This is a genomic window from Streptococcus fermentans, assembly GCF_040888305.1.
Taxonomy (GTDB): Bacteria; Bacillota; Bacilli; order Lactobacillales; family Streptococcaceae; genus Streptococcus; species Streptococcus fermentans.
This window is the reverse complement of the sequence record NZ_JBFNFG010000001.1, coordinates 288,358-403,700: the sequence shown is the minus strand read 5'-3', so window position 1 is coordinate 403,700 and position 115,343 is coordinate 288,358. Positions and strand designations below refer to the sequence as shown.

Genomic DNA, 115,343 nt, shown 5'->3' with positions numbered 1-115,343 from the left:
CTTGAATAACTTGTCGGGCTTCCTCACAAGATGCCTCCTCCCCCAAGACTTGTACAATCTCTGTACGAGCATGGATGATGACACCTAACTCATCCTCCATCAAACGAAGGTGGCGCTCATTAGAACCAAAAAGATGAAATAAATCATCTGGATGACTAAGCTGAATGTCTATTGAATGTTCCTTCAAATAAAGAACCTCTCTAACTCTTTTAATTTTATATAATGTTTCGTTTGCTTTTAGTAGTTAAAAAGTCGATTAGGACCTAGTAAAAGTTAAACTGAATGACTATATTATAGCAAAGAGGCTGAGAAATTACTATTCCCAACCCCATCTAGTATCCTTAATGTTCTAGATATTCTTGCCAAATTCGATCGAAGTCACCCATATTAAAGGAAAAACTAGCATGTTCCTCTAAAAAACGACTGACTTGATCGAAATCATCTGTATGCTTTGGGAAGGCAGACTCATCAAAAGCCAAATCCGCCAAAATTGCTTTGGGACTATTGCTTTTAGGATTGCGTTCGGTCATGAGCCAAGTATAAAATGATTTTCTCATAAGCCTCCTTAAATTAACTCAGTACCAAACTGGTCTTGTTTAATTTTTCCAGCTTTCATTAAACCACCAAGCGCTTTTTTAAACTGACCTTTTGAAATACCAAAGGTAGCCTTGATATCATCTGGCGCTGACTTGTCATTCAGGGTCATGAAGCCACCATTGCTTTCCAAGTAAGTCAAGATCATCTGCGCATCATTTTCCAACATCTCAAAAGAACGTGGTTTTAGAGAAAGGTTAAGAGTACGGTCTACTTCACGGAAACCAATAACACGTACATCTAACACTTGCCCCAAACGTGGCTCTGCGTAACGCTCGCTAGGATGGATAAAGCCCAGCATATTATTTTCAGGTAGATAAACGAAGGTTCCTGATAGCTTGAGACGATAAACGATTGCAGGCCAGTTTTGATTCTGCATGTTATTGTAGGCAGGACGAGCCAATCGTTGGAAATCCTCCTGGTAAGCCAAGATTCCCCAAATACGGTCCTTCTTGTCTACTTCTAGACGAATGTATAGGCGATCGCCTTTTTTTGGCCAAAGTTCTTTAAGCTCAGGAAGAATATCAAGTGACACAACGATTTCTTTGTCTGGTAATCCTGTATCAACAAAAACCCCAAGGTCCTTACGAACCTCTGTTACGGTCCCCCAACCAAATTGGTCCTGAGTTGCAGTCACTTCTGTAGTAGTGAGGCGCAATTTTTGCTTCATGTCTGTATAAGCAAAACCTTTGACAGTATCACCAACTGTATACTGACCTTCTTCTTTAGCTAGGGCATATGTTTGACCATCTTTTTGGACAAAGTAAAAACGGTCATTTTCATCGATGATGAGTCCAACGATAAAACTTGCAAGATTTGTATTCATGTTTCCTTCTTTCGAATAAAACTCAGCCAGCAATGCCAACTGAGTTTTTCTGTTTATTTCTTAGACTTCCAAGATTTCTTTTTCTTTATTAGCAGTCATGTCGTCGATGTGTTTAACAGCATCGTCTGTAGCTTTTTGAATATCTTTTTCAAGAGTCTTCAATTCATCTTCAGTGATTTCTTTAGCTTTTTCTTGTTTCTTAGCTTCATCCATAGCGTCACGTCGGATATTACGGATAGCAACTTTAGCATTTTCACCGACCTTCTTCACTTCTTTAGCAAGGTCACGACGAGTTTCTTCTGTAAGAGCTGGGATAACTAAGCGAATAACAGAACCATCGTTAGCTGGTGTGATACCAAGGTCTGAAGCGTTCAAGGCACGTTCGATATCTTTCAAAGATGATTTGTCAAATGGTGTTACCAACAAGACACGCGCTTCTGGGATTGTGATAGAAGCAATTTGATTAAGTGGTGTTTCAACACCATAGTACTCAACGTGAATGCGGTCAAGCAAGCTAGCGTTAGCACGGCCGGCACGAATACTTCCAAACTCACGAGCAAGTGAGTGGTGAGATTGGGTCATTCTCTCTTTTGCTTTTTCTACGATTGCGTTTGCCATAATGATTTCTTATTCCTTTTCTTCGATATTATTTGAAACTGTAGTTCCGATATTTTCACCAAATACAACACGTTTAATATTTCCTGGTTGATTCATGTTGAAAACTACCAAGTCAATATCATTATCCATTGAAAGTGTTGAAGCAGTTGAGTCCATGATACGGAGACCTTTATTGATTACGTCACGGTGAGTCAACTCTTCAAATTTAACGGCTGTCTTATCTTTTTTAGGATCAGCATTGTAGACACCGTCGACACCATTCTTAGCCATCAAGATAGCATCCGCTTCAATCTCAGCTGCACGAAGGGCCGCTGTTGTATCTGTTGAGAAGTATGGTGATCCGATTCCAGCACCAAAGATAACAATACGTCCTTTTTCAAGATGGCGAAGGGCACGTCCACGAACGTAAGGTTCTGCTACTTGTTGCATGGCAATGGCTGTTTGAACACGTGTATCCACACCAACTTGTTGCAATGAATCTGCCATCACAAGAGCATTCATAACTGTTCCAAGCATTCCTGTGTAGTCTGCCTGAACACGATCCATTCCAGCTTCTGCAGCAGGTTCTCCACGCCAGAGATTTCCTCCACCAATAACGAGGGCAATCTCAATACCTAAGTTATGTACTTCTTGAATTTCTTGAGCCATTGCTTGAACTGTTTTGATATCAATTCCGACACCACGTTCGCCAGCAAGGGCCTCACCTGATAACTTAATCAAAATACGTTTATATTTGGGTTCCACCTGACTTCGCTCCTTTATTTTATTCAAACTATTTTATCACATTTTTTGAGAATTTTATAGTCTCATGAGTTATTCTTTGGAAAATTTTAAACGGATAAATAGTTTTCCAAATCAGCCAAGGCACGCTCTGCAATTTTTTCATAACGAGCCTTCTTATCACGAATGCGGTCGCCTTCCAATTCCTTGATAATTCCGAAATTGACGTTCATTGGTTGGAAGTGTTTACTGTCAGCATGGGTGATGTAATGAGCTAGACTTCCAATTGCTGTTGTCTCTGGGAAAATAGCCTCGCTTTCGCCCTTGAAAAGGCGAGCTGCGTTAATACCAGCTACTAGACCTGATGCCGCTGATTCAACATAGCCTTCCACACCCGTCATCTGACCTGCAAAGAAGAGATTTGGTTGTTTCTTAGAACGGTATGTTTGCTCAAGAAGATTTGGTGAATCCATGTAAGAATTACGGTGCATAACTCCGTAACGAACAAACTCCGCATTTTCAAGACCTGGAATCATTTGGAAGACACGCTTTTGCTCTCCCCATTTGAGGTGAGTTTGGAATCCAACGATATTATAGAGACTACCTGCCGCATTATCCTGACGAAGCTGTACAACCGCATAAGGTGTTTTAAATTCTCCATCACGAGGTCCTGTATAATCATCTGGATACTCAAGACCGACTGGCTTCATTGGACCATAAAGCATGGTTTTAATGCCACGTTTGGCCATGACTTCGATTGGCATACATCCTTCAAAATACTTTTCTTTTTCAAAAGAATTTAACGGAGCTTCTTCCGCATTTACCAAGGCTTCATGGAAATCCATAAATTCTTGTTTAGTCATAGGAGCGTTGAGATAGGCTGCTTCTCCCTTATCATAACGAGATTTGAGATAAACCTTGTTCATATCAATGGTGTTGACATCGATAATAGGCGCTGCAGCATCGTAGAAATAAAAGCCATCTCCTCCGTTGAGGGCATGAATCTTTTCAGCCAAGGCATCGCTAGTCAAAGGACCAGTTGCCACAACTGTGATAACATCTGTCGGCAATTCTGTAATTTCGTCACGAACGACCTCAATCAAGGGATGGTTGGCAATTTTTTCAGTGACCATTTGGGAGAAACCATCACGATCAACTGCAAGGGCTCCACCAGCAGGAACACGAGTTGCTTCAGCAGATTCCAAGATGACAGAACCCAAGCGACGCATTTCTTCCTTGAGAAGACCTACAGCATTTGTCAGAGCATCTCCACGTAGTGAGTTCGAACAAACTAACTCGGCAAAATTGTCTGTTTTGTGCTGAGGAGTTGACTTGACACCACGCATTTCATAAAGTTTAACTGGAATACCACGCTCTGCGATTTGGTAGGCTGCTTCAGAACCTGCCAAACCAGCACCGATAACATTGATATAAGATTGAGACACGACACTAATACCTCTTTGGGAGAAACTTAAGTTCATTACAGAACAAGTCACTAGACTGTTTGACACCCACAAATCTTTCTATTTTTTTCTTCTTCTAGTATAACAAAAAAAGGGAAGAAGGCAAACTTCCCTGTTTAGTCATTAGATTGATTGTCTTCCCATTCGTGGTAGGCAGCGTAGAGCTGGCTTTTATTCCACTGATAAATCTTCGCAACTTCCTTAATGGCTTGATTTTTTTTGACACCTTGCTGGATACGCTCTTGAATTTCTATGAACAAGTCATTCTCATCCTTAACCTCTACATCCTGACTAGCACCTTCTACAATGAGAAGGCATTCACCCTTGAGCGGTGTTTCAGCGATACTTTCCAGTAATTCAGAAATTGTACCTCTTTGGTATTCTTCATAGATTTTAGTCAATTCCCTGACCAAGGCAACCGAACGGTCGCCGTAGACTTCTAGCATATTTTCTAGCGTATCTGCAACACGATGAGGCGATTCGTAGAAAATCTGAGTCTCAGGATAAGCTTTTTTTGCTTCAAAAAATTGCTTCTGCTGTCCAGATTTTCGTGGTAAGAATCCATAAAAAGTGTGGGGCTGTGGTGCCAAGCCGCTGGCAATCAAGGCAGAAATCCCAGCACTAGCTCCTGGAACTGTGACAACCGAGATGTCTTCTTCAATAGCAGCCTTGACCAAATCATGACCTGGGTCAGAAATACTAGGCAACCCCGCATCAGATACTTGAGCAAGATTTTGACCTTGTTTCAGCAAACCAATCAAATCAGGAATTTTTTCCTTGGCATTATGCTCATGAAAACTGACTTGTTTGGTTGAAATTTCAAAATGTTTGATCAAAAGTCCAGTATTACGAGTATCTTCAGCCGCAATCCAGTCGACCTCCTTTAGGGTCTGAATAGCGCGGAAAGTCATATCTTCTAGATTACCAATCGGCGTTGCGACTAGATAAAGCTTGCCATAGGGAGATTGTCCCTTAAAACTCTTTTGAATCTGCATACTTACTCCCTAAATAACAGTTCATCACAGAACATACATTCTGCATCCTGCTCTCGACGTTGGCCATAAAAGTCACGACAAACATGAAAACCGTCCTCATAAATGCGACGAACATTTTCCCTCACATGTTTAGTTTTGGATGGAGCTGTCTCCTCAACTTCTCCCAATCGTTCTCTCAGTTTATCATTTTCTAAACGAAGAGCTGTATTTTCCTCTACCAGACTCTTGAGATTTTTCTTGATAGCTTCGACGTCTGCCAAGGTTACCAACAATTGCTGTGAAAAGTCATCTAAAGCATCAAATAATTCTTTTTTATTCATTACAGCCCTTTCTATAATCTATCTTTACTTTAAATTTTTTTGTAAAACCAGGTATTCCAAAGCGTTTTGAAAGCTAACATTGGCCCGCCACATTTTACGAGTTTGGACGAGATTTTGCAAAATATTTCGAGCTGAAACATTGAGAATCTCTTGACCAGCTAGTACCTCTAAAATCCTGAGCACTTGATCTTGCTTTTCTTTATCATCAGCCAAACTCGTTAATTTTGCAACTTGCAAATAGGATTCTTTTTTATGGGCTATAAGCCAAGAAAAGAGGCGTTCACTTTCATCTACTAGTGTCCAAAATCCTGCTTGATGGACGAGCTTATCAGCCTCTGCCTGAGATTGACTAAACTGAGCCAATAGCTTAGCTTTATTTTTTACTAAACCAGCCTCTTCAAGCTGTGACATTAAAGTAGAGACTTGCTTCTTAAATTGGAAAATCTGTGTCCGACTTCGAATCGTTGGTAACATCTGTTCCTCATCATCAGTCAAAAAGAAAATGTAGATTTCGCTCTGTGGTTCTTCAATAACCTTCAAGAGTGAATTTGCAGCATTCACATGCATTTTTTCTGCTTGCTCGATAATAAAGACCTGACGTTGATTTTCAATACCAGACTGGGAAAATTGACCAACTAATTCTCGAATACGCTCCGTCTTAATGACTTGATTCAGAGGTTTAATTATGGTCACATCAGGAAACTCTTCCTGCTCAATCAATTTACAATTCCGACATTTTTCACAAGGAAAAATACCAGTTTTTTCACTACAAAAGAGACTTTTAGACAAGAAAAGGGCCATCTCTAAACTTCCAAAATTACCTGAAAAGAGATAGGCGTGATTGAGCTGCCCTTGCTCCAAGATATGGACAAAACGTTCAAATTGTAGAGGTTGACAAGCTCTTAATTGCTCTTGCTTCATCTCCTTAATCCCATCCTATCAAAAAGTAGCTGTTGCGTATTTTCAATCACTTGATCAAGTGGTAGGCTAGCATCGATTTTTTCGATGCGATTTCCTTCTCTTTCAATAAGAGAAAGGTAACCTTGACGAACTTTTCGGTGTAGATCCAGACCTTCCATGTCCAAACGATTGACTTCCCGATTACTGTTGGCAGCAATACGTGCCAGTCCCTCTTCGACCTCAATGTCAAAATAAAGAGTCAAATCAGGTTTTAGTCCATCTGTCGCAAACTGATTAAGCCAATCAATGGCATCGATATCTAAACCACGCCCAAAGCCCTGATAAGCAACAGAACTATCGATAAAGCGATCCATGATAACCAGTTTTCCAGCTGCAAGTGCTGGTAAGACCTTTTCCACCAAGTGTTGTCGACGACTAGCAATATAGAGGAGAAGCTCAGTCTTAGGATCCATTTCAGTATGACTAGGATCTAGGATAACTTCGCGAATTTTTTCTCCAATTAAGACCCCACCTGGTTCGCGCGTTGTTAAAACTTCTACTCCCCTATCCTCTAATACAGGGATTAGGGCTTCAAGAACGCTTGTTTTTCCTGCTCCCTCTGGTCCCTCAAGAGAGACTAAAAATCCTTTTGACATGACTGACTCATTTCTATTTTTCTCTCTTCTATTCTATCAAAAAAATGGGGATTTGTGAAAAGCTTTTTTCATTTTCTACTTTGTAAGAAAAAAAGAGAGTGAGTTTTAATGCTCACCTCTTATTTGCCTAATTCTTGAGTTTTTTTGTAGGCTTGATTGACAGCATCCATAACGGTTCCTCTAAAAGCATGCTCTTCTAGACTTGCTACACCAGCAATGGTCGAACCACCTGGGCTACAAACTTGGTCTTTCAAGACTCCAGGATGTTGTTGACTTTCTAGGACCATTTGACCTGCACCAACTACTGTTTGAGCCGCCATTTTCAATGCCGTTTCTCTTGGTAATCCTGTTTGAACTCCTGCATCTGCCAAAGCTTCGATAAATAGATAGACAAAGGCAGGACCACAACCTGCAAGCCCTGTTGCCGCATCTATTAAACTATCACTTATTTCAACCAACTGCCCTGCACTGGCTAAAAGTTGACAAAAAAGTTCACTGTCTTCTGGATGACAATTTGCAGACAAGGCATAACTAATCACTCCTTGCCCAATAGCAACAGGTGTATTAGGCATGATGCGAATAATCCTATGGTGACTTGGAAGAAGACTAGCGAGTTTTTCCAAGGTCAAACCAGCTGCCATGGAAATCAAAAGAAGACTTTCTCGTTTCTCAAGGATTGACTGATATTGAGTAAGCAGTTCTGAGAACTGTGCTGGCTTTACTCCTAGAAAAATCACATCTGCTTCTGCAAAGATTTCGTCATTGATAGAAGCCAGACCACCATAATTGGCAATAAAAGCATCCACCTTAGCTTGACTACGATTTGCAAGGAGAATCTGATAATTAATCTTTGCCTGCAAGACAGCCTTAGCCAAGCTGGAACCCATATTTCCCAAACCGATAAATCCAATCTTCATCTCTTACTCCCTTATCTGTCCATCACCAGTAACCACATATTTGTAGCTAGTCAATTCCTTCAAGCCCATTGGACCACGCGCATGTAATTTCTGAGTAGAAATCCCCATTTCACAACCCAGACCAAATTGGCCACCATCTGTGAAACGAGTCGAAGCATTGACATAAACCGCTGCCGAGTCCACTTGATCCGTAAAGTAAGCTATAGCATCAGCATTTTCAGTCACAATCGCATCCGAATGATGGGTGCTGTGGGCTTCGATATGCTCTACAGCTTCCTCAAGACTAGAAACTACTTTAACAGCTAAGACATAGTCTAAAAACTCAGTGTCAAAATCTTGTGGCTCCGCTGCTATCCCAGAAATAAATTGACTAGCTTTCTCATCTAGACGCAATTGAATTGGTTCAAGACCAGCTTCCTTTCGATCGGTAACTAGAACTTGCTCCAAGCGAGGAAGGAAGCTTGCCGCCTTGTCTTGATGAACAAGCAGCACTTCCATGGCATTGCAGACTGAAGGACGACTAGTTTTAGCGTTATTGATAATAGACAGTGCCTTGTCTTCATCCGCATCTTTGTCAACGTAGACATGAACAATCCCTGTACCTGTTTCGATAACTGGCACAATAGCATTCTCAACGACAGCATTGATTAACCCGGCACCTCCGCGAGGAATAAGAAGATCTAGATAACCCTTAGCCTTCATCATGGCATAACTACTTTCACGGCTAGTATCTTCTACTAATTGAATGACGTCTGGATGAATAGTAGTAGTCTCCAAGCCCTTCTTCAAGGCTATGACAATGGCATGAGCTGTTTGGTAGGCATCCTTACCGCTCCGAAGGACAACCGCATTTCCACTCTTGAGAGCAAGGGCAGCTGCATCAGAAGTCACATTAGGACGACTTTCATAGATAATGCCAATAACACCCATAGCCACACGCTTCTTAGTAATGACCAAACCATTTTCAAACTGACTTCTTTCTAGGACTTCACCGATTGGATCTGGTAAAGCAACCACTTCACGAATCCCAGTTGCCATTGCTTCTATACGCCCTGCATCCAAATAAAGACGATCCAACATAACATCTGAGATTTTCCCCTTAGCCGCTTCCATATCACGAACATTAGCTGATAAAATCTCTTCAGTAGCTGTCAATAAGTGATCGGCCATAGCTAGCAAGGCTTGGTTTTTTACTGTTTCACTAGCAGTATTGATGGTTTTTTTAACTGCCTGTACCAGTTCAAATTGTTCTTGTGTACTTACCATAGTTTACCTCTAAAATTCTGTAAAGAGTAGTTGGATTTCAGGAGTGATAGAAATCCATTCATCACGATGAATCAGGACTCCCTTGGCTTTTTGAGAACGAAGGACATCTTTGAGCCCCAATGCACCTAGTTGCACTCTACCTTTTCCGAGTGATTTTCCAGTTTCCTTATCAAATACCGTTACAATATCACCATAAGAAAAATTGCTCTCAACATCTACAACCCCTGATAAAAGGAGACTCTTTCCATGTTGAGAGAGGGCTTCTGCCGCCCCTTTATCAACCCAAATTGCTCCCTGACTTTTGGCATAAAAGGCCAGCCACTGCTTCTGGGTACGAAGTCCCTTTTCCTGTGCAACAAAGTAAGAACCATCCAAAGTCTTCTCTGCCGCCTCTATCATAGCATCAGCTTTCAAGGATGAACAAATATAAACCGGTACTCCTGACTCTGTCGCAATGGTCGCTGCCTTTATCTTAGTCAGCATGCCACCAGTTCCATTAGATGAGCCTGCTCCACCAGCCATATCAATAATTTCACGATTGATGGTCTCGATTCGCTCCAAGCGTTTAGCTCTTGGATCCGAGTTAGGATTACCAGTATAAAGACCGTCTACATCTGTTAAGAGAACCAAAAGATCTGCCTGCACCATTGCAGCTACCTGAGCACTGAGCGTATCATTATCTCCGACCTTAAGTTCGTCAATGACGACACTGTCATTCTCGTTGATAATAGGAATTGCACCACGATTGAGAAGGACTGATAAAGCTTGATGGGCATTTTTATAACGTCTCTTATCGACAAAATCATCCTGAGTTAGCAAGATTTGCGCTGAAACAATCTGTCTTAAAAGCAAATTTGTTGTATATTCTTCCAGAAGCAATCCTTGACCAACCGCCGCTGAAGCTTGCTTATCCGCAATCTTTGTTGGTCGTTTTTTAAATCCTAAGGCTCCGAAACCTGCTGCAACAGCCCCAGAAGACACCAAAATCAGCTCATGACCTGCTTCATGCAGCATTGCAAGCTGCTGTGTAATAGCTTTTACTTTACTGCGAGATAAACTTCCATCTTTATGAGTCAAGGATGAAGTCCCTACCTTAAATACGATACGCTTGTACTTCATATTTTTCTCCAAATTTAATATCTAACCATTTTACCATGATTTTATGAAATTGTAAAAAAGGAACTCTCTCACTTATGATCGCAAAAAAAGAACCTTGCAAAGCAAGATTCTTTTAGTGTCTGACTTAAATAATTGTTCTTCTGGGAACTAAATCGAATTAAGCTTCGATTTCTGTAACCATACCTGAACCAACAGTACGTCCACCCTCACGGATAGAGAATGTAGTACCTTGTTCTACGGCGATTGGGTGGATCAACTCAACGTCGATTGTCACGTTATCACCTGGCATTACCATTTCAGTACCTGCTGGAAGTTCGATTGAACCTGTAACGTCAGTAGTACGGAAGTAGAATTGTGGACGGTAGTTGTTGAAGAATGGAGTGTGACGTCCACCTTCTTCTTTAGTAAGGATGTAAACTTCACCTTTGAATTTAGTGTGTGGATTGATTGAACCTGGTTTAGCGATAACTTGTCCACGTTCGATTTCGTCACGTTGAACACCACGAAGAAGGACACCTACGTTGTCTCCTGCAAGACCTTCGTCAAGTTGTTTACGGAACATTTCAACACCAGTAACAACAGCTTTTTTAGTTTCTTCTTTGATACCAACGATTTCGATTTCGTCGTTGACACGAACAGTACCACGGTCGATACGTCCTGAAGCAACTGTACCACGTCCAGTGATTGAGAATACGTCTTCGACTGGAAGAAGCAATGGTTTGTCAGTGTCACGTTCTGGTTCTGGAATGTACTCATCAACAGTGTTCATCAATTCCATGATGATGTCTTCGTATTTAGAGTCACCTTCAAGAGCTTTAAGAGCTGAACCTTGGATAACTGGAAGATCGTCACCTGGGAAGTCGTATTCTGAAAGAAGGTCACGGATTTCCATTTCAACCAATTCAAGCAATTCTTCGTCGTCAACCAAGTCGATCTTGTTCATGAAGACGATAAGGTGTTTAACACCAACCTGACGTGAAAGAAGGATGTGCTCACGAGTTTGTGGCATTGGTCCGTCAGTTGAAGCTACTACAAGGATAGCTCCGTCCATTTGAGCGGCACCAGTGATCATGTTTTTAACGTAGTCCGCGTGTCCTGGAGCGTCGATGTGAGCGTAGTGACGTTTTTCAGTTTCGTACTCAACGTGCGCAGTGTTGATTGTGATACCGCGTTCGCGTTCTTCTGGAGCAGCATCGATAGACGCATAGTCTTTAGGTTGGTTAACTGCTGAAGGCAAGCGACGTGCCAAAACAGTTGTGATAGCTGCAGTTAGGGTAGTTTTACCGTGGTCAACGTGTCCGATAGTACCAATGTTAACGTGTGGTTTACTACGATCGTATTTTTCTTTTGCCATTTGAGTAAAAGCCTCCAATAAAATATATTTTATAGATAGACAGTAGGCAATACAGTCTAACTTTCCTTACTATTTTATCAAATTTCAGCTAAATTGCAAGTGTTTTACAAAGTTTTTGTGAATTATTCTTATTCTTGCTCTACTTCCTCTACCAATTTATTTAAAATATCTATAAATAGGCTTATTTTAGCAAAAGGCGATAGACCATAAATCGATAAGCCAAGTCTGAATTTCTTATTCCCAGCCTCGAAAGACTTCAATCATTCAGTTGTTTGTAAAAAATTTATGTATAGAAAAATTAAAGTTTCATTATAAGAGATTTGAGAGTTTGAAAACCAATAAAAAGGTTGATCAACTACAGCGCCAAAGATACAATGATCAAAAAAAGGTCGGGATTTTTTATCCCGACATCTTTATTCTGATAGATGTTTCTTAACTTCTTGTGCTTCCTTATGATTTTCATACAGTCGCGCTAAGAATTTAGCAATCTCTTTTAAAATGGAATAGGTTGGAACAGCAACAATCATCCCAATCACACCATAAATATTACTTGATAATAAAAGCAAGACTAAAATAGTAATCGGGTGAACCTTCATAACCCCACCCACAATACGTGGATATAAAATATTTCCATCAACTTGCTGAATAATCAACATATAAATGACAGCAATAATCATTTTATGAGGATCGGTGAAGAGATTTGAGATGATCATTGGAATCAAGCCAATGCTTGGTCCTACATACGGAATCAAATTAGCCAATCCAGAAAAAATGGCGAAGACCAAGGCATATCTTAGACCAATCACACTATAACCGATAAAAGCTAAACATCCAATAATAACTGCATCTATAGACACTCCACTAATGTAACGAGAAATAGTTGTATTTAGGTTTGTCAATAAACCAGATATGTTCAATTTATCTCGTTTTAATACAGTTCTTTCTAACATGGGTAAAAATTTATGCCCATCAAGTAATAAGTAAATCAAGAAAACTGGTGTCATGATGATAATCAATACAGTGCTTACGAGTGCAGATAGAACACTTCCAACACTATTTGTCACACTGTTCAAGATATTTTGCAAAATATCAACATAAGAGAGGTTCAGTTGCTGAATAGTTTGTTGGATATCTAGATTTTGTAGAGCTGGATGTTTTGATAACTCAATGACTAAATCTTGAAGACGACCGTAAATGTTTTGACTCGAGTAAATTAAGCTACTTAACTGATTAATCAAAATCGGCAGTAGATAAACAAAACTAAGTACGAGTGCACAAACTAAGGCACAAAGGGTTAACAAAATCCCAATGATGCGATTGATTTTGCATTCCTTCTCTAAAAAGATAACAATTGGGTTGGTTAGATAATACAAAAATCCTCCCAATAAAAAAGGAATCATGATTGTATTTGCAACACTGACAAAGGGTGTAATAATAGCACCCATTTCTTTCCATAGATAGAAAATTAAGGTTATTAATAAAATTTCAGTTGTCCAGAAGAATAGTTTGTTTCTCCGAAACATAGGCCACCTCCTCTTTACACTATTTTACCATATTTCAAAAAAGATTGATAACTTTCATCAAAAAAACAAGAATATCTTTTGCCTTTATGATAGAATAAAGTTACTATGAAGAAATTATTTTTAACCTTAATAACGCTCTTTTCATTTGCTTCAGCAACAACTGTTGCTGCCCAAGATTTTGATGTAGCAGCAAAACATGCTATTGCTGTTGAAGCTAATAGTGGTAAGATTTTATATGAAAAGGATGCTACTCAACCTGTTGAAATTGCTTCTATTAGCAAATTGCTGACTGTTTATCTAGTTTACGAAGCCTTGGAACAGGGGAAAATCTCTCTTTCTACTCCTGTAGAAATTTCTGATTATCCCTACCAGTTGACAACTAATTCTGCAGCTAGTAATGTTCCCATGGAAGCTAGAAATTACACTGTTGAAGAGTTACTAGAAGCGACTTTGGTATCTAGCGCTAACAGTGCTGCTATTGCCTTAGCTGAAAAAATTGCTGGTTCTGAGAAGGACTTTGTAGATATGATGAAGGCCAAACTCCAAGAATGGGGGATTCAAGATGCTACACTTGTCAACACAACTGGACTCAATAATGAAACTCTTGGAAATAATATCTATCCAGGATCTAAAAAAGATGATGAAAACAAATTGAGCGCTTATGATGTTGCTGTCGTTGCTCGCAATCTTATCCTCAAGTATCCTCAAGTGTTAGAAATCACAAAGAAGCCTTCTTCTACTTTTGCAGGGATGACCATTCATTCTACCAACTATATGTTGGAGGGAATGCCTGCCTATCGTGGTGGAGTTGACGGTCTTAAAACAGGAACAACTGATAAGGCTGGAGCCTCCTTTGTAGGTACGACAGTCGAAAAAGGAATGCGTATCATCACTGTTGTTTTAAACGCTGACAACCAAGATACCAATCCATATGCACGCTTTACAGCTACTTCTTCTATTTTAGATTACATCTCATCAAACTTTGCTCTGCAGACAATCGTCAAACAAGGAGAAAGTTATGAAGATAGTAAATCGCCTGTATTAGATGGGAAGGAAGATACAGTAACAGCTGTCGCCAAAGAAGATATAAAAATCGTACAACGTCTGGGTAGTCGTACACAATCAACTATCACTTACACAGCGGACACGACTGAACACACTGCTCCACTTGAGGCAGGAACTGTCGTTGGACATCTGACCTACGAAGATAAGGATCTAGTTGGTCAAGGATACATTACAAGTGATAAACCTAGTTTTGAGATGGTCGCAGAAAAAAATGTCGAAAAAGCCTTCTTCTTAAAAGTTTGGTGGAATCGCTTCGTTCGTTTTGTTAACGAGAAGTTATAAAAAATCGAAAAATCGCGAATTTCGCGATTTTTTTCTTTATTCATTTTCAGCTACAGTCGAATGGTTATATCCATAAACAAAGTAAATTATAATACCTATTAATAAAGCAAGGCCAAATGCCATCCATGTTTCAAGGGTATACTGAAGCATGAACGAAAGGCAAATCAGAATAGACAAGATTGGTAAAAAAGGAACCAGGGGAGTTTTAAATTCTCCCTCTTTTGGCATCCCCTTATCTTTTCTCAGTTTGATAATCCCGTAGGCTAAGAGAATAAGATAGGCTAAAGTACAGATGTTGAGAAAGGCTGCGATACTTGCCAGAGGGAAGATTCCTGCTGCAATCGCTGAAACGACACCTGTTAAAATGGTCGCATTCTTAGGTACCCGACTCGACTTAGTCACTTGTTTAAAACTCTGAGGTAAGAGCCCATCACGAGCTAAACTATAAATCATTCGTGACAAGGCGTAGGTCATCGAGATACATACCGTAATCAAAGTAAAAATCGCAACGAGTGAAACATAATTAGCTGCCCAACCTATACCAATACTTCTAAGAGCAAAAGCCACTGCATCATCAACATTGAGCTTACTATAGTGAACGATACCTGTTAATATCAAGGTAACCAAGGCATACAGTATGGTTACAATGGTCAAGGATAAAACAATTCCACGGGGAATATTCTTTTGTGGACTTTGAATTTCATCAACTGCCATAGAAATGGATTCAAACCCTAAAAATCCAAAGAACATGAGTGAAGCACCTGCCATAATCCCAGTGCTTCCACCATAAATCTGACCAAACCCAAATGGTGCAAAGTCTGACCAATTTTCAGGTTTAATGTACCAAATTCTAACTAGGATAAATAAGGCAAGAGCAGAAAATTTTAGAACTACTAGAATAGAATTAAAACGAAGAGCTGCTTTCGAATTTAAAAGTACAACACCTGTAACAAGTAGAATTACTAAAATTGGTAAAAAATCAATATAAGTACCATGTTCAGGGTTAAAAGTTCCATTTAAGGCTTGTGGCAAGGAAATTCCATAATGACTTAGCAAACCCTTAAAATAAGCCGCCCAACCTGAAGCGACACCAGAAACAGCTGTCATAAATTCCATGATAGTCAGCCAACCTGCAATCCAGGCTGGAAATTCTCCTAAAATTGCATATAAATAACTATAGGCTCCACCCGTTGCAGGAACACGAGAAGCAAATTCTGCAAAAAAAAGTGCAGATAAGGACACGCAGATAGCAGAAATTACAATCGATATCACAAGGGCAGGTCCTGCTAATGTTGCTGCAGCAGTCCCTGTAATGGTAAAGATACCTGTTCCCACCATAGCACCAATTCCCAAAAGAATTAAATCCCATAGTTTTAAATGACGATGCATTTCTGTTTTACCTAGACTAACATCCTTGGTTCTAAAAATATTCATCATTCATCTCCCAATTTATAAGATTGTATTATTTTATCATATATAAGGATTTTTGTGAATATTTATTAGCCTCATAAACCCAAAAAACTGAGAGTGGGACAGAAATCGGTAATTCGTTAGAATACGATTTCGTCGTCCCACCTCCGCACAGTTGAGTAGGGCTGTAAAAGCTGATGAACTCAGCGTAGTAGAGCCCACTCAACCACTGCGTCGTGCTCGACAATCCAAAGACAATTGAGAGGCTAGGACTTTTGTCCCAGCCTCAGTTTTTGTTCATAAAGTTTATCCGACTGATCCTTCCATTTCGTAGCTAATCAAGCGGTTGAGCTCAACTGCGTATTCCATTGGAAGTTCTTTAGTGAAGGGCTCCACAAATCCCATGACAATCATCTCTGTTGCCTCGGATTCTGACAATCCACGACTCATGAGGTAATACAATTGTTCTTCTGAAATCTTAGAAACCTTAGCTTCGTGTTCCAAAGCTACTTGCGAGTTGTGGATTTCATTAAATGGAATGGTATCTGATGCTGACAAGTCATCCATGATAATGGTATCACACTCAATGTGAGAAACAGATTTCTTAGAGTTCTTATTAAAGGTCACTTGTCCACGGTAGTCAACCTTACCTCCGCCTTTAGCGATGGATTTAGATACGATAGACGAGCTTGTATGTGGAGCATTGTGGATCATCTTAGCACCAGTATCCTGGTGTTGCCCTGCATTGGCAAAGGCAATCGAAAGCATGGTTCCACGTGCTCCTTCTCCATCAAGGTAAACAGATGGATATTTCATGGTTGTTTTGGCACCCAAGTTTCCATCAATCCACTCAACAGTAGCATCTTTCAAGGCTTTAGCACGTTTCGTTACTAGGTTATAAACGTTATCTGACCAGTTTTGGATGGTTGTATAACGCATGTAAGCTCCATCCAAAGCAAAGATTTCTACAATGGCAGCATGCAAACTGTTACTTGAATAAGTTGGCGCTGTACATCCTTCTACATAGTGGACACTTGCTCCCTCATCAACGATAATCAAGGTACGTTCAAACTGACCAGTGTTTTCGTTGTTAATACGGAAATAAGTTTGAAGTGGAATATCCACTTTCACACCTTTTGGAACGTAGATAAAGGTTCCACCTGACCATACTGCTGAGTTGAGTGCTGCCAACTTGTTATCAGTCGGTGGTACCAACTTAGCAAAGTATTGTTTAAACAAGTCTGGGTACTCTTTGAGGGCAGAATCTGTATCAGTAAAGATAATACCTAACTTCTCAAATTCTTCCTTCATGTTGTGGTAAACCACTTCTGACTCATACTGGGCAGAAGCTCCAGCAAGATAAGCACGCTCAGCTTCAGGAATCCCAATACGTTCAAAGGTTTCTTTGATTTTTTCAGGAACTTCATCCCAAGAACGGGCTGGTTTATCAGATGGTTTTTGGTAGTAAATCAAGTCATCAAAATCAATCTCTGACAAGTCTGCTCCCCATGTTTGCATGGGCATTTTTTTGAAGGTTTCATAAGATTTCAAACGGAATTCTAACATCCACTCAGGCTCTCCCTTAGCAGCTGATAGTTCACGAATGACATCTTCATTCAATCCTTTTCCTGTCGATAGGACAGGCTCTACATCGTCATGGAAACCAAATTTATATTCACCAAGGTCAATTGGTTTTGGTTCTACTCTTTCTTCAGCCATAATATCCTTTCTTTCATTCTTTATTTCTGTGATTTATAAGACAAAAGAAACTTATCTTACTATGTTTCTTGATTTTCAATTGTTTTCTTAAGGGCGTTCCAACCTAGGGTTGCACATTTGATTCGTTGCGGAAATTTGGCAACTCCTGACAAGAAAGCTGCATCTCCAAGTTGATCTTGACGCTCATCATTTTGACCTTGCACCATTTCAGAAAAGATGGTTGCAAGCTCTAGGATTTCTTGCTTGGTCTTTCCTAAGACTGCATCTGTCATCATACTAGCAGAGGCAGTTGAAATGGTACAACCAGAGTTTAGAAAAGCGATATCTTCCAAACGATCATCTGCATCAAACTTAACAGAGAGATTAATCACATCACCACAAGTTGGATTGTTAAGACTGATTTGTTCAGCATCTTCTAGCTTCCCTTGGTGATGGGGATTTTTCGAATGGTCCGCTACCACTGCCATATAAAGGCTATCTAGTTTAGAAAGTGCCATTGAAAAACTCCTTTGTCTTTTGTAAAGCATCGACTAACTTGTCGCAATCTGCCTTGGTATTATAGATATAAAAACTTGCACGAGCTGTTGCTGGAACGTCCAAATACTGGAGCAAAGGTTGAGCGCAATGGTGTCCGGCACGAACTGCTACTCCTTCATAATCCAGAGCAGTAGCGAGGTCGTGAGGGTGAAGATCACCTAGGTTAAAGGCAATAACACCTGAACGTTGAGCCAAATCTTGCGAACCGTATATGGTCAATCCCTCAATTGTCTGCAATTTTGGAAAGACATATGCAATCAATTCCTGTTCATGAGCTTCAATGGCTGCCATACCAAGATTTTCAAGATAATCTACTGCAGCAGCAAGTCCAATTGCACCTGCCATGTTAGGAGTTCCAGCCTCGAATTTCCAAGGCAATTCCTTCCAGCTTGCAGATTGTTCATAAACGAAATCAATCATCTCGCCACCAAACTCCACCGGTGACATTTGTTCCAGATACTTTTCTTTACCGTAAAGGACGCCAATACCAGTTGGACCAGCCATCTTGTGACCTGAAAAGGCAAAGAAGTCCACATCCAAGTCCTGGACATCAATCTTCATATGAGGCGTAGATTGAGCACCATCTACCACCATGATAGCTCCAACTTGGTGGGCCATTTGAGTAATTTCCTTAATTGGATTGACTACTCCAAGAACATTGGAGGCGTGAGCTAGGGAGACAAATTTCACCTTATCAGTCAATTTAACTCGCAGGTCATCCATATCCAGAGCTCCGTCCTTGAGATAGACATAAACAAGCTCAGCTCCGGTCTTTCGACAAGCTTCCTGCCAAGGAATGATGTTGGAATGGTGTTCCATGACAGAAATCAAAACTTGATCCCCCTCAGTCAAGAATTCCTCAGCGAAACGTGCCACCCAGTTGAGACTGGTTGTCGTTCCTCTAGTAAAGAGGACTTCCTTTGTCGAGCCTGCATTGATGAACTTACGAATGGTTTCACGAGCAGCTTCATAGGATGCTGTTGCTCGCTCTGCCAAAGTGTGAACCCCTCGGTGAACATTGGCATTATCCTGCTCATAGTAGCGGTTAATAGTTTCCAGAACTGCTAGTGGTTTTTGTGTCGTCGCAGCATTATCCAGATAAACCAGAGGTTCATCGTTGACAATCTGGTCTAAAATTGGAAAATCCTTACGAATCACTTCTACATCTAACATAGGCTTCCCCTTAGCGTTTTGACAATTTTTCTTCGATAGTTGCAATCATTTCATCACGAACTTCTTTGACTGGAATCTCAACGATTACAGATCCAAGGAAACCACGTACAACCAAGCGTTCCGCAGTTGCTCGATCCAAGCCACGGCTCATGAGGTAGTACATATCTTCTGGATCTACTTGACCGATTGAAGCTGCGTGTCCTGCAGTGACATCATTTTCATCAATCAAAAGAATTGGGTTGGCATCTGAACGAGCTTGGTCTGAAAGCATGAGAACACGACTTTCTTGTTGTGCATCTGCTCCCTTGGCACCCTTAATGATGTGACCGATACCGTTGAAAGTTAAAGTTGCTTTCTCAAGAATAACCCCATGTTGGAGGATATTACCGATAGAATTGCAACCATAGTTGGTTACGCGAGTATCAATCCCTTGTACCTGACGACCACTTGATAGGGCAACGACCTTAAGATCTGCATGGCTACCATTACCAATCAAGTCACTATCAAAGTCTGCAACGACGTTTCCTTCGTTCATGACACCGATAGCCCAGTCAATATTTGCATCATTGCCCAATTTACCACGGCGACTAATGTAGGCTGTAACATTTTCGCCTAGACGGTCAATCGCTGCAAACTTCACTTGCGCGCCAGAACGAGCGATGACTTCTACTGTGATATTGGCAGTTGCCTTAGCACTACCTTGGCCACGTGACTCTAAGCGTTCAAGATAACTAATCTTACTGTTCTTACCCGCGATAATGAGGATATGCTTGTTAAATGGTACATCACTGTCGCTGTCTTGGTAGAAAATACCTTCGATTGGTTCAGCAATCTCAACATTATCAGGAATGTAGAGAACAGCACCACTGTTAAAGTAAGCTGTGTGGTAAGCTGCTAGTTTGTCATCATCATATTTAACAGATGACATGAAGAATTCCTCAATAAGCTCTGGAATTTCTTCTAAAGCTGAGTGGAAGTCTGTAAAGACCACTCCTTGTTCAGCCAACTCAACTGGAGTTTGTTCAAAAACAGTTTGAGTTCCAACCTGCACCAACTTCAAGTGATTGTCTAGAGCAGTGAAGTCAGGAACATTTGCTGACGGTTCACTTTCTGTAATAGTTCCATCACCCAGATTCCAACGGTGAAATTTAACACGCTCAATAACTGGTAATTCTAAACTCTCAATCTTATCAAAGGCTTTTTGACGGAGGTCAGCCAACCAGCTTGGTTCAGCATGCATTTCTGAAAAAAGTTTAATAGTTTCTTTAGTCATTTACTTCTCCTAAAAGATACGAGCGAATTACAATTCTTCCTTGTAGTCATAGCCAAGTTCTTCAGCTAATTTTGCGTATCCTTCACGTTCCAAACGTGCAGCCAATTCTGGACCACCAGAAAGTACAACACGACCTTCCATCATAACGTGTACTACATCTGGCGTAATATAGTTCAAAAGACGTTGATAGTGAGTAATGATCATTGCACCAAAGCCTTCGCCACGCATAGCATTAACACCTTTAGAGACAACTTTAAGAGCATCAATATCAAGACCTGAGTCAATCTCATCCAAGAGGGCAAAAGTTGGTTCCAATATCAAGAGTTGAAGAATTTCGTTACGTTTTTTCTCACCACCAGAGAAACCTTCATTGAGGTAACGCTCTGCCATTTCTTCTTTCATGTTGAGCAATTCCATTTTTTCGTCTAGCTTAGTGATAAACTCACGCACTGAAATTTTCTCATCATCTTCTTTACCAGCATTCATAGCTGCACGAAGGAATTCTGCATTGGTAATTCCTGGAATTTCTGATGGGTATTGCATAGCAAGGAAAAGTCCCATACGCGCACGCTCATCAACTTCCAATTCAAGGATATTTACACCGTCAAACAAGACTTCACCTTTAGTGACTTCATAGTTTGGGTTTCCCATAATAGCAGCTGAGAGAGTTGATTTACCAGTACCATTTGGTCCCATGATAGCAGCAATTTCTCCTGTTTTAAGAGTCAGGTTAACCCCTTTTAAAATTTCTTTTCCTTCGATTTCAACGTGAAGATCTTTGATCTCTAATACTGACATGATAATTCCTTTCTTTTCAATCCGTTTTACCATTTTCGCTAGAAAATTGTTCTTAGTTTTCTAGTAAAAAACGATAAAATATCAATAAATATACTTTAATAGTATAACAAAAAAAAGCCTAAAAGGCTTTAATTTTGTCTAGAAGCTGAGGGTTACTTCTTTCCACGAAAATGATCATCTATAGCGCTCACAATTTTACCCATAATATAGCTGACTCTAAAATTTCTTAGGATTAAAATAGCCCAAAGTAAAGCCACGATATACCGTTGCTCCATGATGGATTCATTAAAAAAATAAGTCTCGGCAACAGTAAATAAGGCCATAATTATAAATTGTTGTCTGTTCATCGTATTATGTCACAAAATCCTTTTAATCTTCTGCAATGGTTACTTTATCCGCTAGAAACTCAAATCCTTGAGGAAGGACAGATTCCTCAACTTCTTCCTTAACGGGTTGACCTTGAGACGATTTAGCTTTAGCTGAGAAGTCTGCTCTGACTTCTTTCCACTCTTCCATGGAAATAGCAAGAATCTCTGGAGAAAATCCCGCTGCTTGACTGAGTATATTGCCAAACATGGTGTTGAGATTATCACGTTTCATGGTCTGACCAGCATTGAAGTTAGACTCAAATGCAAGAATGGCATGGTGTTCATTAGCCGCAACAGGTTGAGAACCAACTAAAAGTGCCTTATCAGGACCTGACAAGCTTTCAATAACTTCACCCCAAGCATTTTGAAGACGTATTAGATTTTGACGGGCTAAATCAGGATTTTCAACAGCTTCTTGAAGAATAGACTGAACCTTATTACGATCTACGCGATAAACTGACTTGCTGTTAACTGGACGACTCGGTGTTGGTGTAGTCTGCTTAGGACTCATGTTAACATTTGCCAGAGCCTGTTTCAATCGCGCAACTTCTTCTCGAAGTGAGGCTAATTCTCCACTTGTATCATCTGATAATGTTGGTTTTGAATCTATCTCTGCCAAACGAATGGTCATCATTTCAGCATAAATCTTAGGCTGTAAGCTAGCCTTGATATCAGCTAAACTACTTGTCGCAATTCCAATCATTTCAAACAAAACAGCCTGTGAAAGACCTAGGTTATCCTTAAAGAGATCACTATGGTGAGTATTCTCCCCACCAGTTTGGACAATCAAAATATCCCTTAGATACTGCAACAAATCCGTTACAAATCGTGTCATGCTTTTTCCGTTATCAAAAATCAAATTAAGATTTTCCAAAGCACGAGTCACATCTTTTTGTGCCAAGGCAGTCACATAATTATCCAAAGCACTTAGACTAATAGTCCCAGTAATTTCCTCAGAAACAGCTGTTGTTAATCTAGCATCTTGAGTCAAGCTCAATGCTTGGTCTAAAATGGACAAAGCATCCCGCATACCACCTTCGGCCCTACGAGCGATAATCTCAACAGCTTCAGTTTCATAAGCAATCCCTTCCTTCTCTAAAATATGGAAGATATGATCTCGAATATCCTGAGTTTTAATAGATTTGAACTCGAAGCGTTGAACACGAGACAAAATGGTTGCAGGAATCTTATGAAGCTCTGTCGTTGCTAGGATAAAAACAACATTAGGAGTTGGTTCTTCAAGAGTTTTCAAAAGGGCATTGAAGGCTCCAGTTGAAAGCATATGAACCTCATCAATGATATAGACCTTATACTGAGCTATACTTGGAGCATAGGTTGATTTATCACGGATATCACGAATTTCATCCACCCCATTGTTAGAGGCCGCGTCCATTTCGATAACGTCTTCCAAGCTACCATCTGTTACAGCTTGACAGATATAACAGTTATTGCAAGGTTCTCCTCCCTCTTGATTAGGGCAGTTCATAGCCTTGGCAAAAATTTTGGCTACGCTGGTTTTTCCAGTTCCACGAGGTCCTGAAAATAGATATGCATGGCTGATCTTTTCCTGCTCTACAGCTTGTTTCAGAGTTTTTGCAACAATTTCTTGGCCTACTAACTGTGAAAATGTTTGACTTCTATATTTTCGATAAAGGGCCTGATACATTACGCTTTCTCCTCAAACATTGAAAAATTCCATTCGGTTTTTTCTAACAAAATAGCAACATACTCTTCTAGATATTTCTGATCCAAGTCATCATAATCATCAACAAGAGATGAATCTAAATCTAGAACGCCCAAAAGACGTTCCTCTTTAACCATTGGCACAACAATTTCACTACGAGCACTACTATCGCAAGAAATATAGTTTGGATAGGTTTTTACATCACCAACAATCACTGTTTGACAACTAACTGCCGATTCGCCACAAACACCTTTTCCAAGAGCGATTCGTACACATGAAACTCCACCTTGAAAGGGTCCCAAGATCAGTTCATTCCCATCAAATAGATAGAATCCTGCAAAAACAGTATTGGGAAAGCTTGTTTTTAGCAAAGCACTAGCATTAGAAAGATTAGCCAACACATTGGGCTCTCCTTCTAAAAGATAAGAGAGCTGTTCATTTATTGTTTGATAAAGTGATTCTTTTTCTGAATATAACATAAAACCATTATATCAAAAAAAACTAGTAGAAAAAAGAAAAATCCCTTGTTTTAAAAACAAAGGATTTTATTCAAATTCGAATGGATTAAAGTTCGATGTCTCCGAACAAGTCAGCCATTGAGAATCCTGTTTGAGTTTCAGGAAGTTCAAAATCACGTTTTTCTTGACGTTTTGGACGACGTGGACGTGGAGCGCGTTTTTCTTCTTTTTGTCCTTCTTCTTGAGCTGGACGTTCTTCAAGAGCTTTGATAGAAAGTGAAACGCGTTCTGCATCAGCGTTAACTTCAAGAACTTTAACAGTAACTTCTTGACCAACTTTAAGAGCTTCTTTGGGATTTTCAATACGTTTGTGTGAAATTTGTGATACGTGAACAAGTCCATCGATACCTGGCAATACTTCAACAAATGCACCGAAGTCAGTCAAACGTTTAACTGTACCTTCTACAACATCACCTTTAGCCAATTTTTGCTCAACGCCATCCCATGGTCCAGGTGTTGTAGCTTTAAGTGAAAGTGATACACGTCCTTCTTCTTCGTTAAGATCAAGGATTTTTACTTCAACTTCTTCACCAACAGTTACAACTGATTTTGGTGAAACGTTACGTTCGTGTGACAATTCAGTCAAGTGAACCAATCCGTCAACACCACCAAGGTCGATGAAAGCACCGAAGCTTGTGATACGTGCAACTTTACCAGTTACAACATCACCAACAGCCAATTTACCGAATACTTCAGCACGAGCTGCTGCAGTTGCTGCTTCTACAACTTCACGACGTGAAAGGATGAAGCGGTTTTCTTTAGGATCAACTTCTTTGATTTTAGCATCAAACTCTTGACCTACAAAACGCTCAGTGTTACGTACAAAACGAGTATCCAACATTGAAGCTGGGATAAATCCACGTACACCTTCAAATTCTACTGAAAGTCCACCCTTAACAGCGCGAGTTCCTTTAACTGTAACAACTTCTTCTTCGCGTCCTACAAGTTTGTCCCATGCTTTGCGAGCTTCAAGGCGTTTTTTAGATACAAGGTATGTTACTGTATCAGTATCTTTACCAACTACTTGACGAAGTACAAGAACATCCAATACTTCACCTACTTTTACAAAGTCATTGATATCTGCATCGCGATCGTTTGTCAATTCGCGAAGAGTCAAGACACCTTCAACACCAGTTCCAGAGATTGCAACGTTAGCTTGAGTAGCATCAACTGTCAATACTTCAGCACTAACAACATCACCTGGCTCAACTTGGCTAACGCTATTTAGCAAATCTTCAAATTCGTTCATCTAAAAAATCCTCCAACAATCAAGTTTTTCTTAAACTTGACATACTTATAATTTTTTCCTAAGCACCCGCAAAGACATGTTATATCGTTCACGTCCTTCAATTATAAAAATAAAATACCCTAAGATATTTTTCTTTTTATCCTTGAATTTATTACCTAAGNTTATAATTTTTTCCTAAGCACCCGCAAAGACATGTTATATCGTTCACGTCCTTCAATTATAAAAATAAAATACCCTAAGATATTTTTCTTTTTATCCTTGAATTTATTACCTAAGAACTGGGGTAGCTGGATTCGAACCAACGCATGAGGGAGTCAAAGTCCCTTGCCTTACCGCTTGGCTATACCCCAAAAGTGAAATGGAGAGAGAGGGATTCGAACCCCCGAACCCGAAGGAGCGGATTTACAGTCCGCCGCGTTTAGCCTCTTCGCTATCTCTCCAATGTTCAACAAAAACTATTATATCATGAAAATTTACAAAAAACAAGCTTTATTTTGCTAAATTATAGTTTTCAATCAAAATTTCCACAGCTTTTTCAAGTTTTTTATAAAAACTATCGACATTTCCATTCTTTATGATCGCAAATTGATTATCTAGTTCAGCAATTTCACCAATAACCTTTTTACCAATCGTTAAAGTATACCCTTCATACTTTTCTTTACCAACTAAAACAGTTGCGTCTGTTAATTGAATTTCAATTTTTTTATCTTTTTTACTCATACGATACCTCTTTTCACTCTTCCTATTGTACAAGAAATTTAAAAAACTGGCAAGAAAAAACTCTTTATCAAGACAACCTTGATAAAGAGTTTTTGTGACAAAATCTAATTTTTTAATCTAGTGAAGACTCATCGTTAGTGGGTTGTACCACCCACTAATTTTATGTCCTTATCTTTATAATCTACGATAGCACCAATCGCAGCTTCGATACCTCTGACGATATCAGTTAAATTTATAGATGCTGTATTAGGTTTATTGATCACCTGTTCTGTCATATAAGGAATATGCATAAAACCTGCTCTCATATCGGGAAATTTCTTATCCGCTAAATAGAGAGCCTGATACATCAGATGATTACAAACAAAGGTTCCCGCTGTATTGGAAACTGTAGCTGGTAGCCCTTCCTCTTTTATGGCTTGAACCATTGCCTTAATAGGTAGTGTGCTAAAATAGGCTGCTTGACCGTCCAGGCGTATAGGAGTGTCAATCGGCTGATTCCCTTGGTTATCAGGAATTCTAGCATCATCTTGGTTGATGGCAACTCGTTCAGGAGTTAGACTAGTTCTTCCTCCTGCTTGTCCGATGCAAAGCACCGCATCTGGCTGATAGCGGGCGATTGTTGTTTCTAATACCTCTGCTGCTTTATAAAAGACTGTTGGGATTTCTACCCAATGAATTTCAGCTCCATGAATCTCAGATGGTAATGATTTAACAGCTTCCAGAGCTGGATTAACCTTTTCACCACCAAAAGGATCAAAACCTGTTACTAATATTTTCATTTTATTTCCTTTGCTAAAATGCCAAAAAGTACATCAAAAATATATGTAGGACAATCATGATAACAGCTACTCCTATTTGCGCTTTGATAACCCCATTTGTATCTTTCATATCCAGGAGAGCTGCCGGTAAAGCATTAAAGTTAGCCGCCATTGGAGTCAATAAGGTTCCACAGCAACCTGCCGTCATTGCTAGAGCTGCAGCCACGATTGGATCAGCTCCCAAGGCAAATACAAAGGGAACTCCAATTCCAGCAGTAATAACAGTAAAGGCAGCAAAGGCATTTCCCATTATCATGGAGAATAGAACCATCCCAAGGACATAAGCTACCACACCCATAAAACGACTACCCGAAGGTACTAGACTGCTTATCAAATGCGAAATCAAGTCTCCCACTCCTGCTACGGTAAAAATTGCACCCAAAGCACCTAAAAGCTGAGGAACAATCCCACTGGTTGAAACTTGTTGCACCATGCGATTGTTTTCTGCTAACAAACTTCTAGGAGAACTCTTAGTAATCAATAAAAGAGAGATGGTTGCGAAAAATGCAGCAAGACTGATAGCAATCTTACTAAACTCAGGGATCATTTTTGCTAATACCAAAGCAATCAAAGCCATTAACATGACTGGAATAAAAATTTTATTCTTTAGTCGTTTAGCTTCAATATTTGCCTTGACTTCATCCAGAGACAGTAAGGTGCCGATACGAACCTGTTTAAAGAGAGTTAGCAGGGCTAATAGCACTACGATAACTCCAATACAGACAGAAGGTAGATAGGAACCACCGATAAAACTGATGCCCAATAAAGCCCAAAACCCAGCCGTTCCAAAGCGAACTGGGTTTGTTTTATCTTTATAGCTACAATAAGCTGTATGAAGGAATTGACAACCAATCACAATATAGGTCAACTCTAATAACTGTCTTGCTAGATTGGTCATTCATCTTTTCCTTTACTAACCTTATTTGCTAGCAGTTTTCTATCAAACAGGTAATTGTAAATCCCAACTATAAATAGGGAAATTCCTGCAACTATAAGCGAAGCTGAAGCAATTCCTGCATAATTACTTTCGTAACCAAATTGGTCCAGTGTGCCCCCTATCAAGAGGACACCACCTGCACCAACGAAAGTGTTTTGAGCAAAGAAATTTGCGAAATTATCATTTGCTGCTGCACGCGCTTTTAGCGCTTCGCTCTCCTGCTCCGTTAATTTTCTACCTAATTGAGACTCTGCTGCTGCTTGTCCCATGGGTTGAACCAAAGGCCTTACAAACTGCGGATGTCCTCCAAGACGAATGGCAAAGAAACCATCGAGTTCCCGAAAAAAGAAATACACTGTATAAAAACTTCCAACTGTTAGTCCCTTTATCTTTTGAATCAAGTCAATCGAACGTTGCTTGAGGCCAAAAGTTTCAGATAAACCTACCAGTGGCAAGGTTACCATAAAAATCGTCAGAACTCGTTGATTACTAAATTCTTTTCCCAAAATTTCCAAGAACTCAACAAGAGAAACTCCAGAAACTAGAGCGGTAACTAAACTAGCTAAGACTACCGTTGCAATGGTATCTAACTTATAGATAAAACCAACCACAATGATAAGTATCCCTATTAGTTTAATCCATTCCATATAGGCCCCTTTATTCCAAAAGTACTAGTCTGTTTTATTTGACATGACTTTCTAATTCTTTTTGATATTTATTGTTTGATTCCAATTTTTCTTTTTGCCATTTTTCAAGAGCTGCTTGGTATTCTTTAGCAGATACAATCTCTTTTTGCAATTTCATTCCCTTGAAGATGTATGGATCACCCTTAATACCAACTTGTGAGTATGGTTTAGAGAAAGGAACAATGTTGCTGACAACTGGTGAACCACCTGATGAAGCTGTTGGCATCAGGAGAGAACTATCAGTGAGCCACGCTTGAGCTTTAGCATATTTTTCATATCTCTTATCCAAGTCGTTTGTCTCAGAAACTGCATCATCCAAGAGTTTCTTATATTCGTCCAAACCTAGTTGAGCTACTACTTCCTTATCTTTCCCTTTAGTAATACCAAGGTGTTTCATAGCAGAACCGGTCTTAGGATCCATGATATTGAGATAACTTGCTGGGTCTTGATAGCTTGGAGCCCATCCAGTACTGTTCAAGTCATAGTCTTTTTGAGCAGGAACACGCGCTTGAGATGTAATGCTTTCCTTCTCGTTATCAGTCATCTGAAGGACATCAATCACGACATTTTCAGAACCAAGTGTTGACTCGATTGATTGTTTAAAGGAATTGCTTTGTTGAACAGCAATTGTATCTGTTTGCTCAACTGGAACATCCAAGTGAATTGGGAAGGTTACACCTTTTGCTTCCAATTCTTTCTTAGCTTTTTCAAATGAAGCTTTGGCTTTGTCAGGATTGTAGATGGTATCTTTTCCGTCAACGAGCTCAACACCTTTCCATTGGTCTCCATAGTTGACCAATTCTTTTTGAGCAATATCCCCAAAGTTTTTACCACCAGATTGTACAAAGTTATCTGGTACTAAGCTATTACGAATAATCTTATCCGCACCATCTTCACCATTGAGCTGGGCAGCATAAGAATGACGGTTGAAGGCAAAGTTGATTGCTTGACGGAAGTCCTTGTTCAACATTGCTTCTTTTGTAGAAGTTTTCTGTTCTTCACTTGTTTTCGCTGTCTTATTGAAAGATTGACGGTTTACGTTAAAGGTAAAGTAGTAACTAGTTGAATCCTGTGGGCTGTAAGTAATTTTATCTCCGTATTGTTCCAAAGTAGAAGCAAAGTTTGAGCTACTTGGGAAGAGGCGAGCTGTTGTGTAAACACCTGAAGAGAAGCTACGGATCAAGGATTCTTGGTCTGAACCATCATAGTAAGTTAATTTAACTTTCTCGATTTTAACCTTCTCTTTATCCCAATAATTTGGGTTCTTTTCATATTCGATTAAAGATTTTGAAGTTAAAGTCTTCAAGATATACGGCCCGTTATAAAGAATACCAGCTGGGCTGACTGTTCCGTAATTTTTACCAGATGCTTTGAGGAATTCTTCATTTACTGGCAACATAGTTGCTGAAGTTACTTTTGAATTCCAGAAACTTTCAGGTGCGTTTAAAGTGTACTGGACTGTGTAGTCGTCCAACGCCTTAACTCCAACTGTAGAGAAGTCGTTAGTCTCACCAGTCATATATTCATTCAAGCCCTTGATTGAGTTTTGAATAAGAGTGACACCATCTGATTTGCCATCTGCTACGTGTTTCAATCCAGTAACAAAGTCATGCGCAGTTACTTCAGCGTATTCTTCACCCTCTGAAGTGTACCATTTAACCCCTTTACGAAGTTTGTAAGTATAAGTCAAACCGTCTTGTGAGACACTCCAGTCCTCAGCTAGCGAAGGAACCAAATTCCCATATTCGTCGTTCTCTAACAAACCATCAACGACGTTACCGATGATATCAGTCGTTGATGTACGAGTTGCGATACTGTAGTCCAAAGATGATGGGTCTACCCCATAGACGTAAGAGAAAGTTGTAGGGGCATCTGCTTCCTTGTCAGCTTTCCCACAAGCTACAAGAAGAACTGCTGTACTCAGGACCACTCCTGCTGTTAACATCCACTTTTTCGTTTTCATAAAGATCTCCTTTAATAATTTTAATCTACTTTTACAATCCATCCCTCTGGTGCTTCAATGTCACCAAATTGGATACCTGTCAATTCATCGTATAGTTTACGAGTCACTGGACCAACCTCTGTCTCACTGTAGAAAACATGGAAGTCGTCACCGTGTTGGATTCCTCCAATTGGCGAGATTACTGCTGCAGTACCGCAAGCACCTGCTTCTACAAATCGATCCAAGTTATCAATTGGCACATCCCCCTCAACAGGTTTCAAACCCAAACGATGCTCTGCCAAATAAAGCAATGAATACTTAGTAATCGATGGCAAGATTGATGGACTCAGTGGCGTCACAAACTCATTATCAGCTGTAATCCCAAAGAAGTTCGCAGAACCTACTTCTTCAATCTTGGTGTGTGTAGCTGGGTCAAGATAAATAACATCTGAGAAATGACGGGATTTAGCCATTTTTCCTGGTAAAAGGCTAGCTGCATAGTTACCTCCGACCTTGGCAGCCCCTGTTCCATTCGGTGCAGCACGATCATACTCATCTTGAATCAAGAAGTTTGTTGGAACCAATCCACCTTTAAAGTAATTTCCAACTGGCATAGCAAAGATGGTAAAAATATACTCCTCAGCTGGTTTTACCCCAATGATATCTCCAACACCAATCAAGAGCGGACGAAGGTAAAGAGTTCCACCAGTTCCATAAGGGGGTACGTATTCTTGATTGGCACGGACGACTGCCTTACAAGCCTCTACAAACATTTCTGTTGGAACTTGAGGCATCAAGAGACGGTCGCAAGTACGTTGCAGACGTTTAGCATTTTCATCTGGACGGAAAAGTTGAACACTACCATCCTTTGTACGATAGGCTTTTAACCCTTCAAATGCTTGCTGTCCATAGTGAAGGCTCGGAGATGATTCGGAAATATGCAAGGTTGCGTCTTCTGTTAATTCTCCTTGAGTCCATTGTCCATGTTTAAAATAAGCGATATAACGATAAGGTAGTTTCATATAGGAAAAACCGAGATTTTCCCAATCAATCGTAACTGTCATGACAATCTCCTCTATTCTAATCAAAACTATATATTCTATTCTACACTATTCTCTAAAAAATTCAAGTATTTTTTGTAATTTTCTGAAAATTTTACCAAAAAAGAAACCAGTCACTGGGACTGATCCTTTTCTTAGTTTTCCTTGTCGTCTTTAAAAACGTCTTTGAGGTAGGCATCAAAAACTTCTTCGTCAGAAATAGTATCTGAAATAAAGCTACCATTGCTAGTACGTTCTGATAGATTCAAATCTTGTAAAATTGATTCGTAAATTGTTCCCTTATTTGACTGAACAACTAGAGTTTGTTCTCCGTCTTCTACTTCTGTACTAAAGAGATCTCCAACAAATCCTTGTTCTGAGACCGCTCCAGCCGAAAAGACACGATGTGGTTTGCTCTTCAATTCTCTAAGAACTTGAAGACCGCGATTGGCACGACTGGTTACAGGAATTTCCTCGATCGAAACACGCTTAAGACTGCCACGATGCGTCAAAAGATAGAAAGATGAAGTGTTGCAGATAAAGGCAGATTGTACCACATCGTCTGCTTTCAGATTCATAGCTTTGACACCTGCAGCCTTGGCTCCAACAACTGGAACCTCTTCGATATTAAAGCGAAGGGCATATCCATTTTTACTAATCAACAAAACATCATCCAATTTAATCGGAGCTACTGCTACAATCTGGTCACTATCATCTTTCAACTTGGCATATTTGACCGATTTAGAACGATAGGTTCTCCAAGGAGAGAATTCTTTGCGTTCAACCCGTTTGATTTGACCAAGGCGAGTTGCTGCAAAGTAGGTTGTCGCATCATCAAACTGATCCACGACATCTACATATAGAACTTCTTCATTGGTTTCAAAGTTTGTAATAGACTGGCTTAGATGCTCTCCGATATCCTTCCAACGAATATCTGCCAACTCATGGATTGGTCTATAAATGACATTTCCAAGTGTTGTAAAGATTAAGAGATGCTGGGTAGTTTTAACAGATTGGACAAATAGCAATCGGTCATCATCCCTTTTACCAATTTCCTCTAAGGTTGAAGCTGAGAAAGAACGAGGACTGGTACGTTTGATATAGCCTGCCTTAGTCACGCTGACGTATGTATCTTCCTCAGCTATAAGACTGGCTGTATCAATCTCAATCACTTTTGCTGTATCTTCTAAAGTACTCAAACGAGGTGTCGCAAACTTCTTCTTGACCTCACGAAGTTCTTTCTTCATGAGATTATACATAGTACGTTCGTCACCGATGATGGCTGCCAGCATAGCAATCTTTTCGCGAAGTTCTGCTTCTTCTTCCTGCAAGACAACTACGTCTGTATTGGTCAAACGGTAGAGTTGCAAGGTTACGATGGCCTCAGCCTGTTCCTCAGTAAAGTCATAGCTAACCTTGAGGTTCTCCTTGGCGTCAGCCTTATTCTCAGAAGCACGGATAAGAGCAATGACTTCATCTAAGATAGAGATGACACGAATCAAGCCTTCCACGATATGGAGACGTTTTTCAGCCTTTTCCTTGTCAAAGCGAGAACGTGCCAAGATAACTTCACGACGGTGGGCAATATAGCTAGACATGATTGGCACAATTCCAACCTGGCGAGGCGTGAAATTATCAATCGCTACCATGTTGAAGTTGTAGTTGATTTGAAGGTCAGTGTATTTGAAGAGATAGTTAAGAACAAGCTCGGTATTTGCTTCTTTCTTGAGTTCGATAGCAATGCGAAGACCATCACGGTCAGACTCGTCACGAACTTCAGCGATACCCGCAACCTTGTTATTGACACGGACTTCATCGATTTTCTTGACTAGATTTGCCTTATTAATCTCATAAGGAATCTCAGTGACAACGATTTGTTCCTTACCGCCTTTTAGCTTCTCGATTTCGGTCTTAGAACGAACAACCACGCGCCCCTTACCAGTTTCATAGGCCTTTTTAATCTCGTCACGGCCTTGGATGATAGCTCCTGTAGGGAAGTCTGGTCCAGGCAAAAATTCCATCAACTTATCAACCTTGGCCGTTGGATGGTCAATCATGTAAACCGCCGCATCAATGACCTCAGCCAAATTATGGGGAGGAATATCTGTCGCATATCCAGCTGAAATCCCAGTCGAACCATTGACTAAAAGGTTTGGAAAGGCTGCTGGCAAGACAGTTGGTTCTTTCTCGGTATCATCAAAGTTCCAAGCAAAAGGAACGGTCTTTTTCTCGATATCTTGAAGAAGGTAACCAGCAATTTCTGACAAACGAGCCTCGGTATAACGCATAGCCGCAGGCGGATCTCCGTCCATAGAACCATTATTACCGTGCATTTCGACCAAAATCTCACGATTTTTCCAATCTTGTGACATACGAACCATGGCATCATAGATAGAACGGTCACCGTGTGGGTGGAAATTCCCCATGATGTTACCGACAGACTTAGCCGACTTACGGTAGCTCTTGTCAAAGGTATTGCCATCCTTATTCATAGAATAAAGAATGCGACGCTGAACCGGCTTCAATCCATCACGAATATCTGGCAAAGCCCGGTCTTGAATAATGTATTTGGAGTAGCGACCAAAGCGCTCTCCCATGATGTCCTCCAGGGACATATTTTGAATGTTAGACATATAGGATACAAAGCCCGTAAAATGCAAAGTGAAAATAGGAAATTCTTAAAGCGAGCGACGCTCTCAAGAGAATTTATCTTTTTCACACAGCATTTAGGGCGTGTTCAACTCCTTTCAAAGAATGTAGAGTAGTTTTTTTATAGACGAAGGTATTCAGTTACTTTATATAACTAAACTATCCTTTCTGTAGTTTAAAGTTATGAATTATTTTCTTTATTTACTTAGTACTTTGAAGTTTTTCCTCAGCATACTGAATCATCTTCTCAGCCATTTCATTATCATAATCAAACCCCATCTTTTGAGCAAGTTTTTGAGCTTCTTGATGGAAAAGTTGCATCGTAGCAAATAAAGTCTGAGTGATTTTCTCTAAACTTGAGAAATCAAGCAGATTCAAGAATTCCTTCTCCATCTCAGCAGGCAAGTAGTTAAAGAGATACTTGTAATTTTTACCGATGTCGGTTGTTCTTCTATCACTGGCTATCTGCCAGGCTAAGATTTTCAGAAGTTCTTGCTGGCAAATACCGTAGAGATGATCCGTCGCATAGATGACTTGCTTTCGACAAATTCCTTTGACCACGTAGGCTGACACCCACCAAAATTCATTACAAGATTTTTCAAAATCCGTCTCACTAGCTGGATGTATCCAGAAACGCTCTGGACTTGTAGTATAGGACTCAAACAAGCCCTTCTCGTCTACTAAAACTGTATAACCAGCTTCGCTATCTACCCATTCTTGGATGTGGTCTTTTGGGCAAAGGGTTAGATCAATCCTATTGCCATCTTCAAAAAGCATGAGATAAAGTCGACGGTTTCCTAAGATATTATACTGCTCAATCAGACGATTGCCAAACTGATCCAGCCAAGACAAGTCTGAAATTAGGTTTTCAAGATTATCAACAAGATAAACAACATCATAGTCTTGAAATTCATCTTTCGGAGCATGATCATTTGTTCTAGAACCCGATAAAGCAACAGCATCGACTTTTAAACTTTCAGCTATTTGTAAAATCAGATTCATCATTTCTGTTTCAGTTCTCATGGGAATACCTGCCTTTTTAGTGAAAACTCTTGATTCTGTAAAGGATATGTCTATAAAGAGGACTAACTGCTGGAACTTTTTCATTATCAAATTCTTTGACAAATTCCATGCCTAGCTTTTGCATGACTTTTTGCGAAGGGAGATTGTGAAAGGATGTAAAAGAGTAAACTTCTGACAAGCCAGCTTGCTGGAAAGCGAAGTCTAGACAGACTTGGGCAGCCTCCGTCTCATAACCACGATTCCAAAACTCTTTTCGCAAACGCCAGCCGATTTCTACAGCTTCTTTTCCAGCAAAAATCCGTAAATCCGAATGGTGCAGACCTACCAAGCCGATAAACTCCTGATTGTCTAAGTCACTCAGGGACAAACTTTTTACTTCATATACTTTTTTCATTTTTCTTTTTGAATATTTTTGTGCCAGTCTCTCCCATGAGACAGACAAACTGACTTTTTTTCTGTCAGTCACTTTTTTAGGAAGATATTTTGGGGGAAGTGAGGTACGCAAGGGTATTTGTTAGTCAGTTTCTTCCCTAAGTAAAGAATACTCGCTAATTAGTGATAGTTTTTCTAATAATAAAAGTTGTTTTTCTCGTGATAGACCACAGAAATATTCCATGAAATCTTGCTCAATAATTTCAACTTTATCAATAGGGATTAAGTTATAAAACCACTCATCATTCTGTAAAATATTTTTAAAAAATAGAGTAGAAACTAACGACATCTCCGAAGTCCAAGGATAATCATAATCACTAATACGCTCCTCATTATATTTTAGCCATGATTTAATCCCATAAGAAATAACAAATTGAACTTGGTTGTCTCTGTAATGTGTCATACCATACTTCTGTTTATGTGTTACAGCTTTTTTTACTCCCTGATATAATATACAGTAGACTTTTGACGGCGAATATTCAAATAAAAGATTTTTAATTTCTGTTTTTATAAGTTGCTTAGCCTTATTTTCATCTTTCTCGCTATACCCTGAAGAATATTCAAAATGAAATTCCTCCCTAAATTGATAGTCAAATAGTTTAAACAATTCTTTTTCAGCCAACTCTAACCACAGTTGATTTATTTCAGTCTCAGTAAATTTAAGATTTGTTAAAAACTTAAAATTTGAAAACCAGTGTTCATCTTTCTCTGAATAAACATTTTTTAAATTTTGAAAAGAGAAACGTACTCTTGTCTTATAAAACACATTTGGAAATTTTTCATTTGCAAATTTGGGGTCTTGTTTAATTTCTTTATTACTACAAAATGCAGTTGTAGAGCTTCTTGGGGATATTTCTAAAATATTCTTTTCTTTCAGAAAGTATATTTCATCAATGGGATAATTACCATCAAAAAACATTTGTGGTAATTTTTGATTTTTGATTTCCGAGAAAGAAGGAATATCAAATTCATCTTCACTAATATTAAATCCCTGTAAAATAGTTGATAAATATAGCTGCTCTCGTAGCCCAAAGCCGGATATATATCGAATTTCTTCAAGAAAATAAGTGTCCAGTATTTTTCGACGCTTTTCTTTTGAACAATAATCACAAGAGCAGTCATCATCATTATTTTTATGCCCACAACTGAAGCATCTATTGTCTTGAACAAAATAGTTATCTAACTGGTCATTATTAACTAGCTTGTCATAATCCTTTTTTGTCGGTAGTTGGATGTATTTTTCTTCACCACATATCTCACAAATAAACGAAGTAGAAACTTTTGGAAATTCTTTTCTTAAATTAGATGCTATAGTATGAATAGAATATTTTTTAATAATTTCGTTAAGTTTTAAATTGTTTTGATAGTAATCAATAAGAATATTTTTTACTACCTCATCAGTAAATCCCGATAACACATCACCTTTTGTGCTATAGTCAATATTCCTCAAAAATTTAATCATAAATTTCTCCTCATTTACGGCTATCACTCTTAATCTTACTAAATCATTAAAACACAGTCGCTTCTTCCAGAGTAAACTTGACATTATCTTCAATCCATTTACGGCGTGGTTCGACCTTATCACCCATAAGGACATTGACGCGACGTTCTGCGCGTGCTAGGTCTTCGATTGTGACACGGATGAGAGTGCGGGTTTCTGGATTCATAGTTGTTTCCCAAAGTTGGTCCGCATTCATTTCACCAAGACCTTTATAACGTTGAAGGGTAGCCCCTTTACCGAACTGCTTACGTAGTTCCTCTAGCTCGCCATCCGTCCAAGCATAGGCCACTTCTTCTTTCTTGCCTTTACCTTTAGACATCTTGTAAAGTGGAGGAAGGGCGATATAGACATGTCCTGCTTCAACTAGCGGACGCATATAGCGATAAAAGAAGGTTAAGAGAAGAGTTTGAATGTGGGCACCGTCGGTATCCGCATCGGTCATGATAATAATCTTGTCATAGTTAGCATCTTCAAGAGAAAAGTCTGCCCCCACACCAGCACCGATGGTATAAATCATGGTGTTGATTTCTTCATTTTTGAGGATATCCGCCATCTTAGCCTTGGCTGTATTAATAACCTTACCACGAAGAGGCAAGATAGCTTGGAACTTGCGGTCACGTCCTTGCTTAGCAGAACCACCGGCAGAGTCCCCTTCGACCAGGTAGAGTTCGTTCTTAGATGGATTTTTAGACTGGGCTGGGGTTAATTTCCCAGAAAGCAAGCCCTTGTCTTTCTTATTTTTCTTACCATTACGACTCTCGTCACGCGCCTTACGTGCTGCTTCACGGGCATCACGCGCCTTGATTGCTTTACGAATCAGATTAGAAGCCAACTCCCCATTTTCCATAAGGAAGAAGGTCAACTTATCAGCTACAATCCCATCTACAACGGGACGAGCAAGTGGACTTCCTAGTTTATCCTTAGTCTGTCCTTCAAACTGCAAATGTTCTTCAGGAACAAGGATGGAAAGAACTGCCGCCAACCCTTCACGGTAATCTGAACCTTCTAGGTTTTTATCTTTTTCTTTGAGAAGTCCAGTTTTTCGCGCATAGTCGTTCATGACTTTGGTAATGGCAGACTTGAGTCCTGTCTCATGCGTTCCACCGTCCTTGGTACGAACGTTGTTAACAAAGGACAAGATGTTATCTGAAAATCCATCATTATATTGGAGGGCTACTTCTACTTGAAAACCATTATCTTCGCCTTCAAAGTAAAGGACTGGCGTCAAGGTTTCCTTGTCTTCATTGAGGTAAGAAACAAAGTCTTGTACCCCATTCTCATAATGGAATTCAATTGCTTCATCTGTTCGTTTGTCCGTTAATGACAAGGTTACATTTTTCAAGAGGAAGGCTGACTCATTGAGACGCTCTGAAATGGTATTGTATTTAAAGTCTGTCGTAGAAAAGATACTAGCATCAGGCATGAAGGTCACTTTTGTACCTGTCTTAGATTTTGGTGCCGTTCCAACCTTTTCAAGAGTTGTTACTGGCTTCCCACCATTTTCAAAGCGTTGCTTGTAGACTGCACCATCACGAGTGATTTCTACTTCAAGCCAACTAGAGAGTGCATTCACAACAGAAGAACCAACCCCGTGGAGACCGCCAGAAGTCTTGTAACCACCTTGACCGAATTTTCCTCCAGCGTGAAGAATGGTAAAGATGACCTCAACCGTTGGAATCCCCATAGCGTGCATCCCAGTCGGCATCCCACGTCCGTGGTCTTGAACCGTTAAACTTCCATCTTTATTAATCGTTACATCAATGCGATCACCAAATCCAGATAAGGCTTCATCGACTGCATTATCGACAATTTCCCAAACAAGGTGATGTAGCCCAGCACCGTCAGTCGATCCGATATACATCCCTGGACGTTTACGGACCGCATCCAACCCTTCTAGCACCTGAATGGCGTCATCATTATAATTGTTAATATTGATTTCCTTTTTTGACACAAGGAACCTCCTATTTGTTCATCTTTTCTATTTTACAGGTTTTCTAAGGATTTTGCAAAATTTTCAAGTTAAAAGCCTATTCACAAGTCCTATTTAGTAAAAAATCACTCATTTCCACCCTAAAAAAAGAAACCAAGACGAGAGTCTCAGTTTTCTTTTCCTTTAACTTGGCTTGTTGCTATATCTTCACCAAACCATTTCTGGCTAATTTCTTGGAATTTTCCTTCTTGATAGAGTTCCACAAAAGCCTTATTCAAATTGGCTAATAAGATTTTATCCGCTGGTCTTACTCCGACTGCAAAAGACTCACTCTCAAAACCGGCTGGAAAAATCTCATATCGATCTAAAATTCCTTCCGTTTTAAGATAATAATTGGCATAAACACGGTCAATTAAAAGAGCATCAATCCGATCATTTTGCAAGTCAATCAAGGCTTCATTAAAACTCTGATATTGGTTTGCTTTTTGATCTTTTACAATATTTTTTAAGAGTTCTGGTTGAGCTTCGAAATCTAGATAACCAGAAGAACCCGCTTGGGCTCCCAAAATTTTATCTTTCATATCCGAAACCGACTGGATATTTTGAGATTTTTTAGAGACGAGAACCTGCTGATTCTCCATATACGGTATTGTAAAGGCTACTTTCTCACGACGTTCATCCGTTGCAGAATAACCATTCCAAATAGCGTCAATAGTCCCATTTTGAAGTTCTGTTTCCTTCATATCCCAATCAATGGGTTGAAACTGGACCTTAAAGCCAAGTTTCTCAGAAACAGCTTGGGCTAAATCAATATCAAATCCAACATATTGCCCATTCTTTTCTTCAAAGCCCATAGGAACAAAGGTATTGTCAAATCCTATGGTAATTGTTCCCTGTTCTTGGTATTTTTCCCAATTATCTACTTTAGGATTACTGGCTTTTTGCGTGCATCCTACCAGGAAAAAAGCCAGAAAGAACACCAAAACAAAGCTGATTTTCTTTCGATTCATAGACACCTCCTACTTAGGCTCTACTTTGAGAATCTGGTCAGCAATATTCTCTGCAAACTGGAGGTCGTGGGTCACGACAATCTGAGTCATACCTAATTCTCGATTTTGTAGAATCAGTTTTTCAACCTCGAGACGCAACTCAGGGTCAAGGGCCGAAGTTGGTTCGTCACACCCAATCACTTCAGGATCTATCATCATAGCGCGTGCTAAGGCAACCCGTTGCTTTTGACCGCCAGATAATGAGTATGGATAGGCATCTGCATGAGCTTCGAGTCCTAGACGAGTTAATAAGTCGACCGCCTTCTTCTTGGCATCTGCTTCAGACATTCCCATAGTTTTGATGGGTGACAAAATCAAGTTCTCCATAACGGATAAGTGAGGAAAAAGCTGAAAATCTTGAAACACAAAACCTAACAAGTGGCGCTTTTCAAGTTCATCCAAAGGTAAGGATTCTCCATTATAAAAAATCTCACCTGAATCAATGGTTTCAAGTCCAGCCAACATTCTGAGCAAGGTAGTCTTCCCACCACCAGAAGGTCCAACAATAGCCAAAATCTGCTTTTCAGGAATTGTTAAACTGAAATTGGATAAAATTTCTTTTTTTCCAAATTTTTTGCTGATATTTTTTAACTCTAACATGGATAACCTCCTATCTATAGTAGCTAAACTTTTTCTCAAGTTTCTTAGCTATAATCGTAACAATACCAATCATGAGAAGATAGATAGCTCCTGCTAAAAACATTGGAATCAAACTCGCATCACGATTGGCTGCAGTACGACTAGCTAGGATTAAATCTGAAATACCGAGTGCATAGACCAAAGAAGTATCTTTAACCAAACTCATAACCTCGTTAAATACACTTGGTAAAACAATCTTGGTTACTTGTGGCAAGATAATATAGCGGACGGTATCGATAGGTTTGAATTTCAAAACCTTAGCTGCTTCATATTGTCCTTGAGGAATCGTTGCAATCCCTCCACGGAATATTTCCGCAAAGTAGGCTGCATAATTAAGCGTAAAGGCAATAATCGCTGCTGGTACCCGATCAAGTCGAACCCCGATACTTGGCAAAACATAATAGATAAAGATTAACTGCAAGAGCAATGGTGTCCCACGCATCACCCAGATATAAACATCAATCATGTAATGGAGGGGTTTCCAATGGACCTGTAAGCAAAAGGCAACCAAAATACCTAAAGGAATTGAAAAGAGTAAGACCAGTGCAAAGACTTGTAAAGTCATTGTCGCACCGCTCAATAAACTAGGTAATATCTCAAATAAGTAAGACATATTCCACCTCCTAAAAATAATTGTTCCTATTATAGCATAAATAAACACAAAATCAAGTTTTTCAGAAATTTTCATGTATTTTTAAAACTTTATCCTTAATTTCCGAATAATAGTGTTCATGAGAAAATTTTTCTACTTACATAAAGTATCAGATGTCACAATTTGAGAAAAGATTCCTTTCCGTTTCTCTCCTATTTCATGGTATAATAGAAGCATGATGACAATAGTATTATTAATTTTAGCTTATTTATTGGGTTCTATCCCTTCAGGACTGTGGATTGGGCAAATCTTCTTTAAGATCAATCTAAGAGAACATGGTTCAGGTAATACTGGAACGACCAATACCTTTCGTATTTTAGGTAAAAAAGCGGGTATGGCAACCTTCGTGATAGACTTTTTCAAAGGAACCATCGCAACCTTGCTTCCACTTATCTTTCAAGTTCAAGGTGTCTCCCCTCTAGTCTTTGGCCTTTTAGCTGTGATTGGGCATACCTTCCCAGTATTTGCAGGATTTAAAGGAGGAAAGGCTGTCGCAACTAGTGCTGGAGTCATTTTCGGATTTGCTCCTCTATTTTGCCTCTATCTAGCAGTTGTCTTCTTTGGAACTCTATATCTAGGAAGCATGATTTCTCTCTCTAGTGTTACTGCTGCTCTCGCTGCTGTACTTGGGGTGATTCTCTTTCCACTTATCGGTTTCCTACTGCCAAGTTACGATTTATTATTCGTAGCGATTATCCTAGCTCTCGCAGGTTTAATTATTATCCGCCACAAAGATAATATCAATCGTATTCAAAACAAGACTGAGAACCTAGTTCCTTGGGGACTAAATCTCACCCACCAAAAACCTAAAAAATGATTTAGAGAAAAGGATTTTGAAAATCTAGCTCTACTACTGTTCAGAGAGTAAGGAGAGAATATGCAACATAGTATTAGTGACAACGAGTCTAACCAGCAAATCATTAAAGATTTTATCAGTAACTTCATCGGTTCACTAAGTGGTAAAGCGTTCAATTTTGCTTTAGGTTTGATGTTACTGGACCAAACAAAATCTGCTATGAGTTTTGGGATAAATATGATTATTTATCCTTTAGTTAGTTTGATTTTCTTGGTTCCTATTGGCAATATAGTAGATAAGTACCGCCATAAAAAGATTCTAACCTTTAATTTCATTTTTCGGATGCTTATCTTTCTCTTCTTTTATGTCTTCTATTTTTTAACGGATTCATCTAGTATCTTGTATCTGGTGATTCCATTCGCTGTACTCCACTCTATCACAGTCAATATCAGTGACACTTGTTATTCAGCTTCTATTCATGAATTAGTCAATGACAGAAAAATCCAACGATTAAGTTCTGTTACACAGACCGCCATCGCTATTGCAACTATGCTTTCTCCAGCTATCGGAGTTATTTTTTATAGTTGGATTGGTTTTGCAGGTTTTATTCTTATCGAGATCCTTGCGAACTTTCTATCCTTAGGAGTTCTGCTCACTATGAAATTTTACTACGAGTATGAAGAGCCTGAAACGACGAACAAAAAACTGGAAAAACAACTGTATGGAGTTCAAGAAATTATTCACTTTTTAAAAGAAAATCAGATTGTTAAATACATCATTCTTGTGAGTGTCGTTCTTAACTTCTTCTACACCTCTATCAGTATTGGAGTCCCATTTGTAGTCAAAGAACAGCTCCTCTTAGATAATGCAACCGTTGGTATCCTTGAAACCATGTCAGCAATTGGAATGCTGCTAGCTAGTATTTTCATGTCACTACTACCGGACAAAAAAGAAAACAAACTCCTCTCTAATAAAATCAGCTTCCCTCTTTTTCTTCTAATCATTGCGATTATTGGTTTAGGAGTAACATTTTCAACAACCCAGTCTCAAATCTTTATTTCAACTCTTGGTGGTTTATTCATGGGAATCATCGCATTTACTCTGGTTATCTTAAATATTGTTGTCATGACCTACCTTCAAAGTACCATTGAAACTAAGTTTTTAGGCAGAGTTATGAGTACCTTATTTACACTCAATACCTCTATTATGCCAATAGGGACACTTGTATTTACTTATTTATTCCAACAAGAAGTAAATGGTGGGGTCATCTTTATTGTTGGTGGTACTTGCCTTCTAATCTATACGATGTTCCTACTACCTCGCATTTTCAACCTTTTAAAAGCAAATTAAGCAAGTTCACAGTGATTAATAATTATAAGTGAAAAAACTTTTTTGATATCTTTACGAGGTATAATTCCTGATAAAAATAAAAACGTCAGTTTCAAACTGACGCTTTTTTGTTTATTTAGATTTGATATAGTTGATACCATCTGCCTTTGGTGCAACTGCTTTACCAAAGAAGGCTGCTAAGACGACGATGGTCAAGAGATATGGTGCAATTTGCAAGTAAACGGCTGGAACTCCTTGCAAGAATGGAAGTTGAGAACCGATAACCGCCAAACTTTGTGATAGTCCGAAGAAGAGACTTGAAAGCATAGCTCCAACAGGATTCCACTTACCGAAAATCATAGCAGCAAGTGCGATAAATCCAGGTCCAACGATGGTCGTAACTGAGAAGTTAACGGAAATTGACTGAGCGTAGATAGCTCCACCGATTCCTCCAAGGAAACCTGAAATCACAACTCCAAGATATCTCATCTTGTAGACATTAATCCCCAAAGTATCTGCTGCTTGTGGGTGTTCACCAACTGAACGGAGGCGAAGTCCAAAGCGAGTTTTAAAAAGGACAAACCATGCTAAGAATGAAAAGGCAATTGCTAGGTAACCAAGTAAACTTGTTGACTTGAAGAAGATATCTCCGATAACTGGGATATTAGCCAAAAGAGGGAAATCAAAACGTCCAAAAGTTTGCGTTAAGTTATCCGTTTGTCCCTTGTTATAAAGCACTTTGACTAAGAAAACAGCCAAGGCTGGCGCCATCAAGTTAAGTACGGTACCACTGACAACATGGTCAGCACGGAAATGAACTGTAGCCACTGCGTGAATGAGAGAGAAGATAGCTCCAACTAATCCACCAACTAGCAAAGCCAACCAAGGAGTTAATGCTCCCAAATCTTGTGCAAATTCAAGATTAAACACAACTCCAGAAAAGGCACCCATAACCATGATTCCTTCAAGACCAACGTTAACAACTCCACCACGTTCAGAGAAAACTCCTCCGATACTTGTGAAAATAAGTGGTGCTGAGTAAATCAACATTGAAGAAACCATAAGGGTTAACATTGTTGTAATCGACATCCTTATTTACCTCCTTTAAGCTGTTTTCTTGGTTTGACAAATCGTTCGATGATGTAGTGAACGCTGACAAAGAAGATAATTGAGGCTGTAACGATACTTACAAGCTCTGATGGTACTTGTGCTGCATTCATACCAGGGGCTCCAACTTGAAGCACTCCGAACAAGAAGGCTGCAAAGAGAATTCCAATCGGTGAGTTTGCAGCAAGTAGACTTACCGCCATACCATTAAATCCGATTGCCAATGATGAACCTTGAACATAGACGTTTTGGAAGGTACCAAGTCCTTCTACAGCTCCACCTAGACCTGCAAGAGCGCCTGAGATAATCATTGATAGAATAATGGTGCGTTTCGCTGAAATCCCTGCGTATTCAGAAGCATTTGGATTAAGACCAACTGCACGGATCTCAAAACCGAGAGTTGTCTTCTTAAGCAAGAACCAAATAACTGCAACTGCAATGATGGCAAAGAAAATCCCAATATTCATACGAGAGTTTCCTGTTAACTCAGCAAGCCAAGGTGTTTGATAAGTTGCGTTTGCACTTACTCGGATTGATGAGTCTGTACTTTGCATGATATCTTTAGGGAAAGAGTGGATAAAAGCATTACTTGTATAGAGAACAATGTAGTTCATCATGATGGTTACGATAACTTCAGATGTTCCAAGATAGGCTCTTAAAATACCAGGAATGGCGCCAACAATTCCTCCAGCAACCAACGCAATGACAACTGTCGCAAGAATCAACAATGGACGTGGTAAATCTGGATTTGAAAGAGCGAACCAGCCACTCATAACCCAACCAGCGAGTGCTTGTCCTGGAAGACCAACGTTAAAGAAGCCTGCACGACTCGCAACTGCAAATCCAAGAGCAATCAAGACTAATGGCCCCATGGCACGGAAAATTTCACCGATTCCACGCACACTACCGAAGGCTGTGTAGAACAACTCTTCATAACCCCAAATAGCATCGTAGCCAAAAATCCACATGACGATGGCTCCAAGCAAGATTCCAAGGATAACAGAAATCAAGGGAACCGAAATTTGTTGTAATTTTTTAGACATCACTCTTCTCCTTTTTCCAATTCACCACCAGCCATCAAGACACCAAGTTCTTGCTTGTTGGTTGTTTCTGGTGTTACGATCCCTTGAATCTTACCATCATGAATAACAGCGATTCTATCTGAGACATTTAGAATCTCGTCTAGTTCAAAGCTGACTACAAGGACAGCTTTTCCATTATCACGTTCTTGAATCAAGCGTTTGTGAATGTACTCAATGGCACCGACGTCCAAACCACGAGTTGGTTGGCTGACGATGAGGAGATCCGGATTTCGATCAATTTCCCGAGCGATGATTGCTTTTTGTTGATTTCCTCCAGAAAGGGCTGAAGCTGTAACAATCTCGCTAGCAGCGCGAACATCAAATTCTTGCATCAATTTTTTTGCATAGTCAATGATATTCGTATAATTTAAAATTCCCTTCTTGCTAAGAGGTTCTTTATAGTAGGTTTGAAGAGCGATATTTTCAGAAATCATCATTTCCAAAACCAGACCATCACGGTGACGGTCTTCTGGAACGTGACCAACGCTCAGTTCGGTAATTTGACGTGGATGCAATCCTACAATGGACTGGCCTTTCAATTCCACACTACCAGACTCAATCTTACGAAGTCCTGTGATAGCTTGAATCAATTCAGACTGACCATTCCCATCAATACCGGCAATTCCGACAATTTCACCAGCTCGAACATCGAGTGAGAGATTTTTAACAGCAGGAACGCCACGGTTTTCATTAACAACCAAGTCTTTGATGGAAAGAACGACTTCTTTAGGTTGTGGTGCTTGCTTCTCAGTTTTGAAGGAAACAGAACGTCCCACCATCATTTCTGCTAAGTCAGCATTAGTCGCACCAGCAATCTCAACTGTTTCGATAGATTTACCACGACGGATAACTGTAACACGATCAGATACTGCGCGAATCTCATCCAACTTATGGGTAATCAAGATAATTGATTTACCTTCTTTGACCAGGTTCTTCATGATGGCCATCAACTCATCGATTTCTGATGGCGTCAAAACGGCAGTTGGTTCGTCAAAGATAAGAATATCGGCACCACGATAAAGTGTCTTTAGGATCTCAACACGTTGTTGAGCACCAACAGAGATATCTGCTACTTTGGCAGAAGGATCCACAGCAAGACCATAACGCTCCGATAGTTCGTTAATTTCTCGAGTTGCTCGAGCAATATCTAGGATACCATTTTTGGTCAATTCACTTCCCAAAATGATATTTTCAGCAACTGTGAAAGCTTCAACCAACATAAAGTGCTGGTGAACCATCCCAATTCCTAAGCTAGCTGCTTTTGATGGCGAGTCTAATTTTACAACTTGACCATTGACCACAATTTCACCACTAGTTGGTTCTAGAAGCCCTGCTAGCATGTTCATAAGAGTGGACTTCCCAGCTCCATTTTCTCCTAAAAGTGCATGAATTTCACCTTTACGAAGTTCAAGGTTAATCTTGTCGTTAGCGACAAATTCACCGAAAACTTTGGTAATTTCACGCATCTCAATGACATTTTCGTGTGCCATGTGCTCTTCCTTTCAGAGTTTTATTTTATTTCAATAAAACCTGCTAAAGAAATTTAGCAAGCTCTATTGAGACAAAACAATTTGTCTCAATTCTTAAAGAAGCGGCCACAGGCCGCTCCCCTAAGAAATGACTTTTATCTATTATTTTTCAGGAACTTTGATGCTGCCATCTAGGATTTTAGCTTTTGCATCTTCAACAGCTTTTTTACCTTCTTCAGAAAGGTTAGTTGTTACTAGATCAACCCCTTTATCCTTCAATGAGTAAACGATCACTTGACCGCCAGGGAATTCACCTTTTTCAGCTTTGTTTGCGATATCTTGAACTGTTGTTCCGACTTGTTTCAAAGTAGAAGCAAGTACGAAGTTTGATTCTTTACCGTCTTTAGAAGTATATTTACCTTCGTCAACTTGGTCACGGTCTACACCGATAACCCAAACTTTTTCGCCTTCGTTTTTGCTTTCATTCAAAGATTTAGCTTCTGAGAAGACACCTGCACCAGTACCACCAGCTGCTTGGTAGATTACGTCTGCACCAGCTGCGTATTGAGCTGCAGCGATTGTTTTACCTTTAGCGGCATCACCAAATGAACCAGCGTAGTCTACTTGTACTTTGATAGATGGGTCAACTGACTCAACACCAGCTTTGAAACCAGCTGCGAAACGAGAAATAACTTCAGATTCCATACCACCTACAAAACCAACTTGTTTTGTTTTAGTAGTTTTAGCTGCTGCTACACCTGCAAGGTAAGCTGCTTCGTTATCAGCAAATGTTACGCTTGCTACGTTCTTTTGATCTTTAATCACATCGTCGATCAAAACATAGTTCAAATCTGCATGTTCTTTCGCTGCTTCTTCAACTGCATTGTGAAGGGCAAAACCAACACCGAAGATCAAGTTGTAGCTTCCTGCTGCTTGGTTCAAGTTGTTAGCGTAGTCAGCTTCACTTGTTGATTGGAAGTATGTGTATCCTTTATCTTTTGCAAGATTGTGCTCTTTACCCCAAGCTTGAAGACCTTCCCAAGCTGATTGGTTGAATGATTTGTCGTCAACACCACCAGTATCTGTAACGATAGCTGCTTTAGTCTTCAAATCAGAAGATGAAGAAGCTGCGTTACGAGAAGAGCGATTACCACATGCAGCAAGTCCAAATGCTGCTACTGCAACTAGACCAAGGCCTAGCCATTGTTTCTTGTTCATTACTGAACCTCCTAAATAAGATGCGCAACGAAGTTGCAAGTATGGATTGATTGGTCACAAGGACCCTTGTCACTCAAAGAGTGACGCAGACTAATGCAAGTCTGTAAATGAGTATGGAAGTAATTCCCCGACCGTCATCTCGACCGTCGATTTATCTTTGGCAACTAGAGTCACCTTTAGATCTTGTTCAAAAAATTCGACCATAACTTGGCGACAAGCTCCACAAGGAGAAATAGGTTTCTCAGTTTGACCGTAAACAATCAATTCTGAAAACTCACGTTGTCCTTCGGAGATAGCTTTAAAAATCGCTGTTCTCTCACCACAGTTGGTCAAGGGGTAGCTAGCATTTTCAATATTGCATCCTGTATAAACACTGCCGTCCTTGGCAACCAAAACAGCACCAATCGGAAAATGTGAATAGGGTACATAGGCGTTTTTACTAGTCTCAATCGCTAAGTCAATCAACTCAGTAGTCGCCATCTGCTAACTCTCCTTTTAAGATTGCTACGCCAGAAGATGTTCCGATACGAGTAGCTCCAGCTTCAACAAAGGCAACTGCATCTGCATAAGAACGAGCTCCACCAGCTGCTTTGACCCCCATATCAGGACCAACTGTCTGACGCATTAATTGAACATCTGGCAAAGTTGCACCACCTGTTGAGAAACCTGTTGACGTCTTGACAAAGTCTGCTCCTGCTTTCTGAGCTAGCTGACAAGCTAGAACTTTTTCCTCATCAGTTAACAAACAAGCTTCTATTATAACCTTAACGAGTTTATCTCCGCTTGCTTCAACAACAGCTCGAATATCTGACTCAACTAATGCAGCATTTCCTGATTTGAGTGCTCCAACATTGATGACCATATCAATTTCGTCAGCACCATTTTGGATTGCTTCTTTGGTTTCAAAGGCTTTAACAGCAGATGTCGTGGCTCCAAGAGGGAATCCTACTACTGTACAAACCTTGACATCAGTATCTACGAGTGCAGTTTTTGCATGCGAAACCCAGCAAGGATTGACACAAACACTTGCAAAATCGTACTCTCTTGCTTCAGATAGCAAACGATCGATTTGCTGTTCGGTAGCATCTTGCTTTAAAAGCGTATGATCAATGTATTTATTTAATTTCATTTCGGTTTTTCCTTAAATCAGGAGATGATTTCAATGATTTCACGCGTTTTTATCGCTTCATCACTTATCTTAATTTTAACATAATTTTGGAAATCTGTAACTAGTTCCGGAGAAATTTTGCCATTTGCATATACTTTTGCAACAATTTCACCCTTTTTGACTGATTCTCCAACTTTCTTCTCAAAAACAATCCCTGTCTCATAGTCAAGAGCATCTGTTTTAACGGCACGACCAGCACCCAATCTCATGGCAAAAAGACCAAACTCCATGGCTGGAAGTTCTACGATAACACCATCCTCTTGAGCAGGAATATCAACTACATGGTCAACTTTTACTGGACAATAGAGGTCTTCTAGGTCTCCACCCTGAGCTAGAACCATCTCTTCAAATTTCTTGAGAGCCTTACCATTTTCAAGATGTTGCCTTACTTCCTCAATAGTTTTTTCAACATTTGCTAATGATAGCATAATCTGGGCCAACTCACAGATAAAGTGGCTAATATCTTGACGGCCTTTACCTTGAAGAATTTCCAGAGCTTCTAGGATTTCTAAACGATTCCCAATGGCACGTCCCAAAGGTTGACTCATATCAGTAATAACTGCTACTGTCTTACGACCTACAGCCTTACCAAGGTTCACCATGGTTTGAGCCAGTTGGCGTGCCTCATCGACTGTTTTCATAAAGGCACCTTCACCCACTGTTACATCAAGTAAGATAGCATCAGCTCCAGCTGCAATTTTTTTACTCATAACCGAACTAGCAATCAAAGGAATGGTATCCACTGTTGCCGTCACATCCCGAAGGGCATAGAGAAGCTTATCCGCCTTAACTAGTTGATCCGACTGACCAATAACTGAAACTCCAATTTCTTGAACTTGTTTGATAAATTCATCCTGACTTTGTTCAATCTGAAAACCTTTGATGGATTCTAATTTATCGATAGTACCACCGGTGTGGCCTAAGCCCCTACCGCTCATCTTAGCCACTGGGACATCAAAACTAGCTACCAAGGGTGCTAGGATTAAAGTTACCTTGTCACCAACACCACCCGTAGAGTGTTTATCAACCTTCACACCATTTATAGCAGACAAATCAAACTCCTGGCCTGTCTTAACCATATTCATGGTTAAATCAGAAATTTCTCTCGTGGTCATTCCTTGGAAGTAAACTGCCATGGCAAATGCTGACATCTGGTAGTCAGGAACACTTCCTGCCGCATAGCCTTCAATCAACCACTTGATTTCACTGGAACTGAGTTCTTGTCCGTCTCTTTTTTTCTGGATTAGATCTACTGCTCTCATTCTTTTACACTTCTAAGGATGTAATATCCCTTATCTTTCTTTACAACCTCGCAATTGCCAAATACATCTTCCATCTTACTTTTGGCACTTGGAGCTCCTTGTTTTTTCTGGATAACAATAGTCAAATCACCACCGTCTACTAAAAAGTCTATACTTTTTTCGATGATTTCGTGAACTACTTGCTTGCCTGCACGTATGGGTGGATTCGAAATGACATGGTCAAATTGTCCCTCTACCTGCTCATAAATATTAGACTGGAAGATAGTCGCTTGAACCTTGTTTTTCATTGCATTTTGCTGGGCTAAATCCAGAGCACGATTATTGATATCCACCATAGTCGCCTGGGCATCATAAGCCTTAACCAAAGACAAGCCTATTGGACCATAGCCACAACCAACATCAAGAATTTTTTCACCTTTTTCAACATCAAGGCATCTTAACAACAACTGACTTCCAAAGTCAATCATTTTTTTACTAAAGACACCAGCATCTGTCAAAAAGGTCATCTTTTGCCCAAGTAGCTCAACTCTAAGCTCATGAACATCATGGGCTGCATCTGGATTTTCTGCATAATACATTTTACTCATGATACTATTTTACCATAAAAATAAGTTATTTGTAAATCGTTTACAAAGGTATCAAGCCCTTGAATCACATTGTATTTTTTCAAAAATAATATAAGTTCTGATTAGGATTAGGGACCTAGTAAAAAGCTCCCTACTGCCATGGTAATCGGAAAAGCAAAGATACAAGCTAAACCAAAAAAGAAGAGCCACCACTTTCTTTTAAAGAAAGCTAACACAAGGTAGCCAAGTCCTATGAGTGGCAATAAGATAAAAAGGACAAAAATAGTCCAGTTATAGGAGTAAGATCCTATTGAAAAGGAAAAATTAAGCCAGTTGGGTGATAACCATAAAACAACTACAAATAGGCTGATAAAAACCAGTATTTTTTCTCTTAATCTAGCTTTCATCTTAGCACCTCCTTTATAGATTTTCCCACTTATATTTTAACAAAGAGAGCGCTATTCTTCAATCTCAATCAATTATTGGAAACGAGTGACAAGTCATTGGCAGCTACAAGGTATCACAGCCAGGATAAAACAACAAATTTATTGTCTATAATCAGACGCATTTTGATTACTATTGCTTTACCTTCAAATACTTAATTATCAACAGTATTCCCAATAAGATGTTTAGATAAAGGCCCAACTGATAAGTTTGTGTTAGGATTTCCAAACTTGTCCACAGTCGTATCAAATCTTCTATCGACATGCGGAATAAATAACCCTCTGTAGCAATCCACAAAATCAAAAATAGATAACTACTAGCAGCAAGCCATTTCGTCCACCGTTTTTTTAGTAGGAAAGCAATTAAGAGCGAACAGATAAAGACAGCTGTTACAATAGCATGTTCCATCAAAAAAGTAAAACCGTAATAGATTTCCACAAAGCGTCTACCATTATCTGCATTGGCTCCTTTTATAAAAGGTAAAGCAAAACTTAAAATAAAACAGAGTTCCAATATGTAACTTTTTAAGATTTTCATAGTACACCTCCTATAAGTTGTGAACTAAAAAGCCCCCTTTATTAGCTGATAAAATCAGGAGAAACCAGCTCCTACTTCATCAATAATTTGTTCATCCTCTATCTACTTATAGTATATACTACTGACTTACCACATTCAAGAAACCACTTCATTTTTTTAGCTTTTTATGGTATGATAGACAAAATATCTAGGGGAAAACAAATGACCAACGAATTTTTACATTTTGAAAAGATAAACCGCGAAACTTGGCAATCCTTGCATCGCAAAACAACTCCTCCCTTGACCGAGGAAGAATTAGATTCAGTCAAGAGTTTCAATGACCAGATTAGCCTACAAGATGTTACTGATATCTATCTGCCACTGGCACATCTGATTCAGATTTACAAACGTTCCAAAGAAGACCTCGCCTTTTCAAAAGGCATTTTCCTTCAAAGAGAGAGCAAAAAACAGCCCTTTATTATCGGAGTTTCAGGAAGTGTTGCCGTAGGTAAGTCAACTACTAGTCGTCTCTTGCAAATTTTGCTTTCTCGTATAGTCCCTGGAACAAGTGTTGAACTGGTTACTACGGATGGTTTTTTATACCCAAACAGTGTCTTAATGGAGCAAGACATTCTCAACCGCAAGGGTTTTCCTGAGAGCTACGACATGGAAGCTTTGCTCAATTTCCTAGACCAACTCAAAAATGGGCAGGATGTTGATATCCCAGTTTATTCCCATGAAATCTATGATATTGTGTCAGGTCAAAAACAACGAGTAGAAGCCGCTGATTTTGTCATTGTTGAGGGAATCAACGTATTCCAAAATCCACATAATGCCCGTCTCTATATTACTGATTTCTTTGACTTTTCAATCTATGTCGATGCCGCAGTCGAGGATATTGAAAGCTGGTATTTGGATCGTTTCTTAAAACTTCTTAGCTTTGCTCAAGATGATCCAGGCAACTATTACTACCGTTTCACTCAACTTCCTCTTAGTGAAGTCAAGGATTTTGCCCACCAAGTTTGGACTAGTATCAACCTAACCAATCTCCAGAATTACATTGAACCGACACGAAATCGTGCAGAGGTCATTCTCCATAAATCTAAAAATCACGAAATTGATGAAATTTACTTAAAAAAATAATTTTCCCTTGTCAAAACGTAAGTTTTCAGATATAATGGTATAGTTAGTAAAAATGGAGGTAAGAACATTGGCAAACATTAAATCAGCTATCAAACGCGCTGAATTGAACGTTAAACAAAACGAAAAGAACTCAGCTCAAAAATCAGCTATGCGTACTGCTATCAAAGCTTTTGAAGCAAACCCATCTGAAGAACTTTACCGTGCTGCCAGCTCAGCTATCGATAAAGCAGAAACTAAAGGTTTGATCCACAAAAACAAAGCTAGCCGTGATAAAGCACGTCTTGCAGCTAAACTTGGTTAATCATTAACTGCATACAAAATGAGCTCTTCGGAGCTTTTTTTGTGCACATTTTCTGGAGGTTATTATGAAAATAGCTATCATTGGATATTCTGGATCAGGCAAATCCACTCTGGCAGAAAAACTAGCTAGGCACTACTCTATCCCCAAACTTCATATGGATACTCTCCAATTTCAGCCAGGGTGGCAAGATAGTGACCGCGACTGGATGCTGAACGAAATGAAAACTTTTCTAGTCAAAAATAAAAACTGGGTCATTGATGGCAACTACTCTTGGTGTTGCTATGAGGAAAGAATGGACGAAGCTGACCAGATCATCTTTTTAAACTTCTCTGCTTGGAATTGTCTGCTAAGAGCCTTTAAGCGCTATTTAAAATACAGAGGAAAAGTGAGAGAAAGTATGGCTAAGGGATGCCCCGAGCAATTCAACTGGGAATTTATCCGTTGGATTCTCTGGAATGGTCGAACAAAAAATGCTAAGGATAGATACCAATACTTAAACAATACTTACCCAGAAAAGATGCATATTCTCCATTCTCAAGCAGAGATTGATTGTTTTTTGCGATCTTTAAAAAAGTAAACAATATAGTAGCATTTTATTAAAATCAGCATGTACTGATTGACTAAAAAAGGAAGATTTTCATCCAGAAAGTCTTCCTTTTTTCCTTTTATTCAACAATTAAAAATAACTCGAGCAATTTATAAATCAACAATAAAATTCCCCTAGAAATGAAGAGAATCTTGTTCATAGTTTCTGAGTTCGTGATACAAAAAAACTGAAGGAAGTATAGTCCAACTTCTTTCAGTTTTTTATTGTCTCAATTTAGAAAAAACTTCTCCAATCTTCCCTTCGATAACTAAATCAGCTTGGCTATCTTGAGGAGTGCTGGACTTGTTGATAACGACAAGACTTGATCCTGAAAAATAATTGATTAGGCTAGCTGCAGGGTAAACAACTAAGGAAGTTCCACCAATGATCAACAAATCTGCTTGCTGAATGGCTTGAGCTGCGCGACTAAATACATCCATATCTAGCGCTTCCTCATAAAGGGTTACGTCAGGTTTGACCACCTTGCTACAATCTAAGCAGTGGGGAACTGGACCTTCAAGTGCCAAAAAGGCAGTCAAATCATAAAAGCGGTGACAGCCCAAACAATAATTACGATCTGCACTACCATGCAGTTTCAAAACTTTCTGAGATCCTGCAATTTCATGAAGGCTATCGATATTTTGCGTCACAATCGCCTTTAATTTACCTGTTTTTTCCAACGACGCTAGATAATCATGTGCTAAATTCGGCTTAGCATCAGGATAGACCAGATACTTTTTGTAGAAATCAAAAAAATCCTCTGGATAGCGCTCAAACATAGTGCGTGAAACCAGTTGCTCGGCAGTAAAATGGCGACCCAACTTAAGACTATAAACACCATCAGAACTTCGAAAATCTGGAATATTAGACTCTGTAGAAACCCCTGCACCACCGAAAAAGACAATTCTTTGACTTTGGTCAATGATACCTTGTAGTTGTTCAATTTTATCCATTTTGTACTCCTAGGAATTTTCAAGTTAAAAAGTTGAAAGCCTTGACTTCTTGTCAACTTGGCTTCCAACTTCATTTGATTATGATTTAGATATTAAGCTGACTAGTCTCGGTCCTTTGACACAATTAGGCTTTCTTCAATTTCCTTATTCTTACTTATTTCAGGATTGATTCATTGTTGGTGGTTATCATTTTGAGAACAAGAGAAATCACATGAATGGAATCTACCTTTAGTCAGCAATCAATGTTTCTAGACCAACCTTCATCATATCAGTGAAGGTGTTTTGACGTTCTTCTGCAGTTGTATCTTCATCTGGATTAACCAAACTATCTGAAATCGTCATGATAGCAAGGGCATCAACATGATGTTGAGCTGCAAGATAATACAGCGCTGCCGCTTCCATTTCCACCGCTTTTACTCCCCACTTACCAAGCTCAATGTTCTTTTCAAAATAGTTTGAGTAAAAGACATCTGATGACAAAACATTTCCTACGTGAGTAGTCATGCCGAGGTCTTTGGCAATATGATAAGCCTTGTCTAGCAAGTCAAAACTTGCAATTTGAGGAAAATCATACATAGGCCAGTCGTTACGGATGATGTTTGAATTGGTAGCAGCAGCCTGTGCTAAAACCAATTCACGGACATGAACATCCTCATTCAAAGAGCCCGCAGTTCCAACACGAATCAATTTTTTCACTCCGTAGTCAACAATTAACTCACGCGCATAGATAGAGATGGATGGCATTCCCATCCCAGTTCCCATGACAGATACACGGTGACCCTTGTAAGTTCCAGTGTAACCAAACATGTTACGCACTTCGTTAAAGCAAACAGCATCTTCAAGGAAATTCTCAGCGATAAATTTCGCACGAAGAGGATCTCCAGGAAGAAGAATTTTATCAGCAATTTCACCTTGCTTAGCAGCAATATGGATAGACATAATTTATGATACAAAGAGCAACCAGAAAACGACTGAAAATTAGGAATCTGACGAGAAAACCTGATTTCTCAGTCAGATTATCTATTTTCCGAGCTTTCCGCTCGTGTTCAAATTAGAACACACGCTCTACCTTTCTTTTTTATTAATAGGACAGGCGACAGAGAACAAAGTAAAAATAGGAAACTGGCGACGCATTGTAAATGCTAGACAGTTTATCTTTTTTACACAGTTCTCCGCCCGTATTCAGTTCAGCTAATACGGTTAACCCATCCTTTCTTTTTTAATTGAGTAATTAGAAAAGCTTTCCGCTCGTGTTCAAATCTGAACACACGCTCTACCTTTCTGTTGTTTTTAATTTGTTAATGAATCCAAAAATGCATAGAGTTTTGCATTCATTTCTCGATAATTATAGTTACGAATAGCTTCAAGCTTTTGAACGTAGGTCAATTTTTGACTTTGTTCTTCCAAGACTTCTTCACCATCCGCAGCAATTAAGAGCTCTACTGCTTCTGGATCAAATTCCAAATGAGCTTGGAAGGCATAGTGTTTAGGACTAAAGCGAATAATTTGACGTGGACAGCCTTGACTGGTCGCAAGGACGACAGCATTCTCTGTTAATCCCGGCATATCTCCATGCCAGTGGCCGGTATTTAAAGTTTGTCCAAAAACTTTGACATGATTGTCTTTTAATCCAGCTTCAGTTAGCGTTATTGAAAAAACACCAATCTCACGCTCTGGACTGTGTTCATACTCTGCGCCATAAGCAACAGACAAGAGCTGAGCACCAAGACAGACACCAACAATATAACAATCTGCCTTCATAGCCTTTTGAATCAGCTCAATCTCTGCCTGAGGATCGTAGTATGAAAAAGTTTCCCGATCTTCATCTGGCGATTGAGGTCCTCCCATTACGATCAAAAAGTCGATCTCATCCACTGTCTCTGGTAAGGCTTCATTCTCATAGACTTTGGTCGTGGTCACTTGATGGCCACGTTCCTGCGCCCATTTTAGATAAGCGCCCGGCACTTCAAAGGTTTCATGCAGTACAAAATGTACCTTCATCGTTTCTTCTCCCATCTCTTTCGAATCACGTAAGACAGACCAGCCGCAAGTACAAGCGGAATTGTCAAACTCCAAGTTTGGCCTGTAAATCCAAGGCTCAGGGCAATGGCTGTCAGAGGAGCTTTTAAGGTCGTCCCTAAAAAGACGGTCGCTCCTAGTAACATCCCTAGAGCAGGATCTAGATGAATCCCAACTGCTGTCAAAAGCAAGGTCACTAGGTAGCCAGAGCCAATCCCTAAGGCAAATGATGGTGTCAAAGTTCCCCCATAAGCACCATTGCGCAAGAGGAGATAAACCAGAAGCCCCTTCACTGCAAGAGCCAGTGGAAGATAAGGAATCGACTGGCTAGACAAGAGGGCTTGCGCTAATACCTGGCCATTTCCCATAAAGATAGGGAAAAAGGCTACTAGGCTCCCCAGCACTAGAAAGGCTAGAGGAAGAGCCCAAAGAATCGTCTCGTCCTTGCGACGTTTGCGACTAGCCCGACTGGCTAGAAAACGAAAGGCAAGTGCCAACGGAGTAACTAATAGAGCTACTATGACAGCCTGGAAGAAACTACTCGCTGACCAATGAACCAGTGACATGTGATAAATAGCACCATGGCCAACAATAGGCTGGGATACCCAGGCCGCTAGGTAAGTACTGGACAAGACCAGTACAAAATTTTTCCAGCGATAAGATACCCCCAAAGTCTCAAAGACAAACAAGCTACTGGCAAAAGGAACCTGATAAACCGCAGCTAAGCCGGCTCCTGCTCCACAGGCAATCAAAACTCTTCGCTCTTTAATAGTCAAAGACAAGATTTTTCCCAAACGACCAGCTATAAGAGCACCAACCTCGCGTGGAGCTGCTTCTTTCCCGACCGAAGCACCTGCTCCGACAATCGCAACCTGCATACTTGCATGAAGGATATGGGCTAGGAGCGCTGGTTCTTTATCTCCAACCAGGTCAATTTGACTTCGAATGGAAAGGATTTTATAACGCCGTTGTAGGACATACCAGACCCCTGCTGCCAAAATCCCTGCCACAGATAGAATGAGAAATCTACGGAGTCCTCCAGCTTGTTTGAATTGCTGGAGCAAATCTGATCCATCTTGACCAAAGGCAAGCCATTGCACACCTTCTAGTAAATAGTGACAAGCAATTCCAACTAGACCTGTTCCTATTCCCAAAGTTATAGTCGCTAACAGCAGGCGCCATCCGTAGGGTAGGCTTTGGAGTCGTGCTCTCATAGTCTTACAATTCAGCAAGAATCGCTTTCAGCAAGCCTTTGAAGTCGCCTTTGACGCGTTCTGTCACTTCCACTACTTCTTCGTGGTTGAGTTCTTCTTGGAAACCAGCAGCAAAGTTGGTAATACATGAAATACCAAGAACTTTCAAGCCTGAGTGGGCTGCCACAATAACTTCAGGAACAGTTGACATACCGACAGCGTCTGCACCAAGAGTCTTATATGCACGGATTTCAGCTGGAGTTTCATAAGTTGGACCTGTCACACCGATATAAACCCCATCATCCAGTTTAATGCCCAATTTGTCTGCTACTTGATGAGCAGTCTCACGGTATTCTGGTGTGTAAGCCTTAGACATATCAGGGAAGCGAGGACCAAACTCATCCAAATTTTCACCAATCAATGGATTTTGACCAGTCATGTTGATGTGGTCCGTGATAGCCATCAAAGTACCAGGACCGAAGCCGATACCTCCAGCAGCGTTGGTTACAATTACACCTTCGCAGCCCAAGACTTTCATAACACGGACAGGGAAAGTCACAACTTCAAGAGGATTTCCTTCGTAGAAGTGGAAACGACCTTGAAGAGCCAAGACTTTACGTCCAGCAAGATCACCATAAACCAATTTACCAGCATGTCCGACTACTGTGGATTGACCCCAGTTTGGAATTTCAGCGTAGTCTACAACAACTGGATTGTCGATTTCTTCAGCAAGTTCACCGAGTCCTGATCCAAGGATTAGACCAAACTCTGGCGCTTCTACTCCCTTGCTTTTCAAAAAAGCAGCTGTTTCATTGATTTTTGCTAATAATGTCATTGTTGTCTCCTTCATAATCTTTTAAAAATTGACCGATTTTGTCAAAGGTTTTTGCATTTCGAATAGTAATATTACGATAGAAAGGCATCTTAAGCAGGAACATATGATAGGCTGTTTTGCTATAAGTCTCTTCTGAGAATTTGCCCCAGAAGATTCCCAGTTTCCCTAAATGAAGCACTTCATTGACCAGTTCCATACTTTCGACTTTCTCGATGACTTGCTTGATATCCAGTCCCTCAGTATAAAAGAGAACATCCTTTCGAGCCATTTCTTGGAACCACCATTCCGGAAGAATTCTAAGCTCCTCTTCGTAGTCTTCTTGACTTAACAAGGAAAAATGTTGGATAAATGGATAATGTTCTTTAAAGAAATCCAGTAGCCTCTCAACCAACTGAGTTCTAGGCATGCTAGTATCAAAGAAAATATTGCCACTATTGATGTAGGTTTCAACATTCTCTAATCCCAACTCTGTCAATTCTTGACGAAGCTGGGCCATGACCACCTTATGTTTCCCACCGACATTGATCCCTCTAACCAGTAATGCAAAGCGAATCATCTTAAACCAATTTATCTAAGAAGCTTTCACCAATCATAGCCTTATCTACGCCAAAGTTATCAGCGATTGTTGCCGAAATATCTGCAAAATGACCGATTGGTAGGTGTCCATTTCCTTTTAGTGATGGGCTGTAGGCCAAAAGTGGAATGTATTCACGAGTATGGTCTGTACCTGCATAAGTAGGGTCATTACCATGGTCTGCAGTAATCATGAGTAGATCATCTTCTCTCATAGCAGCGATAAGCTCAGGCAAACGTTCATCAAACTCATGCAAGCAATCGCGGTAACCATGTGGATCACGGCGGTGACCGTAAAGTGCATCAAAGTCGACCAAGTTAGTGAATGAGAATCCTTTTTCAAACTCAGTAAGGCTCATTGTTGTCAAAAGTGTGTCAATTCCGTGGCTGTTTGATTTGTTGTGGCCCATATCGTGGTTGATACCAGCACCGTTGAAGATATCGTTAATCTTACCAACTGCATATGTATCGATACCAGCTTCATTTAATTTGTCCAACACTGTTGGAGCAAATGGTGATACAGCCAAGTCACGACGATTTGCAGTACGTGTGAAGTTTCCAGGCTCACCAACATAAGGACGTGCAATGATACGACCTAGAAGAGCTGGACGTTCCAATGTAATCGAACGAGCGTACTCACAAATACGGTACAATTTATCCAAAGGAATGATGTCTTCGTGGGCCGCGATTTGAAGAACAGGGTCAGCTGAAGTATAGATAATCAACTCCCCAGTTTCCATCTGGCGTGGTCCAAAATCATCGATAACAGCAGTTCCTGAGTATGGTTTATTTGCTTCACGGATTACTTTACGACCTGAAAATTCTTCAATCTTTGTAAGGATTTCTTCTGGGAATCCATCCCAGAAAGTATCAAACGGTTCAGTGATATTAAGCCCCATGATTTCCCAGTGACCTGTCATGGTGTCTTTACCTAATGACACTTCCTCTAGTTTAGTGTAGTAACCGCTAGGATTTTCCTCTGCTGGAACCGTTTTAAGGGCTGTTTCACGTTCAATGTTCCCAAGACCAATCTTAGCCATATTCGGTACATTCAAACCAACTGATTTAGAGATGTGTCCTAATGTATCAGATGCTCCATCTGGAACCCCTGCATTGACAAAGTTATGAGCATCTGGTGCCGCACCGATTCCTACAGAATCGAGTACCACCAAGTGAATACGTTTAAATTTTGACATCATTTGCCTCCTTTATTTCCCTTTTGTTGAAGTTAAAACCTGAACGCCAGCTTGTCCTGCAACGATCACTTTATCAACCATTTGATTAAATAAACCGTGCTCAACAACACCAACCTGAAGATCCAATTGACGACCAAAAGCGATTGGATCTTCAATAACACCTAAATCAAGGTCAATGATGAAATTTTTCATATCCGTCACAAAGCGTTGGCCATCTTTTTCACGAAAACTTGGCTTATAACCAGCTTTTTCAAAACGACGGAAAACCTGTTCTGCTCCGTATTGGACAACTTCGACAGGTAGTTTGAAAGCGCCCAATTTCTCAACCATCTTGCTCTCATCTACCACCCAGATATACTGTTTGGTTGGTGTCGCAACTACTTTTTCCATTAGAAGTGCACCACCGCCTCCTTTGATACCATTAAACTGGCGATCTACCTCATCGGCTCCATCAACAGTCACATCAACCTCATCCACCTCATCAATCGACTTAAGTGGGATATTTAATCCTTGTGCCTGTTTTGTTGTTACACTCGAGGTCGTTACAGCTGTAATTTGAAGTCCTTCTTCTTTAATTCTACGTCCGATCTCCTCTACGAAATAATAGGCAGTCGAGCCTGTTCCAAGTCCTACAACCATTCCGTCGGTTACGAATTCAGCAGCCTTGATGCCTGCTATTTTTTTCAGATTTTCCACTTAAACACCTCCAAACAAAAAGCTACTTTTATTATAACATGAATACGCTTTAAATTCATCCTTGCACTAGAAAAACCCGAACATTTTATTTCGGGTTTCTGATTCTTATTTAACCATGTCAGGATCGTAGTCATAAAATCCTGTGTCAAGGAAACGATTTTTTGGATGGAGTTTACGGACTTGCTCATCCAACAAGAAGGCTTGGTCATGCGTAAAGCTTCCCTCTTGAATCAAGCTACGGGCTTGGATGAAGAGTTTTGCAATCTCAACAAAATCTTGCCCTGGAGTATAAAGTCCTTCTAGCTTCCAATGAGTGAAACCATGCTCCACCAACTCTGGCAATTTGGTCATCAAATCAAGGTCGTTGTTGGCAAAAATGTGAGTTCCATGATTGTCTTCAAAAATAGAGTAATGGCTATCTGGATCACTAGGTTCTGCTAAGAAGAGGTCGCGTTGACGTGTTTTTTCATCATCAATCTGAGTAAAATTATAGTAATTCTGCAAGAGTGGACGCTTAGAGTGGTGGATAACGCTTGCTCCATAAACCAAAATTTCAGCAGGAATTTCCAAAATTTCAGGCATTTTAAAGAGCTCTGCAGATGGAATTTCACGGGCTAAAACTGCCTCAGAAGCGCCAGCCTTTTGCCCCCAGAAATTGATCTGACGGCTGCTTGTTACCATGGTTGAGGCATCATAGATGGTTTTAAAAGAATAACCATCGCGATTGACAACATAAAAGACACCCGCATCCCCAACAGTAATGTAGTCTGTTTTAATTTCTTCCAAGAAATCAAGAAAGGGTTTGATACGATCCATCATATCCTGATGCATAAGAGCATTGACCGCTACGATCAATTCCTTACCTGCATCATGAACCAGACCAGCGATGGTTCTCAGTTCATCATAAGAAAAAGTCTTTGGTAGGCGAAGTCCAAAATCTTTCTCACCAACATAGATGCGGTCAACTCCCGCTTCTAGTAATTCTTTTACTTGTTCAATGCTTTCAGCAGTTGCTGTAATAATAATCTTTTCCATAAGAAAAATTATACCACATTTCTGCAAAATCAGCTATTCCCTAAAATGATAAATTTACTTATTCTTTTTGTAACCTTACTGTAATAATTTTTTTCTTGAAAAATGGTAAAATGAAAGAGTACTGTTAAGGAGAGAATCATGCCCGTAAGAAAATATCAACCGTATGAGTTTGAAGAAGAGGAAACTCAAACAACGCTATACCAAGACTATGTTCCAGAAACCACTTCCGTTGCTAGTTTGAAGGAAGTTCTTTTCTTTGTAAACATTGCTTGTTTTTGCGTCTTTTTGGCCTTGTTTAGCTTTATCTTTTTAGCCCTCAAGTTCAATACAGTCCTAGCTTTTAGCCTAGCAATTGCCTTGAGTTTAGCAGCATCAAACGTTCAACGTTCGATGATTAAGAAGAAATTATATTAGATTCAAAAGGTCGGGATTTTTGTCCCGACCTATTTTTTCTACGATAGCTAAAGAGCTGCGACTAGAAAAGCGATACTTGGTCTACCGCTTTCTAAGTCACAGCCTTTTCTTATTTATTTTTTACGCTTGGATGGTGTTTGAATGGCGATTTTTACTTCAAAAATCGTACCATGAGGTTTGTTATCTTTGACACTGATGGTTCCTTTAAGAGCATCGACAATCTGTTTGGCTAAGGATAAGCCTAACCCAAAACCACCTTTTTGCCGAGTACGAGCCTTATCAACCCTGTAAAAGCGGTCAAAAATTTTCTTTTTATCTACTGCAGAAATACCAATTCCATCATCAGCTACTGATAAATAGAGATTACGCTCTGTCGTAGCAATGACAAAATGGATATCTCCTTCTTCTTCAGTGTACTTGACAGCATTGTCAAACAAGATAGTCATCAGTTGTTTAAGAAGAAGCTTATCTGTTATGATGGTCCGATGGATACGATTTTCAAAATGAAAAGCACGGTTATTTTCAGACGCAATCATTTCATAGTTGGTAAAAGTTGTGTTAAAGAAGTCTGGCTCTACCTCTCCTAATTCCGGTTTAATGCCATCATCACGACGAGCTAAATTAAGCAGATTCGTTGTTAAAAAGCGCATATTACGAACTTCTTCTAGACTGGAAGCAATACTCTCACTTGACTCCATAATAGTTGCCTCAGGTTTTCTGAAAAGAGTTTCTAGGCGATTTTGCAGAACAGCTAATGGAGTTCGTAGCTCATGACTGGCATTTTCCACAAAGCTTTTCTGCTTTTGCATACTTTCAAGTAAAGGTTTAACACTGACACGTGCAAGATAGAGACTGGCTAAGATAGATAGAATCCAAAAACTTGCCATGACTACCACGATTAACTGCTCGTGGTTTTGACTAATTTGCTCTAGTTGGCTTGTGTTAATCAGGATAGCAGCATACTTAATATTGGTCGAGACAGAATCGATATTTATTTCAGATAGAATCACTCGGTAAATCTCGTCCTGACCATAACTATTCACAACATGAAGTTGTCGAATATGATTCAAATCCTTTTTATTAAAAGTGATCTTGTCAAGCCCTAAAAAGCGGTTGCCAGTCACTAATTGATTCAAATTTGAATCTAGCAATATCACTTCCGTATTGGAACTAACCGTTGGTTTTTTATCAGAAGCTGGAGCAACATTGGCACTACCTAAATCCTTAACGTCCTCAGTTGCACGATTGACCGCCAATTGAATGACGTCCTGAGGATTTTTGCTCAGTGATAAGAGTTTTTCATCCACTGATGTGTAGAGACTGGAGTGCATAACCTGTAAGATAATCAAGGTCATAGTAGAGAAAATCAGAGTAAATACTCCAAAGTTACGGATAAAGTAACTGAAATCCTCCGCATACCAATTCTTTTTAATTTTTTTAAACATGTTTTAAAATATACCCAACACTACGCAAGGTCTGGAGGTTTTCAGCAAAGACTGAGCCCTTCAATTTCTTACGAACTTTTGATACATAGACTTCTACCACGGAGATGGTTGTGTCACTGTCAAATCCCCACAAACGGTCAAAGATTTGGGTTTTTGGTAAGATCACATTTTGATTTTGGAGGAAATAAACCAAGAGATCAAATTCTTTACCTAATAGTTCCACAACAGTATCATTAACTCTAACCTCATTGGTAGATAGATTAACTGTCAAATCACCATAAGAGAGGGTATTTTCATTGAACTTACCAGAACGTTTGAGAAGCGCCTGGATACGCATCTTGAGTTCTTCTAGATAAAATGGTTTTGTTAGATAATCATCTGCCCCAAGCTCAAATCCATGTCCCTTATCATCAAGACTTTCCTTGGCTGTCATGATCAGAACAGGAGTCGAAATCCCTTTTTCACGCAATTCTTTTAAAACTTGGAACCCATTTTTCTCAGGTAACATCAAGTCCAATAAAATCAAGTCATAAACACCACTTTCGGCCTCATAAAGACCTTCTTCGCCATCAAAAACCTGCATGACATCCGCAAAATCATCCAAAAAATCAAAGACTGAATTTGACAGGCCTAGGTCATCTTCCACTAATAGAATTTTGATCATCAAAAATTCCTCCTTAATTATACCTATTATAGCAAAAATATCTTAAAAAAAACTCAACTTCCCTTGTTTTTCCAAGAGAAAGTTGAGTTTTTATAGTTTTTATAACCTTTGAATTTTAAGCATTTCCATATTGAGCAACAACCGCTTCAACTGCTGCTTTTTCACGCTTAATCAATTCAACGCGTGCTGCGATTTCCTTGATTCCCATACCGATGTTACGGCTAAGGGCAAGGTCAGAAAGTTGTGGCTCAAAGAAGGCCTTGTATTCTGTCAAGCGTTGCTCTGTCTTAAATACATGGGCAGGCAGAATAACAAAGCTATCAAAGCTCATATCTCCACCAAGAGCTGCCTTAATCCAATCCCAGTTTTCACGCGCCCAAGACCACGCTGTTTCCTGGGTTGCTTGATGACCTAAGAACTGGAAGTACCAAGCAGACAAGTCTTGTGGTTTTACCACAAATTTGTCCTTCCAAGAAGCAATCAAGGTTTGGATATTATCCGCATCTGTACTGTAGGCAAGAGCAGCTGCCAATTGGCGTTTAAAGGCAGCATCTGTGGCATGAGTATAAAGATCGAGATAAGTTGCGACCAATTCCTTAGTCTCATGGTGTTTCATTTCATTGATGAGAACTTGTGAACGAATAGCTGCTGGAAGTCCTGAAAGATTATTCCTGTGGGCTGCGAAAATTTGGCTAGCAACTTGACTGGCTTCCTCGTCATTTGAACGAATCATCATAGAAATTGTCAATTGACGAACCAATTCATCCTCATCAGATTCACCTTCTTTAGCTTCAAAGCCAAGACGGTCATAGTTGTAACGAGCCAGTTTAGCAATAAGGGCTTTAAAGGCTTTTTCTGCCTCTGTTCCTTCATCAATGAAGCGTTCAAGGGCTGTAATAACTTGAGAAACGGCAGCAACAACTAGGTAAGATTCTTCTTGTGCCAATTGATCCACTACTGGAAGCAAGTCTGCGTATGAAATGTGCCCAGCTTCAGCTAGCAAACGACGTTCTTGGACGATTTGAAGTTTGCTTGTGTTATCAAGTTCTACTAATTCTGAAAGAACAGCATCCAGCAATTCACCTTGATAGTCTGTAATATAGTGGGCAGTATTTTCAGTGTTAAGACGAAGGGCTCCTTTGTTTTCAGCAAGAAGTGCTGCATAGCCAGGAATTTCGATGCTTTCAGTTTCCAGAGTATCTGGCAATCCTTTCCAGTTACTGTTAAGTGGCACTACCCAAAGACGGTTCTTGTCTTCATGTTCACCGATAAAGAATTGTTTTTGAGAAATCTTCAACACATCATTTTCAACTGTAGCAGTAAGGACTGGATAACCAGGTTGTTCCAACCAAGAATCCATGAAGGCTGCTACATCACGACCAGATGCTTGTCCGAGGGCGTTCCAAAGGTCACGACCAATGGTATTTCCGTATTGGTGTTTTTCAAAGTAAGCATGCAAACCTTTGGCAAAATCAGCATCTCCTAGCCAACGACGAAGCATGTGCATGAGACGGCTTCCTTTGGCATAAACGATAGCACCATCGAAGAGCGTATTGATTTCATCTGGGTGGCTAACTTCAACGTGGACAGATTGAACGCCATCTGTCGCATCACGTTTAAGAGCGGCTGGCACTCCACTTGTTTGGAAATCTTCAAAGATATTCCAGCTTGGCTCGATGGCATCCACACAGACGTATTCCATCATGTTCGCGAAGCTTTCATTGAGCCAGAGGTCATCCCACCACTTCATAGTCACAAGGTTACCAAACCATTGGTGAGCAAGCTCATGGGCAATGACTAGAGCAACTTGTTGACGGCTGGCAAAGGTAGAGTTCTCATCCACAACCAAGTAAACTTCACGATAAGTTACCAGACCCCAGTTTTCCATAGCACCTGCTGAGAAGTCAGGAAGGGCGATGTGAAGAGATTGAGGAATTGGGTACTTAACTCCATAGTAGTCTTCGTAAAATTCGATAGAACGAACAGCGATGTCTAATGAGAAATCAAGATTTGAAAGTGGATGGGCCTTGGTTGAGTAAACACCTACCAAGGTACCATTTTTAGTTGTAGCAGTTACCCCTTGTAAATCACCAGCTACGAAGGCTAACAAGTAAGAAGACATACGTGGAGTTGTCTCAAATTTCCAGATACCTGTTTCCTTACGGTTTTCAACATCGATTTCTGGCATGTTAGACAAGGCAAGTTCACCTTCAGCTTGGTCAAAACGAAGTGCTAAGTCAAAGGTTGCTTTTGCTTCTGGTTCGTCCACACATGGGAAGGCTTCACGAGCAAAGTGACTTTCAAACTGAGTTGACAAAACTTCTTTCTTAACACCATCAACTGTATAGTATGATGGGTAGATTCCTGTCATGTTGTCAGTAATTTTACCTGAAAATGCTAGAACCAATTCAACTGAACCAGCTTCTTCAAGTTCGATATGAAGAGCTTCGTTTTCATTATCAACTGTAAATGGACGAGCTTGACCTGCTACTTCAACAGAAGCAATCTCTAGGTCTTTTTGGTGAAGGGAAATACGGTCACTTTTAGCTTGACCAGTAATAGTTACTTTTCCTGAAAAAGTCTTGGTCTCACGACTCAAGTCTAAAAACAAATCATAATGTTCAGGAATAAATGTTTCGATATAATGTTCTACTGCTTGCATCATTTTCTCCTATTCTATATTTCTGAGCAAATGTTCTAGTTCAAACATACCTATTTTATCATATTTTAAGTCAGAAAAAAGCTTTGGACAGTGATTTCCAAAACTTTCTTCCTTCTAGTAGTCTAGAGAGGGTAGACCTTGCGAAATTCTTCCAAAACAACCTTGCTGTCAGGTGTAAAAGTCAGACCTGCTTCTCCTAGCCAGTCTTTGAAAAAGTCTTCATGAACCTGACGCCAATAGGCTAAAGATTTGTCTCCTTCGCCTTCCTTGTAGGCATGGTCGGCTGAAACCTGATGGAAAGGCTGAATGGAAACCTTTGTAATTTCGACGATGCAAACAGCTTGATCCTTACTGTCTAAAATAACATCAAAGGTCCCTTCTTGTGGAAGGGGTTCGTCCTCTACTGCGTAGAGGTCATAGGCTGAGGCAGTTGCTGTTTTTTCGCCTGTAAACACCAGATCCGCTAAAAGATCTGGGTCCACTCCAAAAGCCCAAGCGTCTATCTCATCACCGATAGAGGGGTTGATTTTCTTATAGGCATTCCACATTTCTTGAGGTGTCATAGGTTGCTCCTTTGTATTTTTTTACTTTCTTCTTTTACACGTTTGAGATGGTCTGGATGGTCAATTTTTAAATCAAAAATCTCTGGAATAGAACTGTAGTGGATTATGCATTTGATATCCATCTGATTCATTTTTTGTATGAAAGAAGGATTCAGATATCCTGCTACGGCGAAATCTATCTTTTTCATCCTTACTTTATCCTGTATCTGTCTCAGCATTTCTAACATAATGGGACTTTCCATATCATGCCATTGACTATTTCTCACAGTGGCAAAAACAAAAGAAGTCAAATCATTCATTCCCACTACAATCTTTGAAATACCAGTTTCCAGTATCCTGTCCAAGTCAAAATAAGCTGACGGTAATTCAATCATTGTTCCAACTTTTCCAGTAAAACCATGCTGGCGCAATACTCTAATAGCTTGTTTTAACTGTTCAGCATCATTCACAAAAGGAAAAATAAGAGACAGATTGGGATTGGTTTGATAAACTTCTGTAACGACATGTGCCTCAGCCTGAAATTCATCTGGACACGCAAATAAACGCCTAGTCCCTCTATATCCAAATAATGGGTGGCGTTCGTCAAAATACTCTTTAGTCCCGTCTAGACTATTTGCTTCTGCATTTGTTAACTCTGAAAAGCGATACCAGACTTCTTCATCTGAGTATAAATGGCAAATAGTGTCTAGATAATCTTTTACAAATTGCTGACAACTTGGTAACAGGATGTTTTGATTTATTTCTCTCAACAAGTATTCGCCACGAATCATACCAACATGATGAAATAGTTGTGGGTAAATTTTTTCAACAATTCTTTCGCCACTAAGAGCCAGTTGATTTTGCATGTTTTACCTTCCAATTCATGTAAGAGGTCTTGTCCAATTCTGGAAATCCTCGTAACTCTGCCTTCACCTTTAATACTAAGGGTGAGGCATTTTCTTCGGTCATCTGCTCAATAGGGACCCAAACTGCCTTTGCTGAATCATTACTTCCATCAAGAACTTCATGAGGAAGGGATTGTTGAGAGCGCTCGAAATCGAGTACGATATCATAAAAGGCCATGATATGATGTACTGCGAAGTCTTGTCCCTCTTCTTGAACCATTATATCATAAATCCTAGGATTGCAATAACGGCTAAGCGTATACCCTGTCTCTTCCAAAACTTCTCTCTTGAGAGTTTCTGTCAAACCCTCACCGATTTCCTGACTACCACCCGGTAAATCAAAACGATGCTGATAAGGCCCTCTCGTTTTCTCAATGCAAAGTAATTTTCCTTTCTCATAGCAAATGCCATAGACACCAAAGTGTTTTTTGATTTCCATATTCTACTCTTTTCTAAAAGTCCAAAATCAATAACTTACCTCATCCCTTAAAAGGAAAGAGGCTATAGATTTCATGCTCCTTGATATACTTCTTTAGTATCTCCATATTCTCTTCGATTTTTGCCTGGATATCTGCCTCTTCACACATTGACTCATCAATAAAAAGGTGAATCTTCAATAAATCCGTCAAGTATAGCAAACGACGTTCCATTTCCGATTCAGGACTTGAAGCTTGCTCGATTTTTGCAAGCTTTTGCTCCAAGCTATCACCATTCAAAAATCTCTGATGAACTCTCCTTCTTATTTTTTGAGTTGATTCCTCCCCTTGTTCTAATGGAGATAAAAGGAGTTTTTTATAGACGAGTACCTGATTTTCTTTTTCTCTTTCCAGATAGGCCAATAAAACCAGAGAGCTCTCAACAAAGGTCCAGGTGTTATAATTCCCTTCAAATGGAACTTGTATGATCCGATCTAATAATCCCTTAGCCATTTCCTCTTGACCATCCAGATAAAGTAAATAGGCCAGATGATTCAGTGATTCGAGATAACTAACTTGGGTCTTCTTATTCTTTTTTAAAATTTTATCTAAATAGAGATGTAGGTCTGGATGATTTTCCACTAGCTCAACTACTTCTGATAGCTTCATCTGAAATCCTTTCTATTCTTTTTTAAAATAATTTAAAGAGATTTTAGTCAACTAATCCAACTCTGCTCTACTGAACAAGTCTTTCATGGATTCGATATCATCGCAAAACTCTTTAAAGCCAAGAGCAAATCTAGACAAGGCGTCTACCTTGGAAGAATAGGCACAAAACATACTTCCTTCAGGATCAAAGTCTATTGCATCGCTTAATTCAGGCATTTTTTCCTCCAAAAATACCAAAGCTAGCGATTCCCAATCGTAGCCATTTCCTTCAAATCCCTCCTCTTCTCGAGTATCAAACACTTCCTGTCTGTATTCTCCATCAGGGTAATAAATGAGCGAGCCTCGAACATTTTCAGGATCCTCATCATAAACAAGCAAGTTAAAAGGGGCAATTATTTCATTTATGTTTTCGTAATCTATCATTTCTTAACTCCTTATTGTATTTGTTAATTATCAATGAAACTTCATAAATCTAGCATGCTTACTAGCTTTCAAATTTCATAAAGCTATCATGCTGCTGATAATAATTCAAAGCCTCGACCAAGTCTTGGTGACTTGCATTTAGTTTTTCCTCAAGTGCAACCGAAAGAACATCAATCAACTGCTCTCCATAGTAGACTAGCTGGAGATCTTGCTCCGCTACATCAGCAGGGCAAATATCACGGTCTTCCACGACATCCGGATAATTTGATACCCAATAGGACCTAGCTAGTGCCAGTTCTCCATCCTCTTTGCCATAGAGGCAAAAATCATCTGAAGTTAGTTGATCCGCTCGTAGCTGCTCGATGATCTGATCTAGTGAAAGTTCTTGGTGTTTCCGCATCCCTTCTCCTTTTTAGTCTCACTCTTCAACAAAGGAATTTAAAAAATCCTCAAAAGATGGCCATTGACCATACAACTCAGCTTTTTCTTCTAGAACATAGAAGTACACCTTGCCATAATCTTCTGCCCTTAAAGAAAGAGCATAGTTGCCTGATCCAGGATCATAGGCGAAATGAAGAAGGTCTGTAGCCTTAAATCCTTCAGGCAAAACCTCATCGTCAAACCATGTAAGAGACTTCCTTATCTCATCAAGTGAATCAAAGGAATTGAATGGAAAGAGATGATGTTCATCGTGGACACCCCTTACTTGGGGCTGGCCTCCGTTGTACTTAAGGTAAAAATCCTTCATGGCTTCCGGTAATTTCTTCCCAAGGATCTCCTCAAATTGTAAAAAATCTTCTTTTGAAATCGGTGAATCTGCATCTAGCACTCTAAACATGATTAATTTCTTCCTTTTTTACAATTCTTCTTCTAATACCTTATCAATAAAGTCATAGACGTTTGCAGCAACTTTTTGCATTTCTAAAGAGCCTAAAGCACCCAAGTCATTTTCATAAATGCAATCATCAGCATTTTTCTTGATAAAGTAGGCCAAATCTCCTTCCTGTCCAATCATAAAGTAATCTGGCTCTACTTCCTCAATCTGATAAGTCTCATTACGCTCCTCTAGATCCTCCTTGGCATACAAACAGATACCTGTATCTCCAATTTCATAGGGGTCAATCTCTTTCCACTCCGTTAAAAACTGATAGTAGAGATTGGGCAAGACAAATCCAAACTCATCTCTTTTCATAGCTTACCTCCACATATTCACTGAGTATCAACTATATTACTTCAAAGACCATCCACCGTCAATTGTCAGAATTTGCCCTTGCATGGCAGATGCCTTTCCACTGGCCAAAAAGAGACTGACTTCAGCCACTTCTTCTGGCTCAATCCAGCGTTTGATAGGTGTTTCACTAGCAACCCAGTCAGCCAATCCACCTGGCTCAAAGTCAGCTGCGGTCATACCCGTCTTGACTGCACCAGGAGCAATCCCAAAGATCTGGATCCCAGCTTCTGCATAGTCTAGAGCTAATTGTTTGGTAAAGCCTGCCAAGGCATGTTTGGACGAGGTATAGGCGTGACCACCCCCGCCTGCTAGACTTGAGGCAATGGAACACATATTGATAATGATTCCCTTCTTATTCTCTAGCATTTGCGTCAAATAATGGCGGGTCAACTCTACTGGAGTTACGTAATTGATTTCAAAAATCTCTTGAATTTCTTGGGCGGATTGTTCTAGTAAGGGCTTGTAGTCATCCAAAACACCTGCCGTATTACAAAGAATATCGACTCGAGGACACCAATCAAAAATAGGTTCCGAGTCAAGTGTTAAATCACGTTGTAGAAAGTGAAAGTCACCTTGTAAGGCAGGATTTTCACCCTGATCCACACCAAAAACTTGATAACCATTCTCTAAAAAGAGTCGAGCTTGAGCCAGACCAATCCCTGAACTAACGCCCGTAACTAAGACACGTTTAGTCATGGACTTCCACCCAATCCGTCGCTAGGACATCACAAGGAGTCGGACTCCACATGGAAAAACCTTCTCCTTCACCAGATACGTTGATGAGGAAATAGGGTGTCACTTCAAGAGCGACCCCGTTTTGTTCGATGGTATCAAAAAGCTGGACATAGTTTTCAGCTCCTCCCCAACCAGTACGCACGTATTTCTTTTTTGCCTTTAGTCCTGGTAAAATTTCTTCAAATGTCATGTTTTCCTCCTTTGTTATCTATGAATCTTAATTTAATTATAACAAAAAACCGTTTTCCAACGGCTTTTTGACTGTGATTATTCTGATTTATATAAACTTGAGAAAACTATCACCATTGCAATCCAGCATCTCTAATTTCCTTTTTAGAGGCAAACTTTCCATTTGGTCGATGCCATCTTCCATTTCTATCTCTAAAGTAGCCACCTGTATTACTACTTTGTGATTCTTCTTCTGCTGGTGCTTCAGTTTCCTTCTGTGTCTGTTCTTCTTTAGCCTTCTCTTCTGCTTCTTTTTTAGCTTTTTCTTGTGCTTCTTTTTCTTCAGCCTCTTTCTTGGCTTTTTCCTCGGCTGCTTTAAGCTCTGCAGCGCGTTCTTCAGCTGACTTGACCGTATTCTTTGCAGTACCATCTGCATAATTTATTTCAGCATTGGCTGAAACGTTATCCAAGGCGACATGGGTTACGGAATACTTATCAATTTTTTCCTTGCTACTACCTAATTTAATTTCAAGCAAATTTCCATCCTGATCAATTCCTACGTACTGTAAGATAATCTGTCTTGGAATCAATTCATTATCCTTATAGACAGCTGTCACCTTATAGTCAAGGTAATAGTTTGGATGATTTGCAAGCCATGAATCAAGCCCATTTTCATAATAGAGCATGCTACTTTGATTTTTGTCATCCGTTCCAGTAAAGGCACCTGTATTTAACCAAGCTGTCATAGGAACTAGATTTCGGCCTTCATCGTTAAGTCCGCTAAATTGATACCCAACTAAATGACCGCGATTCATCAGCCAAGCCTCTTTAGAACCATCTCCATAGTAAAATTTATAGTTATGCCATCCAACTGGATCAAAGGTTAATTTAGCTTCTCTCTTTTCTTTAGGCTCATCACTATCTTTTAGCTGAATGTGAGCATAAGTTGCACGGGATTTTGAATCAAGTTCCCCGAGTTCTAGCTGCTTTTCATTTTTAAAAGTAAGTAAGCCAGCTTCCTTGTATAACTTTGTATTATCCTGCGTAGTCTGTTCAGTCGTTACAGGTTCAGCTACTTTCGCCTCTTCTTTATGTTTCGAGCAGCCAACAGATGTCAGTAATGAAAGTAAAACAACAGAAGTCAAAACTATTCTTTTCATTCCATATTCTCCTAAATTATTAAAATATTTATTATATTGTTACTTTATACCATTTTATCATTTATAGTTTGTATTTTCAAACAATTATATAAATTTTTAAACAAAAAGAGCGAGATAGAATCTCGCTCTTGATAGGATTTCATTTTAGTTTCTACGGCAAATCATTCCCCGCTGCTAGGTAAATCTCATACCATTCTTTTCGAGTTAGAGTCAGGTTACTTGCTTGACTGGCTTCTAGCAAATGTTTTGGATTGGTTGTGCCAACGATGGCCTGCATCTTGGCTGGGTATCGCAACACCCAAGCGATAGCAATAGCTGATGGGCTTACTCCATATTTTTGCGCAAGGCGGTTTAAAACTTGATTCAAAGCTTGAAACTGTTCATTGCCAACAAAATTCCCTTTGAAGAAACCAAACTGTAAAACTGACCAAGCTTGAATGACCATGTCGTTTAATTTGCAGTATTCAAAGACGCTTCCATCACGCACAGCTGCCTTATTACCTTCCATATTGACATGGAAACCTGATTCAAATCCTGGCGTGAAAGCTGCGCTTAGTTGTAATTGATTGATAGATAAAGGTTGTTTGACCTCTTTCTTCAGTAATTCCATCATCATAGGATTTTGGTTGGATACACCAAAATCTCGAACCTTACCTGATTTGTGAAGGATATCAAAGGCCTCTGCTACTTGATCAGCTTCCATTAAGGCATCTGGGCGATGGAGAAGCAAGCTATCTAGATAATCAACCTGCAATCGTTGTAGAATCCCATCAACTGACTCTAAAATATAATCTTTTGAAAAATCAAAATAGGTAAATTCTTCTATGCGAATGCCACACTTGGACTGAATCCACATCTTCTCACGCAAGTCAGGGCGATGTTTTAAGACTTGACCCAGTAATTCTTCGCAACGTCCACGACCATAGATATCTGCCAAGTCAAAAGCATTGATTCCGACAGATAAGGCTGTTTCTACCAGCTCCTCCACTTCTTTGACCGACTTGTCACTGATTCGCATCATGCCCAGGACGATTTCGGACAATTCTCTTTTCTCATGACCAAATGGAATGTATTTCATGGCAATTTCCTCCGTTTTTCTTCATTATAAAGCAGAATGACACTTTTATCAACTGATACCTTACATAAGAAAAGAACCAGCTAAAACTGGTTCTTTTTTAATTTTACCCAATCACACTTCCATTTGGTACAGCTGGATCAACTGTAAGAAGGGTTAATTTGCCATCATGTTCAGCTGAGAGGATCATACCTTGGCTGACATATTTTTTCATCATCTTACGTGGTTTAAGGTTGGCAACGATTTGTACTTTCTTGCCTACCAATTCTTGTTCGTTTGGATAGTACTTAGCAATTCCTGAAAGGATTTGACGATCTTCACCATCTCCAGCATCCAAGCGGAATTGAAGCAACTTATCAGAACCTTCCACTTTAGAAACTTCTTTGACTTCTGCAACACGAATTTCAACCTTATCAAAGTCTTCAAACTTGATTTCATCCTTGTTGAGTTTGAGTTCAACTTCATCTGGATTCCATTCTTTTTCGACGGCTGGCTTGTTACCTTCCATTTGTTCCTTGATATAGGCGATTTCTTCTTCCATATCCAAACGTGGGAAGATAGGTGTTCCTTTGGCAACTACCGTTACACCTGCAGGTAAATCAGCCAAGCTCAAGTTTTCAAGGCTAGAAACTTCTGCGAGTCCAAGTTGAGTCAAGACTGCACGACTGGTTTCCATCATAAATGGCTCAATCAAGTGAGCTACGACACGAAGGCTAGCTGCCAAGTGGCTCATCACACTTGCCAATTGGTCACGGTGTGCTTCGTCCTTAGCCAGTACCCATGGAGCTGTCTCATCGATGTATTTATTAGTACGTGAGATAAGAGTCCAGACTGCTTCAAGTGCACGTGGATAGTCAACTGCTTCCATATAGGTATTGTAGTCAGCGATTGATTGTTCTGCCACTTGAGCAAGTTCATTGTCAAAGTCTGTTACACCTTCTACATAGGCAGGGATTTGACCATCAAAGTACTTGTTAATCATTGAAACCGTACGGTTGAGGAGGTTTCCAAGGTCATTTGCCAATTCATAGTTAATACGACCTACATAGTCCTCTGGAGTGAAGGTTCCGTCTGAACCAACTGGAAGGCTACGCATGAGGTAGTAACGAAGTGGATCGAGACCATAACGCTCTACTAACATTTCAGGATAAACGACATTCCCTTTAGACTTAGACATCTTGCCGTCTTTCATGACAAACCAACCGTGGGCAATCAAACGGTCAGGTAATTTGATATCCAACATCATAAGAAGGATTGGCCAGTAGATTGAGTGGAAACGAAGAATATCCTTTCCTACCATGTGGAAGACTGTTCCATTCCAGAATTTATCGTAGTTAGCATGATCCTCTTGACCATAACCAAGAGCTGTCGCATAGTTAAGAAGGGCATCAATCCAAACGTAGACTACGTGTTTAGGATTTGATGGGACTGGTACACCCCAGGTAAAGGTTGTACGAGATACTGCTAAATCTTCCAAACCAGGCTCGATAAAGTTTTTCAACATTTCATTGAGACGACCATCAGGAGTGATGAAGTCAGGATGTGATTTGAAAAATTCTACCAAACGGTCTTGGTATTTGCTGAGGCGAAGGAAATAAGACTCTTCAGATACCCACTCCACTTCGTGACCTGATGGAGCAATACCACCTGTTACATTTCCAGCTTCATCACGGAAAACTTCCGCAAGTTGACTTTCTGTAAAGAATTCCTCATCTGAAACTGAATACCAACCAGAGTATTCACCCAAGTAAATATCATCTTGAGCAAGCAAGCGTTCAAAGACTTGTGCTACCACTTTTTCATGGTAGTCATCAGTTGTACGAATGAATTTATCGTATGAGATATCGAGTAATTGCCAGAGTTCTTTAACTCCAACTGCCATACCGTCAACATAGGCTTGAGGCGTGATACCAGCTTCTTCAGCTTTCTGTTGAATCTTTTGACCATGCTCATCCAGACCTGTCAAATAAAAGACATCGTAGCCCATAAGGCGTTTGTAACGAGCTAGGACATCACAGGCGATAGTTGTGTAGGCAGAACCGATATGAAGTTTACCAGATGGATAGTAAATCGGTGTTGTAATATAAAAATTCTTTTCAGACATAATATTTCCTTTCCAGGCAAATGAAACCTGTTTTTCTAACACTTCATTATATCATATTTTGATGATTTTCGATAAGGAAATCCATACAAAAACAAGACAGACTAATGTCCATCTTGTTTTTCCTGTTGATTATCTTATTCATAGCGAAGTGCTTCAATCGGATCTAGTTTAGAAGCCTTGTTGGCTGGTAAAACACCAAATATCATACCGATACCAGCTGAGACCGCTAAACTAAAGAGAGCGATTGGGATGGATACGCCAACTTCGATTCCTGCAATCATGTTTTGAAGAAGGACACCTGCAAGCATAGTCACCCCTGCAGCCAGCACAAGGCCGATGACCCCACCTAACAAGGTTAAAATCATGGATTCAATCAAAAATTGAACCAGAATATTCCCACGCGTTGCTCCTAGTGCTTTACGTAGACCAATCTCACGAGTACGCTCTGTCACTGAAACGAGCATAATGTTCATAACACCAGTACCACCGACAAAAAGGGAAATCCCTGCAATGGCACTAATAATCGTTGTTATGAAGCCAAAGAGTTGTTGAACTTCTTGGAAGGCTGCAGACGCATCTGCAACTTGATATTCCCCTTGTTGAAGACCTGCAATCTCTGTCATTCTTCTTGCCAACTCAGGTCCCAAAGTCTGGGTTAAGCTAGTATCATTGACACGGAAGACAATATTTGAAATCTCATCTGTGTTAAAATTAGCTGCTAAGGAAATATTGGTCGTGATTGGTAGTCCTCCGACTCCAAAGGCTTTGACTGCCTTGGCTTCTTTACTTGCATAAACACCAATAACACGATAACTAATTTCGTTTACTTCAATAATCTGATTAAGCGCATCTTTTGCTGAACCAAAAAGGCTATTGGCTAGTTCTTCATCTAGGATGATCACACTTGCGAAATCCTTATAATCTTGCGCTCTAAGGCCACGACCTGCAATGATTTCATTTTCGACCGCATCCATATAGGTGACATTCCCACCCGTCATGTTAGCGTGTTCGACCTTTTTATCCTTATAAGTCAAGGTCACATTGGCTGAGTTGGTCACATAGTAGCTATCCACTCCCTTGAGCTTAGCAGCTTCCTTGACCCATGCTTCTTGAGGTTTTGGTGGTTCAACAATAACATCTTCCTCTTTACCAGACATGGTTAGAGCAGATTGCTTCTGGGTAAAGGAACCGTCCTTACTCTTGGTAGGTGAGAAAAAGACATGGATATCTTTCTGGGACTTGGTCATATTTTTATTGACCTGACGAGACATGGAATCACCTAAGGCCATAATCACGACAACGGAGGATACACCGATGATAATCCCGATCATGGTCAAGAAGGACCGCATCTTGTGGGCCATAATGGATGAAAAGGCAAATTTCAGATTCTGCATCTTAGTTTTCCTCCTTTTCTACGAGACCACTATCAGATGAAATGACGCCATCACGGATGACAATTTGACGTTTCGCATAGGCGGCAATTTCAGGCTCATGCGTAACCATGATAATGGTTTTTCCTTCTTTGTTTAATTCAACCAAGAGTTGCATGATTTGATTTCCTGTTTTGGTATCAAGTGCCCCAGTCGGTTCGTCTGCCAAGATAATCGAAGGATTATTGACCAATGCACGCGCAATGGCAACCCTTTGCTTCTGACCACCTGACAACTCCGAAGGTAAATGATGGCTACGCTCGGTCAGTTCAACCTTTTCCAGATACTCTTCTGCTAATTTGCGACGTTTTGAAGCTGAAACTCCAGCATAGATCAAGGGCAGTTCTACATTTTGAAGAGCATTGAGCTTGGACAAGAGAAAGAATTGTTGAAAGACGAAGCCGATTTCCTGATTTCGAACCTTGGCTAATTGTTTTTCACCCAAACCAGCTACTTCTTTTCCATCTAGAAAATACTGCCCACTTGAAGGGGTATCTAACATACCAATGGTATTCATGAGAGTAGATTTCCCAGAACCAGATGGTCCCATGATTGCTACAAATTCTCCCTCATGAACTTCTAGGTTAATATTCTTGAGGACTAGTAGTTCTTGATCACCATTGCGATAGCTACGACAGATATTTTTGAGGCTAATTAGTTGCTTCATCAGTCTTCACCTCTTTTCCTTCTTGCAAGGAAGCTGTCGGATTACTGATGACTTTTGCTCCATCTGTCAGACCAGATGTGATTTCTTGATTTTCTGCATCTGCATTGCCCAATCCAACTTCAACTTTTTTGGCCTTTTGATTTTCATCAAGGATCCAAACATAGTTTTTATCTTCTTCCATGACTACGCTGGTGATCGGAACAATCAATGCTTTGCTAGTGCTTTTCACTTCGACACTGACTGTAAAGCCCTGTTTCAAATCACCGATTTCGCTAGTTACATCGATTGTATATGGATATTTAGAACCTGTGTTTGAAGCAGCTAAGCTACTACTTGCTTCACTGTTATTTTTTGGATAATTTGAAATATAGCTAATCTTACCATTCCAAGTTTTATCTGGGTAAACCTTGGAAGTAAAAGTGACTTCTTGGCCTACAGATAGATTGGCAAGGTTGTACTCAGAAAGCTCTCCCTTGACCTGCAAGTTATCGTTACTTACGATATGAACCAAAACTTGACTATTTCCTGTTGGAGATTTTGAAACGTTACGATTCACTTCAACAACTGTTCCCTCCACCGTACTCAATACCGTAGCAGCATTCAACTGGGCTTGGGCTTTTTCGAGTTGCGCTTCTGCATCTGCACGCACATCACGAGCGTCGCTGATTTGAGAATCAATAGCAGCTGTGGCAGAGCTGGATGACTGAGCTGGCGCTTGTCCAGTTGCTCCTTCTAGACCTGCTTGTGGAAGGCTAGGTGTTGCTGCAGCGGTATTTCGAGACTCATTCAGTTCATTGATATGACGGTTAGCTTTAGCAACGGCACGACTGGCAGCATCATAGGCAGCTTGAGCTTCTGTACTACTATACTTGACGAGAGCCTGTCCTTCGCTGACCTGATCACCAACAGAGACCAAGACCTCATCCAAGTCACCCTTGCTTGCATCATAATAAATGTATTGTTCATTCTGAGCAGTTACTGAACCTGATAAAAGAACTGAAGATGCCACAGAACCCTCTTTGGCAAGGACAATCTTAGCAGTTTCATCTTTTGCTGCAGCTTGATTTGGTTGTCTCAATAGAAGAACAGCTGCTGCTCCCACTACAAGTACTGACGCCACTCCAATAGCAGTAAATAAAGGCCATTTCTTAGCTTTTGACTTTCTTTTCATAGCAATACCCCTTTTATAAATATATATGTTAAGATTATAGCACATATCCTAAAAATGGACAATTTATTTCTCATTATCCAAAAACATTTGCTAAATCTTTTATTGTTGTATTAGTTATATAATACACTTTCTTTTTTATTTTTGCAAGCATTTTCTTAAAAATTTTAAACGTAGCAGATTTTTGCATTGACCTTCAAAAAAAGATAGAATATGACTAGAAAACAACAAAGGAGCTTTCTATGAGAGAATACGATATTATCGCCATTGGAGGAGGTAGCGGGGGAATTGCTACCATGAATCGTGCTGGTGAACATGGTGCTAAAGCGGCAGTGATTGAGGAAAAGAAATTAGGTGGAACCTGTGTCAATATTGGCTGCGTTCCTAAGAAAATCATGTGGTATGGAGCTCAAATCGCAGAGAGCATCCACAAATATGGACCTGACTATGGTTTTACAAGTACTGGTAATGAATTTGATTATGCAACACTTCGTAAAAATCGTGAAGCCTATATTGATCGTGCTCGCTCTTCTTATGGTGGAAGCTTTAAGCGTAACGGAGTTGATTTGATTGAAGGACGCGCCGAATTCGTTGATGCTCATACAGTCAGTGTCAATGGTGAGTTGATCCGTGCTAAGCACATCGTGATTGCAACTGGGGCCCATCCTCATATTCCTGCCATTCCTGGTGCGGAACTAGGTGGTAGTTCTGATGATGTCTTTGCTTGGGAAGAGTTGCCTGAATCTGTAGCCATTCTTGGGGCAGGTTACATTGCTGTCGAATTGGCTGGCGTGCTCCATACCCTTGGTGTGCAGACAGATTTATTCGTCCGTCGCGAGCGTCCGCTCCGTGGATTTGATAGTTATATTGTTGAGAGTCTAGTTCAAGAAATGGAAAATACTGGATTAAACCTCCACACCCATAAGGTTCCTGCTAAACTTGAAGAAACTGAACAAGGCATTACCATTCATTTCGAAGATGGTAGTACTCATACTGCCAGTCAAGTTATCTGGGCAACTGGCCGCCGTCCAAACGTTGAAGGACTCCAGCTAGAAAAGGCAGGCGTTACTCTCAATGAACGTGGTTTCATCCAGGTTGACGAATACCAAAACACAGTCGTTGATGGTATCTACGCTCTTGGCGATGTCACAGGTGAAAAAGAACTGACTCCTGTTGCTATCAAGGCTGGACGTACCCTATCCGAAAGACTCTTCAACGGTAAAACCAATGCCAAAATGGACTACACTACTATTCCAACTGTAGTCTTTTCACACCCAGCTATCGGAACTGTCGGTCTGACTGAGGAAGAAGCTATCAAAGAGTATGGACAAGAAAACATTAAAGTTTATACTTCAAAATTTGCTTCTATGTACTCCGCAGTCACAAGTCACCGTCAAGAAGCTCGCTTCAAGCTCGTTACAGCAGGTGCAGATGAAAAGGTCGTTGGCCTTCATGGCATCGGCTACGGCGTTGATGAAATGATTCAAGGTTTTGCAGTAGCAATCAAGATGGGCGCTACAAAAGCTGATTTTGACGCTACAGTTGCTATCCATCCAACAGGATCGGAAGAATTTGTGACTATGCGTTAACAATTTTAAATGAGATCATCTCGGTCACTCAGATTGAAGAAAAAGTCTATTTTGGACCATTTTCTTCAATCTTTTTCTTTTACTAGAGCAAATTAAAGAACTCTTTCCCATCAGGATTCCTAAGTGTTTGCACTATATGATAGCCAACTTCCATAAGGCTCATCTTTTTATTACTGATAAGATTTACCTGTGTTTTGAAAAATCTCTTGGCCTCCGGTTCTCTCTAAATCGGCCGTTACAAATTTGTAACCTTTGTTTTTAAAATAGGTTGACAAATATGTTTCTTAAAGTATAATAGTTACTATAAATTACAAAAGAGGTTAACTATTATGAAAAAAGCACACATTTACGCTATTCCTGCTATCGGGGCTGCACTGATTGCAGTATTAGCCCAAATTAGCATTCCAATTGGACCTGTTCCATTTACTCTGCAAAACTTTGCTATTGGTCTCATCGCTACTGTTTTTAGACCAAGGGAAGCTGTTCTCTCTGTAGGACTGTATCTTTTGCTTGGTGCTATTGGACTTCCCGTTTTTGCTAGTGGTGGAGCTGGTTTCCATGTTTTAGTAGGACCAAGCGCTGGTTATCTTTGGTTTGACTTAGTCTATGCAGGACTTGCATCTTATCTAACACACACAAATAGTGGTGTTGTACGTATTTTCCTAGCCAATCTCTTGGGTGATTCCCTTGTCTTTGTTGGTGGTATTCTCAGCCTCCATTATCTCGCTGGTATGCCTTTTGATAAGGCACTGACTGTCGGTGTGCTTCCCTTTATCATTCCTGATCTTGCAAAAATTATTGCCATTAGTTTTATCGGACGACCACTCCTTCAACGTCTTAGTAATCAACCCTACTTTTCACATAAATAAAGAAAGAAAGAAAGGAGGTCGGGAATTTTCTCCCAACCTCCTTTCGTCTGTTTTTTTATGATTGCTTATTGATTTTTGAAGGCATCGACCATCACTTGAAACTCTTCGTTTGAGAGGGTGATTCCTTTCCCCATCTTAGTGTGGTCTGGACTCCAAGCACGAATGTCAAACTTTGCTGGTGCTCCATTAAAGCTGACACGATTGATTTCCTTGGTCCAACCTTTTTCATTCTCTGAGAGTGTGAGTAAGTGTTCTTCGATTTCAAATGTAAATTCTGCCATTGTATTCTCCTTTTGATTGTCTTCACTTGATTATTCGTAAAATCTTGTAGATTTTTTTAAAATTGTATATAATGGTAAAAAGAAGGGAGGCTCCGATGAAAGATTTATTTAAACACATTCAACAAAAGTTCCAAAGCTTTCTCGACGGGCGAGAAGAACCAGATCATTCCAAAGCCGACTCCCTGACAAGTGCCATTAAAGAGGCGCTCCTAAAAAAAACTGCTGTCCACATTATTTTTTCAGATACAAGTTTTACAGGGGATATCATCAAATATGATACGGACCGCCAGCAAATTATCGTTAAAAATTTTGCAAAAAATGTGACCCGCATTATTCGAATCCCAGATATTCGGAAAGTGAGTTTTGTTCCCTCAACCGTCCAAACTGCCCAAAAAAATCGATTTAAGAAAGAGTGAGATGAGTTTTCTTCATCTCACTCTTTTCTATTAACGAATTTGTTCAAAATGAAGGTGAACAGCAATGTGTTCTCCGTAACCACTTCTCTCTAAATCACGTTGCAAACGGTAAGAGATATAGTGTTCAGCGATGGTAATATAGCCTGCGCCAAGCAAGCGATGCTCAACCATTGATTGAATCATGCTGATAGTGGCACGCTCCACTTTTGCCTCTTCTAGATCCAAGACAACCTTTTTAGTTACCTGAGCTAGATTTTGACGTAAATCATCTGTCAAAACATAAACTGTTTGAGCAGCTTTGAGAATGGCTTGATAGATTTTATCTGGATCAAAGTCGGCAACTTGTCCATCACGTTTAATGACTTGCATAGGCTTCTCCTTTTAATTTATATTTTCTTTAATGTCTGCTAACATTTTGGCTTCTTCTGCTGTTAATTCGTAATGTTCCAACAAATCTGGTCTACGCTCATAAGTTTTTTTGAGACTTTCATAGAGACGCCATTGACGAATCTTCTCATGGTGCCCACTCATAAGCACTTCTGGAACCACCATCCCACGATAATCATAAGGACGTGTGTACTGAGGATATTCGAGAAGCCCAGATGAGAAGCTATCATCTTGGTGACTGGTTTCCTTCCCAATTACTTCTGGTATCAAGCGAACCGTCGCATCAATCATGGTCATTGCTGCCAGTTCTCCACCAGTTAGAACATAATCACCTAGGGAAATCTCATCTGTTACCAAGGTCTTAATGCGTTCATCATAGCCCTCGTAGTGACCACAGATAAAGATGAGTTCCTCTTCTTGGGCTAAATCTTCAGCATAGGCTTGATCAAACTGCTTACCAGCAGGATCCAAAAGAATCACGCGCGGATTCTTCTTTTCAATAGCATCAAAGGCATCAAAAATCGGTTGCGCTCGTAGCAACATCCCTTGACCCCCGCCATATGGTTCATCATCGACATGCCGGGCCTTTTCAGCATATTCACGAAAATTATGATACTGGATATCTAAAAGCCCTTTTTCACGAGCTTTCCCAACGATGGAATGTTCTAGAGGCGAGAACATCTCTGGAAAGAGGGTTAAAATATCAATCTTCATCGTCTAACCCTTCTAAGAGTTCTACATCCACACGCTTATTAGGAATATCTACATTGAGGACAACTGGTGGGATATAGGGTAAAAGCAGATCCCGTTTTCCCTTACGCTTAACTACCCAGACATCATTGGCACCTGGTTGAAGAATTTCCTTGATGGTTCCAATCAAGTTATCACCCTCGTAGACCTCTAGTCCAATAATCTCGTGATAGTAAAATTCACCCTCATCCAGGTCATTCAGGTTTTCTTCTGCAACCTTCAAACTGTAGCCCTTGTATTTTTCGATATCATTGATGTGATACATATCCTTAAATTTGATGATATCAAAGTTTTTATGCTTACGGTGACTCGCGATAGTCACTGTTTTAACAAATTGATCCTTCTCATCAAATAAGGCAAGCTCTGCACCTTTTTTAAAGCGTTCTTCCGAAAAATCCGTCACAGATAAGACTCTCATCTCACCTTGCAAACCTTGTGTATTGACGATTTTTCCAACGTTAAAATAGTTCATTTGATCTCCTGTGTATGTTTCTCCCTTCATTTTATCACGTTCTAGGTATTTTCACAAGTTGGAGAAAAAGCTAGTTCTGACCTTCCGCTTCTAAATATCCTTCCAAATCTCGTTCATGGTGATACTTGATGGCAGCCTTTTTGTCTTTTTCAAAAATGGTCTTGGTTAGATCAATATCGTTGATAGCTGCGATTGCAACCGTATAATGAATAATATCAGCAAGTTCTTTAGCAAGTTCCTCATTTGAGTCCTGAACTCCCTCTTTTCGTCCAGAACGTCCATTTAAAACCTCGGCTACTTCACCAACTTCTTCAACTAGTTTTATAAAGAGCCCTTCTTCTGTTCTAGATTGCTGGTAATGTTCTAGCAAATAGGCTTGTAATTGTCTAACTGTTAAATCCTTCATATCCTGCTCCTAGCAAAAAAGCGAGACATCCGTCCCGCTTTTTTATTTTTCGTCAATAACGATTCTTACTTTTTTGTCTTCAGTTGGGACAGAGTAGACAATCGTTCTTATCGCAGAGATAGTGCGACCCTTACGACCAATCACACGACCCACATCGCTTTGGTCAAGATCCAAATGATACTCCAAAAATTCTGGTGTATCTTCAATCTTGATAGTTAAGGCTTCTGGTTGTGAAATCAAAGGTTTCACAATTGCAATAATGAGATTTTCAATCGTATCCATCTGTCAACCTACTTTAGAATTATTTAGAGAATTTAGAATCGTGGAATTTCTTCAATACGCCTTCTTTTGAAAGGATGTTGCGTACTGTATCTGAAGGTTGAGCTCCATCAGCCAACCATGCAAGAACGCGATCTTCTTTCAAAGTTACTTGGTTTTCAGCAACAAGTGGGTTGTAAGTTCCGACTGTTTCGATGAAACGTCCGTCACGTGGTGAACGTGAATCTGCTACGTTAATACGGTAGAAAGGTTTTTTCTTAGAACCCATACGAGTCAAACGGATTTTTACTGCCATTTTTAATATCTCTTTTCTTTTATTTTTTTAGTTCGGTGAAATAGCTGAGCTATTTAGCACATGTTCTATTATAGCAGATTTCTGAGAGGTGTCAAGAAAAAAACTTGACAGACTTTAAAATTTTTAAATTTTTTAGAAATTTGTTAGACTAGTAGGTATAAATTAGAAAGAGAAACTTTATGAATACTAGTCTAGAGAACATTTATAAAGACCATCAAGTCAAACCTTATATCTCTCCTGATCGTGATATAGAGGCTTGGCTACTAAATCCTAAGCCTGTTCCCAAGCGAAATATGGAATTAGTAGAAGACAATCTCCTGGCAGGAGATATTATCCTCCTCTGGAGAATCAACTTTGGAACATTCACAACCAAAACCTGGTTTCCTAAATACTTCGAGTACACTTATGGCATCGATGCCCCAAAACATTTAGAAACGCTTGTTGAAAAAGGCTATGCTCTTGTCGAAACTGCTTTTGACTCGCTTGACCATCTAAATAGCACCATGAAAAAGAATATCCTGAAGAAGAAGGGGGTTACTGGACTTTCTAAAATGAAGGCTGGCGACCTGGATCAAGCCCTTCATGAACATTTTTCAGAAGAGGAATTAGCAAGTCTCTTTTCGATTCGTGGCTATAAACTAACTCCAAAAGGAGAACAGGCTCTCAAGGACCATCAGGCAATCATTGACCGCCATCCAAAGAAGAATCTTTAATCAACCAAGTCAGGTTGATTTTTTTGTAAATCTTTTAAAACACTTATAAATCATTACATTTATTGACAATCACTTACGAAAGAGGTATATTAGTATTAAAAGAGGGAATTCATATGTACCAAGAACAACGATTAGAAGAAATCATTAAACTTTTAGAGGATAGAGGAAGTCTATCAGCAAAAGAAATGGTTGACCATTTCCATGTTTCCAAAGATACCATCCGTAGAGATTTTGCTATTCTCGCAAAGGAGAAACGAGCAAAAAGAACTCATGGAGGTTTATTGCCAATTCAAAAGCAACGGATTCTTGGTTATAAAGGTCGAGCAGAACAATCTTCTAAAGAAAAAGAGAAAATTGCTCATTTAGCTACCCAACTCATTTCTGATTCACAATTAATTTTCTATGATGTTTCAACAACTGTACTTGAGTTAGCAAAAATAACAGATAAAAAAGTTACTATTTTCAGCCATTCATTGGATAATGCACTGGTCTTAGGAGAAAATGAAAATGTCGATTTTCACATTATCGGTGGACGATTTCATAAAAAGAATCGTTTCTATTACTCATTAGAAGAATCCGAATCTTTGAATAGAATTAAATTTGACTTAGCATTTTTGGGTGCAGCTAGTCTTTCAGACGGACAAGTTAGTTTTGAAGATCAAGAAGATGTTCTAATGAAAAAAAGAGCATTTAAAACCAGTAAAATTCGCGTCTTGTTAGCTGAAACCAGCAAGATAAACAAACACTCTCATTATATTCTTTCCGAACTTACAGATTTTGATTATTGGATTACAGACAAAGAACCCGACATAGAAATTCAACAATCTTTAGATGGTAAAACAACTATTCTATTTTAAGAAAGGAGAAACATATGTCAGTAATAAAGTTAATCATGAGTGATATCGATGGTACTATTTTGGATAAAAATCACCAATTAGATTCTCATTTGATAGAACTGATGCCACTTTTGAAACAAAGTGACATCCCTTTTGTTCTAGCTTCTGCTCGCTCTCCTCTTGGTATAGCTCCAATTTCGAAAGAACTTGGAATCACAGATTTTCCAATTGCAAGTTATAATGGTGCTCTCATTAGTAGAGGAGATAAAATTCTGAGTCAGCATACTATTAATAAAAAGGAATTACTCTTACTACATGATTTTTTAAAAAAAGAATTTCCGACAGTTTCAATTAATGTTTATTCTGGAAAAGATTGGTACGTCAATACTTTAGATAAATGGGTAGAAATTGAAGCACAGATTACTGGAGAGAGCCCAAAAGTTACTTCACTAGCAGATTTTCTTCAGGAAGAAAAGAATCTTATTCATAAACTTTTACTAATAGATAACGCAGCTACTATCCAGAAACTTAAAGAGACATTAGCAACAATAGATTTCCCTCAAACTGACTTTTACCTTTCGAAGGATAACTATCTTGAAGTCACACATAATCAAGTCTCAAAAAAACAAGCTCTGTTAGAATTAGCCAACTATTATCAACTATCACTTACTGAAATTATGAGTATTGGAGATAATTATAACGATATTCCAATGATTGAGATCGCTGGACTTGGTGTTGCAATGGGAAATGCTCCTACGGATGTTAAAGTCAGTGCAAATAAAGTAACAGATTCTAATGATCAAAATGGGGTAAGTAAGGCCATAAAATTGTATGTACTATCAGAATGATCACAATTGAATATTTGAAATCCACTTTCAATTAGGGTACAATGGTAGAAATGATTTTTGAAAGGATTACCATGAAAAAAATAGCAACACTTCTATTAATCTCAACTTTTGCCCTTGCCGGATGTAGCAGTATCCAACGTAGTCTCCGAGGGGATGACTATGTAGATTCTAGCTTGGCTGCTGAAGAAAGTTCCAAAGCAGCTGCCCAATCTGCCAAGAATCTCAAAGACGCCTTGACAAATGAGAATGCTAACTTTCCACAACTCTCTAAGGAAGTTGCTGAAGACGAAGCTGAAGTCATTCTCCACACCAGTCAAGGAGATATCCGCATCAAACTCTTTCCAAAGCTAGCTCCACTTGCGGTTGAAAATTTCCTAACTCACGCAAAAGAAGGCTACTACAATGGCGTTACCTTCCACCGAGTGATCGATGGCTTCATGGTCCAGACTGGTGATCCAAAAGGGGATGGTACTGGTGGTGAGTCCATCTGGCATGATAAGGACAAGACTAAAGACCAGGGAACTGGTTTCAAGAGCGAAATTTCTCCGTATCTCTATAACATTCGTGGTTCTCTCTCTATGGCCAATACTGGTCAACCAAATTCAAACGGCAGCCAGTTCTTCATCAACCAAAATACGACGGATATTTCTGCCAAACTCCCTACAAGTATCTATCCAAAGAAAATTATCGAAGCCTACAAAGAAGGTGGAAATCCTAGTCTAGACGGTAAGCACCCTGTCTTTGGTCAAGTCATCGACGGTATGGATGTTGTTGACAAGATTGCAAAGGCTGAAAAAGACGAAAAAGACAAACCAGCTACTGCTATCACTATTGACAGCATTGAAATTGTTAAGGACTACGATTTCAGTAAAAAATAGGATGACCCTAAAATAAGGAGATGTGAAAATGATTTTATTCTGGGGTTCGAAAGGTTACCAAAAGGTCTTAGGACATACTCAAACCACTATCGAGTGTGGTCACTGTAACAATACCGACACTTGGGAAATTTCAGAAACTGGACGTAAGTTTACCCTTTACTGGATTCCACTCTTTCCTTACGGAAAAACTTATTTCGTTTCTTGCCCGATTTGTCACTACGGCAAAGAAATCCAAAAATCTGATATTGAAACCTATTTGAATTACTAGCCAAAAAGCCAAGTCACACAGACTTGGCTTTTTCCTATTCTAGTTTTACGGAATTCTCTTTTTATGTCAACTCATTGAAATCCCAGATCTGGTCCATCCAGCCTTCGTAGAAGTCTGGTTCGTGGCAAACCATAAGGATAGAACCCTTGTATTCTTTCAGAGCACGTTTGAGTTCGTCCTTGGCATCCACATCCAAGTGGTTGGTAGGTTCGTCTAGTACAAGGACATTATTCTCGCGGTTCATCAAGAGACAGAAACGAACCTTAGCTTGCTCTCCACCTGACAATACTTGGATTTGACTCTCGATATGTTTAGTCGTCAGACCACAACGAGCAAGAGCTGCACGGACTTCTGCTTGATTGAGAGCTGGAAAGGCGTTCCAGACTGCTTCTAGTGGTGTCTGGCGATTGCCACCTTCCACTTCTTGCTCAAAGTAGCCGAGTTCTAGATAGTCCCCGCGTTCAACCTCCCCAGCAATTGGAGGAATAATCCCCAAGAGACTCTTCAAAAGTGTTGTTTTCCCGATACCGTTAGCACCAATAATGGCAACCTTTTGATTGCGTTCAAAGGTAAGATTTAATGGTTTGGTAAGGGGACGGTCATACCCAATCTGCAAATCCTTGGCTTGGAAGATAAAGCGTCCAGGTGTACGAGCAGTTTTGAATTCAAAGGACGGCTTTGGTTTCTCACTTTGAAGCTCGATGATATCCATCTTGTCCAATTTTTTCTGACGAGACATAGCCATGTTACGCGTTGCGACACGTGCTTTGTTTCGAGCCACAAAGTCCTTGAGATCCGCAATTTCTTTCTGTTGACGCTCATAGGCTGCTTCCAGTTGTGATTTCTTCATGGCATAGACTTCTTGGAACTGGTAGTAATCGCCTGAATAGCGTGTCAACTGTTGATTTTCAACGTGATAGACGATATTGATTACATCGTTTAAGAAAGGAATATCGTGCGAAATAAGTACAAAGGCATTTTCATAGTTCTGGAGATAGCGTTTGAGCCAGTCAATATGTTCAGCATCGAGATAGTTGGTTGGCTCGTCAAGAAGCAAGATATCTGGTTTTTCAAGAAGCAATTTGGCTAAAAGCACCTTTGTTCTTTGCCCACCAGACAAAGCTGTGACATCCGTGTCCATCCCAAAGTCCATGACACCAAGGGCACGCGCCACTTCATCGATTTTAGCATCCAAGGTATAGAAATCACGACTTTCCAAACGGTCTTGAAGTTCTCCAACTTCTTCCATTAGAGCATCAATATCAGCGCCCTCTTCTGCCATTTCCATGTAGAGTTCATTGATACGTGCTTCTGCTTTGAATAATTCGTCAAAAGCTGTACGAAGAACGTCACGAACAGTTTGGCCTTCTTTGAGCACCGCATGCTGATCTAGGTAGCCAGCTGTCACATATTTAGACCATTCCACCTTACCTTCATCAGGTAACATTTTACCAGTCACGATACTCATGAAAGTTGATTTTCCTTCACCATTGGCACCGACCAGACCGATATGTTCACCTTTTAAAAGACGGAAGGATACATCTTCAAAAATCGCACGGTCTCCAAAACCGTGACTTAAATTTTTTACTTCTAAGATACTCATTCTAATTCCTTATCTTGTTTCTATGTAGTAGTTTATAAAGGACCCAAGCCAGGTAGCCACCCAAAGTATTGGTCCATAAATCATCAATCTCAAATACCCGGTTAAAGTCGAAGAAAAAGTCTAAAACTAGCTGTGTACATTCGATTCCTAGACTCAATAGAAAACTGAGAAGAATCACTTTCTTCGTTTTTCTTAGACTAGGCATGAGATAGAGAAGTTGGAAAATCAGTGGGAATAGTAAAAGGATATTTAAGGCATTTTGCAAAAAAATCCAGAACAGTTGTAAAAAGCTTGTTACTTCTCCCAATTTCCACAAAGAGTTAAAAGGCGTCAAAAGAAAAACCAGGCGTCCAATAGTTTGAATACCTGGAGTTCCCACTCCTATCGGAAGTTTTGGCTGAGGAGTAAAGCAAAAACAGACAATACAAAGACTGTATAGAAAAACTCCCAAGCCTAGTAATTTTTTTCGATTCATATCATGGATTTACTTCAGCTACTGCTTTTTGGCGATCACGCTTCATAGTATTTGAACGCAATTGTCCACATGCTGCATCGATATCAGTACCATGTTCCTGACGAACAACACAGTTGATGCCTTTCTTCTTGAGTGTATCATAGAAGGCCATGACACGCTCTTTCGGACTACGACTGTACTGGTCATGTTCACTAACTGGGTTGTAAGGAATCAAGTTGACATAAGACAATTTCTTGATATTTTTCAGCAATTCTGCCAACTCAAGTGCTTGTTCCACTCCATCATTCACTTCATTTAGCATGATGTACTCAAAAGTTACGCGACGGTTAGTTGTTTCAATATAATACTCAATAGCTGCAAAGAGTTTTTCAATTGGAAAGGCACGGTTAATCTTCATAATGCTTGAACGAAGTTCATTGTTTGGTGCATGAAGAGAAACAGCAAGGTTGACCTGCACACCTTCATTAGCAAACTCACGAATCTTGTGAGCCAAACCTGAAGTTGATACAGTGATATGGCGAGCACCAATTGCCATTCCCTTATCGTCGTTGATGGTACGGATAAAGTTCAAAACGTTATTGTAGTTATCAAATGGCTCTCCGATGCCCATTACAACGATATGGCTTACACGTTCATCTTGTCCACGTTCGTCAAAATATTTTTGAACCAACATAATCTGCGCAACAATTTCTCCGTTATTGAGGTCACGTTGCTTCTTAATCAATCCTGATGCACAGAAGGTACAACCAATATTGCATCCTACCTGCGTGGTTACACAGACTGACAAACCATAGTGTTGACGCATCAGTACCGTCTCAATCAGCATCCCATCTGGCAACTCAAAGAGGTACTTGACTGTTCCATCTGCTGACTCTTGAACAATGCGTTGTTTCAAAGGATTGACTACAAATTGATCATTGAGTTTGGCAATCAAATCCTTAGACAAGTTGGTCATTTCTTCAAATGTCTGAACACGTTTACGGTAAAGCCACTCCCAGATTTGGTCAGCACGGAATTTCTTTTCTCCCTGTTCCAAGACCCATTCTTGCATGCCTTGGCGTGTTAAACTATAAATCGACGGTTTCATCTTTTCTCCTTATTCTCTAATCTTTCTGACGGATGACGAAATGGCGTTGTCCTTTTTCTTCGTTCTGAGGTTTCTGTTCTTTTGAACGGCGTCTATTTCTCTTGTCCGTATGATTTTTTTTCTTACTTTGGGAAGTCTTTTTCCCTTTGCGAGAGTCCTTTTCTTCCTCTTTTTTGCGCATCTTTTGGTCAAATGGTGCTCGTTTAGGAACTTCATTTTCTAAAACAAAATAGGCACAACCATAGCTACAATACTCAAGTAGGTAGTCTTGCAAGCGACTAATTTTTTCTAAAGATTCTTCAGCTCGTTCATTCTTATAAAATCCCCGTAAGCGTAACTGCTCATTACTCCAGTCTCCAACAATATAATCAAACTTTGTTAGTACTTCTGAAAAGCGTTGAGTAAAAGCTGTTGCATCAAAAGCATCCTTGCTATTTTCAACTAGAGTAAAAACAAAATCTTCAGCTTCCACTCTGTTTCCAGTCAGTTGAAATTCGGGACCAGGGAATTTATTGTAATTATATAATTCGGGTGCAATTTCTTTACGCATAATCTTCCTTTTTCAACGATTACTTAATACTCTATTTTACCATATTTTCGCCACATTTTCACCTTTAGTATTAAAATGAAAAAAATCTGACGATTTAATACTCTTCAAAAATCAAATTCAAACCACGTCAGCTTCGTCTTAGATTATATATGTGACTGACTTCGTCAGTCTTATCTACAACCTCAAAGCAGTGCTGTGAGCAGCCTGCGGCTCGCTTCCTAGTTTGCTCTTTGATTTTCATTGAGTATAAGAATCTCTATCTAAAAACTCGACTTTTGTAGACAAGAAAAACTGGGGTTTCCCAGTTTTGAGTGATTATAGGTAAAGTAATTTGAAAAGTGCTACTGCTGCAATACCAGCTGCAATCGGTGCAACTACTGGTACCCAAGCATACCACCATTTTGAATCACCCTTGTGTTGACCAAGGATTGATTTTGGAAGGAAGGCATGAAGGAGACGTGGTCCAAAGTCACGAGCTGGGTTCAAACCAGGTCCTGTAGGTCCTCCAAGTGAAGTAACCAAAGCCATTACTAGGAAACCAAGTGCCAAGTGACCAACAGCAAGTCCTGATGCTGTATGAGGCGCTACTTGAGCTTTAATTGCCAAATCAGAGAAGTCAACATTTTGACCAGCTTGAGTTGCCATTTGTTTCATGTATTGGAGGACTTCAGCTCCAAAGAAGTTCTTTGTCATACCAAGTGCTGCAAAGAAGAGAACGAATGAACCAACAAACTCGTTGATAAAACCGTTAACTGTTGCTGCAAAGCGTGATTCTTTTGTACCTTGGTCAATACTTGAAATTGTTGAGAATGTTCCCAAGATATTGTTTGCTTTTTCAGTTTGCAAGTAGTAAGGACGGTGAGTTGCAACAACCAAGGCTTGTCCGAAGATTGCTCCCAAGACTTGTGCAACGATGTATGGTACTACTTGTGCCCAAGGGAAAAGTCCGCTAACTGCTAGACCAAGAGTGAAGGCTGGGTTGATGTGGTTACCAGAAACATTACCAAACATCAAGGCAGGGATCATAACCCCCATACCGTAACCAACAGCGATAACGAGCCAGCCACTTTGGTGACCTTTCGTACCTTTAAGTTCAACGTTGGCAACTGCACCATTTCCCAAGATGATCAAGATGGCTGTTCCCAAAAATTCAGTGGCATATTTGACTGCCCATGCGAAATCCATTGATAGATTCTCCTTAATATTTTTTAGACAATCCCTATTCTATCAATTTTTAAGCCTTTTAGCAACAGATTTTCTAAAAGAATACTGCGGGAAAACGCTTTTATTTTAGTTCTTAAAAAAAGACCTAACAAACCTAGTTTGTTAAGTCAAAATTTTGATTATTATTGACGCTGACCAAAGTCCTTGATCATCTGATCCATTTCCTCACGACTTGGTGTCGTTAGCAGATAGAGAAAGTCTCCTTGCAATTCAGCAAAGGCTGCAGGCATGATTTTCTTGACCTTGAATTGCTGACCATATTTGGCGATCAAGTCTTCTTCTGAATAAACATAGTTGGCATTGGCACGACGTGATGTCGCCAAGCAGTACAGGGGCTCGAATTGTGAAGCAGGGAATGGTTCACCCGCAACGATCGCTGCATAGCCCTTGTACAAATCAAAAGAATGGGCATAGTTATAAACATCAATGGTGAAGCCACCCGCTGGACGGTTATTGTACTCAATGGCAATATAATCATCACCTTCACGGAAGAACTCGATATGGAAGAAACGTTCTTTCATGCCAAATTCTTTAACGATTGCCTCACCATACTTGCGCAATTTTGGATCCATATCTTTAAGAACATAATAAGAATTGTCCATCTTGTAAATCATGAGATCAAGCGGTGTATGGGCATAGTCAAAGGTCGTAGAAAAGACGATATTTCCATCTCTATCTACCAAACCATCAAAGGTACAGATTTCACTAGAGGTGACAAATTTTTCAAAGAAATAAACGGTTGAATGGTCCCACTCTGCCTTGAAATGACGGATATCCTCTTCTGTTTCAAGCTTGAAGGTTGCTGCCGCTCCCACTCCATTGTCAGGTTTGGCAATCATCGGAAGGCCAATTTCTTTCACAGCTTTGTCAACATCTGCATCTGTTTCAATGACAGCACCTGGAACCACTGGAACTCCAGCTTTTTTGAAGAGTTTCTTCATTTCAGACTTGAACTTGGTCTTTTTGAGGTCGTCTGGCTTGGCACCAAAGACATTAAATTGTTCACGAAGAGCAGCATCCAACTCTAGCCAGTATTCATTGTGAGATTCGATACGGTCAATTGGACCATGCTTATAAAAGAGAAAGGCAACTGCACGTTTAACTTCATCAATATTTTCAAGATTATCAACACGGAAATACTCAGTCAAGCTATTGCGCAGTGGCTCATCTAGTTGTTCATAGGGTTCTTGCCCAATCCCTAGAACGGTGATTCCTTTATTGGCTAGCTCAATACTAAACTGTTGGAAATTTTGTGGGTAATAGGGTGAAATTACAAGATAATTCATAAGCGACTCCTTTTATAGACTCATGTGACCGAGGAAGTATGGCATTTGTTTGCGCCACCAATCCCAATCATGGGCGACATCATGTCCCCATTCTGCAAACCAGGCAGGAATTTGTTTTTTGTCAAAGGCTTCTTTTAACTTGTAGTAAGAAGGCAGGCCATCATGCTCCCAAGCACCTAGTCCAGTACAAATCACAATCTCAGCCTGACGGTAACGGTCAATAAACCAACCATCATTTTGATTCCAGATATAGTCTACTGGTGAATTTTGATAGATGGCATCATCATTGTAGTAGTCACCTACAAAGAAACGCGCATCGTATACACCACTAAGAGCAATCACTTTAGTGAAAACATCCGGATGTTGTAGGAAAAAGTTGAGGGCGTGATAGGCTCCCATAGAGCAGCCTGTCGTCATCATGCCGTCGAACCAGCCTGTCTTGTGCTTGATAAAAGGAATGGCTTCTTCAATAACGTATCGCTCATAAGCACGGTGCATTTCAGCTTGGTCATGACTATTTTTCCATGTTGCTAGCCAACTCTCACTATCGACACTTGAAAGGGTAAAGAACTGAACACGACCTTCTTCGATGAAGGATGAACAAGCATCAATCATGCCAAAATCATAGTATTCATTGTGGCTACCACCTGAGGAAGCAAAGACAACCACTGGGATACCTGCGTGTCCGTATCGATTAACATACATTTCACGGTTAAGATGACCACTCCAGTGGCTAAGATGTTCAATATTCATATCCTGTCTCCTTTATACTAATTACCAATTTTCTGCAAAAAAGCGTAGGCAAGCTGGAAGATTTTCTGACCATGGAATTTCATGGTGAATGGCTCCAGCCTGAACCTTGAGAGAGAGATTTTCCAACTCAACTCCTCCTGCTATTAAATCATGATAATAGCGAAGGGAAGAGTCGATATAGGCCTGCTTAATATTGCCAGCCATGAGGGTCTTGTCTGTGTCGTCTGCTTCTTCCGTACCAACATAGATAAAGACACGCTGGTCAGGCAATAGTTTTTTTCGCTCGATATAGCGATCAAAGGCCTCTTGGTGAAGCCAGTTTGCTGATGAGAAAACTCCCAAACATCCAATCTGATCCTGAAACTCCAAGCCAATAAACTGAGTAATATTTCCACCCAGAGAAGAACCAACCATAGCAGTGTGCTTGCGGTCAGACTTTGTACGATAGTTTTCGTCAATAAAAGGCTTAACCACCTCCATGACAAACTCAGCATACTCGACACCTTTGCCACCGAATTGTTGGCCAGGAATGTTGGACTCTTGGAATTTCCATGCCGCATACTCATTCATCCGTCCAAGTCCATCATTGTCAATAGCCACAACAATCATACGGCTGATATCTGGATTTCGCTTGATGGCTGGGATAATCTTCCAGGAATGTCCAACGTAAGATTCCTTACTATAAAAGACGTTTTGTCCATCGTGAAAATACACCACTGGATAGCTTCTATCCGTGTCTTTTTCATAGTTTTTTGGGAGGAGAACACGTACGCGACGCTCCTTACCTGTGTAGGGAACCACTAATTTATGCTCCCGCATTTTTAAATAAAAATAAGATTGATTCATTGTCAGAAAACTCTCTATATTCAAAATTTTATCTAATTATATCATAAAAATAGAAAAAAAGTCAGTTTCCGTCCAAATTTAGGACAATAAACTAACTTTTTCTACTTATTTTCTCTATTCTTCTGGATTTTCTAATTAGAGGAGATCGTCAATTAGCTCATCAACTGCATCCTTCTCAGCTTGAGGCGTAATTTCAGTAATCATGATTCCTGCTACTGCACGTTCAACCAGACCTTCGACATCCATACGTGTTTCATACTGCTCTGCATTCTTAATCTTTGGATTTGTCTTCGGACGATCGGGTGCAAAAATAGTACAACAATCTTCAAACGGCTGGATAGAAATTTCAAAGGTATCAATTTCTTGCGCAATGTCAATGATTTCTAGCTTATCCATAGTTACAACTGGACGGATAATTGGTGTATTGGTCACCGCATTGATAGCCTGCATACTTTCCAGGGTTTGGCTTGCCACCTGACCAAGACTTTCACCATTGATGATGACCAAACCATTTCTCACTTCTCGGATACGGTCTGTAATGCGCATCATAAAGCGGCGAGTCAGAGTCATGAGATAAGCTTCTGGAGCCTTAGCCTTAATCTCTTCTTGAATCTCTGTGAAAGGTACTTCGATAAACTGGATATTGCCACCAAATTTAGTCAATTTACGGGTCAAATCTTGGGCTTTTTTGAGGGCACCTGGACTAGTATATGGTGGACTAGCAAAGTGAACAGCTTCGATATCCACTCCACGTTTTAGAGCTAGATAACCAGCTACTGGTGAGTCAATCCCACCAGACAACATGAGCATGCCTTTCCCTGAAGTTCCAACCGGTAAACCACCAGCTCCTCGAATGGTTTCATAAGAAAGGTAGGCCGCCTCTTCACGAATCTCCACCTGAAGATTGATGTCAGGATTTTTCATTTGTGCTTGTACATTGGGAATGGCTTCAAATACTGCACCACCAAGAGTTTGGTTCAACTCACGACTATCCAACTCAAAGTTGTGGTCGCTTCGCTTGCTTGAGATTTTAAAGGTCATACCTTCCTTGTAGATGTCCTTCATAATCTCTTGGACAGCAGATTTCAGAACTTCTACAGATTTTTCAACCTTGTATACTGGCGAAAAGTTTTGAATCCCGAAAACTTGCTTGAGTGACTCGGCAACTGCTGTGTAGTCGGCACCATTTAGATAAGCATGGGCACGATCGCGGTCTGCTGTCACTTTGACTTGAGGATAAATGGACAAAACGTCTGAGATATTATTACGTAGTTTATTGATGAAACGCATCCGGTTTTTACCCTTGGTTGAAAGCTCTCCGTAGCGAATCATAATTTCTGAATACTGCATGAATGCTCCTATCTTACTTTTTTAGTTTGATTGTAAATTAATTTTAGTTTGGTCAAAAATTGCTCAACTTGACTCATGTCATTTTCTAGGTCTAGGCTGAGGCGGACTGCTGACTGGGCCTTATCTTTTTCAACCCCCATGGCAATCAAGGTGCCTGCAGGTTTTCCTGCCTTGGACGAGCAAGCTGATGTTGTAGAAATGAAAATATCATAGTCTTCAAAAGCATGAACGATGACTTCCCCACGAACTCCCTTAATTCCGAAGGTCAGAATATGAGGAGCAAAGTCTTCCTCACCTGAAAAGACAAAAATATCTGGATAATCAAGAAGAGCCTGACGGATGACTTCCTTCATCTGACTCGTTTTGTTAGAAAACAATTCCAATCTTTCCATAGCTAGACGCAGTGCCTTGGCTGTTGCTGCAATTCCTGCTACATTCTCAGTTGTTGAACGATAGTCACGCTCTTGGCCACCACCAGTTAAAAGCGGTGTAATCTTCTTACCTGACTTGATATAGACAAAGCCAACACCACGAACTCCGTGGAATTTATGACTAGAGAAGGTCGCAAAATCCACTCGGTCTGTCAAATACTTTTCTGTTGGTATTTTAGCCAAGGCTTGAACGGCATCAACATGGAAGGAAATCGTTGGTTTATCAGCTATTAGTTCTGATATAGCTTCAATAGGCTGGATTGAGCCGATTTCATTGTTGACTGCCATAACAGAGACTAGCGTTGTATCAGGACGAAGTAGGTTTTCTAAAGCAGTTACATCTACAAATCCTTTTTCATTTACAGGTGCAAAATCCACTTCAAAACCTTGAGTCTTGAGCCAGAGAGCCGACTCCTTGACTGCTGGGTGCTCAATATCAGACACAATAACGTGTTTACCAAATTGCGCTTTTTCAAAAGCCACACCTTTGATAACCCAATTATCTCCTTCAGTCCCACCAGAGGTAAAGAAGATTTCTTCGCTTTTCTTGCCAATCAAATCTGCAATCTGCTGTCGAGAAGCTTCTAAAATTCTGCTAGATTGGTCTCCCAAACGATGGAGACTTGAAGGATTTCCAATAATTTTTGCAGACACTTGCATATAGGTTTCAAGTGCTTCTGGATAAGGCTTAGTCGTTGCCGAATTATCAAAGTAAATCATGGTTTCTCACGCTTTCTAAAATCACTCCTTCTATTGTATCACGAAACAGTTCAGGCGACAAGAAAGGCAATTCAGGTTCATTTAAGTTTTTTTTAAAGATTTTCGGTATAATGAATTTTAGTAAAGGAGAGATATTATGTCTAATTATCGTAGAACATCAAAACCCAAAACAGAACACATCAAAAAAGGATTTACTGTTTTTCAAAAAACGATAGCTACTATCGGTAGTATTCTGGGGCTGATTACTGCAAGTATCACCATCATGAATGCTATGAATAATAATAACAACAATAACTCTAAAAAAGAAACTACGACAACCCAGACAACAGTCATAAAAGAGATTCAAAAGGAATCCCCTCAAGAGAATACTACTCCAAACAAGGACAACACTTCTACAAAAGAAAACACACAAGAAGAAACAACAACTCAATCTAGTAGCAGTGTAGAAAGTAAGAAAGAAGATACTAGCAGTAAACAAGAACAACCGACTGTTCCTTCATCTAGCACTCAAACAACAGATACAAAAACGTCTAATACTAATGGAGCTTCCTAAAAGAACGATCTAACAGCCAGTGATTGAATCGCTGGTTTTTTACATGATTCATTATCAATCCCATAAAAAAGCGAACAAGACCAGATTCTGTTTATCAGAAAACTAGTTTTGTCCGCTTTTTATAATCGAGATTAGTCTCTTGATCCAATCTCTATGACTTGGATGCTATAACATCATTTTATTCGTCATCTTTTTTCTTTCCCATAGCAAACATACCAAGAAGTGCTCCTACAACACCAATAGCTGCAAGGCCAGCATTTTCTTTAGTACCTGTCTCTGGGAGTTTGTATGGATGACTTGCAGGTGCTTGATAAGTCTTATCTTGTGACATAGCAAGAGCTACAAGAGACTGCTCATCTGTGTATTCTGGAATTTCATGGATTGCTCCTTCTGCCCCATTGACACCAGCTGTGAATTCTGGACCTGCTTCTTGAACAGTTGCTGCTTCACCATTCACTCCACCAGTAAACTCTGGGACTTCATGAACAGCTGCTTCGACACCATTCACCCCACCAGTATATTCTGGGACTTCATGAACAGCTGCTTCTGCTCCATTGACACCACCTGTGAATTCTGGGACTTCTACTACTGGTGCTGGAATCTTGTCTGCTTCTGTTGTAGCTTCAGTATACTCTGGGACTTCATGGATAGCCGCTTCGACACCATTTACGCCACCTGTGAATTCTGGGACTTCTACTACTGGTGCTGCTTCATCACCTGCTGTGCCAATAGCTTCAGTGTACTCTGGAACTTCATGAACAGCTGCTTCGACACCATTTACGCCACCAGTAAATTCTGGGACTTCTACTACTGGTGCTGGTTCGTCACCCTTACTTGTAGTTGGAGCTGGTTTCTCTGGTTCTTCCGGAAGTTCTTGGTGGAATGTAGTCATTTCGTAGAACTCTGGTTTGCCACCTTCCCAAACAAGTTTGACATCCAATAATGGAGACTTATCTCTGACAGTAAATGTTTGGAAGCTTGAGGTAATTTCACCTAGTTCTGACCAAGCATCTGCTTTATCTTCTTTCAGAGTACGAGCAAGCACACGAGCTTTCACTCCTTGAGGAAGACTTGAAACAAGTCGGATATGGTTAGCATCTGTCGGTTCTGACAAGTGGTAAACAAGCTCACCTTGTTCTTTCTCAGCCTTGTAGCTTGTTAAGACTTTACCATCTACGAGGTTCGTGTAAAGGTTGCCTTGGCTTTCACCGCTGTTTCCTTGAACAGTAGGGTCATTGATTGGTTTCACGAATTCGCCATCATTGATCACCAACTCAGTGAAGCCTACAAAACGAGCATCATAGTCTGCTGTAAATAGAACGCGGAGGTAGTTGGCTTTAACTGGACTTGAAAGTTCACCCTCGATGTAACGATTTCCTGGCATCTTAGAATCATGTGTCCAGCCATCTGTCAAGGAGTCATCACGTGTTTCATTAGCAACACCGTCACCAACTGTCACAACATCCGTCCAAGTCTTGCCATCTTGACTGACTTGAATCTTACCATCACGGAGATAGTTTTGAGTGCCGTCTTGGATGTAAGCTCTAATCTTCTTAATATCACGTTCGCTACCAAGTTTCAAGGTAATATGACCGTCTTTACGAGCATAGTCTGAGAACTCTACAAAGTTATTGTAGACACCGTCAAACAACTGATCCAAGTTCTTGATCTTACGAACGTCGTTTCTACCGTATGTTTGGTGGATTCCCATTGATGTAGAATCAAGTGTGGTTGGCTGAACTTCTTTTGTCTGAACAAGTAGAGAAGTTGCTGTCACTGCTTGTTCTTGGTCAGTCTTATTAACCAAACGAACATAACGTACCAAGGACTTATCAGTCACTTGATCAGCTGGATACCATTCTTGGGCATTTGGAGAGTATTCCAAGTTGAGAGATGGATTTTCTGTACCAAGTGCTTGAATGCTTTCAGCTTGGTGTAGACGATCAAGTTTCATACCCAAGTAGCTATGAGCTGGAAGCTTAGTTCCGCTTGGAATTTGAAGGTCATAACGGCCTAGGCTGTCATAAACTGGAGTTGACTTCAAGCTCTCAACGTTTGTATCAGTCAATTCGCTATTGCCTGCACGTGTTTCAACTGAGAAGTCAGCGATACGCCACCATAGGTTGATGTTCTTAGTATTGCGAACACGAACGTAGCGAGCTGAAATTGGAGTTTCGATTTCTTTTGTTTGTTCGCCAGTCAAGCGATCCAACTCTTGCCATGAGCTACCATCTGCAGAATATTCAAGAACACCTTCTGCCAATTTATCTCCTGATCCTTGAACCAAACGAACCTTAGTCACAGGTTTGACTTCACCCAAGTCAAGTTGTACCCAACCATTGACTGGAGTTGTGTCTGTTCTATCAGCATTTGCAAGCATGGCTTCAGTATTATCACGTCCGTCTGTAATCTGACCAACTGTTGTGTTGTACTTGTACATAAGATTTGGACTGATAGTCACAGTGGCTGACTGTTTAGCACGAGTAACTTCTACAGGGCGGTTAACAGCAATTTCTCGTACAGCAAACCAAGTATTTCCACGATCTGAAGTCGCAATCATACGAACAGCTTTGGCGTTGATGTTGAGGTTTTCAAATTTAAGCAGTGGTTCATTACCAGTGTAGCTTGGTTCTGAAAGGGTTACCCACTCATCATTTTCATTGAGGTATTCAACCTTAGCGTTGTTGAAGGTATCACGAGGATTTGCTTGAGTTCCCATTGCAAAGGTCAAGTTTTGAACTGGAACAGCCTTATTAAATTTCAAACCAATGTAGTCACCAGTTTGAATGCTGTTTGGTGATTTGATCAAAGCATGTGTTCCTAAATCACCATCAGTCACTTCAGCAAGTCCACCTTCGACACCTGTACGGTTTGTGATAAAGGTACTAAGGACTTGGTCAGGATGCAAGGCTTTTTGAACTTCTGTTGCGAGGATTTCACGAAGTCCAAGCAAGAATGGACGGATATGTTGAACACCCAACTCAGCTCTTTCATCATGGTCTACATAATGGAAGGTATAAGTTTGAGACTGTTCATAAAGTTTTAATCCCTTATAGTAACTATCCCAAAGTTTTGCAGAATCGTTCTTTTCGATAGCTTCTGTACCATCAAGGAGAGCACTCAATGCGTCCATTTGGTCAATGGTATTATCCAACCAGTAGTGGATTTGAGCACGCATCTTTTCATCACCAGATGCTTTATAAAGTTGAGCTGCTGCTTTTAGTTTAGCAAATTCTGCACGCAAGCCTTCACGCTCTGCACCGACATCTTGACCAGCTTTCAACTTAGACATAAAGGCATCCAATTTCGGTGCAAGTTCAACAGACTCTTCCAACTTCACAACACGACCATCCATGTTTTGGTTGATCATGTGTTTACCAAGTTCACGGAAGGCAAGAGATGTTTCACTATCTGTAAACTTACCGTTTTCAACAAAGTTGAAGGCGATGTCATTCACTCTCTTAGCTTCTTCTTCTGATTTCCATTGTTTCCATGCATATTGGGCTGCTGAGAAGAGGGCAATCTTAGAAGGCTCAGATTGTTGCATTGGGTTCAACATGATACCTGAAAGGAGACTTGGATCTACATTTGGATGAAGGAATTTCTCACCGCCACCCAAAATCAAGTGTTGTTTAGAGTTATCTGTAACAGGCCAGTTTACCCATAGAGAAACTGGTCGGTAGGTCTTACCTCCTGCAGTCAGGTTATTCTTAAGGTTAGAGAGGAAGCTTTCAGACACTTCACCCCAAATCTTACCACCAGTAAGGGTCATAGAAGTTGAAGTTGGAAGGTTTTCATTTAGAGATTTCAACTCATCTTCACGTCCATTACCCCAATATTGACCTGGAACGAAGATCATTTCCTTACGAAGACCAACATAAGTTGCTTGTTTTTCAGTCAACCAGTCTGTCATGTCCTTCATCAAGCGGTTGTAGCTATTGTAGCCACCAACTGGACTTGGAGCGTCATCAGCTAGGATACCGAACTCACGAACACCGACATCCATCAATTGAGTGAATTTAGCTTTAATTGTTTCAAGGTCTTTTTGGTAGTCAGCATCGTTGCCAAAACGGATACGGTTGTTCATGAATGGGTGAATGGTCCAAACATAACGAGTCTTGTTTTGGTTTCCGACACGCGCCAATTCACGGATTTCTGCTAATTTTTCTTCTGGATAAAGTTCACGCCATTTCTTGTTGTGGTATGGATCATCTTTTGGTGCAAAGAAGTATTGAGTCAACTTCAAGTCACCACCATAACGCATCAACTCAGCACGATCAGCATTGCTCCAAGGGTTACCATAGTATCCTTCGATAAAGCCACGGTTCTTAATTTCAGCGAAGTCTTCAACTGTTACATTACGCAAGACTGGAGCTTCACTTTCATTAAGCATGTGTTTGAGAGTTGTCAAACCGTAGAAGACAGCATCTGTATCCTTACCGACGATAGAGATTGTATTGTTCTTGATTGACAAGGCATAGGCATCAATCTTATCAAAGAGTCCTTGAGAAATGCCAGACACTTCTTTTTCAGCCTGTGAATTTTGACCATGAACCCCAAGGTAAATGTTGGTAGCACCTGCCACTGCTGTTTGACTGCTTGTGTATGAGATTTGATGATCTTGTAGGACACTCTTCAAGCGATTACGAGTATAGATATCTAATTGATCACCCATGACAAGATTGACTTGTTTATGGAGTTTCGTAACACCTTCATCGTAAGTTACTTTTTGTGGTGTTGGGAAGACCTTGTACTCTTTCTTGAGATAATCCTGACTTTGGGCTGCTGCGGCAACTGCTTCGTCACTTGTAGGTTTCGTAGCTACAAAGCTATCAGCAAGTTCAGTTGTACCATCGCCCATTTCCTCAACTTTAGGTTTTTCTGGTGTCACAGGTTTTTCTGGAGTTTCAGGTTTTTCTGGTGTCACAGGTTTCTCTGGACTAACTGGCTCTTCCACCTTGTTAGTAGAAACTGGTTTCAGAAGTTGAATTTCTGCAGCACTACCAAATCCTGCAGCACCAGCTAGAACTTTAAATTCTACCTTATCGGTTTCAATGGCATCAAAGTTAACTGTTTTCTCTTTGGCATTGTTTTCCCAATTTCCTGAAGCAACTTTAACCATTTGACCATCTTTTTGAGCATAGATTTCATAAGATGTCACAACACCGTTGCCTCCACCTGGACGTGGAAGATAAGTCAAACCATTAACTGTTTCAGCTGCTTTCAAGTTCATTGCCACTGTAAATGGAGCCTGATGACCAGACCATTTTGAATGCCAGAAGGTATTTGGATCATTGTCAAAGGCTTTTTCGACTGGACCTTCTGCATTGGTTCCTGGTAATTCTTGACTTGTTGCAGAAACTGTAAAATGATCATTTGGAATCAAACGTGGGTTTACAAATGCTTCATTTGACAACTCAGCACTATGCAAGATTCCTTTGAAGCCACCAATTGTTTCAAGTGGTAAGACTAAGCTATTATGAGCCAAACGTGGATTAGCTGGATTTGCAATCCGTTCAACCTTTTCACCGTCCACATAAACTTCAGTCACTTGAGGTTTGGTTACGACAGAAATTTGATAACGTTTGTTCTTTTCAAGTTTCTTGTTAAATTGAATATGGAATTGTTCAAAAGTATAGGCAAGGTAGCCATCTTTGTCCGCAAGATAGAGTTGATTGTTTCCGCTTGTTGAGAAGGTTTGCTCGCCATCACCAGTCACTGTCACATCCAATTTCAAGACATGACTTGGTCCAGCATCACCAACTAGGCCTTCGATAGTGCTATCTTTTTCGAAATTCAAACCTGCTTCAGTCTTCTGTACTTTCTTAGCAAGATAATCTTTGACAGTCTCAGGATTAATCTTGAACAAGTCTTCTTCAGCTACGGTCTTATCTGGATTAGATTGAGGTGCATAAACACTTGCTGGTTGAACACGTTCTGCATAGGTCTTGGCTGCACGGTCTGAACCCCAAGTGCGTTCTGCAGTTGATTGCATACTCTTGAAGAAGCGTTTAAAGATATCATAAGAAGTGAGTCCAGTTTCATGGAGGTCAATATTATCATTCCATACTGCATGACCACCACCAAGGATATTTGGATTAGAGGCTTCTAAGCGTGGTCCTCCACCTGTTGAGAAGTCATTTGGTGTCCAGCGATTGTATTGTGTTTCATAGTTTGCATAATCTCCATATCCACCTTGACTATTGCTACCACTTGGAACACTATAGGTTGGAATATCTGTGATATTGATAATCTTAGCACCTTGAGCAATTGCAGCCGCTGGACGTTGCCAACCAATACTCCAGATATCAACTTCTACATCTTTCCAATCTACAGGTGTAGTTCCTTGTTTGGCACTGAGGGAACCCCAAATACGCGGTGTCAAACCTTTGCCTTTGATGTACTGGATCATATCGTTGACATAGCGACGATAGCTTTCTGGATTTCCATAATATTCATCTGTACCGATATGAACTGTAGATACGCCATGGAGAGGTGCGTCTTCACCATCGAGCAATTTATCATAGACTGATTTGACAAAAGCAAGAGTTTCTTCGTACTTGTTATCCAAATCTAGCATAGCCACACGCTCTACATTATGTTTTCTCGCACTAAGCTGACCTTTATACATCAAGTCTGGACGAACTTTAACAAATGAAAGGGCGTGACCTGGTGTGTCAATTTCAGGAACAAGATTGATATGTAAAGCTTTGGCCAACTTGATGATTTCTTGCATTTCTTCCTTAGTGTAATGCTCGTCAGATGTTAATTTTTCACCATTTTTACCAACAACATCAGTCTCTACACGGAAGCCTGTCTTAGCTTTTTTGAGGACATAGTCTAGTTCTTCATCTTGAGAAAGATTTTTACCAGCCAAGTGATCTTTTAAGAAGATATAGTTATCATTCAAGTGCAACTGAAGATCGTTCATCTTGTAGTAAGCCATGTTGAGCATGATGTCTACAAGCGTATCATAAGGAATAAACTTACGACCTGTGTCTAGCATAAAGCCACGGTGGCTAAAGCTTGGGAAGTCACGGATTTCTCCGTTTTGCAAATCATTTTCGCCCATTTGTAGAAGAGTACGAGTTGCGTAAAAGGCTCCTGCGTTGGTTGCAGCTTCTACAGTAATAACACCATCTTTTACAGTGATACCATAGCCTTCTTTACCATAACCCTTATCTTCAACCTTTTTAAATTCAATCCGTTTTTGAGCTGTTTGATCACCTGTAGCGATTTCTAGCCCACGACTTTCAAGGTCAGTCTGATAGAATTTAGCTTCTTGACCAAATCCAGAATCGCCAACTGAAATCACAGTATCAGCTGTAATAGAAGTTTTTCCTTCAGTTCCATACCATTGTTGAACTGCTGGAGCAACTGCTGGTTTAGTGCCAACGCCTTCGTCTGCATGTAAGCCTTTAATAAGGACTTCAAATTCTTTTGTGAAGGTATGAGTATCCTTGACTTGTTGGACCATGACCTTAACAGTTTGATCTGTTAAGGGTTTATAGATTTTGTTATTTAGGTCAACAACACCCTGTTTGTTGCTACCAATCAAGCTGACTTGACCTGGTAATTTAGGCAAGATAAGAGATTTTCCATCTTCAGCAACAGCTAATTCTGTCACTTGGCGAATATCTGTTGGTTTGCTAGCGTCTGGAATGTTTGAGTAGGCACGAATTTCTTGAATCCCAACATTTTTCCAATTCATTGTACCAGCTTGATAGTCTGTAATTTCAAGTTTAAGGTATTTGGCTTGGATAGCTTCTTTCAAGTCAATTTTTTCATCAAGAAGAGGATTCCCTGTTCTTTGATAAGCCAACTTCCATTCTTTAACTCCTGAACCATTCACATCATCCTGGCCGGCGTAATAGAGGTTCCATGACTTGATATTAGGATCATTTTGTTCACCACGAACGCGGCGGTCCCAATCAATCTCAACATGCTTAATCACTGTTGTCTTTTCAAGAGTAAATTCGATTGTTGGTTTCTCAACGTTTTGGTCAGTAGCCCAACGAGTATCAGGTTTTCCGTCAATCGCCTTTTCTGCTGTGTATTGTGTGTTGGCTTCATGGTTTGATGCTGTAGCAGAAGCTTTTTCTAAATGATTGACATCTGGTGTATCTACTACATCTTTAGTCGCAGGACTTGCAGCTGGTTTCGCTTCAGAAGCTGCTTCCTCTTTTGGATTTGTAGCTGGTTTTGAAGCTACTTCTTCCTTAGGAGCAGGAGTTTCAGTTGGTTTTGGAGTAGTTGTTTCAGCTGCAGTTGCCCCAGTTTCTGACCCTGCAGGTTGTTCATCTACAGTTCCAGCACTTGCTTCTGCTTTTTCAATAGCTGCTGCTATATCTGCTGGCAGTTTATCCAGAGGCTGAGCCTGTGTTACCGTACCTTCTGTCTCTGCAGGTCCTTCTGTTTCAGCAGCTTGAACCATACCAGTTCCAAAGATACTGGCACCAATCATAACAGAAGCTGCGCCGATTGTAAATTTACGTATACTGTAATGACACCGTTTCTCAAAAAAATGTTTTCCCATTTTTTCCTATTTCCTTTCATACGCCCACAAGGAGTAAGCGCTATCATTCCCCTTTAGAAAAAGAGAGGACCTAGAGGGTCCTCTCTGGGTTTTCTTTTTCTCCACTACAGTGATTGTGGAGTTTTAAGCTCTCTTTTATTGAAAACTTTTTATTTTTTAATCTTCTTTTCTCTTTGCAAGAAATAGAGCAGACATTGCTAGACTGAGGCTGGCAAGGAAGAAGAGATGATCTGACTTGCTAGTACCAGTTTCTGGAAGTTTATCCTTCGCTTCTTGTTTAGCTGCTACTTCCTTCATTTCTGGTTTAGCAGTATCATCTGATTTCTGATCGAGTTTTTGTACTGCTGCATCCTGTGGTTTATGATCCAGTTTCTCTGTTGATGGAGTCTGTACTTGACTTCCAGGTTCCTCAGTTAATGGAGTTTGTGGTTTATGACCTGGTTCTCCTACTGATGGCGTTTGTGGTTTAGAAACTTGTTTATAAACTACTGCAAAATGTCCTAGCTGACTAGTTGTAAACTCAACTGTACCTTGACCATTTGTAAAGCTTACTGCCTCACCTGATGCAGTGTAGTATACTCCAGCTACTTCACTAGAAACTGGAAGTCGAACAAGCACTACACCCTTCGCTTGAACCTCATGCTTATCTTTATCAACTAAATGAAGAGCATAAGCATCAAATTTCACACCTTGTAGACTTTGGTCTGTTACTTTTTGAACTTTAAGATTAAGATCTGTAGCCAAATCTCTTGCTAGTCCTGCAACTACAACTCCTGTAGTCTTATCTGACAAGACACGAACACCTTCAGTTGGTTTTTCTACAGTAGGTGCGGCTTGATCACCTGCTGTTCCAATCGCACCTGTATACTCTGGTACTTCATGGACAGCGGCTTCAGCTCCATTTACACCTCCAGTAAATTCTGGTACTTCGTGGATAGCTACTTCATTTCCTGCGGTTCCCTCAACTTCATTGTATTCTGGAACTTCATGAACAGCGGCTTCAGCTGCATTCACACCTCCAGTAAACTCTGGTACTTCATGGATTGCGGCTTCAACACCATTTACACCACCTGTGAATTCTGGAAGGTCAACAACTGGCGCAGCTTCGTCACCCTTGCTTGAAGTTGGAGCTTCAGGTTTAGGTTCTGGAGTTGGTTCTGGATCTGGAGTTGGAGTAGGTGTTTGGTCTTTCAATTGGTCGAGATAATTTGCAAAGAATTCAAGCATTCTATTTGTTAAGAGATGATTATCTGTTGCAAATTTCATGCTGGCAACAACACTTGCTACTTCCTCTTGATTACTTTTATCAGTCAATTTTTGAGCTTTTGCCAAGGCTGCTTCATAGGCTGTAGTGTCAAGACCAGTTTCAGCAACCTGTGGACGAGCGAAGATCAATTCTGCAGCTGATTGATATTGGTTTTCTGTATCACCGTAGGTTCTTGTTCCAGTTAGAACAATCTTTTTAGCCTTGATAGTCTTACCAAAGTCAATATCTTTTGGTTTATTATTGTTAGCCCAATTGGTTGCATTGAAGGTATGTTCCTTACCTGTTTCATCAGTAACCACAAGAGTGACATCTCTCAAGTTACCATTTGATCCTGAACCACGTGGAACGTAACGGAAGCCAGTAATTTCAGTTGGTTCCTTCAAGACCATAGTTGCAGGTTTACCAACATCTCCTCCGCTCCATGATGTATGCCATAGGCTAGAAACGTTGCCATCAAAGGCATTTTCAAGACCTTCACCAGCCTGAGCAGGAGCTGTAAGACTTGCAAAGTCATCTGCTACAAGAGCTGTTTTCTTCATCACTAAAGCGTCTTTAAGAGCATTGACCTTAGCAATTTCAGACTTAGCTTCTTCTACACTGATATCATCATCTGCTTGACTGAGGTTGAAGACAGCTTCTTTCAAAGCATCCATTGTTTCTTTAGTGTAGTTAGTCATCGCAACAGTTGGAAGATAGTTCTTGACAGCATTTTCTGTCATCATCTTACCAGTCAAGACAATTTCTTCGATTTGAAGTCTGTCCATGATGAAGTCATTGTAGCCACGGAAGTTAGCATTACCACCTGAGTCTCCGCGAGTGTTGCTTGCATTGCCTGTAGAGTAGATACCTACCCATGTATCGCCAGTTTCCGCACCTGTTACTAGGAAGGTTGCACGTTTCGCTTTCTTAGAATCTGTCCAAGTATTTGGCAATTCATGCATTTCCAAATTACTTGCTTGTCCAGATTGGAATTCTCCCTTACCGACTACAAAGGCGTAAGTATTGTCAGATCCAGCTTCATAGTCAAATGTAATACGGTAGGTCTTGCCTGCTTCAAAGCGGAAGTTTTGTGGAATTGTTTGGTAAACCAAGTTACGACGACTTACAAGTCCATTTGTCTTGAGTGACCAATTTCCTTCGATAACGTCATCAACTTTCTTGCCATTCCAATCACGTTGTGTGTATGGTCCATGTTTTTCAGACAAGTGAGTACGGTTGTCTTCAACGCCTTCGATACCACCGATGACAAATGGGAAGATACCTTGTCCGACATTTTCAAAGTCTTGTTTGAAGACGCCTGTTGCAGTATCGTGACCGTCACCGTACATATTTGATTCATTTTCAAAGGTACGAATTTCATCGAAGTAAGTTGCTTCATCGCCTGCTTCACGACTCAAGGTCAAGGTTACATTTGATACATCTGAACCTGTTGTGAAGAAAGCATACATGTTTTGGAAATAACTTGTGTTATCAACTGTTGCATTGCTTCGACGAGTATTGTGAGCATAGGCTTTTACATAGTTGAGGGCGAGTGACTTGTTGGTGTAGTTGGTTACTTCTTTTTCACCAGTATTAACGGTAATACTTGCTTTAGCATTACTACGGTTGTCTACACCGACATAGACTGCATATTTAGTATTTGGCTTCAAGCCAGTCAATTTTTGAGTGAGACTAACTTTTTCTTTGTTGCCTTGGATGCGGAGCATTTGGTTTGCACCTTGAGACTTCACGATTTCAGCCTTAGAAGCATCTCCCGAAATCTTCCAATGATCCAAAGATTCACTGTTAAATCCTTGGTCATAGATATGCATTCCTTCACTCCATGACATTTCAGGATTTGTTTGTTTAGAACGATAGAGAACATATGGCTGATTTGCAGTGAGGTCAAGGGTAATCTTACCATCTTTCACGGCAACTTCTTTTTCCTCAGTTTTACCTTGGTCAGTTAGCTTATAAAGGTAAACCTTACCATTTGCCCAGTCGCTAGGAAGTGTCCAAGTTGTTGCACCTGCTTCAGTATTGAAGTAGTACATTTTTTCCTTGTCACTTTCAAGCTTATTACCATTTGCATCCCAGTTCCAAGGTGTCAAGTAGGCTGAACCATCTTGAATCACACGATCGTTAAGCGTAACAATTCGTTCACGATATTGTGGACTGTTGACATCATTAGATTTACGAGTTACAACAACCTTGTTATTTGCAGCATCGACCAACTCGACTTTCATTTCTGGAGTCCATTTATAGGTACTACCATTGTCAGTCATGGTTACTGGTTTGCCATCTTCCCATTTGCTTACTGTGAAGTGTTGGAAGTACTTAGTCATAACGTCATGAGCAAACAAGTTTGTTACATAACCGTTATAGTCACTTCGTCCTTGCCATCCTTCAAAGTCCTTCATGCTATAACCGCCTAGAAGTGGGTAGTCAGCTGCACCACCATAACTTCTGTAGTCACCAACCCAAGAATCTTTTTGGTGGTTACGGATAAAGCGAGTGATGGCACTGTTAATACCTTTATTTGTATAGCCACCGTAGGTCAAGTCAGCTGCCCAGTGTTGGAAGGTAGAATCATATTCACCACCATGGCCCCACTCAATAGCAAAGCGCCAACCTTGTTTGTTAATTTCTTTCGCAATAACGTGAGTTGCCCAGGCACCGTTGTCACCTGATTGACCGTTACCCCATACGTCGACGTAGATGAAGTCTAGACCTTCACCCAACTCTTTCTTCAACTCTTCCCAACGAGCTAGACGCCCATGAGCGAGGTCATAACCAGCATCAATGTTGATACCTTGGTCAAGCCAGTTCCAACCGTAGCTATAGCTACCATCTGCATTTTTACGAAGAATATCTTCATTAAAGTATTTAGACTCTGGATAAGTTTCTGAAGCGTTGACGTGGATACCGAGGTGGGCACCATATTTCTTAGCTTTCTCAATAAGAGTCTTAAAGTCTTCAACACCACCGATACGTTTACCGATGTCCGCATAGTTCAAGTGTCCAGAGTCATGTCCTTCACTTCCGTATCCCTTAAGCAGTACACCTTGGCCAAGACCATCGGTATGGAGGTTGATCTTCTTGATACCATCCAAGGTCATGAGGAATGGGTTTTGCGCTTGTGAACCAAAGTTCATAGCGATACGGTAAGCAGTAATGTCTTTAACTTTTTCCCAACCTTGAGGGTTGTTCATGATGCTACGGTAAGCAATCGCACCATCTTGCCAGTCAACCTTATGGTCAGCATTGGCATCTTCAGTGATGACAACTTTTGCACTTGGAAGTTCTTGAGTGTATGCTGGGAAGACAACTCCATTGTGCGCTTTTTCCCATTGCCATTCAGAGCTATGAATTTCCACGTAGTTAGCATTGCCAATCGTATTCTTATAAGCTGTCAAACGTGTCCAGTCGTAAGAACCACCACCGTAGCTATTTTGTGAGTTACTCCATACACCTGCTGCAAGTTTGTCTGTTGAAACAAATCCGTACATGTAGCCTTTGGCTAATTCTTTCATTGGATTTGTTACTTCGATATGGTCATCACCACTGACGTGAGTATTGTTTGACATGGTTGCCCCATCAAACTTAGCTCCCGCTTGGTCGCTTGAAACAGATACCAAGGCATTTCCTAGGAAGCTGATTGAAGAAAGTAATTTACGTTCGTCATCAATCTTTTGTCCTGGTGTAACTTGGTTATGGTTGACAATCTTAGTCACATCAAAGTGAAGTTGGTTGTCCACCACTTGCAAACGAACTGTCATATCTGCATTGATGAGGTTTTCCTCATCACGGAGTTTCATTTCATACTCGGCAGTCGTTGCATTGACCTTCTTATAGGTAACTTCAGGAGTCACAGCGTGTTTATTAATCACAACTTGATTAATCGGTTGCACTTGACCTGGAAGCTTGTTGCCATTGAGGACGTACTCTTTAATACGTGGGAAGGCTTGGTCGATGACTGCTTTCAATACTGTAGATTCGATAGTGTCGTATTTGACATTGCTATCATCTACTGTGTCGCCCTTTTCTTTTTCAGCGGCTTCTTGATCGTTTTTCACACCTTCTTGATCATCAGTTTTGACATTGACAATGGTACGTTCGCTGCTGTTATAGGTTCCAGCTTTAAGAACGATTTTCTTCTCATCTTTGAGTTTGTCATTAACTGCAGATGGCAAGGTAACTGTGTCAAAGAGTTTGACATCGTTGTTAGTTGCATTGAGCTGTCCATCTGATTTAAGGCTGATGGTCAAGTGGTTCTCAGAACCATTTACTGGAGCTGCAACACGTCCACCTTGGTACCAAAGTCCACTTCCATTTGACTTGTATTCCCAGAACCATCCACCTTGGTCGTAACCTACAAAAACATTGTTATCAGTGTCTTTGAATTTCATGAAGACACCGAAGCGAGATTTACCTGTTTCAGATTCTTCTTTAAAGGTCAAATCAACAGTGGCATTTCCATTAGCATCGACTGTCAAACCATCTTTTTCAAACAAGGCTGGTTTCTTACCATTGTCATTTTGAGCAGTTGAAGCTAGTTGGTTGTAACGAACTCCATTTTCTTCACGGATTGTTACTGTTCCCTGTTGGTCTTTATTTTCAACTGTTTTCCATTCTGGAGTAACTTCTTTTGATTCAGTCGGTTTAT

General features: G+C 40.1%; 112 protein-coding genes and 2 tRNA genes (2 of these 114 only partly in view). 16 read left to right on the top strand and 98 right to left on the bottom strand.

All coding sequences use genetic code 11. The features are described 5' to 3' along the window. The 15 genes from AB2B50_RS01940 to AB2B50_RS01870 form a co-directional block, all read right to left on the bottom strand. A protein-coding gene (locus AB2B50_RS01940) for a PhoH family protein (RefSeq protein WP_320692134.1) crosses the window boundary here: on the bottom strand, positions 1-187 show its start. Its footprint begins 800 nt before the window's first position; 187 of the gene's 987 nt are visible here — the first part of the coding sequence; its start codon is at positions 185-187; the stop codon falls past the left edge of the window. A gap of 154 nt (positions 188-341) precedes the next feature. After that, on the bottom strand, positions 342-557 hold the full coding sequence (locus AB2B50_RS01935; protein ID WP_320692135.1) for a YozE family protein: 216 nt from the start codon (positions 555-557) through the stop codon (positions 342-344). Positions 558-565: 8 nt separating this feature from the next. Further along, positions 566-1,420 carry an RNA-binding virulence regulatory protein CvfB gene (gene cvfB / locus AB2B50_RS01930; RefSeq protein WP_320692136.1) on the bottom strand — a complete coding sequence of 285 codons (855 nt, stop codon included), beginning with the start codon at positions 1,418-1,420 and terminating at the stop codon, positions 566-568. A gap of 60 nt (positions 1,421-1,480) precedes the next feature. Further along, entirely contained in the window at positions 1,481-2,038 is a 558-nt protein-coding gene (gene frr / locus AB2B50_RS01925; protein WP_049529475.1) for a ribosome recycling factor, read from the bottom strand. Positions 2,039-2,047: 9 nt separating this feature from the next. Beyond that, positions 2,048-2,782 carry a UMP kinase gene (gene pyrH, locus AB2B50_RS01920; RefSeq protein ID WP_000433488.1) on the bottom strand — a complete coding sequence of 245 codons (735 nt, stop codon included), beginning with the start codon at positions 2,780-2,782 and terminating at the stop codon, positions 2,048-2,050. An 86-nt stretch (positions 2,783-2,868) separates the two neighbouring features. Continuing rightward, positions 2,869-4,203, bottom strand: coding sequence for a methylenetetrahydrofolate--tRNA-(uracil(54)-C(5))-methyltransferase (FADH(2)-oxidizing) TrmFO (gene trmFO / locus AB2B50_RS01915; protein WP_320692137.1), 1,335 nt, complete (start codon positions 4,201-4,203; stop codon positions 2,869-2,871). Between the two features lie 134 nt (positions 4,204-4,337). Beyond that, a complete protein-coding gene (gene rsmI, locus AB2B50_RS01910) occupies positions 4,338-5,216 on the bottom strand; it encodes a 16S rRNA (cytidine(1402)-2'-O)-methyltransferase (protein ID WP_320692138.1) in 879 nt (292 codons plus the stop codon). A gap of 2 nt (positions 5,217-5,218) precedes the next feature. Then, positions 5,219-5,536: a DNA replication initiation control protein YabA gene (yabA, locus tag AB2B50_RS01905; protein WP_248034887.1), complete on the bottom strand. Its 318-nt coding sequence runs from the start codon at positions 5,534-5,536 to the stop codon at positions 5,219-5,221. A gap of 24 nt (positions 5,537-5,560) precedes the next feature. Then, positions 5,561-6,457 (bottom strand): DNA polymerase III subunit delta', encoded by an 897-nt coding sequence (locus tag AB2B50_RS01900; RefSeq protein ID WP_320692139.1) that lies wholly within the window; start codon positions 6,455-6,457, stop codon positions 5,561-5,563. After that, entirely contained in the window at positions 6,454-7,092 is a 639-nt protein-coding gene (gene tmk / locus AB2B50_RS01895) for a dTMP kinase (RefSeq protein WP_045763718.1), read from the bottom strand. The genes AB2B50_RS01900 and tmk overlap by 4 nt, the downstream gene beginning before the upstream one ends. 119 nt (positions 7,093-7,211) lie before the next feature. Further along, positions 7,212-8,009, bottom strand: coding sequence for a pyrroline-5-carboxylate reductase (proC, locus tag AB2B50_RS01890; RefSeq protein ID WP_320692140.1), 798 nt, complete (start codon positions 8,007-8,009; stop codon positions 7,212-7,214). Between the two features lie 3 nt (positions 8,010-8,012). Further along, positions 8,013-9,275, bottom strand: coding sequence for a glutamate-5-semialdehyde dehydrogenase (locus AB2B50_RS01885; protein WP_320692141.1), 1,263 nt, complete (start codon positions 9,273-9,275; stop codon positions 8,013-8,015). Positions 9,276-9,284: 9 nt separating this feature from the next. Continuing rightward, entirely contained in the window at positions 9,285-10,394 is a 1,110-nt protein-coding gene (gene proB, locus AB2B50_RS01880) for a glutamate 5-kinase (RefSeq protein ID WP_320692142.1), read from the bottom strand. A 157-nt stretch (positions 10,395-10,551) separates the two neighbouring features. Next, on the bottom strand, positions 10,552-11,748 hold the full coding sequence (gene tuf, locus AB2B50_RS01875; protein ID WP_001040718.1) for an elongation factor Tu: 1,197 nt from the start codon (positions 11,746-11,748) through the stop codon (positions 10,552-10,554). A 413-nt stretch (positions 11,749-12,161) separates the two neighbouring features. Next, a complete protein-coding gene (locus tag AB2B50_RS01870) occupies positions 12,162-13,271 on the bottom strand; it encodes an AI-2E family transporter (RefSeq protein ID WP_320692143.1) in 1,110 nt (369 codons plus the stop codon). A gap of 105 nt (positions 13,272-13,376) precedes the next feature. On the opposite strand from AB2B50_RS01870, the gene pbp3 reads away from it, so the two are divergent. Further along, on the top strand, positions 13,377-14,618 hold the full coding sequence (gene pbp3 / locus AB2B50_RS01865) for a D-alanyl-D-alanine carboxypeptidase PBP3 (RefSeq protein WP_320692144.1): 1,242 nt from the start codon (positions 13,377-13,379) through the stop codon (positions 14,616-14,618). 36 nt (positions 14,619-14,654) lie between these two features. Here the strand turns inward: pbp3 and AB2B50_RS01860 are convergent, their stop codons facing one another. From AB2B50_RS01860 to AB2B50_RS01735, 26 genes are all read right to left on the bottom strand, one after another. Next, entirely contained in the window at positions 14,655-16,052 is a 1,398-nt protein-coding gene (locus AB2B50_RS01860) for an APC family permease (protein ID WP_320692145.1), read from the bottom strand. Between the two features lie 282 nt (positions 16,053-16,334). Beyond that, positions 16,335-17,747: a Fe-S cluster assembly protein SufB gene (gene sufB / locus AB2B50_RS01855; protein ID WP_006151262.1), complete on the bottom strand. Its 1,413-nt coding sequence runs from the start codon at positions 17,745-17,747 to the stop codon at positions 16,335-16,337. 59 nt (positions 17,748-17,806) lie between these two features. Beyond that, a complete protein-coding gene (gene sufU / locus AB2B50_RS01850) occupies positions 17,807-18,244 on the bottom strand; it encodes a Fe-S cluster assembly sulfur transfer protein SufU (protein ID WP_320692146.1) in 438 nt (145 codons plus the stop codon). Then, the gene (locus AB2B50_RS01845) at positions 18,231-19,457 is read right to left on the bottom strand and encodes a cysteine desulfurase (RefSeq protein ID WP_320692147.1); all 1,227 of its coding nucleotides are present in this window, start codon (positions 19,455-19,457) and stop codon (positions 18,231-18,233) included. The genes sufU and AB2B50_RS01845 overlap by 14 nt, the downstream gene beginning before the upstream one ends. 10 nt (positions 19,458-19,467) lie before the next feature. Beyond that, positions 19,468-20,730: a Fe-S cluster assembly protein SufD gene (gene sufD / locus AB2B50_RS01840; RefSeq protein ID WP_320692148.1), complete on the bottom strand. Its 1,263-nt coding sequence runs from the start codon at positions 20,728-20,730 to the stop codon at positions 19,468-19,470. Positions 20,731-20,757: 27 nt separating this feature from the next. Further along, positions 20,758-21,528 (bottom strand): Fe-S cluster assembly ATPase SufC, encoded by a 771-nt coding sequence (sufC, locus tag AB2B50_RS01835; RefSeq protein ID WP_320692305.1) that lies wholly within the window; start codon positions 21,526-21,528, stop codon positions 20,758-20,760. Positions 21,529-21,680: 152 nt separating this feature from the next. Then, a complete protein-coding gene (locus AB2B50_RS01830) occupies positions 21,681-21,875 on the bottom strand; it encodes a DUF3272 family protein (RefSeq protein WP_320692149.1) in 195 nt (64 codons plus the stop codon). A gap of 22 nt (positions 21,876-21,897) precedes the next feature. Next, positions 21,898-23,562 (bottom strand): DNA polymerase III subunit gamma/tau, encoded by a 1,665-nt coding sequence (dnaX, locus tag AB2B50_RS01825; protein WP_320692150.1) that lies wholly within the window; start codon positions 23,560-23,562, stop codon positions 21,898-21,900. Then, the gene (locus AB2B50_RS01820; RefSeq protein ID WP_320692151.1) at positions 23,562-24,059 is read right to left on the bottom strand and encodes a GAF domain-containing protein; all 498 of its coding nucleotides are present in this window, start codon (positions 24,057-24,059) and stop codon (positions 23,562-23,564) included. The genes dnaX and AB2B50_RS01820 overlap by 1 nt, the downstream gene beginning before the upstream one ends. An 85-nt stretch (positions 24,060-24,144) precedes the next feature. Then, a complete protein-coding gene (gene rpsA / locus AB2B50_RS01815) occupies positions 24,145-25,347 on the bottom strand; it encodes a 30S ribosomal protein S1 (RefSeq protein ID WP_001001618.1) in 1,203 nt (400 codons plus the stop codon). A gap of 278 nt (positions 25,348-25,625) precedes the next feature. After that, positions 25,626-25,697, bottom strand: a tRNA-Gln gene (locus tag AB2B50_RS01810). Between the two features lie 9 nt (positions 25,698-25,706). After that, positions 25,707-25,787 (bottom strand) — tRNA-Tyr (locus AB2B50_RS01805). A 49-nt stretch (positions 25,788-25,836) separates the two neighbouring features. Beyond that, positions 25,837-26,067, bottom strand: coding sequence for a DUF2969 domain-containing protein (locus tag AB2B50_RS01800; RefSeq protein ID WP_000037108.1), 231 nt, complete (start codon positions 26,065-26,067; stop codon positions 25,837-25,839). A 134-nt stretch (positions 26,068-26,201) separates the two neighbouring features. Beyond that, a complete protein-coding gene (gene pcp / locus AB2B50_RS01795) occupies positions 26,202-26,846 on the bottom strand; it encodes a pyroglutamyl-peptidase I (RefSeq protein WP_320692152.1) in 645 nt (214 codons plus the stop codon). A 13-nt stretch (positions 26,847-26,859) separates the two neighbouring features. Beyond that, positions 26,860-27,783: a DUF979 domain-containing protein gene (locus AB2B50_RS01790; protein WP_320692153.1), complete on the bottom strand. Its 924-nt coding sequence runs from the start codon at positions 27,781-27,783 to the stop codon at positions 26,860-26,862. Then, positions 27,780-28,469, bottom strand: a complete 690-nt coding sequence (locus AB2B50_RS01785) for a DUF969 domain-containing protein (protein ID WP_320692154.1) — start codon at positions 28,467-28,469, stop codon at positions 27,780-27,782. The genes AB2B50_RS01790 and AB2B50_RS01785 overlap by 4 nt, the downstream gene beginning before the upstream one ends. 34 nt (positions 28,470-28,503) lie before the next feature. Continuing rightward, positions 28,504-30,471 carry a peptide ABC transporter substrate-binding protein gene (locus AB2B50_RS01780; protein ID WP_320692155.1) on the bottom strand — a complete coding sequence of 656 codons (1,968 nt, stop codon included), beginning with the start codon at positions 30,469-30,471 and terminating at the stop codon, positions 28,504-28,506. 20 nt (positions 30,472-30,491) lie between these two features. Beyond that, on the bottom strand, positions 30,492-31,514 hold the full coding sequence (locus tag AB2B50_RS01775; protein WP_320692156.1) for a branched-chain amino acid aminotransferase: 1,023 nt from the start codon (positions 31,512-31,514) through the stop codon (positions 30,492-30,494). A 131-nt stretch (positions 31,515-31,645) separates the two neighbouring features. Further along, on the bottom strand, positions 31,646-34,123 hold the full coding sequence (parC, locus tag AB2B50_RS01770; RefSeq protein WP_320692157.1) for a DNA topoisomerase IV subunit A: 2,478 nt from the start codon (positions 34,121-34,123) through the stop codon (positions 31,646-31,648). A 217-nt stretch (positions 34,124-34,340) separates the two neighbouring features. Next, positions 34,341-35,162, bottom strand: coding sequence for an aminoglycoside 6-adenylyltransferase (locus AB2B50_RS01765; RefSeq protein WP_320692158.1), 822 nt, complete (start codon positions 35,160-35,162; stop codon positions 34,341-34,343). Positions 35,163-35,178: 16 nt separating this feature from the next. Further along, positions 35,179-35,628, bottom strand: a complete 450-nt coding sequence (locus tag AB2B50_RS01760; protein ID WP_368037344.1) for a GNAT family N-acetyltransferase — start codon at positions 35,626-35,628, stop codon at positions 35,179-35,181. Between the two features lie 48 nt (positions 35,629-35,676). Beyond that, positions 35,677-37,056, bottom strand: a complete 1,380-nt coding sequence (locus AB2B50_RS01755) for a hypothetical protein (protein WP_320692159.1) — start codon at positions 37,054-37,056, stop codon at positions 35,677-35,679. Positions 37,057-37,102: 46 nt separating this feature from the next. After that, entirely contained in the window at positions 37,103-39,046 is a 1,944-nt protein-coding gene (gene parE / locus AB2B50_RS01750) for a DNA topoisomerase IV subunit B (RefSeq protein WP_320692160.1), read from the bottom strand. 146 nt (positions 39,047-39,192) lie between these two features. Then, positions 39,193-40,035, bottom strand: coding sequence for an amino acid ABC transporter substrate-binding protein (locus tag AB2B50_RS01745; protein WP_320692161.1), 843 nt, complete (start codon positions 40,033-40,035; stop codon positions 39,193-39,195). 9 nt (positions 40,036-40,044) lie between these two features. Then, complete coding sequence (locus tag AB2B50_RS01740) at positions 40,045-40,674, bottom strand: amino acid ABC transporter ATP-binding protein (protein ID WP_320692162.1); 630 nt, start codon at positions 40,672-40,674, stop codon at positions 40,045-40,047. A 10-nt stretch (positions 40,675-40,684) separates the two neighbouring features. Then, positions 40,685-41,326 (bottom strand): amino acid ABC transporter permease, encoded by a 642-nt coding sequence (locus AB2B50_RS01735; protein WP_320692163.1) that lies wholly within the window; start codon positions 41,324-41,326, stop codon positions 40,685-40,687. A 214-nt stretch (positions 41,327-41,540) separates the two neighbouring features. Between AB2B50_RS01735 and plsY the strand changes: the two genes are divergently transcribed. Together plsY and AB2B50_RS01725 are read left to right on the top strand one after the other, a co-directional pair. Further along, positions 41,541-42,182, top strand: a complete 642-nt coding sequence (gene plsY, locus AB2B50_RS01730; protein WP_320692164.1) for a glycerol-3-phosphate 1-O-acyltransferase PlsY — start codon at positions 41,541-41,543, stop codon at positions 42,180-42,182. Between the two features lie 60 nt (positions 42,183-42,242). Next, a complete protein-coding gene (locus AB2B50_RS01725) occupies positions 42,243-43,511 on the top strand; it encodes an MFS transporter (RefSeq protein WP_320692165.1) in 1,269 nt (422 codons plus the stop codon). A 111-nt stretch (positions 43,512-43,622) separates the two neighbouring features. Here AB2B50_RS01725 and AB2B50_RS01720 read toward each other — a convergent pair whose 3' ends face one another. From AB2B50_RS01720 to AB2B50_RS01675, 10 genes are all read right to left on the bottom strand, one after another. Then, on the bottom strand, positions 43,623-44,579 hold the full coding sequence (locus AB2B50_RS01720; RefSeq protein ID WP_049509105.1) for an ABC transporter permease: 957 nt from the start codon (positions 44,577-44,579) through the stop codon (positions 43,623-43,625). Between the two features lie 2 nt (positions 44,580-44,581). After that, complete coding sequence (locus tag AB2B50_RS01715) at positions 44,582-45,640, bottom strand: ABC transporter permease (RefSeq protein ID WP_000038693.1); 1,059 nt, start codon at positions 45,638-45,640, stop codon at positions 44,582-44,584. Continuing rightward, positions 45,640-47,169: an ABC transporter ATP-binding protein gene (locus AB2B50_RS01710; protein WP_320692166.1), complete on the bottom strand. Its 1,530-nt coding sequence runs from the start codon at positions 47,167-47,169 to the stop codon at positions 45,640-45,642. Before AB2B50_RS01710 ends, AB2B50_RS01715 begins: the two co-directional genes overlap by 1 nt. A 141-nt stretch (positions 47,170-47,310) precedes the next feature. Then, positions 47,311-48,366, bottom strand: a complete 1,056-nt coding sequence (locus AB2B50_RS01705) for a BMP family lipoprotein (protein WP_075227715.1) — start codon at positions 48,364-48,366, stop codon at positions 47,311-47,313. A 90-nt stretch (positions 48,367-48,456) separates the two neighbouring features. Beyond that, entirely contained in the window at positions 48,457-48,846 is a 390-nt protein-coding gene (locus AB2B50_RS01700) for a cytidine deaminase (protein WP_000246080.1), read from the bottom strand. Beyond that, on the bottom strand, positions 48,833-49,495 hold the full coding sequence (gene deoC, locus AB2B50_RS01695; RefSeq protein WP_320692167.1) for a deoxyribose-phosphate aldolase: 663 nt from the start codon (positions 49,493-49,495) through the stop codon (positions 48,833-48,835). The genes AB2B50_RS01700 and deoC overlap by 14 nt, the downstream gene beginning before the upstream one ends. Positions 49,496-49,512: 17 nt before the next feature. Next, on the bottom strand, positions 49,513-50,796 hold the full coding sequence (locus tag AB2B50_RS01690) for a pyrimidine-nucleoside phosphorylase (protein ID WP_320692168.1): 1,284 nt from the start codon (positions 50,794-50,796) through the stop codon (positions 49,513-49,515). Then, a complete protein-coding gene (locus AB2B50_RS01685; protein WP_320692169.1) occupies positions 50,793-51,383 on the bottom strand; it encodes a class I SAM-dependent methyltransferase in 591 nt (196 codons plus the stop codon). Before AB2B50_RS01685 ends, AB2B50_RS01690 begins: the two co-directional genes overlap by 4 nt. A gap of 107 nt (positions 51,384-51,490) precedes the next feature. Continuing rightward, complete coding sequence (locus AB2B50_RS01680) at positions 51,491-51,769, bottom strand: 1,4-dihydroxy-2-naphthoate prenyltransferase (RefSeq protein ID WP_320692170.1); 279 nt, start codon at positions 51,767-51,769, stop codon at positions 51,491-51,493. Positions 51,770-51,938: 169 nt separating this feature from the next. Continuing rightward, a complete protein-coding gene (locus AB2B50_RS01675) occupies positions 51,939-52,343 on the bottom strand; it encodes a hypothetical protein (protein ID WP_320692171.1) in 405 nt (134 codons plus the stop codon). Between the two features lie 201 nt (positions 52,344-52,544). On the opposite strand from AB2B50_RS01675, the gene coaA reads away from it, so the two are divergent. From coaA to AB2B50_RS01660, 3 genes are all read left to right on the top strand, one after another. After that, on the top strand, positions 52,545-53,465 hold the full coding sequence (gene coaA / locus AB2B50_RS01670) for a type I pantothenate kinase (protein ID WP_320692172.1): 921 nt from the start codon (positions 52,545-52,547) through the stop codon (positions 53,463-53,465). 52 nt (positions 53,466-53,517) lie between these two features. Then, positions 53,518-53,766, top strand: a complete 249-nt coding sequence (gene rpsT / locus AB2B50_RS01665) for a 30S ribosomal protein S20 (protein ID WP_029689628.1) — start codon at positions 53,518-53,520, stop codon at positions 53,764-53,766. Positions 53,767-53,830: 64 nt separating this feature from the next. Continuing rightward, positions 53,831-54,343: a DNA topology modulation protein gene (locus tag AB2B50_RS01660; protein ID WP_320692173.1), complete on the top strand. Its 513-nt coding sequence runs from the start codon at positions 53,831-53,833 to the stop codon at positions 54,341-54,343. Between the two features lie 230 nt (positions 54,344-54,573). Here AB2B50_RS01660 and AB2B50_RS01655 read toward each other — a convergent pair whose 3' ends face one another. The 9 genes from AB2B50_RS01655 to AB2B50_RS01615 form a co-directional block, all read right to left on the bottom strand. Then, complete coding sequence (locus AB2B50_RS01655) at positions 54,574-55,305, bottom strand: NAD-dependent protein deacylase (protein ID WP_320692174.1); 732 nt, start codon at positions 55,303-55,305, stop codon at positions 54,574-54,576. 228 nt (positions 55,306-55,533) lie between these two features. Further along, on the bottom strand, positions 55,534-56,244 hold the full coding sequence (gene deoD, locus AB2B50_RS01650) for a purine-nucleoside phosphorylase (protein WP_320692175.1): 711 nt from the start codon (positions 56,242-56,244) through the stop codon (positions 55,534-55,536). Between the two features lie 351 nt (positions 56,245-56,595). Beyond that, positions 56,596-57,306 carry a type 1 glutamine amidotransferase gene (locus AB2B50_RS01645; RefSeq protein ID WP_320692176.1) on the bottom strand — a complete coding sequence of 237 codons (711 nt, stop codon included), beginning with the start codon at positions 57,304-57,306 and terminating at the stop codon, positions 56,596-56,598. Then, complete coding sequence (locus tag AB2B50_RS01640; protein ID WP_320692177.1) at positions 57,303-58,538, bottom strand: chloride channel protein; 1,236 nt, start codon at positions 58,536-58,538, stop codon at positions 57,303-57,305. The genes AB2B50_RS01645 and AB2B50_RS01640 overlap by 4 nt, the downstream gene beginning before the upstream one ends. A 4-nt stretch (positions 58,539-58,542) precedes the next feature. Continuing rightward, positions 58,543-59,352, bottom strand: a complete 810-nt coding sequence (locus tag AB2B50_RS01635; RefSeq protein WP_320692178.1) for a purine-nucleoside phosphorylase — start codon at positions 59,350-59,352, stop codon at positions 58,543-58,545. After that, positions 59,327-59,908, bottom strand: a complete 582-nt coding sequence (locus AB2B50_RS01630) for a DUF1697 domain-containing protein (protein WP_320692179.1) — start codon at positions 59,906-59,908, stop codon at positions 59,327-59,329. The genes AB2B50_RS01635 and AB2B50_RS01630 overlap by 26 nt, the downstream gene beginning before the upstream one ends. 1 nt (position 59,909) lies before the next feature. After that, complete coding sequence (locus AB2B50_RS01625; protein WP_320692180.1) at positions 59,910-61,121, bottom strand: phosphopentomutase; 1,212 nt, start codon at positions 61,119-61,121, stop codon at positions 59,910-59,912. Between the two features lie 12 nt (positions 61,122-61,133). Continuing rightward, positions 61,134-61,817: a ribose-5-phosphate isomerase RpiA gene (gene rpiA / locus AB2B50_RS01620; protein WP_075227727.1), complete on the bottom strand. Its 684-nt coding sequence runs from the start codon at positions 61,815-61,817 to the stop codon at positions 61,134-61,136. A gap of 105 nt (positions 61,818-61,922) precedes the next feature. Then, the gene (locus AB2B50_RS01615; protein WP_000411186.1) at positions 61,923-62,852 is read right to left on the bottom strand and encodes a peptidase U32 family protein; all 930 of its coding nucleotides are present in this window, start codon (positions 62,850-62,852) and stop codon (positions 61,923-61,925) included. 138 nt (positions 62,853-62,990) lie between these two features. On the opposite strand from AB2B50_RS01615, the gene AB2B50_RS01610 reads away from it, so the two are divergent. Continuing rightward, positions 62,991-63,266, top strand: coding sequence for a DUF3270 family protein (locus AB2B50_RS01610; RefSeq protein WP_001145234.1), 276 nt, complete (start codon positions 62,991-62,993; stop codon positions 63,264-63,266). A 113-nt stretch (positions 63,267-63,379) separates the two neighbouring features. Here the strand turns inward: AB2B50_RS01610 and AB2B50_RS01605 are convergent, their stop codons facing one another. From AB2B50_RS01605 to AB2B50_RS01515, 19 genes are all read right to left on the bottom strand, one after another. Next, complete coding sequence (locus AB2B50_RS01605) at positions 63,380-64,711, bottom strand: sensor histidine kinase (RefSeq protein WP_320692181.1); 1,332 nt, start codon at positions 64,709-64,711, stop codon at positions 63,380-63,382. Beyond that, a complete protein-coding gene (locus tag AB2B50_RS01600; RefSeq protein ID WP_000590624.1) occupies positions 64,704-65,375 on the bottom strand; it encodes a response regulator transcription factor in 672 nt (223 codons plus the stop codon). The genes AB2B50_RS01605 and AB2B50_RS01600 overlap by 8 nt, the downstream gene beginning before the upstream one ends. Positions 65,376-65,490: 115 nt before the next feature. Continuing rightward, positions 65,491-68,037 (bottom strand): M1 family metallopeptidase, encoded by a 2,547-nt coding sequence (locus AB2B50_RS01595; RefSeq protein WP_320692182.1) that lies wholly within the window; start codon positions 68,035-68,037, stop codon positions 65,491-65,493. Between the two features lie 122 nt (positions 68,038-68,159). Further along, a complete protein-coding gene (locus AB2B50_RS01590; protein ID WP_320692183.1) occupies positions 68,160-68,600 on the bottom strand; it encodes an ASCH domain-containing protein in 441 nt (146 codons plus the stop codon). Further along, the gene (locus tag AB2B50_RS01585) at positions 68,597-69,445 is read right to left on the bottom strand and encodes a putative PEP-binding protein (protein ID WP_320692184.1); all 849 of its coding nucleotides are present in this window, start codon (positions 69,443-69,445) and stop codon (positions 68,597-68,599) included. Before AB2B50_RS01585 ends, AB2B50_RS01590 begins: the two co-directional genes overlap by 4 nt. Beyond that, positions 69,423-69,923 carry an NUDIX hydrolase gene (locus AB2B50_RS01580; RefSeq protein WP_320692185.1) on the bottom strand — a complete coding sequence of 167 codons (501 nt, stop codon included), beginning with the start codon at positions 69,921-69,923 and terminating at the stop codon, positions 69,423-69,425. Before AB2B50_RS01580 ends, AB2B50_RS01585 begins: the two co-directional genes overlap by 23 nt. Before the next feature lie 40 nt (positions 69,924-69,963). After that, positions 69,964-70,569 carry a DUF6707 family protein gene (locus tag AB2B50_RS01575; protein ID WP_320692186.1) on the bottom strand — a complete coding sequence of 202 codons (606 nt, stop codon included), beginning with the start codon at positions 70,567-70,569 and terminating at the stop codon, positions 69,964-69,966. 51 nt (positions 70,570-70,620) lie between these two features. Continuing rightward, on the bottom strand, positions 70,621-70,992 hold the full coding sequence (locus tag AB2B50_RS01570; protein WP_320692187.1) for an Imm51 family immunity protein: 372 nt from the start codon (positions 70,990-70,992) through the stop codon (positions 70,621-70,623). Between the two features lie 61 nt (positions 70,993-71,053). Then, positions 71,054-71,392: a DUF7716 domain-containing protein gene (locus tag AB2B50_RS01565; protein WP_320692188.1), complete on the bottom strand. Its 339-nt coding sequence runs from the start codon at positions 71,390-71,392 to the stop codon at positions 71,054-71,056. An 18-nt stretch (positions 71,393-71,410) separates the two neighbouring features. Further along, positions 71,411-71,830, bottom strand: coding sequence for an SMI1/KNR4 family protein (locus tag AB2B50_RS01560; protein ID WP_320692189.1), 420 nt, complete (start codon positions 71,828-71,830; stop codon positions 71,411-71,413). 18 nt (positions 71,831-71,848) lie between these two features. Continuing rightward, on the bottom strand, positions 71,849-72,184 hold the full coding sequence (locus tag AB2B50_RS01555) for a hypothetical protein (RefSeq protein ID WP_320692190.1): 336 nt from the start codon (positions 72,182-72,184) through the stop codon (positions 71,849-71,851). A gap of 36 nt (positions 72,185-72,220) precedes the next feature. Further along, positions 72,221-72,919, bottom strand: coding sequence for a 3-oxoacyl-ACP reductase (locus AB2B50_RS01550; protein WP_320692191.1), 699 nt, complete (start codon positions 72,917-72,919; stop codon positions 72,221-72,223). Next, positions 72,912-73,148: a DUF2829 domain-containing protein gene (locus tag AB2B50_RS01545; protein ID WP_000141913.1), complete on the bottom strand. Its 237-nt coding sequence runs from the start codon at positions 73,146-73,148 to the stop codon at positions 72,912-72,914. The genes AB2B50_RS01550 and AB2B50_RS01545 overlap by 8 nt, the downstream gene beginning before the upstream one ends. Positions 73,149-73,257: 109 nt before the next feature. Beyond that, the gene (locus AB2B50_RS01540) at positions 73,258-74,286 is read right to left on the bottom strand and encodes a DNA/RNA non-specific endonuclease (RefSeq protein WP_000822920.1); all 1,029 of its coding nucleotides are present in this window, start codon (positions 74,284-74,286) and stop codon (positions 73,258-73,260) included. Between the two features lie 151 nt (positions 74,287-74,437). Next, complete coding sequence (locus AB2B50_RS01535; protein ID WP_000875207.1) at positions 74,438-75,364, bottom strand: aldo/keto reductase; 927 nt, start codon at positions 75,362-75,364, stop codon at positions 74,438-74,440. A gap of 103 nt (positions 75,365-75,467) precedes the next feature. Continuing rightward, positions 75,468-77,465, bottom strand: a complete 1,998-nt coding sequence (gene metG, locus AB2B50_RS01530; RefSeq protein ID WP_320692192.1) for a methionine--tRNA ligase — start codon at positions 77,463-77,465, stop codon at positions 75,468-75,470. 134 nt (positions 77,466-77,599) lie between these two features. Next, the gene (locus tag AB2B50_RS01525; protein WP_001180401.1) at positions 77,600-78,859 is read right to left on the bottom strand and encodes an ABC transporter permease; all 1,260 of its coding nucleotides are present in this window, start codon (positions 78,857-78,859) and stop codon (positions 77,600-77,602) included. Between the two features lies 1 nt (position 78,860). Beyond that, on the bottom strand, positions 78,861-79,562 hold the full coding sequence (locus tag AB2B50_RS01520) for an ABC transporter ATP-binding protein (RefSeq protein ID WP_000811466.1): 702 nt from the start codon (positions 79,560-79,562) through the stop codon (positions 78,861-78,863). Further along, entirely contained in the window at positions 79,546-80,733 is a 1,188-nt protein-coding gene (locus AB2B50_RS01515) for an efflux RND transporter periplasmic adaptor subunit (protein WP_320692193.1), read from the bottom strand. The genes AB2B50_RS01520 and AB2B50_RS01515 overlap by 17 nt, the downstream gene beginning before the upstream one ends. A gap of 239 nt (positions 80,734-80,972) precedes the next feature. Between AB2B50_RS01515 and gor the strand changes: the two genes are divergently transcribed. Continuing rightward, the gene (gor, locus tag AB2B50_RS01510) at positions 80,973-82,319 is read left to right on the top strand and encodes a glutathione-disulfide reductase (RefSeq protein ID WP_320692194.1); all 1,347 of its coding nucleotides are present in this window, start codon (positions 80,973-80,975) and stop codon (positions 82,317-82,319) included. Between the two features lie 329 nt (positions 82,320-82,648). Beyond that, positions 82,649-83,188, top strand: coding sequence for a biotin transporter BioY (locus tag AB2B50_RS01505; RefSeq protein WP_049502989.1), 540 nt, complete (start codon positions 82,649-82,651; stop codon positions 83,186-83,188). A gap of 65 nt (positions 83,189-83,253) precedes the next feature. On the opposite strand, the gene AB2B50_RS01500 is transcribed toward AB2B50_RS01505, so the two are convergent. Beyond that, on the bottom strand, positions 83,254-83,469 hold the full coding sequence (locus AB2B50_RS01500; protein ID WP_000807425.1) for a YdbC family protein: 216 nt from the start codon (positions 83,467-83,469) through the stop codon (positions 83,254-83,256). A gap of 95 nt (positions 83,470-83,564) precedes the next feature. Between AB2B50_RS01500 and AB2B50_RS01495 the strand changes: the two genes are divergently transcribed. Continuing rightward, positions 83,565-83,885 (top strand): hypothetical protein, encoded by a 321-nt coding sequence (locus tag AB2B50_RS01495; RefSeq protein ID WP_049509144.1) that lies wholly within the window; start codon positions 83,565-83,567, stop codon positions 83,883-83,885. Positions 83,886-83,915: 30 nt separating this feature from the next. Here AB2B50_RS01495 and AB2B50_RS01490 read toward each other — a convergent pair whose 3' ends face one another. From AB2B50_RS01490 to rpsP, 6 genes are all read right to left on the bottom strand, one after another. Next, complete coding sequence (locus AB2B50_RS01490; protein ID WP_001196044.1) at positions 83,916-84,254, bottom strand: ATP cone domain-containing protein; 339 nt, start codon at positions 84,252-84,254, stop codon at positions 83,916-83,918. A gap of 12 nt (positions 84,255-84,266) precedes the next feature. Further along, on the bottom strand, positions 84,267-84,986 hold the full coding sequence (gene trmD, locus AB2B50_RS01485; RefSeq protein ID WP_049509145.1) for a tRNA (guanosine(37)-N1)-methyltransferase TrmD: 720 nt from the start codon (positions 84,984-84,986) through the stop codon (positions 84,267-84,269). Continuing rightward, the gene (rimM, locus tag AB2B50_RS01480) at positions 84,976-85,494 is read right to left on the bottom strand and encodes a ribosome maturation factor RimM (RefSeq protein WP_049509146.1); all 519 of its coding nucleotides are present in this window, start codon (positions 85,492-85,494) and stop codon (positions 84,976-84,978) included. The genes trmD and rimM overlap by 11 nt, the downstream gene beginning before the upstream one ends. A gap of 70 nt (positions 85,495-85,564) precedes the next feature. Beyond that, positions 85,565-85,900 carry a MazG nucleotide pyrophosphohydrolase domain-containing protein gene (locus AB2B50_RS01475; RefSeq protein ID WP_000654200.1) on the bottom strand — a complete coding sequence of 112 codons (336 nt, stop codon included), beginning with the start codon at positions 85,898-85,900 and terminating at the stop codon, positions 85,565-85,567. A gap of 42 nt (positions 85,901-85,942) precedes the next feature. Beyond that, positions 85,943-86,182, bottom strand: coding sequence for an RNA-binding protein KphA (gene kphA, locus AB2B50_RS01470; protein WP_075228645.1), 240 nt, complete (start codon positions 86,180-86,182; stop codon positions 85,943-85,945). Between the two features lie 19 nt (positions 86,183-86,201). After that, positions 86,202-86,474: a 30S ribosomal protein S16 gene (gene rpsP, locus AB2B50_RS01465; RefSeq protein WP_000268760.1), complete on the bottom strand. Its 273-nt coding sequence runs from the start codon at positions 86,472-86,474 to the stop codon at positions 86,202-86,204. A 179-nt stretch (positions 86,475-86,653) separates the two neighbouring features. Here rpsP and AB2B50_RS01460 point away from each other — a divergent pair, with 179 nt between their 5' ends. The 5 genes from AB2B50_RS01460 to AB2B50_RS01440 all read left to right on the top strand — a co-directional run bounded on the left by AB2B50_RS01460 (position 86,654) and on the right by AB2B50_RS01440 (position 90,017). Further along, positions 86,654-87,187 carry a hypothetical protein gene (locus AB2B50_RS01460; RefSeq protein ID WP_320692195.1) on the top strand — a complete coding sequence of 178 codons (534 nt, stop codon included), beginning with the start codon at positions 86,654-86,656 and terminating at the stop codon, positions 87,185-87,187. 113 nt (positions 87,188-87,300) lie between these two features. Next, positions 87,301-88,044 (top strand): DeoR/GlpR family DNA-binding transcription regulator, encoded by a 744-nt coding sequence (locus AB2B50_RS01455; protein ID WP_075228643.1) that lies wholly within the window; start codon positions 87,301-87,303, stop codon positions 88,042-88,044. A 14-nt stretch (positions 88,045-88,058) separates the two neighbouring features. Further along, positions 88,059-88,871, top strand: a complete 813-nt coding sequence (locus tag AB2B50_RS01450) for an HAD family hydrolase (RefSeq protein ID WP_320692196.1) — start codon at positions 88,059-88,061, stop codon at positions 88,869-88,871. A 71-nt stretch (positions 88,872-88,942) separates the two neighbouring features. Next, positions 88,943-89,749, top strand: coding sequence for a peptidylprolyl isomerase (locus tag AB2B50_RS01445; RefSeq protein ID WP_320692197.1), 807 nt, complete (start codon positions 88,943-88,945; stop codon positions 89,747-89,749). Between the two features lie 28 nt (positions 89,750-89,777). Then, positions 89,778-90,017 (top strand): zinc-ribbon domain-containing protein, encoded by a 240-nt coding sequence (locus AB2B50_RS01440; protein ID WP_080979303.1) that lies wholly within the window; start codon positions 89,778-89,780, stop codon positions 90,015-90,017. 61 nt (positions 90,018-90,078) lie between these two features. On the opposite strand, the gene abc-f is transcribed toward AB2B50_RS01440, so the two are convergent. From abc-f to AB2B50_RS01390, 10 genes are all read right to left on the bottom strand, one after another. Further along, the gene (gene abc-f, locus AB2B50_RS01435) at positions 90,079-91,620 is read right to left on the bottom strand and encodes a ribosomal protection-like ABC-F family protein (protein WP_049527818.1); all 1,542 of its coding nucleotides are present in this window, start codon (positions 91,618-91,620) and stop codon (positions 90,079-90,081) included. 1 nt (position 91,621) lies between these two features. Further along, positions 91,622-92,095, bottom strand: coding sequence for a VanZ family protein (locus tag AB2B50_RS01430; RefSeq protein WP_001080341.1), 474 nt, complete (start codon positions 92,093-92,095; stop codon positions 91,622-91,624). A gap of 1 nt (position 92,096) precedes the next feature. Next, a complete protein-coding gene (gene rlmN, locus AB2B50_RS01425; RefSeq protein WP_000804756.1) occupies positions 92,097-93,182 on the bottom strand; it encodes a dual-specificity RNA methyltransferase RlmN in 1,086 nt (361 codons plus the stop codon). A gap of 16 nt (positions 93,183-93,198) precedes the next feature. After that, entirely contained in the window at positions 93,199-93,732 is a 534-nt protein-coding gene (locus AB2B50_RS01420; RefSeq protein ID WP_320692198.1) for a YutD family protein, read from the bottom strand. Positions 93,733-94,047: 315 nt separating this feature from the next. Next, entirely contained in the window at positions 94,048-94,917 is an 870-nt protein-coding gene (gene gla / locus AB2B50_RS01415; RefSeq protein ID WP_049503004.1) for an aquaglyceroporin Gla, read from the bottom strand. Positions 94,918-95,078: 161 nt separating this feature from the next. After that, positions 95,079-96,242, bottom strand: coding sequence for an ATP-grasp domain-containing protein (locus tag AB2B50_RS01410; RefSeq protein ID WP_320692199.1), 1,164 nt, complete (start codon positions 96,240-96,242; stop codon positions 95,079-95,081). A gap of 12 nt (positions 96,243-96,254) precedes the next feature. After that, the gene (locus AB2B50_RS01405) at positions 96,255-96,995 is read right to left on the bottom strand and encodes an esterase family protein (protein ID WP_320692200.1); all 741 of its coding nucleotides are present in this window, start codon (positions 96,993-96,995) and stop codon (positions 96,255-96,257) included. 21 nt (positions 96,996-97,016) lie between these two features. Beyond that, positions 97,017-97,841 carry an alpha/beta hydrolase gene (locus AB2B50_RS01400; RefSeq protein ID WP_320692201.1) on the bottom strand — a complete coding sequence of 275 codons (825 nt, stop codon included), beginning with the start codon at positions 97,839-97,841 and terminating at the stop codon, positions 97,017-97,019. Between the two features lie 135 nt (positions 97,842-97,976). Beyond that, a complete protein-coding gene (gene thiI / locus AB2B50_RS01395; RefSeq protein ID WP_049503008.1) occupies positions 97,977-99,191 on the bottom strand; it encodes a tRNA uracil 4-sulfurtransferase ThiI in 1,215 nt (404 codons plus the stop codon). Positions 99,192-99,199: 8 nt separating this feature from the next. Further along, positions 99,200-100,342 (bottom strand): cysteine desulfurase family protein, encoded by a 1,143-nt coding sequence (locus AB2B50_RS01390; protein WP_320692202.1) that lies wholly within the window; start codon positions 100,340-100,342, stop codon positions 99,200-99,202. A gap of 136 nt (positions 100,343-100,478) precedes the next feature. Between AB2B50_RS01390 and AB2B50_RS01385 the strand changes: the two genes are divergently transcribed. Then, positions 100,479-100,895 carry a DUF6556 family protein gene (locus tag AB2B50_RS01385; protein ID WP_060955947.1) on the top strand — a complete coding sequence of 139 codons (417 nt, stop codon included), beginning with the start codon at positions 100,479-100,481 and terminating at the stop codon, positions 100,893-100,895. 178 nt (positions 100,896-101,073) lie between these two features. Here the strand turns inward: AB2B50_RS01385 and AB2B50_RS01380 are convergent, their stop codons facing one another. Both AB2B50_RS01380 and AB2B50_RS01375 read right to left on the bottom strand, forming a co-directional pair. Continuing rightward, positions 101,074-109,431, bottom strand: coding sequence for an SIALI-17 repeat-containing surface protein (locus tag AB2B50_RS01380; RefSeq protein WP_320693285.1), 8,358 nt, complete (start codon positions 109,429-109,431; stop codon positions 101,074-101,076). Positions 109,432-109,587: 156 nt separating this feature from the next. Then, positions 109,588-115,343, bottom strand: the 3' portion of a protein-coding gene (locus AB2B50_RS01375) for a SpGH101 family endo-alpha-N-acetylgalactosaminidase (RefSeq protein WP_083303343.1). Its footprint extends 1,276 nt past the window's final position; 5,756 of the gene's 7,032 nt are visible here — the last part of the coding sequence; its start codon lies beyond the right edge, outside the window — the gene reads right to left on this strand; its stop codon occupies positions 109,588-109,590.

What these genes read in the sequence shown, in the direction of transcription:
- AB2B50_RS01935 (WP_320692135.1), bottom strand. Translation starts at nt 557, where the DNA reads ATGAGAAAATCATTTTATACTTGGCTCATGACCGAACGCAATCCTAAA.
- cvfB (WP_320692136.1), bottom strand. Translation starts at nt 1,420, where the DNA reads ATGAATACAAATCTTGCAAGTTTTATCGTTGGACTCATCATCGATGAA.
- frr (WP_049529475.1), bottom strand. Translation starts at nt 2,038, where the DNA reads ATGGCAAACGCAATCGTAGAAAAAGCAAAAGAGAGAATGACCCAATCT.
- rsmI (WP_320692138.1), bottom strand. Translation starts at nt 5,216, where the DNA reads ATGCAGATTCAAAAGAGTTTTAAGGGACAATCTCCCTATGGCAAGCTT.
- yabA (WP_248034887.1), bottom strand. Translation starts at nt 5,536, where the DNA reads ATGAATAAAAAAGAATTATTTGATGCTTTAGATGACTTTTCACAGCAA.
- AB2B50_RS01900 (WP_320692139.1), bottom strand. Translation starts at nt 6,457, where the DNA reads ATGAAGCAAGAGCAATTAAGAGCTTGTCAACCTCTACAATTTGAACGT.
- tmk (WP_045763718.1), bottom strand. Translation starts at nt 7,092, where the DNA reads ATGTCAAAAGGATTTTTAGTCTCTCTTGAGGGACCAGAGGGAGCAGGA.
- proC (WP_320692140.1), bottom strand. Translation starts at nt 8,009, where the DNA reads ATGAAGATTGGATTTATCGGTTTGGGAAATATGGGTTCCAGCTTGGCT.
- AB2B50_RS01885 (WP_320692141.1), bottom strand. Translation starts at nt 9,275, where the DNA reads ATGGTAAGTACACAAGAACAATTTGAACTGGTACAGGCAGTTAAAAAA.
- proB (WP_320692142.1), bottom strand. Translation starts at nt 10,394, where the DNA reads ATGAAGTACAAGCGTATCGTATTTAAGGTAGGGACTTCATCCTTGACT.
- tuf (WP_001040718.1), bottom strand. Translation starts at nt 11,748, where the DNA reads ATGGCAAAAGAAAAATACGATCGTAGTAAACCACACGTTAACATTGGT.
- AB2B50_RS01870 (WP_320692143.1), bottom strand. Translation starts at nt 13,271, where the DNA reads ATGTTTCGGAGAAACAAACTATTCTTCTGGACAACTGAAATTTTATTA.
- pbp3 (WP_320692144.1), top strand. Translation starts at nt 13,377, where the DNA reads ATGAAGAAATTATTTTTAACCTTAATAACGCTCTTTTCATTTGCTTCA.
- AB2B50_RS01860 (WP_320692145.1), bottom strand. Translation starts at nt 16,052, where the DNA reads ATGAATATTTTTAGAACCAAGGATGTTAGTCTAGGTAAAACAGAAATG.
- sufB (WP_006151262.1), bottom strand. Translation starts at nt 17,747, where the DNA reads ATGGCTGAAGAAAGAGTAGAACCAAAACCAATTGACCTTGGTGAATAT.
- sufU (WP_320692146.1), bottom strand. Translation starts at nt 18,244, where the DNA reads ATGGCACTTTCTAAACTAGATAGCCTTTATATGGCAGTGGTAGCGGAC.
- AB2B50_RS01845 (WP_320692147.1), bottom strand. Translation starts at nt 19,457, where the DNA reads ATGTTAGATGTAGAAGTGATTCGTAAGGATTTTCCAATTTTAGACCAG.
- sufD (WP_320692148.1), bottom strand. Translation starts at nt 20,730, where the DNA reads ATGACTAAAGAAACTATTAAACTTTTTTCAGAAATGCATGCTGAACCA.
- sufC (WP_320692305.1), bottom strand. Translation starts at nt 21,528, where the DNA reads ATGTCAGTATTAGAGATCAAAGATCTTCACGTTGAAATCGAAGGAAAA.
- AB2B50_RS01830 (WP_320692149.1), bottom strand. Translation starts at nt 21,875, where the DNA reads ATGAACAGACAACAATTTATAATTATGGCCTTATTTACTGTTGCCGAG.
- dnaX (WP_320692150.1), bottom strand. Translation starts at nt 23,562, where the DNA reads ATGTATCAGGCCCTTTATCGAAAATATAGAAGTCAAACATTTTCACAG.
- AB2B50_RS01820 (WP_320692151.1), bottom strand. Translation starts at nt 24,059, where the DNA reads ATGTTATATTCAGAAAAAGAATCACTTTATCAAACAATAAATGAACAG.
- rpsA (WP_001001618.1), bottom strand. Translation starts at nt 25,347, where the DNA reads ATGAACGAATTTGAAGATTTGCTAAATAGCGTTAGCCAAGTTGAGCCA.
- AB2B50_RS01800 (WP_000037108.1), bottom strand. Translation starts at nt 26,067, where the DNA reads ATGAGTAAAAAAGATAAAAAAATTGAAATTCAATTAACAGACGCAACT.
- pcp (WP_320692152.1), bottom strand. Translation starts at nt 26,846, where the DNA reads ATGAAAATATTAGTAACAGGTTTTGATCCTTTTGGTGGTGAAAAGGTT.
- AB2B50_RS01790 (WP_320692153.1), bottom strand. Translation starts at nt 27,783, where the DNA reads ATGACCAATCTAGCAAGACAGTTATTAGAGTTGACCTATATTGTGATT.
- AB2B50_RS01785 (WP_320692154.1), bottom strand. Translation starts at nt 28,469, where the DNA reads ATGGAATGGATTAAACTAATAGGGATACTTATCATTGTGGTTGGTTTT.
- AB2B50_RS01780 (WP_320692155.1), bottom strand. Translation starts at nt 30,471, where the DNA reads ATGAAAACGAAAAAGTGGATGTTAACAGCAGGAGTGGTCCTGAGTACA.
- AB2B50_RS01775 (WP_320692156.1), bottom strand. Translation starts at nt 31,514, where the DNA reads ATGACAGTTACGATTGATTGGGAAAATCTCGGTTTTTCCTATATGAAA.
- parC (WP_320692157.1), bottom strand. Translation starts at nt 34,123, where the DNA reads ATGTCTAACATTCAAAATATGTCCCTGGAGGACATCATGGGAGAGCGC.
- AB2B50_RS01765 (WP_320692158.1), bottom strand. Translation starts at nt 35,162, where the DNA reads ATGAGAACTGAAACAGAAATGATGAATCTGATTTTACAAATAGCTGAA.
- AB2B50_RS01755 (WP_320692159.1), bottom strand. Translation starts at nt 37,056, where the DNA reads ATGATTAAATTTTTGAGGAATATTGACTATAGCACAAAAGGTGATGTG.
- AB2B50_RS01745 (WP_320692161.1), bottom strand. Translation starts at nt 40,035, where the DNA reads ATGAATCGAAAGAAAATCAGCTTTGTTTTGGTGTTCTTTCTGGCTTTT.
- AB2B50_RS01740 (WP_320692162.1), bottom strand. Translation starts at nt 40,674, where the DNA reads ATGTTAGAGTTAAAAAATATCAGCAAAAAATTTGGAAAAAAAGAAATT.
- AB2B50_RS01735 (WP_320692163.1), bottom strand. Translation starts at nt 41,326, where the DNA reads ATGTCTTACTTATTTGAGATATTACCTAGTTTATTGAGCGGTGCGACA.
- plsY (WP_320692164.1), top strand. Translation starts at nt 41,541, where the DNA reads ATGATGACAATAGTATTATTAATTTTAGCTTATTTATTGGGTTCTATC.
- AB2B50_RS01725 (WP_320692165.1), top strand. Translation starts at nt 42,243, where the DNA reads ATGCAACATAGTATTAGTGACAACGAGTCTAACCAGCAAATCATTAAA.
- AB2B50_RS01720 (WP_049509105.1), bottom strand. Translation starts at nt 44,579, where the DNA reads ATGTCGATTACAACAATGTTAACCCTTATGGTTTCTTCAATGTTGATT.
- AB2B50_RS01715 (WP_000038693.1), bottom strand. Translation starts at nt 45,640, where the DNA reads ATGTCTAAAAAATTACAACAAATTTCGGTTCCCTTGATTTCTGTTATC.
- AB2B50_RS01710 (WP_320692166.1), bottom strand. Translation starts at nt 47,169, where the DNA reads ATGGCACACGAAAATGTCATTGAGATGCGTGAAATTACCAAAGTTTTC.
- AB2B50_RS01705 (WP_075227715.1), bottom strand. Translation starts at nt 48,366, where the DNA reads ATGAACAAGAAACAATGGCTAGGCCTTGGTCTAGTTGCAGTAGCAGCA.
- AB2B50_RS01700 (WP_000246080.1), bottom strand. Translation starts at nt 48,846, where the DNA reads ATGGCGACTACTGAGTTGATTGACTTAGCGATTGAGACTAGTAAAAAC.
- deoC (WP_320692167.1), bottom strand. Translation starts at nt 49,495, where the DNA reads ATGAAATTAAATAAATACATTGATCATACGCTTTTAAAGCAAGATGCT.
- AB2B50_RS01690 (WP_320692168.1), bottom strand. Translation starts at nt 50,796, where the DNA reads ATGAGAGCAGTAGATCTAATCCAGAAAAAAAGAGACGGACAAGAACTC.
- AB2B50_RS01685 (WP_320692169.1), bottom strand. Translation starts at nt 51,383, where the DNA reads ATGAGTAAAATGTATTATGCAGAAAATCCAGATGCAGCCCATGATGTT.
- AB2B50_RS01680 (WP_320692170.1), bottom strand. Translation starts at nt 51,769, where the DNA reads ATGAAAGCTAGATTAAGAGAAAAAATACTGGTTTTTATCAGCCTATTT.
- AB2B50_RS01675 (WP_320692171.1), bottom strand. Translation starts at nt 52,343, where the DNA reads ATGAAAATCTTAAAAAGTTACATATTGGAACTCTGTTTTATTTTAAGT.
- coaA (WP_320692172.1), top strand. Translation starts at nt 52,545, where the DNA reads ATGACCAACGAATTTTTACATTTTGAAAAGATAAACCGCGAAACTTGG.
- rpsT (WP_029689628.1), top strand. Translation starts at nt 53,518, where the DNA reads ATGGAGGTAAGAACATTGGCAAACATTAAATCAGCTATCAAACGCGCT.
- AB2B50_RS01660 (WP_320692173.1), top strand. Translation starts at nt 53,831, where the DNA reads ATGAAAATAGCTATCATTGGATATTCTGGATCAGGCAAATCCACTCTG.
- AB2B50_RS01655 (WP_320692174.1), bottom strand. Translation starts at nt 55,305, where the DNA reads ATGGATAAAATTGAACAACTACAAGGTATCATTGACCAAAGTCAAAGA.
- deoD (WP_320692175.1), bottom strand. Translation starts at nt 56,244, where the DNA reads ATGTCTATCCATATTGCTGCTAAGCAAGGTGAAATTGCTGATAAAATT.
- AB2B50_RS01645 (WP_320692176.1), bottom strand. Translation starts at nt 57,306, where the DNA reads ATGAAGGTACATTTTGTACTGCATGAAACCTTTGAAGTGCCGGGCGCT.
- AB2B50_RS01640 (WP_320692177.1), bottom strand. Translation starts at nt 58,538, where the DNA reads ATGAGAGCACGACTCCAAAGCCTACCCTACGGATGGCGCCTGCTGTTA.
- AB2B50_RS01635 (WP_320692178.1), bottom strand. Translation starts at nt 59,352, where the DNA reads ATGACATTATTAGCAAAAATCAATGAAACAGCTGCTTTTTTGAAAAGC.
- AB2B50_RS01630 (WP_320692179.1), bottom strand. Translation starts at nt 59,908, where the DNA reads ATGATTCGCTTTGCATTACTGGTTAGAGGGATCAATGTCGGTGGGAAA.
- AB2B50_RS01625 (WP_320692180.1), bottom strand. Translation starts at nt 61,121, where the DNA reads ATGTCAAAATTTAAACGTATTCACTTGGTGGTACTCGATTCTGTAGGA.
- AB2B50_RS01615 (WP_000411186.1), bottom strand. Translation starts at nt 62,852, where the DNA reads ATGGAAAAGATTATTATTACAGCAACTGCTGAAAGCATTGAACAAGTA.
- AB2B50_RS01610 (WP_001145234.1), top strand. Translation starts at nt 62,991, where the DNA reads ATGCCCGTAAGAAAATATCAACCGTATGAGTTTGAAGAAGAGGAAACT.
- AB2B50_RS01605 (WP_320692181.1), bottom strand. Translation starts at nt 64,711, where the DNA reads ATGTTTAAAAAAATTAAAAAGAATTGGTATGCGGAGGATTTCAGTTAC.
- AB2B50_RS01600 (WP_000590624.1), bottom strand. Translation starts at nt 65,375, where the DNA reads ATGATCAAAATTCTATTAGTGGAAGATGACCTAGGCCTGTCAAATTCA.
- AB2B50_RS01595 (WP_320692182.1), bottom strand. Translation starts at nt 68,037, where the DNA reads ATGCAAGCAGTAGAACATTATATCGAAACATTTATTCCTGAACATTAT.
- AB2B50_RS01590 (WP_320692183.1), bottom strand. Translation starts at nt 68,600, where the DNA reads ATGACACCTCAAGAAATGTGGAATGCCTATAAGAAAATCAACCCCTCT.
- AB2B50_RS01585 (WP_320692184.1), bottom strand. Translation starts at nt 69,445, where the DNA reads ATGCAAAATCAACTGGCTCTTAGTGGCGAAAGAATTGTTGAAAAAATT.
- AB2B50_RS01580 (WP_320692185.1), bottom strand. Translation starts at nt 69,923, where the DNA reads ATGGAAATCAAAAAACACTTTGGTGTCTATGGCATTTGCTATGAGAAA.
- AB2B50_RS01575 (WP_320692186.1), bottom strand. Translation starts at nt 70,569, where the DNA reads ATGAAGCTATCAGAAGTAGTTGAGCTAGTGGAAAATCATCCAGACCTA.
- AB2B50_RS01570 (WP_320692187.1), bottom strand. Translation starts at nt 70,992, where the DNA reads ATGATAGATTACGAAAACATAAATGAAATAATTGCCCCTTTTAACTTG.
- AB2B50_RS01565 (WP_320692188.1), bottom strand. Translation starts at nt 71,392, where the DNA reads ATGCGGAAACACCAAGAACTTTCACTAGATCAGATCATCGAGCAGCTA.
- AB2B50_RS01560 (WP_320692189.1), bottom strand. Translation starts at nt 71,830, where the DNA reads ATGTTTAGAGTGCTAGATGCAGATTCACCGATTTCAAAAGAAGATTTT.
- AB2B50_RS01555 (WP_320692190.1), bottom strand. Translation starts at nt 72,184, where the DNA reads ATGAAAAGAGATGAGTTTGGATTTGTCTTGCCCAATCTCTACTATCAG.
- AB2B50_RS01550 (WP_320692191.1), bottom strand. Translation starts at nt 72,919, where the DNA reads ATGACTAAACGTGTCTTAGTTACGGGCGTTAGTTCAGGGATTGGTCTG.
- AB2B50_RS01545 (WP_000141913.1), bottom strand. Translation starts at nt 73,148, where the DNA reads ATGACATTTGAAGAAATTTTACCAGGACTAAAGGCAAAAAAGAAATAC.
- AB2B50_RS01540 (WP_000822920.1), bottom strand. Translation starts at nt 74,286, where the DNA reads ATGAAAAGAATAGTTTTGACTTCTGTTGTTTTACTTTCATTACTGACA.
- AB2B50_RS01535 (WP_000875207.1), bottom strand. Translation starts at nt 75,364, where the DNA reads ATGAAATACATTCCATTTGGTCATGAGAAAAGAGAATTGTCCGAAATC.
- metG (WP_320692192.1), bottom strand. Translation starts at nt 77,465, where the DNA reads ATGTCTGAAAAGAATTTTTATATTACAACACCGATTTACTATCCATCT.
- AB2B50_RS01525 (WP_001180401.1), bottom strand. Translation starts at nt 78,859, where the DNA reads ATGCAGAATCTGAAATTTGCCTTTTCATCCATTATGGCCCACAAGATG.
- AB2B50_RS01520 (WP_000811466.1), bottom strand. Translation starts at nt 79,562, where the DNA reads ATGAAGCAACTAATTAGCCTCAAAAATATCTGTCGTAGCTATCGCAAT.
- AB2B50_RS01515 (WP_320692193.1), bottom strand. Translation starts at nt 80,733, where the DNA reads ATGAAAAGAAAGTCAAAAGCTAAGAAATGGCCTTTATTTACTGCTATT.
- gor (WP_320692194.1), top strand. Translation starts at nt 80,973, where the DNA reads ATGAGAGAATACGATATTATCGCCATTGGAGGAGGTAGCGGGGGAATT.
- AB2B50_RS01505 (WP_049502989.1), top strand. Translation starts at nt 82,649, where the DNA reads ATGAAAAAAGCACACATTTACGCTATTCCTGCTATCGGGGCTGCACTG.
- AB2B50_RS01500 (WP_000807425.1), bottom strand. Translation starts at nt 83,469, where the DNA reads ATGGCAGAATTTACATTTGAAATCGAAGAACACTTACTCACACTCTCA.
- AB2B50_RS01495 (WP_049509144.1), top strand. Translation starts at nt 83,565, where the DNA reads ATGAAAGATTTATTTAAACACATTCAACAAAAGTTCCAAAGCTTTCTC.
- AB2B50_RS01490 (WP_001196044.1), bottom strand. Translation starts at nt 84,254, where the DNA reads ATGCAAGTCATTAAACGTGATGGACAAGTTGCCGACTTTGATCCAGAT.
- trmD (WP_049509145.1), bottom strand. Translation starts at nt 84,986, where the DNA reads ATGAAGATTGATATTTTAACCCTCTTTCCAGAGATGTTCTCGCCTCTA.
- rimM (WP_049509146.1), bottom strand. Translation starts at nt 85,494, where the DNA reads ATGAACTATTTTAACGTTGGAAAAATCGTCAATACACAAGGTTTGCAA.
- AB2B50_RS01475 (WP_000654200.1), bottom strand. Translation starts at nt 85,900, where the DNA reads ATGAAGGATTTAACAGTTAGACAATTACAAGCCTATTTGCTAGAACAT.
- kphA (WP_075228645.1), bottom strand. Translation starts at nt 86,182, where the DNA reads ATGGATACGATTGAAAATCTCATTATTGCAATTGTGAAACCTTTGATT.
- rpsP (WP_000268760.1), bottom strand. Translation starts at nt 86,474, where the DNA reads ATGGCAGTAAAAATCCGTTTGACTCGTATGGGTTCTAAGAAAAAACCT.
- AB2B50_RS01460 (WP_320692195.1), top strand. Translation starts at nt 86,654, where the DNA reads ATGAATACTAGTCTAGAGAACATTTATAAAGACCATCAAGTCAAACCT.
- AB2B50_RS01455 (WP_075228643.1), top strand. Translation starts at nt 87,301, where the DNA reads ATGTACCAAGAACAACGATTAGAAGAAATCATTAAACTTTTAGAGGAT.
- AB2B50_RS01450 (WP_320692196.1), top strand. Translation starts at nt 88,059, where the DNA reads ATGTCAGTAATAAAGTTAATCATGAGTGATATCGATGGTACTATTTTG.
- AB2B50_RS01445 (WP_320692197.1), top strand. Translation starts at nt 88,943, where the DNA reads ATGAAAAAAATAGCAACACTTCTATTAATCTCAACTTTTGCCCTTGCC.
- AB2B50_RS01440 (WP_080979303.1), top strand. Translation starts at nt 89,778, where the DNA reads ATGATTTTATTCTGGGGTTCGAAAGGTTACCAAAAGGTCTTAGGACAT.
- abc-f (WP_049527818.1), bottom strand. Translation starts at nt 91,620, where the DNA reads ATGAGTATCTTAGAAGTAAAAAATTTAAGTCACGGTTTTGGAGACCGT.
- AB2B50_RS01430 (WP_001080341.1), bottom strand. Translation starts at nt 92,095, where the DNA reads ATGAATCGAAAAAAATTACTAGGCTTGGGAGTTTTTCTATACAGTCTT.
- rlmN (WP_000804756.1), bottom strand. Translation starts at nt 93,182, where the DNA reads ATGAAACCGTCGATTTATAGTTTAACACGCCAAGGCATGCAAGAATGG.
- AB2B50_RS01420 (WP_320692198.1), bottom strand. Translation starts at nt 93,732, where the DNA reads ATGCGTAAAGAAATTGCACCCGAATTATATAATTACAATAAATTCCCT.
- gla (WP_049503004.1), bottom strand. Translation starts at nt 94,917, where the DNA reads ATGGATTTCGCATGGGCAGTCAAATATGCCACTGAATTTTTGGGAACA.
- AB2B50_RS01410 (WP_320692199.1), bottom strand. Translation starts at nt 96,242, where the DNA reads ATGAATTATCTTGTAATTTCACCCTATTACCCACAAAATTTCCAACAG.
- AB2B50_RS01405 (WP_320692200.1), bottom strand. Translation starts at nt 96,995, where the DNA reads ATGAATATTGAACATCTTAGCCACTGGAGTGGTCATCTTAACCGTGAA.
- AB2B50_RS01400 (WP_320692201.1), bottom strand. Translation starts at nt 97,841, where the DNA reads ATGAATCAATCTTATTTTTATTTAAAAATGCGGGAGCATAAATTAGTG.
- thiI (WP_049503008.1), bottom strand. Translation starts at nt 99,191, where the DNA reads ATGCAGTATTCAGAAATTATGATTCGCTACGGAGAGCTTTCAACCAAG.
- AB2B50_RS01390 (WP_320692202.1), bottom strand. Translation starts at nt 100,342, where the DNA reads ATGATTTACTTTGATAATTCGGCAACGACTAAGCCTTATCCAGAAGCA.
- AB2B50_RS01385 (WP_060955947.1), top strand. Translation starts at nt 100,479, where the DNA reads ATGTCTAATTATCGTAGAACATCAAAACCCAAAACAGAACACATCAAA.
- AB2B50_RS01380 (WP_320693285.1), bottom strand. Translation starts at nt 109,431, where the DNA reads ATGGGAAAACATTTTTTTGAGAAACGGTGTCATTACAGTATACGTAAA.